The following is a 115343-nucleotide window of genomic DNA, read 5'->3' on the forward strand; positions in this document are numbered from 1 at the left end:
ACATACTCACCTCAGCTGCAAAGGTTTTCGGTAATTTCTACCGTTATTCATGCATCTGAAGTCATTATATTAATGAATAACTCCTTTGTAAATTTAAACTTAGGATTTATTCAGCAGGCCCTAAATAGCAATGACAGGTATTGTTGATATGACGATCCCGGCCATCTGCAGGGGATAGTCTGTTGAATACTCACCCTTGAAACTGACAAGACCCAGAGGAATTGTTTTCAATTTCTGACTGTTGATCAGAATCAGGGCAAATGGATATTCATTCCAGCTCGAAATAAATGCAAGCAGGCCTACTGCAACAATTACAGGCTTGGTAATAGGGAATATTATGGAAAACATAGTTCTAACAGTACCGCAGCCTTCCATAAATGCCGCTTCATCAAGGTCTTTTGGTATTCCCCTGATATAACTTTCTATTAAAAAGAGTGAAAAAGGTAAATTAAATACAACATAGGGCAATATGAGGGTAATTCTTTTATTGAAGAGTCCCATGGCCTTGAATTGTACAAAGATAGGAACAAGCAAAGCATGCATGGGAACAAGCATACCAAAGAGGAATAGAAAATAGATTATTCGATTTCCTTTAAACGGAAATCGAGCTAAAAGATAGGCAATTGTAAATGCAATTAAAACAGCCAGAGACATTGAAATGATTGCATTGAATGCACTATTCATTGACAACCTCCCTAAATCGGCAGACAAAAAGGCTCTGGAATAGTTTGTAAACTGCATCGCTTTCGGAAAACTTATTATGTCACGGTTAAATTCACTGCTTGTTTTCAGGGATGAATACATCAACCAGATCACAGGAAAAATACAGGATAAAGAAAACATCCATATGATTATATTCAGTGAATAAATCTTTATTTTTTTTAATATTGAAAATATCATATCAGAACTGTTCTTCATTTTTACTTCCCATTAAAGATCTTGTAAGGAGAATAATCATCATGCTCACCAATAAAATACCTATGGAAGCAGCGCTGCCATAACCTAGTTTATATTTGATAAAGGAGTTTCTATAGGCATACATGGACATTACCATTGAGCTGTTACCGGGTCCTCCGCCAGTCATGACAAGAATATGTGTAAAGATTTTCATACTTCCTGCAATACACATCATCACACAGACAACAATTGTATTTTTAATCAGTGGATAGATAATATAGAAAAGTTTTCTCCAGCCAACAGCTCCATCAAGTTCTGCCGACTCAAAGATCTCAGAGGGTATGGCAGTAATTCCTGAGGCGATGATGACTGTATAATACCCGATGTACTGCCAGACAATGGGAGCACTCACAGACAAGATGATAATACTCGGATCATCAAGCCAGGCTCTGATAAAGCCTTCAAGCCCCAGCCCTTTGAGGGTGAAATTAAGCAATCCATATTCCCGGCTGTAAACCATAGTCCAGATAAAACCGATAATGATGGCCGCCAGAACTACAGGGAAAAAAATCACAGATCTGTGAAAACTGACAAATTTTATATCCCGGGAAGTGAACAGTGCAGCCAGAATCAGGGCAATACCTACCTGACCGATAATACTTATCACTCCGATAAGAAGATTATTCTTCAGTGAGCCCCAGAACAGGGGGTCTGTTATTAGATATACATAATTCCCAAAGCCTAAAAATGTTTTACTGTCTCCACCGGACCATTTATAAAAGCTCAGGATAATTGCATTGAATATAGGAATAATTGCTATACCCACATACAGTAGAACACCTGGTGCTAATAAGGTCCAAAGGAGCAACTTCCCTGGATATAAAGCGTTCTTGTTATTCATTATTAACTCCAATGTGGAAATTCAGCAGGATTATGAATTATAATCCTGCTGATAAATAAATGTATTTTTGAAATTTTTTGATTGAAAGATTAGCGTGTGTATTCTTTCTGAACACTCTCAGCCAGTTCTTCAGAACTCACCTGACCGATCAGAAGCATCTGGATTCCACTGTTAAGTGTTTCTATCACTGCAGGATCCCAGACCAGGTCATAGGTTGGTGCAGGAACGAATTTGTCCATATAATCGAAGTATTCGATATTCAAGGCATGCAGAGCACTGCTGTCAAAGTCTGTAACTTTCATGGCAGGGGTTCTGCCGGTTTCGGCTAATTTTACAGCATTTTCCATATTGGAGAAACGTTTCATCATTTCAACAACAAGTTCTTTTTTATCAGGATTATCTGCTACAGCAGAATTAGCTCCGATGGCCCAACCGCTTGTTCCACCGGTATTCAGGTTATCAGCTCCCATCTGTCCGGGAACTTCAGGGAAGTCGGCAATACCTGTAGCGGCAAGGATTTCAGGAAGAGCATTTTCAATTACATGATTGATTGCCCATCCACCCTCAACAAACATGGCTGCTTTTCCATTGTAATAGGGAGTTCTCTGCTGAGTGTACTCAAGACTGTTCATATCAGCATTAAATGCACCTATTTCAGCCAGTTCTGCAAGAACATCAAGGGATTTGATAAACTGAGGGTCAGTAAAAGAGGCTCCCTCTCTATTTGTAATGCTGTTTGTCCAGTCAGAACCGGTCATTCTGTTACCGATGGTACTCAAATAACAGCTTTCAGCAACCCAGCTGCTCTTATCACCCAGGGAGATAGGAGTATATCCCTTAGCTGCAATGGCCTGAAGCATATCTTTAAAATCATCATATTCAGTAGGAAATGAGTCATAACCTGCTTCTTTTAAAATTAATTTATTGTAGAAAATGACATGTGTAGTCCCTCCACCCTCGATGGAAACTGCATAAACAGAACCATCAATTGTAAAGTTTTTCAGAACACCCTCTTTATAGTTTCCACTCCATGCTTTATCAGCAGCCATTATCTCATTCAAAGGCATAAGGCGGTTATTGCTTACAAAATTCTTTACCCATGATCCCTTTACTTCAAATACATCGGGCAGCTCATTGGCTGCAGCCAGGATCTGAATTTTATCCTGATAAGCATCATGAGGAACGTATTCAAACTCAAAATTAACTTCAGGATGTGCACTGATCATCTCTTCCTGCATCTTATACCAGGCGTCAACTCTGGCATCCTGGCCAAGGCTGGCTTGATTATATGTGTACATTACAGAGAGAGTTGTCGCCTCTTTTTCGGACTGACCTTCTTCACTCTGCCCACCGGCCATAAGGGTTGATACCCCGAGAACCAGGATCATCAGCATAACTAACAGTTTCTTCATTCTTTTCCTCCTAGAATATGATAAGTACAAAGACTCATCTCTATTTCAGTATGTGGTGAAGGATTCTAATGGCATAGTGAGCAAAATTGATAAAATGTCGTCATTTTTGTGGTGATAAAAGGTTTTTTCTGAATTCTGTAGGGGATATGCCCATAACTCTTTTAAACTGCCTGGTATAATATTTATAATCGCTAAACCCTGAAAGATCAGCAATATCATATAATTTGTATTCTCCAGATGCTAATAAATCCAGAGAATATTCAACCCTGTATTTGTTAACCCAGGGTACAAAATTGATTCCCGTCTCCTTCTTAAATATTCTGGAAATATGACTTTCACTGACAGCGAGTGTATCAGCAATATAACTTAGAGAAATATTTTCTTTAAAATGTTTTTCAATATAGGAAATTGTCTGAGAAGTAATTAATGAAAATTGTTTTTTTGAGGAATTCAGGACATTTTCCTCCAATCCAAAAAATATTTGTTCAGTTTTCTCCTGTATGGTTTTCCATGGGTCATAGATATTAACTTTTTCAAAAGGATCATTTTTATTGAGACTTATTTTGATTCCCTTTCTTTCAACTTCTTTCCGGGCAAGATTATAAAAACGACGGCAATACCGTATAAAATCCTCTTGCCGGTTTCCATCCAGGACACATGAATGCAACAGACTGGAAAGGAGATCTTTTATTTCAGGATGGAGGGAATGAAACATCTCAATAATCCTGATCTCAACATCCTCATAGCTCAAAGGATCCGGCAGCATTCTGAGGAATCTGGTTTTAAAGAATTCCTTATCACTTTGATGAATTAATGCCGGGGAATTCAGAAAACACCGGTATGTGCAGGCAGATTCTGCCTCCTGAAGTGAATCCTGTAAATTACTGATACCGGCAACTTTTGATCCGACAGCGGCAGAGATATTCTTTGATTTAAGATTTTTGAAGAATGTATCTTCAAGGGGATCGATATGATGAAGAACCAGACGCCCTTCCTGTCTGTCAATAAAATAGGGGATTATAAAACTGTTTTCGGGAATAAGAATTTCAGAAAAATCCTGATCAGGAAAAATGATTATCAGCTGATAAATACCATGTTCAAAGATATTGATATGAAGGTCTTCAATCTTCGGCAATATTCTGGAATCCGGAATATTGCCTGTTATTAGATTCTCTATATAGTTTTTGAGAATACTCTCTTTATTCTCAATTATCATATTTTTCAGTTGAATATTTTTTTTCTGCCGATTTATTTCAGCTTCCAGCTTTTTAACAGTTTTTCCAATGACTTTGGTAAGTTCATCATCCCCGACAGGTTTCAGAAGATAATCTTCCACCTGATATTGTAAGGCTTTTCTGGCATAATCAAAGTCTTCATAACCCGTAAGAAGTATGATCCTGCAGTCAGGATACTTTAATCTCAACTCCCGGGAAAGATCCAATCCATCCATCAAGGGCATACGGATATCACTTATAATAATATCTGCATTTACCTTTTCCATAAGAAGGAGCGCCTCTAATCCATTCGCGGCTTCTCCAACCATTGTACATTTAAGTGCTTCCCAGGGTACAAATGTCTTTATTCCCTGTCTGATTATCTGTTCATCATCAACAATTATTACTTTCATTCTGTTTTGTCCTTAAGAGGTTGACGAATGACTATAGTTGTTCCTTCTCCATGCGTACTCTCTACAAGAATCCCATACTCGGGACCATAAGCTAAGCGAAGTCTCTCATCAACATTTCTTAATCCGAAACCGCCTTTTTTATCCCCTGAGTTCTGTTTTAGAGTGTTCGTATTAAAACCGGCACCATCATCACTGACTCTGTATATCAAGAGACCCTCATTATCAGCAGTGATTGAGACATCAATTTTCGATGCTCCCTGTTTTTTTTCAATTCCATGCACAATCGCATTCTCAACCAGAGGCTGCAGTATCAATTTAAGCACAGTTCTTTCTTCAAGTTCCGGGTCTACCTGAAGTGAAAATGTGAACAGATTTCCAAATCTTTTCATCTGAATTTCCATATAGTAATTTAAATGTTCCAATTCCTTTTTTAACGGAATCTTTTCATTCCCACTGCTTAAGGCAATTCGAAATAAGTCTGCAAGTGTTTTAATCATTTGAGCAGATTCAAATGATCCCTCTAATTTGGTCATCCAGTATATGGTATCAAGAGTATTGTATAAGAAATGGGGATTGATCTGAGTTTCCAAAGCAATTAACTCTGCCTCTTTTTCCTTAACATGGGCGACATAAACTTCATTATGTAATTCATCAAGACGTTCTGCCATATTGTTAAAAGATGAAATAAGGGCACCGATCTCGTCATTTCTTCTTTGGGGTATACGAATCTCAAACTGCTCATTTTCTACTTTTTTCATTGAATATCCCAGGATTTTCAAAGGAAGGAAAAAACTTCGCGAAAATAGAAAGGCCATAATGATGCTGACCAATATCATTGTCAGGGTAACAATACTCACCTGGTTAAGTAAAAGATCGTACAAACCAACTTTTTCTAAAGGAATGGTCCAGATTAAAGTGATATCCGAGGAAGGAAGTACAGTGAAAAAAGTCAAATGCTGAGTATCATTCAGTTCATCATAGAAATAACCGGATTTTAATCGCATCAGTGAAATCTTAGGTAATATCTCATTTTGAATGGAGTCCGGAATACTACCAGATGAGATGAGAACCTGATCATCATCTCTGAAAATATAAATTTTCTTAGCTGACTCCCCATTATTTACCGGAAAGTTCTTGAGAATCTCATCAACACTGATTTGTATTGAAACATGTCCCAAATCTCGTTTCAAATCATAATAATCCTTAATCAACCTGGACTGAGCAACCAGATCAGAAGAGATCTGACTCCAGAATGCTTCCCCATCTAAAGAATCAACTTTCTTTAACATATCTTCTGTAAATACATCCTGATTATAATTCATGGGATTAATAGAAAAAGTCAGGCCATTCTCTCCTTCTATCAGTATGGAAGTAATTCCTGTTCCGGTATTCATAAAGAATGTAAGGGTTCTGTAAATGTTTAAAGTCAGTCTATCGGATTCTTCAGTGGAAACATCTGGCGGCAGATGGAGAAAATTATATATGTCCTTGTTTTGAAAGATGAACAATGACAAATCATTGACTCTGGTTACAGTCTGATCAATATTGATTCCTACTTGTTTAATAAAATTGAGATTGGAGTCAATAATATTTTTCTCAAGGGTTTTATTCGATTCTCGGAGTATCAGCATACTCACAATGAACAGAGGCACTGTAGAGATCAAGAGAAATGAGAGAAGCAGTTTGTGCCTGAAGCTTAAAGTACCTTTCATTTTGTAAAAAATAATAGGTCGATATTACAAATACATCAAGTAAATTAAATGTTCTGATATAAATGACAGTGCCCCGCAGCAATTCCAATTACGGGTAAGTTCTGACCTACAACCTTCTTATCTTTGTCCTACAGGAAGTTCAGACATCGCTCTATATTGCACTTTTTCCCTCTTATATATGTTTATAACAATAAATTATTGAGGTGATTATATGAAATTACAGAATAGATTCCTTGTGCCCATAAGTATCCTGATCCTGGCGGGGATGGCAGCACTATCATTCATTTCCTACACCAATTCAAAAAAAGAAATTCAACAGGCAATGGAAGGGTATGTTGAACATGTTGCCGAATTACTTGTACAGGCATTGGATGATTATCTTATCAGCGCTGTTGAGGACATTGAAATATGGAGTGATAGAGATGTTTACAGAGAAGTTTTTTCAGATACAGTAACCAACAGTTCCGAACTTGCCAGTAAAGCATTATTTGATTTACGAAAAAAAGTTCCACAGTTTGAAATAATCGCAGTGGCTGATACTCTGGGTCGGCTGATAAAATTAACAATTGAAAATGATTTGAATGCTGAGAATGCGAACCATCTATCATACAGAAGGATCAAAGAAGCCAAATTCTATTTTTTTGTGCTGTCAAAGCCTCAAAAATAGAGGTGTCCAAGATATTTTCATAACATGTGTCGATGGATTGACAGAATTCCCGGAAGCAATCTACTCTTCAATCACCTTGGATGACGCAGTGCGAGAACTTAATAGTTTTTACTGAAAAATGAGACAGTAAATAGGACTCCATTAGTAAAATATGGACAATTACAGACTCATCCGGGTACATATCTTCAAAACGCTTTTCTATATGATAAACACCCTGCTGCATCAGGATCATCTGATTCTTCGGCGACACTTCAACCCGGATAATCCGAACCCTATGATTCAGTTCATGGTTTCGTTTTGAACGGCTGAATTCGGCATCTCTTTTACAGTTTTGTGACCTATCCGGGAGAGGACTCTCAGTCTTATTACAGGAAATTCATACCACTATCACCAGAAGCAAACCGGAATCGGTCATATTCATATCCAGCATTTTAACAAAATCTGAAGAATGTGCACATTTTTCTGAAAAATGATCAGTATCGATATTAATGACTCAATGATAATCTGAAATTGGTTTAAGAAATAATTTAAAATACGAGGTGATTGAAATTGCTTACAGAAAATGCCATTTCATCCGGAATCCCTGTCAGAAACAGAATGTACAGGCAGGCATTGCGGAGGAAAGAAATTAGAAAACAAAAATACTTTCATCTAATGATTCTTATGGGTATGATTTACCTTTTTATTTTTGTTTATATTCCCCTTTTCGGTATTATTATTGCATTTAAGGATTACAGGATAGTCAGTGGGATCAGTGGCATGTTTACCAGTGACTGGGTAGGATCTAAATATTTTGTTGAGTTTTTTACTGATTACCAGTTCAGCCAGATTATCAGAAATACCCTTGCAATTATATTTCTACAGCTGTTTTTTGTTTTTCCCGTGCCTATTCTATTTGCAATTCTTCTAAATGAGGTTAAGAGTGTACCCTTTAAAAGGGTTGTCCAAACAGTCAGTTATCTTCCTCATTTTATATCCTGGGTTGTCGTATACGGTATCGCTGTAGCACTGTTTGCCGAAAATGGAGGCTTGTTCAATGATTTGTTTGTCCTGCTCGGGTTATTGGAAAAACCAAAAGCAATACTAACTGATCCTGATGCCTTCTGGACTGTTTCTGTGCTTTCTGCAGTATGGAAAGAGATGGGATGGAATGCCATTATCTTTCTTGCTGCAATCGCCGGTATCAATCCGGCTTTATATGAAGCTGCAGATGTAGATGGTGCCAGTAGGATTGCCAAAATAAAGCATATTACCCTTCCTTCTTTGAAAAGTGCCATAGTTATTGTTCTGATTCTCAAAGTTGGATACCTCTTTAAGGGCGGAGCTTTTGAACAGTGTTTTCTCTTCGGAAACCGCATGAATAACGGGGCGTCCGAAATTATTCCCACTTATGCCTTTAGGGTTGGTCTGGTGAACGGTCGATATGCATTTGCTACAGCAGTCGATCTATTACAGTCATCGGTAGCTATTGTTGTCGTATATCTGATTAATTTTATTTCGAAAAAATTAACTGATTCCAGTCTTTTTTAAACGGAGATTCTAAATAGTATGGTATTAAGTAGAAATCATAAAATAATTGACACGGGTTTATACATTTTATTACTGATAATTTCCCTGTTTACCCTATACCCCTTCTGGTATGTACTTATTTGTTCGTTTAATGAAGGGCTCGATCTTTCTATGGGTGGGGTCTATCTATTTCCCCGGAAATTTTCTTTGGAAAACTACAGAGCATTAATTGGTGACAGTCGCTGGGTCGGTGCGTTTTTTGTTTCTGTAGGAAGAACTGTATTGGGCACTATCGGTGGAGTCTCTTTTACCGCCATGGTTGCTTATGGACTTTCTCCCAGGAATCTTGTTTTTAAAAAGTTGTATTTTGGTATTGTTATTTTAGCCATGTATACTGTCAGGTCCATTATCACTTTCTATATTCTTCTCAGAGGACTTGGGCTTTTAAATAGTTTTTTTGTCTATATTGTTCCCAATTTACTGGATATCTTTCTCCTTCTTATAGCCGTTAATTTTTTCAGGGAGATTCCTGATGAATTGAAAGAATCCGCCTATATCGACGGAGCGAATGATCTGCTTATTTTTTTTAAGATTATTGTTCCTGTATCAAAACCATTGATTGCGACAATGGCACTTTTTATCGGAGTTTGGCAGTGGAATTCATGGATTGATTCATCATATTTTGTTCGTTCAGAATCATTGAGAACCATGTCTTATCGGATGATTGAGGTTATAAATTCAAGCAATATGCCTCAGGAAGCTACTGGGAGCTTATATGCCACAAGCGCTCAATTATATACAAGCAAATCACTTCAGATGGCAGCAATCATTATTACAGTGGTTCCCATTGTATTACTATATCCCTTTCTGCAGAAACACTTTGTAAAAGGGATCATGATTGGTTCAGTGAAGGGTTAAAATATTTTAGGAGGCTTTTAATGAAACTTACAGGACATGGAAAAAAATGGCTGTTGGGAATGGTCATTTTTCTGCTGGCGGGATTCCTTTTTGCAAAAGGGGATAAGGAATCTTCAACTGCTTCAAGTGAGAAGGATGAAGGGATTACGGAAATGGAACTGTTTGTCAATCATAGTTGGTGGACACTCAAAAATTGGAACGGAACTATTCCGGAGGAGATAACAAATGAGACAGGTGTCAGGCTTAATATTCATGTAGCTACTGACTCGAATCAGCTTCCCTTGATGATCGCGTCGGATGAGCTGCCTGAATTGATCTATACGAGCAATGAAGGGAGCGGTTTTTACAAGATGCTTTCCAATTCTAATGTCTGTTATCCATGGAATGAACTCATTGAGAAATATGCGGTGGATTTCAAACCGGATCCAATGCTGGCAAAAATCAATACTGTAAAGGACGGAAATTTCTATACAATTCTAAACAATCTCTCTTCTCAGAACGAGTGGAATGCAAAACCGAAGGCAATCCCTGCGGGAATGCCAGGTATAGCGATTCGGACAGATCTTATGGAAGAACTGGGAAATCCTCCTCTTCAAAATCTGGTAGATTTTGAAAACACACTCATGATGGTTAAAAAGAACTATCCTGATATGATTCCACTCATTATGGAGCCAAACTGGCTCGGAGCTTATTTTAGGGCTGCCTTTGGAACTCAGGAGACGGGCTTTGAGATAAAAGATGATAAACTGATACATGTTCTCTATGAACAAGAGCAACTGGATTATTATCTTTTCCTAAATCGCCTATATCGTAACGGACTTATTACGGCGGAAAACTTTGCCATTAAAGGTGGAGATTCAGCCAGGGCAGAGGAATTCGCACTTAACGGAAAGGCTTTTGCTTATCAGCATGAAATAACTATAGCAGACCGGTTGAACACAAAGCTGGAAAGAAGTGATAAGAATTTCAGATTTAATCTAATCTCTAATCTACTAAGTGAAAACTTTGAATTCTACCAGAACGAAATCGGCTGGTCGGGTGTTTTTATTACTAAAGAAAATAAAAATCCTGAAAAAGCGATCAATTTTGTCAAATATATGAGCAGTGACAAAGGTCAGATGACAGGACTCTGGGGAATCGAAGGAAGGGACTGGTCCATGCATGAGGAAGGGTATCCGATATTTAATTATAATTCACAGGATACTGATTTTCTTGATCATGAAGGAATCTTCTGGTGGGGACTTTTATTTTCTACAGCTGCAAATGAGGGACTGGGGAAATTTGTACCTGGCACTGAGATGACAGAGGCTGGTCTGGAAATGAAAAAGGTTGCTGTTTTCCGTCCTGAGTTGGGATTGATAAAACCTGAACCTGAATCAGATATCGATATAATAAGTAAAAAAATAAAAGATATGGTCGAAATTGAAGAGATCAATATATATCTTGCTGAATCTGAGGCTGAAGCCGAAGAAGCTTATTATAGAATGATTGGTCTTGCTGAGCGGATTGGACTGGAAAAGTATTCTGTATGGGCCAATGAACAGTATGGGATGATTAAAGATTCATTCTAAATATACATAATATAAGGCCGGGTGATACCCGGCTTACATTTAATAAATCAATTGTGGTAGATTCGTAAAATGAAATGGAATATTTTTCAACCGGGAATGGTGAGAAAGCTCTTTATCTCTTACATAACAATTATTCTGTTTCCCTTCTGCTTGCTGTTCGGATACTTATATCTGCAAATAGCAGGGGAAGTGTACCGACAGTATTCAGAAACAGAACAGTTACTTCTTGAAAAAAATCTTATAACAATTCAGGAAAAATTGGATCAGTATGAAGCTGTTCACAAGCTTTTTCAGACTAACCGGGTTCTTCTTGAACTCTTATCCGGGGATTATTATACACCGGCAGATAGTATGTATCATTTCCTCAAATACATCCGTCCACTTTTTGAATATGTGGAATTAAATACACCTGACTTAAAGCGCTTATGTCTATATTCAATAAATGAAAATCTTTCAATTTTAAAGCCCGAGATCATTCACCTGTCTGAAGGACCGAATGTAGGATCTTTTTCAGAAGAAATAAAAGGGCAGTGGAATTTTTTCCCGGGTGAAAACAACGAAGAATCGAGCTTTCATTTCTTGAAACCAATTTTTAACAATGAATATACGCGGGAACTGGGATTTTTAGAACTGCAGATTCCTGAAACTGCAATTAGTAATTTGGTGGCAAGAGAGGATTGGGAGTCTGGAAAAGAGGTTCTGTTTTATCTGGACAAAGAGGATAAAATCCTTTTAACAGGTTCCGAGAATACAATGGATTTTCCGCTCTATAAGGATCTGATTCAGAATTTTATAAATGGAAATAAAAGCGACTTCGGAATAATCCGCAGAACTAATAAAAAATATGTAATCAATCGGGTTGAAATTGAGAGTATTGGTCTCGATCTTTTGCTCATTCAAGAGGTTGACGGTAGATTCCCTGGTTTTAAAAAAAAGAGAGACCTGGTTTTTTTGCTGCTACTGGTTTTTCTTCTTCTCCTGACTTTTGTTTATCAGGTCATTATCTATTTCTATGCCCGTAGAATTAATGCTCTGGCTGCTCATATGAAGACTATCGATAAAGGGAACTTCAATCAGATTCCGGTGGATCATAGAAAGGATGAAATTACCTGCCTGGTCGGGGTTTTCAACGATATGATATACCGGATTGATGAACTAGTTAACCGGGTTCATAAAGAGGAGCTGATGCGTAAGGAAATCGCATATTCGGCTCTGCAGGCTCAGGTCAAACCACATTTTATTTACAATACTCTTGAAACCATCAGAATGCTTGCAGAAGCAAATGATGATATCAATGTAGCAGAACTATGTTACCGTTTTGGTCTGTTTATTCGTTATACTCTGGCTTCTCATAAAAAAGAAGTGACTCTCAAAGATGAGTTCGATAATATTAGGAACTTTATTGAAATATATCACTACCGATTCGGAGCTAGGCTTGAGTCAGTCATCGCCCCGGGAACCGAAACATTGAATATTATCTGTCCATGGTTTCTGTTGCAGCCTATCGTTGAGAATTCAGTGATTCATGGTCTTTCTGGCAATGTCAGAAAGGGACAGATTGTTGTCGAATCCGGCTTCAGGGATGGGAAATTGGTGATTTCCATTACTGATAATGGCAGAGGAATATCAGGAATCAAAATTAAGGAACTGCATAATTCACTGTTAAAGAATGAGATTTCTGGAGAAACAGATCATCTAAATGGAAGTTTAGGGGTGACAAATGTGTATGAACGCCTGAAAGTGTTTTATGGTCCTGAAGCTCAATTTATTATTGACAGTGAAGAAGGGAAAGGAACTGTTGTAATGATGATTATTCCTGCGGAGGAATTACAATATGCTGAAAATCCTTCTTGTTGATGATGAACCCCTAATTCTTAAGGGGCTTAGTAGAATAATTGAACGTGAGGATAATTTAAAGGCGAAAGTACTGTGTGCCGAAAGTGCCGCTGAAGCAATGGAGCTTTCGGCAGAATTCCGCCCCAATGTAGTTCTTGTGGATATAAATATGCCAGAGATGAATGGTCTTCAACTGATAGAGAAGCTGAAAAAAAGGAATATAGCCGATAGGTTTATTGTTCTCACCGGATATGATGATTTTGAGTATGTGCGCACTGCTCTACGGCTGAATGTTCAGGATTATTTAATGAAACCGATAAATAAGGAGCTGCTGCTGAAAAATCTCCATTCCTGTGCACTTAAAAAGGAATTTGAGATCCGGGAAATGAGGGAAGCGAGACTTGCTGTTCTAAGAACCCACTTCTTTCAATCACAATTTCCGGACCAGATTTCTCTTTCTAAAAGGGAACTAATGGAACTTTTCCCTGCTGAGTTTATTCTTGTTACTGTGTTCAGGTCTGTATCTCCTTTCCCCCCGGCGATAATTTCAGAAATTGAGGGTCAACTGTTACGATTATTTAAAACCAAATATACCTTTTTTTCCGATAACAGGGAGGAACTCGTTCTCATTGTAAACTGGGACGGGGAGATTTCTGAAGAAATAATTGCAGACACCCTGAATGCGTTAGTACTCAAGCTTTCGGAATCTTCTATTATGAGCATTCAATCAGGAATTAGCTATGCCGGTAGAGATATTAATACAGTAAAAGATTTGTATACAAACGCCGTGAACAGCTGTGATCTCGAATCTTTTTTCAGGGAGTCTTCTGTTGAATCCCCGATAATGTTCGGTATCCCTTTAGAAAAACTTCGAGAATTGATGAAATCAGATGTGAGAAATAGACGAACCCATAGTCAATTAATGGCATATCAAAGAGAATTGCTGGCGAGAAATTCAGGTGAGAAAAAAGGTCTTAGTAGTATATTGAGACAGTTGTCTGGGGATTTAAAAACAGAGCTTGAATCTTGTAGTTGTTCGCCGGAACAACTGTTTTATAAAAAGATATACTATTCAGAATCAGATCACTTTATATTCCTAAACAGAAATATAAGGTTTCTTATTGAATCCCTGAAATCAACCCTCATCTTATATGATGAAATGGTGGAGTATGATATCAAGGGCGTTTCTTCTCATATTCAAAAGATTCTTCTGTTTATTCATGAGAACTATGATAAGGACCTATGTCTTGATTGTCTGGCTTTGGAATTCAATCTTCATCCCAATTATATCAGTGATCTTTTTCGAAAGGAAGCGGGGTCTTCATTTCTTAAATATCTGAATGTGTTCCGTATAGAAAAAGCGAAGGATATTATCAATAAAAATTCGATGTTGTCATTTGAGGAGGTTGCGGAAAAAGCGGGATACTCTAATTCACGGTATTTTTACAGGGTGTTCAAGAAATATTCCGGAATAACACCGGGTCAGTACCGGAGAAAAGTAAAAAATGAAGTATAGGCCTTTCAAATTACTTTGAGTTGAAAAGTAATCTTACTCAGTATCTATCGGAAAGATGTTCATGAAGGGTCCCCCCTCGACTTGCAACATAAAATGCCAGTTTTTAAGAAATTTATTCACTTTTATATTTTCTCCCCTGAGTTATTCGCTTCACGGCATCAATCAGTTCCTTGGGAGCCGCTTCTTTTATCATATAACCGGCGGCACCATCTTCTAACACACGAATGGTAGACTGTTCTTCGGGATAGATACTTAACACTAGAACAGGGAGATCCTGGATCTCCGGTTTAAGCTGCTGGACATATCCATACCAATATTTCCCGGCATGGATATGTCCAGAATCAGGATCTCATATTTATTAGCCCTGGCTTTTTCCAATACTTCAAATCCATTGACAGCTTCATCTATGACCTAAATACTGGGTTCATCAGAAAAGATTTATAACAGCCCTTTTCGAACAACAGTATGGTCATCGGCAATCAGTGCTTTTATCATCCTGATTATCCTTATATTAATAAATAGTTCTAACTCTATAATATATTTTTATACTTAAGATTAGCATAAAATCTTTCTGAAATTATTGTGATTATTTGTCCTACAAGGGAATTGCCACTTTTCAAACAGTTCCTTTCCCCGGGTATCTTGTAATATAAAACTCACCACCATGTGAATTACACCTTTCTTTTATTCCAAGAAGTCCAAATGCATGGGAAGATTTAGTATCATCGGCCTTGATTCCAATGCCATCATTTTCAACATTCAGTATAATCTTTTCCTTATGCAAATTAAGTGAAACATCTACAGTGTCCGCCTTTGAATGACGAATTATGTTCGTAATAGATTATTGGAAAATCCGAAAAAGAGTAATGAAGTCCATATAAGATTGCAGGAAAATAAAATAGGTCATGCTCAGCTCCAACACGAAATAATCTATCATATATTTGGAAGGAAAAAAACATAGGACGTGAACGATACAATGATAGAATTGCTGACACCTTATGCACTGATATGGCCCTACAGGCATTTATGGCAGAGAATGACCGGGGTTTGCATTAATGACTTGAACATAGTCATCTAACATCTATGATAATCCTGCCTGCAGCTCCAGTATTTTTTATTTTTCGCAACTCTTTTTTCCCAAAGACTTGTCAATCAAAAACAAAGATAGTACTAATTAAGTTAGGAGAAACTATCATGCGCCCGTATAATCTTCCCTGTTTTGATGATATTGATATGGACTATCTCTCATTTCTCCAGAAAGAGTTCGGCTGCTGTTGTGACAATGGTTCCTGTTTCAGGAAACTGGAGATCCCTTCCGCGTTGGGAGAGGGTAGTTTTCAGAGGGTACAGGCCCGGAACTCCCTTGAAATCTGGCGAGTGAAAACCCGACTGCATCAACCACTTACATTGCCCTTTCAGATGAGAGTTCCCCGATTCGAGATCTGTTACTGTCGGACCGGTCATGTAGTAATTGACTCCGACATGGATCGTCTCAATTGTTCATTCAGTGATGGAAACTATCAGACGAATCTTATGAATTTTTCCGGCAGTATGACCTATGCTCCCGGCATCCCCCAGGAATTTGTATCGATTCTTTTCTATCAGGAATTTCTGGATTCCCTTCCCATGACCTTTCTGTCTTTTTCGGAACTGAATGAGGAGAAAAAAATTGAAGTGTATCAACCTACCGAAACCCCTTTTGTGTTGAAACAGTCATTTGAAAAGATTCTGGATTGTCCTGCCAGTGATATCACTCTTCTGCTCCAACTGGAAGGAATGGGTATGGAGATCCTTTCCAGGATCATTACCCTTCATTTTCAAAACTCCCGATCCAGTGAGAACCAACCAGTCCTTTCTCTTTCCGACAAAGCCCGGCTCGAACAGGTTCGGACGATAATTGATGATAATCTGCACCGGAATATTACCATCAAAGAGCTGTCTCTTCAGGTCGGACTGAACACTCACAAGTTGACTAGCGGATTCCGGACACTTTATGGAATCAGTTTAAATCAGTATCGTAAAGATGCCCGTATGAAAAAAGCCGAAGAAATACTTCTTTCGGGGCAATGGAATATATCCGAAACAGCCTTCCTTGTCGGTTATCAGAGTGTAGGGCATTTTACAAATGATTTTAGACGTCATTATGGTTTATGTCCCGGTGAATTCCGAAAGGGTTGCATGAAAACCGATACAGCCTGATTTTTTAAATTCCAATTTCGAAAATACAAATTCCAAAATAGTCTGTAATAAAAAGTTAGCACAGGCTAACTATATTAGTATAGTTTTTTTGGAGAAGATGTTAATGAATGATAATCGTGAAGAATTATTACAGGCTCCCATGGGAAAGCTTTTTGTAAAGATGGCGGTTCCCGGAATGATAGGCATGTTGGTTATCGGGCTGTACAACCTTGTGGACAGTATCTTTGTTGGACAGTTTGTGGGACCCGCTGCTGTTTCGGCGGTAGCTATGGGGTATGCTGTCGTTCTTGTCAATCAGGCGATACTGAGTCTGTTCGCTACCGGAGGCATGTCACTTTTTTCAAGAGCCATGGGTGCAAATGATAAGGAAACCATAAACTCAATTTTTGGAAATGTACTCTGGCCGGTAGGGATTCTTTCTGTCCTACTTACCTTGTTTACCTATCATTTTTCCCGGGAAATACTGATTTTTCTGGGAGCAAAAGGGGAAATTCTGGAACTGGGCGTCGTGTATCTGAAGCCCCTCTCTCTTGGATTTGTCTTTGGAGCTCTCGGTCCTGCTCTAAACTTTCTTATCAGAGGCGAAGGGCAGATGAAGAGTGCCATGAGAATCGTGGTGCTGGGGGCAATTCTGAATATCGTTCTGGACCCCATTCTTATCAAGGTTTTAAAAATGGGTATGAGCGGGGCTGCCGTTGCGACCATAATCGGACAGGCTTTTATTGTTGCAGGAGACTTAATTCATTTTATGTCCGGTAAAAGTGTGATTACCCTGAACAGAAGAAGTTTCAGAATATCCTGGAATCTAATGCCTGAAATGATGAAGATTGGATTTTCAGGGATGATTATGTCGATAGCTGTTGCAATACAGCTGTCCATACTCCTCTCATTAAGCTCAAGTTATGGTGCCGCCAGCAATATTGTTATGAGCACAGCCTTCCGGGTTATGTGCTTTTTCTATATCCCTCTGTTTGGTATCTCTTATGGTCTCCAGCCTGTTATCGGAGCTAATTTTGGAGCGGGATTATACCCCAGGGTGAGAGAGGCCTTTTGGTATTTCGGAAAAATCGCATCGGTTATTTCTATCTGTATCTGGTTTTTCTTTCAGATTTTTGCTTCTTCTATTCTTTCCTGGTTTATCACCGATAGTGGAATGGTGGAAATGGGAATCAAATGGTTCCGTCTGTTTCAGGCCAGTTTTCTGCTCTATGGCTTTATCAGTATTTCTATAATGCTTTTCATGGCTACCGGAAAAGCTGCCCAGGGTGCTTTGTTAACTCTGGGCCGGCAGATTCTGTTTTTTATCCCCCTGGCATATATTCTTCCACATTTTCTGGGAGAAAAAGGTTTGTGGCTGTCATACCCTCTCGGAGATCTGCTAATTATGTTGCTGAGTGTTTTTCTTGTCGCCCCGGAGTTAAAAAAATTAAGAGCATCCAAACAAAAATCACACAAAATGGCATTTAACATCAGCTGATGCTGTCTGGAGGAGTAATGGATAAATCGATTCAGCTAAATGATGTCAATCAGAATTTTATGAAGAAAGGAAGAGTAATAATATGCAAAAAAAGAAAAAAGAGTTCGTTCTAAAAAGACTAACACCTTATATGGGCAGTAAGCGAATCCTTCTGCCCCTGTCATTAGTATTGTCAGGGATTTCCGCAGTGCTCAATATTGTACCATTTGTACTTGTATGGTACATAATCCGGGATATATTATCAGAGTCACAGGCGATTAATGTTTCTCATATCAGCTTCTATGCCTGGCTTGCCTTTGCAAGTGCACTGATGGGAATCGTAGTATATTTCTGCGCACTCACCAGTTCTCATCTTGCGGCCTTTCGTGTTGAGGTCGGAATGCAGAAAATTGGCATGAAAAAGATACTGGATATGCCGCTTGGTTTTTTTGATAAGCACTCAAGCGGGAAAATACGAAAGATAGTAAACGATGGTGCCGGTACTACACATTCATTTTTAGCTCACCAGCTTCCTGATATGGCAGGAAGCGTCATTTCTCCTATGACTCTCATTGTACTGATTCTTGTTGTAGACTGGAGAATGGGTCTTGCTTCACTTGTTCCAATTATTTTGGGATTCATAACAATGAAGTTCATGACGAGCTCTAAAGGTAAGAAATTTCAACAAATGTATTATGATTCGCTGGAGGAAATGAGCTCTGAATCCGTGGAATATATTCGTGGAATACCGGTTGTAAAAACATTCGGTCAAAGTATATTTTCTTTCAAAAAATTCTATGACAGTATACTTAGATATAAAGAAATGGTTCTTGCCTATACTTTTCTCTGGCGAAAACCTATGTCATTTTTCACAGTAATTATGCAGTCGGCTGCATTCTTTTTAATCCCGATGGCAATATTATTAATAGGACGGGGAGAGATACTCCCTCTTGTCCTGTCCGATTTTATTTTTTACCTTCTCATATCACCACTTTTTGCAACTCTTTTAATGAAATCGATGTTTTTTCAACAAAATGTTTTAATTGCCGAGCAGGCAATTGATAGGCTGGATAACCTCCTGAATTATCCAGGTATGCATTATATCGAAAATACAAAAAACATTAAAAATCACAGTCTGGAGTTCAGAGATGTCGTTTTCTCATATGAAGGGAGCAACAAACGGGCAATAAATAAAATTAGTTTTAAATTAAACGAAGGTGAAACTGTAGCTCTTGTCGGAGCCTCAGGAGGAGGTAAAACAACGATTGCCCGACTGGCTGCACGCTTTTGGGATATAGATGAAGGTGAAGTTTTGGTTGGAGGAATTAACGTCAGGGATATTTCTAAAAAAGAACTGATGAACAATGTCTCTTTTGTATTTCAAAGTACAAAGCTGTTTAAAGGTTCACTAAGAGAGAATGTCGTCTTTGGAAAGGAAGACATCGGAGAAAAAGAGATAAATCAAGCAATCGATTCTTCCCAGTCAAGAGAAATCATAGAGAACCTGCAGGATGGACTCGATACAGTAATGGGTACGAAGGGAACCTATCTTTCCGGGGGGGAACAGCAGAGAATTGCACTTGCCAGAGCCATGGTCAAGAATGCTCCGATCGTACTTCTAGATGAAGCCACAGCCTTTGCCGACCCGGAAAATGAGCATCTAATTCAAAAAGCCCTTAAAACACTCAGTCATGGTAAAACGACCCTCATGATTGCTCATCGTCTAACGACTGTACAGGACGCTGACAGAATACTTGTTATTGAAAACGGAAAAATTGAAGAAGAAGGCACACACATAGAGCTGATAGAACAAGGCGGCCTATATAAAACAATGTGGGATGAATATCAGAAAACTATCGCATGGAAAATTGCCGCTAGAGAGACGGCATGCATAGGAGTACAAAATGCTTAAATACTTTCAAAAAAAATACGCTATGTCAGAAAAGGGTGCGAAAGACCTTTATGTTTCAATTATCTGGACTGTAGTGATGGATATCAGTTTTATGATTCCGGTGGTCCTCAGTTTTAAATTTTTAAATGAATATATGATTTCCCTGATAAACAAGGCCGAGAACCCCACGAACAGCATCCTCTACTATATTATTATGTCTATAGGGTTTCTCCTACTTATGTTTGTTATCGCGTATTTTCAGTACGACTCGGCCTTTACAAAAATTTACGAAGAAAGCGCACGTCGGCGGATCAGTCTGGCCGAAACACTGAGAAAGCTGCCGCTGGCCTTTTTCGGCAAAAAAGATGTTGCCGATTTAAGCTCTACCATAATGGAAGATGCTACCCAGATAGAGCAACTTTTTTCCCATTCTGTACCTCAAATTTATGCAGCAGTAATGACAACATTGATTATGGGCGTGATGATGTTTTTTTACAATTGGCAGCTGTCTCTTGCCCTTTTCTGGGTTGTCCCAGTTTCTATCTTCGTCTTTTGTCTATCAAGAAAGTTTCAGAACAGGATGCATATAGAGCTTTATCAAGTAAAAAGAGATATCTCGGATGAAATTCAAGAGGGGCTTGATTCAGCCCATGAAATAAAATCCTATAACAGAGAAGATGACTATTCTAACAGCATTAGCTCAAATTTAAATAATTTCGAAAAGTCTTTAATTAAAGGAGAGCTTTTAATTGGGGCGTTTATCAACTTGTCTTATGTATTTTTAAAACTGGGACTCCCCAGTGTTATGCTCTACGGTGCTTATCTTCTGGCAACCGGCTCCATAAATATTTTTACCTACCTTGTTTTTCTTGTTGTTGCGGCACGTATCTATAATCCTATAATGACGGCTCTGGATAACTTTGCGGCGATAATATATCTGAACGTGCGTATAAAGCGAATGGAAGAAATGGAACAAATGCCAAGACAGAATGGAACTCTTGTATTTGATCCTGAAAACTATGATATAGAATTCAATAATGTCGATTTCTCATATCAGGAGGGTGTGCAAACATTAAAAGATGTAAGCTTTACGGCCAAACAGGGCGAAGTAACCGCACTTGTAGGTCCTTCCGGTGGAGGAAAGAGCACAGTAGCAAAGCTGTCTGCACGCTTCTGGGATATTGACAGAGGTGTTATCACTCTGGGAGGAGAAGATATTTCTCTTGTTGATCCTGAAACGCTCCTGAATAATTTTTCAATTGTTTTTCAGGATGTGACCCTGTTTAATTCAAGTGTTATGGACAATATCCGTCTCGGTAAAAAAGATGCGGCGGATCATGAAGTAATGAATGCCGCTAGATTGGCCCAATGCGACGATTTTATTAAAAACCTTCCCCAGGGATACGATACCCTTATTGGAGAAAACGGAGAGAAACTATCGGGAGGCGAGAGGCAGCGTATATCAATAGCCAGGGCAATGCTGAAAGATGCCCCGATTATTCTGCTGGACGAAGCCACCGCATCTCTTGATGCTGAAAATGAGAGCAAAATCCAAGGTGCACTCAGCGAACTAATAAAAAATAGAACTGTTTTAATTATTGCTCATCGTATGAGAACCGTTTCGGGAGCTGATAAAATTGTTGTTATTAAAGACGGCACGATCGCAGAATCAGGTACTCCTCTGGAATTAAATGAAAAACAAGGGATCTTTTCATCGATGTTAAAAACTCAATATGGAGTGAGCCTGCAGTAATCATAGATCATAGTCTGAAAATAATGGTTCTTGGAGAAATAATAAAATGAAGAAAAATAAAGTATTCACAATGCTAATTATAGCATTCTCTTTTGCCCCGCTTTTAGCAGAGGGACAGCTGGAGGATGAATCCATCACACTCACAGAACATGCTATGGAAATAATACCTGATTCAATAACCATAACAGACAGCAAGGGCAGAGAGGTCAAGGTAAACTTGCCTGTAGAGCGAGTAGCCTTCAGTCATTTTGCAACAGGAGAAGCAATAAAAATTGTCGATGCCTGGGACATGGTTGTAGGCAGGGACGCCTTTACTTCGGATCGTATTATCTTTCCCGATCTGGATGAAATACCCCTCATTTCCGGAATGAGCGTATACGAATTAAATTATGAAGAAATATATGAACTGGATATTGACCTATTTATTGCTGTTGATATACCGATGCCAGGTTTTGATGAAATGGTCTTAAAGCTCGAACCGGATATTCCTGTTGTCACCCTGAATTTTCACGAACCTTCAACTATAAAAGAGAATTTGGAAAAACTTGGATTACTGCTTGGTAAGGAAGAGGAGGCTCGAGACTACATCGATTGGTATGACGATCTTGTCGATGGGATGAGCAGTAAAACAGCTGCTCTTGACGAGACTGAGATGCCTGCAATGTTCTATAAAGTCGGCTGGGGTGGCGTTGATGATATTCAGACTTTTACCGATGATTTCACAGCTATGCCGGAACGGAACATGTTAACGGGATGTATTAATACGGCGGCGGAGGTTCCTTCGACAGGAGGCTGGGTTCAGGCGGTAGATCCTGAATGGCTGGTAACTCAGAGTGTTGATGTAATGGTAGTCGGAGATCCAATTCAGAATGGATATGGGGCAGGAGTTGATGACAATAGTCTCATCCGAGACCATCGGGAAAAGATAGTTGAGCATTCCATATATAGCGGATTTGAAGCGGTTAAGAACAAAAGGGTTTATATGATTGCGGGGGAGTTTTTCGGAACGCCGAGATTTATTATCGGATATGCCTATATGGCCAAATGGTTTCATCCCGCACTCTTCTCTGATTTTGATCCTCAGACAATCCATCAGGAGTATCTGACACGCTTTATGCGGATCGACTATGACCTGAATGAACACGGGGTCTTTATTTATCCCGAAGAGTAGATTGAAAAAAATTAAGGAGAGACAAATGGCAGAAGACAGCCGCCCCACGGCGGAAGAATATATTAAAAGTCTGGAAAGAAGTAATAAAGCGTCTGAAAAAGCTATCCGGGCGGCGATTGGGGAACTGGGACTTTTTCCGAACTGCAATGTGCTGGATATTCCCTGCGGGATCGGCAACCCCTCGCAGTGGATGGCGGAGGAACAATCCACTGCCAATATTGTCGGTATTGATATATCTGAAGAACATCTTCTCAAGGCAAGGATGTTAACGGAGAGAAAGAAAACATCCAATTCAGTTGTTTTTTTGAAAGGGAATATAAATAATCTTGAATTTGAGGAAGATACCTTTGATTTTATCTGGTGCTGTGACGGCCTATGGCCGGGGGCTGTTGAAATAGGCTGCCTTGCTGAAGATCCTTATGAGATCCTTTCAGAAATGGTACGGGTCAGCAAAGACGGAGGAACCATTGCCATTGTTTTCTGGTCAAGTCAGAAACTGCTGCCTGGGTATCCACTTCTGGAGGCCAGACTTAATACAACTCTCGCTGCAAATATCCCTGTAACACCACAAACGGATTCGGATCTTCACTTTATGAGAGCCCCCCTATGGCTTGAGAAAACGGGATTAAAAAACATTAAATCCAGAACATTCGCTGCGGATATAAACGGACCTTTTAATAATGAAAGAAAAAAGGCCATGCTGGGATTCCTGCATATGTTCTGGGGTGCTGCTGAGACAGAGCTGTCTCCGGAAATATGGGAACAGTACAAGACAATCACAAATCCGGATTCAGATGAGTTCATTTTCAACAAAGAAGGGTATGCGGGATTTATTACTTATACGATGTTTACGGGCAGCGTAGTTAAATAGAGGAAAAAATGTCAAAAGAATTATTAATAGCAGGTGTATCATTCGGTCTTTTTGTAGTGTGTCCAAGAATGGCCGGAATGATGCATATAATAAATAAACATACAAATGTATCTATGTTAATAACTGTGCTTCTAGGAATAGGTGTTTCAATTCCGATTCTGTTTCTGATGGTTTTTGTGTTTTCAAAGTTTGGAGTCTGGGGTGCCTTGAGTATTTGTGTACTGACAGATTTAGGTGCTGCCCTTTTTATGAAAGAGATTAGTATGAAGGCGGGATTTGAAACATTCATCATTGCTGTCTTTGTCATTATCGGAGTTAAAACTGCTCCACTGTTAAGTAAACTGATAATAAAATAGAAGGAGACATGTCAAATTAATGTCAGATTTTGAAGTTTTATTGAAACAGAGTATGCAATTAAAGGAATCCTATATAAAGCACAAGAGCAGAAAGAATCTGTTTCTTGTTATTCTAATTCCTGTTGTTATTATTTTAATAGGATCTGCTGTTGCCTTTGGTTCTGCAGATATCGAATTTCTTGATGTATACCGCACAATATTGAGTAAATTATTTTCCGGAATTGCCCCCTCCGCCGGACACGCTGATATTATTATATGGAAGCTGCGGCTTCCCCGTATCCTCATGGGCCTTTTAGCCGGGATCGCCCTTGGGTCTTCTGGGGCAGTCATGCAGGTTGTTTTGAGGAATCCTTTGGCCGATCCCTATATGCTTGGAATTGCGTCAGCCGCTGGTTTTGGAGCGTCTTTGGCTATTGTACTCGGGGTGGGAGTAGTTGCAGGTCCTTATCTAATCATAGGGAACGCCTTTCTGTTTTCCCTTCTCTCTTCCACTCTTATCCTCGCTTTATCCGGTAGACGGGGAGCAACTCCCGAATCCATGGTCCTCACAGGTCTTGCCCTTCTTTTCTTTTTCCAGGCGATGACCACAATAATTCAGTATTTTGGAGAATCAGAGGCAGTAAAGGCTGCTGTTTTCTGGACTGTAGGTGATCTTGGGAAAGCCGGATGGGGGAAATTGGCCATTATCGCGCCCCTTGTCCTTGCCGGTACCGGACTCCTAATCTGGAAGTCAGGAGACCTTAACGTTATGAACACCGGAGATGCCAGTGCGAAGAGTCTGGGGATTAATGTCCAGGGGACCAGAATCTTTGCCATGGTGGTTAGTACCCTTATGGTTGCCGGGATTGTCAGTTTTACAGGAACCATAGGTTTTGTCGGATTAGTCGCTCCCCATGTCGTCAGAATGGTTATCGGTACGGATAACCGAATACTGGTTCCGGCTTCAGGTCTTGTAGGTGCTGTTCTTCTGGTCTTATCAGATACAGTGGCAAGAACAATTCTATCACCGGTAATTCTTCCTGTCGGTTCGGTTACGGCATTTCTCGGGGTCCCCTTGTTTCTGTATTTAATTATGAAAAAAAAGGGAAGAATTTTATGAATATAATAGTTGAAGATCTGCATTTTTCATATCCCGGAAAAGATGTATTAAAAGGAATCGATCTCTGTCTTGAAGAGACAGAAATCATGTGTATCATTGGTCCGAATGGAAGCGGGAAAAGTACTCTTGTGAAGTGTATTGAGGATCTGTTAAAACCACAGCAAGGGCGAATCCTTTTAGGAGGGACAGATTCCAGAAAATTGAGCAGCCTGGATATTGCAAGGATCATCGGATATGTTCCACAAATCAGCAAACAGATATTTTCCACTACGGTATTTGATGCGGTTCTTATGGGAAGAAAACCCCATTCCTCATGGAGAAGCAGCAGTGAAGATATTGATGTTGTCATCGAGATTCTTATTACAATGGATCTGGCTGACATTGCCCTTCAGGAATTTAACAATCTTTCAGGAGGCCAGCAGCAACGGGTTCTGATTGCCCGTGCCTTGGCACAAAAACCAAAAGTTCTTCTTCTGGATGAGCCTACTTCCGCCCTCGATATTGCCCATCAGCTTGAGGTGATGGAAATCATTCATAATCTTGTTCACAAGCAGAGAATAGCAGTATTGATGGTTGTTCATGATCTGAATCTCGCCTCCAGGTACGCAGACAAAATTGTCATGCTGGATGACGGGAAAATTCATACTTCGGGTACGGCAGAAAAGACTTTAACCTGCAGGAATATTGAAAAAGTATATGGGGTAGAAGTTGATATAAGCGGACACACCGGAAAGTTGGCCGTTACACCTATCAGAAGAGTTAACCAAAGGGGGCTAGGGATGAAACAGAAGGGATTTTTAAAGGACAGTTCTGTATCATCCAGTTGTTCTGCAGGCTCAAAAGGTTGTTTGTTCAATAGTAACAGAGCTTATGTCAAAAAATATTAAATTGGGGAATTGACCGTTAATGCCCCCCTCCCTGTGGAGGGAGGCATTCCAATGTATCGTTTACTTAAACTCGGGAATATAATCTTTTTGAAGATCAAACATTATGTCTAACAGCTTCTCTGCCTTCTCTGTGGAGTGAACCACAGGATCAAGGAGTAATGCCTGGAGAAGCAGTTTTCTGGATTTTGTCTGCCATCCCTGGAGTATCAGCTTTTGAATACTGTGCTGCAGCCTTATCTGGGCTGCAAAGCCCTCTGCCAGAGGGGGAACTGTTTCAGGAAAAATACCATCCTTGTTAAAACGGGCGGGAACCTCAATACAACCGTCTGTTGCCAGATTGGGGATATACCCTTCACTGTTCAGAACGTTCACAGCAGGCCGCCATTCATTTCTATCCAGCATAATGTCAGCTATGACAGGAATAGCAAGTTCACCTGAAGAGATAATATCCTCACTCTTTATCTCGGTACGACCTTCCACAAGGGAGTCGATATGATGCTGGGGAGAGCCTTTGACATAGTCCCGTACATCCATATGAAAACGCCAGGCCTGAAAGGATAGATAGGAATCAACTTCTCCTCCGGGGAGCACACGGTTTTTATCAAATCCGAATTCCCACAGAGCATCAAATTTATCTTCACCGAATCCGACATACTCACCCATATGATGATCAGAATCGATTCCCAGAGCTCCGAATGTTTCCCAGAAATAACGGGTCAGGGGAGGAAGGATATCTGGATTATCACGGATTTTCTGTTCAAACAGGGGAATAAGGTCTTCTCCGCTGCTCTTATCTTCAATCTTGTAATAACTGAAGAAATGATTCATTCCGGCTGTTCGGATATCGAGGGTGTTGTAATCCCGCTCCAGAACCTTGGCTACGAAATTATAGAAATCGTAGAATCCATGACAGAGACCGATGGCCCTGATTTTAGTTTCTGAGAGTATCGCGGAAAGTATTCTGGCTTCAGGGTTGGTAAAATTTATCATATAAGCCTGAGGACAGAGGGATTCCATATCGTTGAGTATGGGGAAGATATTTTCATAATTACGGAGTGTGTGAAAAAGAGCTCCAGGTCCGCCGTTTTCACCATAAATATGCTTCATTCCCAGTCCTAGAGGAACCCGGAAATCCTGTTCCCAAAGTTCCATCCGTTTGAGTTCAACTGCAAGGAGTACAAAGTCTGCTCCGGGAAGCAGGTCCTCCCTGTTAACAGATTTTGTTATTTTGATTGATGTTTCTGCTGTTTTCAAAGCCCTCAGGGCATAGGATTCCATAATATCAAGTGCTTCACTGTCTATATCACAGAGAGCAAGTTCTACTTCGAATTTATTCCAGAGATCTTTTTCAAGAATCAGATCATTGACTAGACCCCGGCTGAACTCACGGCTCCCCGCCCCTATCAAGACTATTTTTAATGCTTTCATTTACAGAATCTCCTCGCCCTTTTTGCAGATATTCCTCAATTCCTTAATAACTTCAGAGGGGCGTTGGAATTCATTCTCCTGAGAGACTTTCTCAACAATCCGGCTGGCCTGTTCCAGATCACCGGGTTCTCCCTGACTCTTCCACTGCCCCAGGTTTGTTGCGGGAAACACTTCTGTTTCACAGAAAAAGTCTCTGAAATTTTCCATAGTAGTATCGTGGGAAAGGAAATGCCCTTCAGAGATTCCTTCTTTGATTGTCTCCAGTGCTTCATCCACACTCTGTGTTACGGCGCTGCCCTTAAGCATATGTTCAGCACCCTTCACTATAGCCCGGTCAAATACGACCTGTTCGGGACTGTATACTTCATCCGAAGCCATCTGACCGCTTCCTTTGAAATAAGTAGCTCCGTTGAGAGCCTGCAGATAACAGCAGGTACTTCTTTCATACATAGCCTGCTGATCAGGCCATTTACTCATGGTCAGAAGATATCCCCACCAACGATCTTCACCGGCAAAATACTTATAAAGTTTCCTGTTTGCCATATCTGACATGATGTACTCGGGGCCCGCAATGACAAAATTCATATAACGCATATCAAAGGGATCGCCCCTCAGATAAGGTGGTTCGTTATATCCCATACTGGCTTTCATAAACAGACAGGAAGCCAGGTCTTCTGCCAGCCCCTGTATATGAGCAGCCGGATAAACAAGGGGAGACGTGCTGCCCAGAGATGGTAGGCCGCTGACCATCTGGATATCAAATTCGGGTGCGTCCCTGTGTTTTAATACAAATTCCATAACCCTTTCGTCAAAGCGCATGGGATTGAGAAGGAGCATTCCGAGAATCCATATTTTTCGTTCTGCCACCCGGGACATCTCTTTATAGAGTTCAGCTTCCTTCTCTTCAGGAGTATCTGTGGGTGCTCCGTATACAGGAGAATTTTCAAGACAGATCCTGGTTCCGTGAAGATCACGCAGATGGGCATCATATTCAGACGGAGAAACGGGAGGCACAAGACCTTTCACACCATAGGCATCCAGAAATCGGACAATTCGTGCCAGGTCTTTTTCTGTTGCCGGCCTAATTGTACCGCTTTTAGTATCAGCCAGATTCAGACAGTTCCAGGATTCGCCATGAGACAGTACTGTGTCGTGTTCATATTTGGGAATATGAGGCTGAGCTCTCAATTCATCAATAAAATTGTGAACGATGCCGCGGGGAAAACAGATACGGTCTCCCTTGAAACTGACTCCGGGATAATACTCTGAGAAAAAGCTTCTTAAAGCAGGGCTTTTAAGCTCTATACCCAGTTCTTCCAGAAGCCGGGCAGCACCGTCTACAACGGTAGAGATATAATCATCCGGAAATTCAATTCCGGAATAAGGTTTCAATCGATTCATATATTATCCTCCTACCGGGGCTCATTCAGAGCCACGGTTATTCGGCACTGTGCCGATGGGTTTTTATTTTTCTGGAACCCAGCCCACTGAGCTGGCGATATAATATTTCTGCAGGAAAAGAAAAATCAGCAGGGGTACAGCTGTAACCAGTATTGATGCCGCGGATAGGAGTCCCCAGTTTGTAACAAACTGTCCACGCAGCATGGGAATGACCTGTACAGCGGTGTACTTGTCCGGAGAGTAGATAAAAAGCAGGGGTAGAAAGAAGTCCAGCCAGCACCAGACAAACTGAAGTACAAAAACAGAGATAAAAGCCGGTTTCGTCTGCGGCAGAACAATGCGGGTAAAGATGGCAAGACTGCTGCATCCGTCAATCTGTGCAGCTTCTTCCACCTCAAGAGGCTGACCCTTGATAAAATTGGATAGAAAGAAAACAATCCATGGAATTCCCGTGGCTGTGTTCAGGATAGTAAGACTCCAGTATGTGTCCAGAAGATTAAGTTTATTAATTATCTGGAACATCGGAATGGCAACCATCTGAAGAGGGATAGCCATCAGACTCAGAAGGACCATCAATATGATTCTCTTTCCGGGTATATACTTACGGGCAAATGCATAGGCCGCCAGGGACCCTATGACAATGGGTGTTGCCGTACCGAGGAATGAGATGTAGGCAGAGTTCAAAAGTGGTCTTAACATCGGAATAGATGAGGTCACAAGCACTCTGTAATAGTTTTCCATTGTCAGGGAGAAATTCTCCAGATTCCACCAGCCATGATTAAGTTGATCTCCCGGACGAATAGAAGCAACAAATAATCCGACAAAAGGAAGTACCCATATAAGGCCAAGGAACCAGGCAAGTAGATGTCCTAATTTTTTCATGATTTATTACTCCCGATTCCGTCTTTAACTGAATAGTAGATTGGTACAATTGACAGAAAAGTCATAAGGGTTGCAATTGCAGCACCTTTATTCTGATCTCCGAATTTAAAAGCAGTCAGATACATCTCCAGTGCCAGAACATTTGTAGAGTTTCCAGGACCTCCTCCTGTAGAGGAATAAACAATATCAAAAAGCTTGAGTTCCCAGATAACAGTCATAATGATGATGACTCCCGTTGCGGGTTTAAGCAAAGGAAGAGTTATCTTAAAAAATGACTGGATTGGTGAAGCACCATCTATTTGCGCAGCTTCATAATAGGAGATAGGAATTCCTGTAAGTGCTGCACGATACACAACCAGTGTGTAGCCCGTCCATAACCAGATGGACACGAGAATGAGTGCAGGAAGAGCTGTTTCAGGATGGGCAGTCCATGTTCCGCTTAGGGAGTCGATACCAAGAGAACCCATAAAATTACTCACCAGTCCTGCATTCTTAGAAAAAAGGAATCGAACCAGGATTCCGGCAATGACCATAGGAATAACCATTCCAAGAAAAATAATACTCTGAATAACACCGCCTCCCCGCACCTTCTGCAGCAGGATTGCCAGAAGCAGTCCCAGAAAGAGGGTCAGGGGCAGATGAAAGATTATCCATATAATATTATTGATCAGAGCTCCATAGGGCGCCCTTCCAGGAATATTTTTCCAATTTATAACTCGGGGATCTTTCAATACTGAAAGATAATTTGAGAGCCCGATAAAGTCGCCGGATTTATCATATAGGCTTAACAAGATCGATTGCAGCATTGGAAAAACCAAAAAAACAATGACCAACAGCATACTGGGGGCTAAAAAAAGAACTGTATCTTTTTCTATTTTTTTCATACCACAACCTTAATCATAGAGAGATTAAGCCTCCGGGATTAATATCCCGGAGACATTTAATTATTTATAAGAATCTTCTTATTTAGAAAGTGTTTCTTCAGAAGCAGATTGAAGAGTCTCTAATACAGAATCCAGAGTAGCCTCATCGGGTCTTGACCATACGAGTCCCATCTGACCCCAGAATGTAGCCTGAAATTTACCACCGATGGTATCATCCATATCAGGAACAACGGCAACACCTTTGATTACTTCAAAGACTTCACGTTCAGACTGAGGATAGCTTTCCATTGGGATTTTGGTATAGGTTCCCATACGTCCACCATTGGAAATCTGAATTTCCTGTCCACGGGTTGCAAGGAACTTGAGAAGTTTGCGTGTTTCCACTTCATGTTCTGTATATTTGGGAGCAAACCAGAAGTCATTCCAAAGAACAACACCTTTCTGACCGGGATAAAGAAAAACACCACGATCCAGTGCAGGATCAAGCATCATATTGTCAGTACTGTCACCGATATACACACCATGAATTCCATCCCACATTGCCTTGATGACTGCATCAAACTCATCGGGTTCACCATAGTATCCCTCTTGAATAAGAGGCAGAAGATAGTCCATGAAAATCATTTTAACTGAAGGATCTGTCCATGACAGTTCTCCCGCTGTAAGACCGCGATGCATATCTACACCGCCGAATGTTAAGATCAGAGTCTCTGCAACACTTGTAAAAGTCCAGCCTACACCACCACCGGAACCGATGGCTCCCTCAACACCTTCAATTTCCTGAATCTCTTTGATCAGATCCAGAAAATCATCATAGCTTCCAAGAGTTGTAGGATCTTTAAGTCCATTATCTTTAAAGAAGGACTTTCTGTATTCCGCGATGGTTACACCACCCACACTGGGGGCACCATAAGCTCTTCCATCAACAGAAACCATATCCATAGCTCCGGCCATAAAATCATCTGATGCAAAATCATCTGTAAAATCAAGAAGATGACCGGCAGCACCCTGCTCTCTGATATACCATGAGAAAGATGTATCGATAACATCTGCCGGGGTTTTACCTACTGAAAACTGAGATCCGAGAACTGTTGCTGTGTCTTCCGGTTTACCGGATACATATTCAAGCTTGATTCCGGGATTTTCCGCTTCATAGGCTTCCATTACCGGTTTAAAGCCCGCTAACTCTCCATCAGCCCAGGGAGCCATAATTGTGAGGGTGATTACTCCGCTCTCCTCTTCCTGAGCACCTTTTGCGAACAGTCCGCTTGTCAGAACTGCCATCATCAATAAACCCAATAAAACTCGTTTCATAAATCCTCCTATATACTACCAAAGCTGATTTTCAGTTTTGGCGATAACCCTGTTAAGGCCCAAGGGCCAAAAATTATTAAAACTCCAATTTATTTAACCAGGACTCAAAGTACATTGAGGCACCACCCTCCACGATCAGAAGGGTTCCTCCTTCTCTGTACAGAATCTCAATATCCGAAAAACGACTGAGAGTGGAATGTTCTCTTACATGTCTGGATATGCCGGTAAGGAAAAGATCAATAAACCTTTTCTCAGCTCCACCCAGAATGACCTGTTCAGGATTGAAAAGATCGATCAGCAGAGCAAGGAGGTTTCCCAACTGCCTGCATACAACATCAATCATTTCCTGTTCCTTTGAAGATCCTTTTTCCAGGGATTTAATAAAGCAGTCCAGAAGCTGACTGTTATTCAAATCAGATGCCTTCTGGTCATTGCATTTTGTTCTGTAGTAATTTAAAAAGCCCTGTTCTGAGGCATAATCTTCAAGAACATTGAATTCTCCGTCAAAATCGGAAGCCTTAAAAGATGCCAGCTCTCCGGCAAAACCCATGGCTCCCGTATGCAGCCTTCCGTTAACGACCATTCCCAGACCGATACCTTCTGTAAAATGCAGATACATCAGATTTTTTATTCTGCTGATATTGTAAAAACCCATGGCTGCCAGGTCTGCGTCATTCTCCACCATTACAGGAATGTCCAGTATTTTATTCAGACGGCCGGAAAGGGAGACTCTTAGTAGAGATTCAATATTGCAGGTGTCGATTTCACCTGTTCTTTTATTTTCAACACCTGGAATGGAGACAACACAGCCCAGAAGTTCATTCAATTTTAAAGCTGAATCACTACAGAGTTTTGTAAGCTGGATTTCAATTGTATCCAGAATAGATTGAATGTGGTCTTCTTTAATTGATGTTGATATATCAGCCACGACCTTCCAGTCCAGATCGGCCAGTGCTATATAAAGACAGCCCTCATTGCTCATATCTACAACTGCAATATGCCGGGACTCCGGGTTGAACTCTACACCCATGGGACGCCTTCCACCTGTTGAAGACATAAGTGCACTGTAATGACAGAATCCTCTACTGATCAGGTTGTCGCAGACTTTTGTGACGGTAACAATACTCAAATTAAGCTGTTTGGAAATATCAGATTTACTGATAAGCCCTTCTTTCTTTATCAGAGAAAGAACACGGCTGTAATTACTATGTTTCAGGTCAGTCTGTGTACCGATCATTTTTTTCATTTATGGTCTTCCATCCATAGGGCTGCAGCTTCCTGATCACAGATGCAGGTCACATCATGGTGAAGCCAGAGAACTGAAGCCGGAAGATCTGTAGAGATCTGTCTTTTCATAAATGAATTGAATACACCGCTCTTTTTACTGCCGCTCAGCAGGAAAAGAATCCTCTCTGCAGCCATAATTTCACCAATACCCGAGGTCATACCGTGATCTACACTTACATCTGTGGCATCCAGCATTCCATGACCCTTTGATGAAGAGGCCAGTTCGATATAGTGGGTTCCGTAATGTAGTTTATCCGATGATTCATTCAGTCCCAGGTGCCCTTCTACACCGACTCCCAGAATGGAGAGATCCAGAGGATTATTCTCCATAAATGCAGCCATACGGCCGCATTCTGCTTCTGGATCAACAGCATCGCAGGATACGCCGTTGTAGCGGTCTGCAGAAATTTCCAGAGGCCTGATAATCTGATTTTGTAGAAAATACTCACAACTGGCAGGATCATCTCCCGACACAGCGTCCCATTCGTCCAGTTTATGAATTCTGAGGCTGTCTGTAGATATTTTATTTTCCTTTATCATGGAGATCCAGCGGGCATAGGCGCCTTCGGGTGTATTCCCTGTGGCAATGCTGATATGTGAATCAGCTTTCTTTACTGTCTGATCATACAGATACTGAGCTGCATGCATACTCAGACTCTCATAATCCTTTACAACAAGGAGGCGCAGCCCCCCCATCTTTATCTCTTTTATCAGCCCTTCCAATTTGTATCTCCCCTTAATATAAGTCCGGCAGCTCCCATAAGTCCTGCATGGTTGCCGAAGCTGGAATGTATCATCTCAAATTCACCTTCTACAAAGGCATTTTTATAAAAATCATTACTCAGATTTTCAATAAACAACGGATAAAATCCTTCCATCATTCCCCCGCCAAGGATTACAAGCTCCGGCTCAAAGGAACGGATCAGGGAGGTCAATCCACGCTCTATATTATTTACAAAGTGTTTAGTGATTTCGACTGCTTTCGGGTCTCTGTCTTCATAAGCCTGATAAAACTGGCTTATTTTCTTATAATGTTTCAGAGCTTCCTTTGTGAGTGCAGATCCTGAGGCCATGGCTTCAAAACATCCGGACATCCCACAGTAGCAGTCACTATCCTCATCATTGATCAGAATGTGTCCAAGTTCGGGAGCACATCCTCCGGCACCGCGTATAAAGGAGCCCTGTTTGTAAACGGCCCCACCGATTCCTGTTCCGAAAGTAAGCATAAGAGAGTCTTTGCCTTGAAGGTCTGAAAAGCAGTGATGAGCCCATAAGGCTGTATTGACATCGTGATCAAGAAGAACAGGAACTCCATATTTTTCCTGGAAATCATCAACAATATTCATGCCGTACAGTCCCTGATTCAGGGTGTAGTGATTATTTAAAATCCCTTTTTTGACATCAAGAGGACCGGGAGATCCGATTCCAATTCCAGCAATATCTGAAATATTTGTTCCCCCGACCTCAATCAAACGTTTGAGAACAGGATCAAGAACAGTCATTAGTTCGATGGGTGAGTGTATATCCTTTATGTCCAGAACCGTAGAATCAAGAAGCTGCCCCTTGTCTGTGACCAGACCTGCAGCAATTTTGGTTCCTCCGATATCAATTCCGATAGCTTTCAATGGTTTTTCCTTGCTTAATTAAGTAGATATTAAATCTAGTTTAATAAGTTGTCAAGAGAATTTTTAACAAACCTGAGGGATGGTACCCGAACAGATCCGAATCCATCAGGACGGTTTTGATTATGTAATATGGGACACCTACGGGGAAACCATAAGAAAACACTCAGAGCTTCCAGGGCATACTGACTGGCATAGAAATGCCCCCTTCGATGAGGGAGCTCTCTATGAAAACTGGCTTGAGTTCCGTGAAAAGTTTGATGATTTTCTGGCGGGCTACGGTTATCACAGGGAAGGTGGACGCTACAGGGTTGATAAAACCAGTGACGACAGAATAGCAATATTTTGTCACAACGGATCAATCCTTTTTATGATTGCCCACCTCTTGGAGATTCCTCTACCTCTGGTTTTTTCAGGTCTCTACTGCTGGCCCTGTTCTTTAACTGATATCTATTTTGACCAGCGGTCTGAGAAATGGGCAGTTCCAAGAGCTCTGCATATTGCCGATGTTTCTCATATGGCTGTTGCAGGTTTAAAACCCCAGGCCAGAGGCATGGGTGACCGCTGCGATGAGTATTATTGATTTACATTGAAGTCAAATAAGCTGTGGCATTGACGACTCTGCATAAGCAGAGCCGCCAATATCGCAATTGAAGATTAAAGATGCAAACTATTTAAAATACGACCTACACCATCATTATTATGATCAGAAGTGACAATATCTGCTGCTTCCTTTACTAGAGACAGGGCATTTCCCATGGCGATGCCGGTGCCCGCATTCTGCAGCATTTCAATATCATTCATATTGTCTCCGAAGCAGACAATATTTTCTTTTTTAAGACCGAGGATTTCCTGAAGTTTATCCAGAGCCGTCCCCTTATTAACCCCTGCGGGTAGGATTTCCAGATAGTTGGATTCAGACTGAACAAGGGGAGCCGGGTTCTTCCGGGTTCCGTAGAAATCGTCACTGAACCCTGAAAAATACTGGTTATCCCCAATCATCAGGATTTTTGTTACTTCCCTTTCACTGAACATCAGGGGGTCTGTGATAAGAGTGCACTTGTAACCATCTCCCTTCTCAAAAAGTTTGACGGCATCACTCCTTTTAAATACAAAGGCCTCCCCATCTGAATATATGAGATAATCAAAGGAGTATTTACTTCTCAGCTCCAGAGCCCTGTCAAGATCGTCCTTATGCAGGGATTTTTCCCAGAGAACCTCTTCTGTCAGGGGATCAACTATCCGGGCTCCATTATAAAGGATTACAGGAACCCTGATATCGAGATCCCGGCAGAATGGGATGGCTGACCTCTCTATCCGGCCGGTGGCAAGGGTAAAGGAGCCGCCACTCTCCTGAAAGGTTTTAATTGCCTCTCTGGTCAGAGGAGTAACTCTCTTATCCTTATTAACAAGTGTACCGTCTACATCACTGACTGCCAGCTTAATCAGATTTCTCAATCCATATCCTCCGGAAGTTCATGAATAAGACGCACACTGTTCAGATCAAAGGAGATTCCCACCATTTCATCTACCTGAAAGGGTACCTGCTCCTGAGGACGGGGGGCTTCGATTCTGAGTTTCTGTTCCCCTACCATGACTTCATACTCAACATAGTTTCCAAAGAATACTGCCTTGCTGACTTTTGCATCATACAGACCCTTACCAAAAGGACCGACCTTTATGGATTCAGGTCGTACAACAACTGTCATATTACCCTTTTCACCCTTATAGGCATTGCCGGGGACAGGCAGGTAAAGTTTTTTACCAAGAATTTCTACAATAGCCGATCCCTGGGACATCCCCTCTGACTGGCAGTTAAGGAAATTTGATTTACCGATAAAATCTGCAACAAAGAGAGAAGCCGGTTCATTATAAAGCTCTTGAGGTGAACCGATCTGCATTATTTTACCTTTATTCATGAGTACGACTTTATCGGAAATTGCCATGGCCTCAGACTGATCATGGGTTACATACAGACTTGTGATTCCCAGTCTCTTCTGCAGAGAACGAAGCTCATCTCTCATATACTCTCTCAATTTTGCATCAAGATTAGAAAGTGGCTCGTCAAATAGAAGCACCTTGGGTTCGATAACAACGGCTCTGGCCAGGGCCACACGCTGCTGCTGTCCACCGGAAATATTTGAGGGTAAGCGGTGCTCAAGACCTCGTATCTGCATCAGATCAATAATCTGCTCAGTACGGTCTTTAATCTCTTGTGCCGGCAGTTTCTGAATTTTCAGTCCGTAACGGATATTATTATACACAGTCATGTGAGGAAAAAGTGCATAACTCTGAAACATCATGGCCATATCTCTTTTATTGGGAGGTACGTTCTCGATGGAATCCTCACCCAGCAGCAGAGAGCCGGATGTGATGCTTTCAAAACCGGCCACCATCCGCAGTGTTGTAGTCTTACCACAGCCCGATGGGCCTAGAAGTGTAGTCAGTTCACCAGATTTGATATGGAGATCGATAGAATCAACGGCTGTGAATTCTCCTGCACCATCCAGGCTTGGAAATGTCTTTGTTATATTTTTCAGAACAAGACTGCTGCTGTTTGCTTTAATCTGTTCTTCTATACTCATTTTATTACTCATACTGATTACCCTTTAACAGTTTTTTTAGCGGTTTTTTGTGGAGAATTGATCAAGTTAACAAGAAAGTTCAGGACATAAATGGCAGCCATGATAACTAGAATCATAATGACAATATATGCAGCGGCATCACTGTACTGACTTACCTCAAACAAAGAGAATATCCTGGTTGTCACAACATTCCATCTTGCTGATACAATAAAAATTATGGCACTTACAGCTGTCATGGATTTTACAAAGGAATAAACCAGACCGGAGAAAAATGCTCCTTTAATCAGTGGAAGAGTGACATGAAAGAAGGTCTGAAAGCTGTTTGCTCCCATATTGATTGATGCTTCTTCAAGGGATGGATCAATCTGCATCAGAGCCGACTTGGCTCCTTCTATTCCAACCGGCAGATTCCTGAAGACAAATACACAGATCAGAATAAATGCGGTACCTGTCAGAAGAAAGGGTTTGTCATTGAATGCCAGAATATAACTGATACCCACAACACTGCCGGGCAGTGCAAAGGTCAACATAGCGGAAAGACTCATATATCCCTTTCCTATAAACTTCTTACGTACAGTAAGAAAGGCAATTGCCATACCAGTGAGTCCGGCAATGGGTGTAGCTGCCAGAGCAAGAAGAATGGCATTCTTCAGGGGTTTTAATCCGACGGAAAGTACATAGCGGAAATGATCAAAAGTGAAACTGTAATCAATACCCCATACTTTCACAAATGCTCCGACTATTACTGTACCGTAAAATAGAATAATAACGGCACAGAGCATAAGACAGACTGTGAATAGAGGAATAACAATATGTTTCTGATCGATCTTTGTACGATTCTGCGACGGTTTTCCTGTAACCGTTACGAAACCTTTTCCGCTGACCCAGTATTTCTGTAAAAGAAAAGCTGCAAGACTGGGTAGAAGAAGCATTATTGATAATATGGCTCCTGTTCTCAGATCATACATCCCGGTGATAACTCTATAGGCTTCAACTCCCAGGGTTGGATACCCACCCCCGATTACTGCGGGATTACTGAAGTCCTGAAGAGACTGAATAAAAACCAGAAGCAGGGCACTGAATATACCGGGAAGAGAGAGTGGAAACGTGACAGTCCAGAAAATTTTCCACCGTGAAGCTCCCAGGTTAAGGGCCGCATCTTCTACGGATGAATCAATAGCTTCAAGTATTCCAGACAGAGTCAGATAGGCTATTGGGAAAAACGAGAGGGACTGAACCAGAATAAGACTGTGCATTCCGTATACATTAAAATCTGTTATACCCAGAATCCCGTTTGTAATCAGCCCTTTTCTTCCAAAAAGAAAAATAATTGACAGGGACAATACAAAGGGTGGAGAGATTATCGGCAGAGTCGCCATGGTCTTCAAAAACCCCTTACAAGGGACTTCTGTCCGGGTAATTGTAAATGCAAATATATATCCAATAACTGTGGCAATACCAGCAGCTATAACTCCCAGTTTCACACTGTTCATAAAGGTCAGCCTGTATGAAGCGTTCTTAATTACATCAATGATAGTCTGAATGGTGTAAGTACCATCTTCCGTTGTAATGCTGTATCGGATGATCATCACTAGGGGAAAAATAACAAAAATGGATAAAGCTGCAAGTAAAATGAATATCAGCAGGACAAGAACGGGTTCCTGTCTCAGCATCTTCAGCTTCCATAGAAAGTCTTTTGTACGATTGTTCATGATATTTCCTGAAATAAAAATGTGGAGCGACCTGCAAAAGGGATTATCACAAGCCTGGCTGCAGACCGCTCCGGAGGAGAGGTTATTTTAAATTTTCTTTAGCTGCGATAACTTCTGTGAATTTCTCAATAAGACGGGTTCTGTTTTCACCGGCCCAAAGAAAATCGTAGTCGATTACAGGAAGATCGCTGATATTGATAGCACCTTCGGGAACAACTGCATTTGAATTAACAGGTAGACGAAAAGAACTATTGGTGGAATATACATCCTGTCCTTTTTTACTCAATACCCAGTCAATAAACTTCTTTGCACTTTCTACTTCTTCTTCGGGTCCATTCTTGATGAGTGCGATGGCACCGATCTCATATCCTGTACCGTCATCGGCAAAAGATACTTCTACAGGGTATCCCTGTACAGCAGGCTTCAGACAGTCATGAGAGAAAGCAAGACCGATGGCAGCTTCGCCGAGTCCTACATTCTTGGGAGGAGCAGAACCGGATTTGGTATACTGACGGATATTCTTGTTCAACTCACCCATATAGGTCATTGCCTCTTCTTCTCCTAGCATCTGCACCATTGTTGCAAGGATCGTATAGGCTGTACCAGATGAACCGGGATGAGCCATAGAGATCTGACCTTCAAACTCAGGTTTCAGCAGATCTGCCCAGGAATGAGGATATTCCAGTCCTTTTGTAGCAAACCAGTCTTTATCTACAGCAAATGCAAGTGCACCCACATAGACAGGAGACCAGTTCCCTATTGGATCCTGATAGTTTTCAGGAATATTAGCCAGTTCAGGAGAACGGTAGGGTTCCAGAAGATCTTTGTTAGCAGCTGCAATAAATGAGTCACAATTGCCTCCATACCAGATACTGGCCTGGGGATTGTTCTTCTCTACCTGGATCTTTGAGAGAATTTCTCCGGCAGACAGGCGTACAAAATTAACAGTGATGCCTGTATCCTTCTTAAAAGCTTCCAGATAACTGGGAATTTCGGTTTCAGGGAGAGCACAGTACATAGTCAGCTCTTTAGACTGTTCAACAGCGGCACCTTCAGCTGATTGGTCAGCCTTCTTTGTACAGCCTGTCATAAGAAATGCAACGCCCAGTGCGACTGCAACAGTAGTAATAAATTTATTCCTCATTATAACTCCTTTGATATTACGCACACGTGTGAGTAATATCAAAAAGATTTTCTCACACGTGTGCGTAAATAGTAGGACAGGTTTATTCATTTGTAAAGGGAAAGTTTTATTTATTCAGGAGGACTCACGAATGATCAGATTTGGTGTAATTATATTGACTTCAGAACTGAATGATCCAGACAGTTGAGAAATAAGATTTTTGCAGGTATTTTCGGAAATTTTCTCAGAAGGTTGGTTAATGGATGTGAGATTAGGCTCCACATAAGTGCAGAGTTCAATATTGTCATATCCTACCAGAGAAATATCCTCAGGGATACGAATACCTCTTTTTTTGAGTTCTTTCATGACTCCCAGAGCCAGAAGGTCAGTATGAGCAAATATTCCGTCAATTTTACCTAGAAATGGTTCTATCCTCTCCATGGTGCTACGTCCACTATTGAGAGAATAGCCTCCCGGGATAACATAATCAGGATCATTTTCCAGGCCATTTTTGATAAGAGTCTGACAATAACCGTCAGTTCTCATTCGAAATTCTTCTCTGTCATTTTCTCTTTTCACACAAAGAATATTTCTCCTGCCCCTGTCAATCAGATGCTGAGTAGCCAGGACAGCTCCTTTATAATGATCACAGTACACCGCATTAGTTTTGCCGAAGACGGGATCTGGAATCTGATGTGAAAATACAAAAGGGATTTTTGCATCATTCAGAAAGCTTATGGATTCAGGACTGATTGAGGAACTGAGCAGGATAAGACCATCAACTTTTTTACGGTTCACCAGTTTCATAATATTGTTTTTATGAGAAAAACTGTTCTGACTGAATGAAGTCAGAATATCCAGATCTTCCTTTTCAAGAATACTTCGTATCTGGCTGAGAAATGAGTTTGTAAAAAAATGAAGCTTACCGTCTACAGTATCTTCATTAAGAATAATACCGATTGTTCCCGTCCGACTGGTGTTCAGTCCTCGGGCGTTTGCATTAAATTCGAAACCCAGATCATCCGCAATTTTCTTGATCTGCACCCGCATGCTGTCAGAGACACCAGGCTTGTCATTCAGACATCTGGAAACTGTGGAATGAGTAACACCGGCTAGTTTTGCAATATCTTTAATTGTTACAGCCACTGCTGCTGATCACCCCTCGTCAGAACTCAGCCTGTCTCTCATTTAAGAGGTATCCGGCATGTCTTACAGAATATACACACTGATCTCTTTGTCAATGGATTAAACAGGAAAAGCTCAGTCCCCGGCACTGATCCGGTATATTCTATAGTTCCAGTTCAGGATTTCCGGAGTCAGTATATCTTCAAAATCAATGAGCATCTGGTCAAGATTCTTTAAAACCTTATTATTGTTATGAGGAATGATCAGATAGTCGAAATCTGAAAGATGTCCGAATGCTTCCGTATCTACGGTCAATGTGGGGCGAACTTCATGACCTGTCAGAATCAGGATCTTCTCTCCCCTGCACTCCTTCATTATCTTTTTTTTCATTTCACTTTCTGACTGGATTTCAACATAGGCAGATCCATTCACAATATAGGAAGTGCCCTGTACGATATAATCAAAGTTTATTCCAATATAATCAGAAGCTTCGGTGCTGATAATTGAATTTGTAACTGCATTTAAGTCTCCTCCGGGGAGATGTACCTTCAGATGTTTATGGTTGACATGGGCTGCCAGAAAACAATTGATAACACTCATGTTATGTGAGTAGATATCCAGTGGAAAGGAAATTTCAGCCTCTTTTTCCACCAGAACACGGGCAAAATGATAAACAGTACTTCCGGCTCCCAGCAGAATTTTTGCTCTCTGTCCCGGTATACTGCTTCCTGCATTACTCACCATATCAAAGAGTCCGTTACTTACCTTTATTTTCTGAGAAACGTAGAGGTGCCTCTTCTGCTCAAAGGCCTCCATCTTTGAATAGAGCATCAGAGAATAGTTGTTATCCTCATCCTTACATTTTTGAAACAGGCGGTAGCCGATCTCCTCTTCATAATTACGGATCTGAGTAAAAACCCATTGATTTCCGGTATAGGATACAGAGAATCGATCCTGCAGATATTCCAGAACCTGCTCAACTGGTATGCGGATATCCAGAATGGATTCATCACTCCGGGAGTCATACTCCTGAGAAAACAGGAAAAACAAGGTATTAACAAGATCATGCCTCTTTATTCTGTGTTTACCACTCATTATTGCTACCTCGTAACTGTTTTTTGCTTAATAAGCAATTTTTACATATTAAGTCATCCTTGTAAAATAAGTGAAGTAAAAAAAAACATTGTCTGTTTATACCAATTGGATTTACTATTTTTCACAGGAGATACATATGAAGAAAATATTAATTGTTTGTTTAATGACTCTGACAGCTCTCTCAGCATTTGCGGCTGGACAGCAGGAAGACGGAGAAAAGAAAGTAACTTTGACAATCGCTGGTAGAGATGGTTCCTACGGTGATTCCATGCAGTTGGCAGCAGACAGCTACAAAGCAGCAAATCCTAATACAGATTTTGAGATTCTCAAACTGTCCGGAAGCAGCCTTTTTGAAAAATCAGTAATTGATATGAAAAGCGGTATGGGAACCTACGATGTAATTCTGATTGATGATCCCAATATCACTCAGTTTCAGAAAGTCGGCTGGCTCAGTAACTTAAACGATCTTGGTGCAAAAGCTGATTCCGGTTTTATCGGTTCTGCTCTTAAACTGGGAAAGTATCCCTATAATGACAACAGCCCTATGTTTGCTCTTCCTTTTGCAGGAAACGTTGAACTGTTTGCCTACAGAACAGACCTCTATGAAAAATATGGTCAGGGAGAGCCCGAAACCTGGGACGATGTACTCGAAGCCGTTAAGATCATTGATAAGAATGAAGCAGATATAGATGGTGTTGTATTCCGTGGAAGCAAGGGAAATCCCATTGTAACCGGTTTTCTCCCCATCTTCTGGTCCTTCGGGGCTACGATTCTTGATGACAACGGTAATGTAACTGTTAATTCTCCTGCAGCACTGAATGCTCTGGACTTTTTCCTTGAACTGGCCAGCTATGCACCCAAAGGTGTTGCAATGTATCAGTCAGCACAGGTAAAAGACGCCATCTACTCCGGTAAAGCTGCCACTGTAACAGAAGTATGGCCCGGTTGGATCAACAAACTTGAAGATCCTAATGAGTCATCTGTAGTAGGGAAAGTGAAAGTCATCAAGCACCCCGGTCAGGTTGAGAAATCTTCCCCTATGATCGGTGTATGGATGATCGCCATTCCCGAAGCATCTAAAAATAAAGAAGCTGCTCTGGATTTCATCCAGTATGCAACCAGTGAAGAAGTTCAGAATGACATGGCCATGGAATTCGGTAATCCTCCTACCAGAGCCAAGGTTTATGAAAGCTCTGAACTGGCTATCAAATACCCCTGGTATCCTGCACAGCTGGACGCTCTTAATAACGGTGTTGCCCGTACAAGAACAACAAAATGGAAAGAGATTGAAGCCCAGCTGGGAACAGCTCTTCAGTTTGCTCTGATTGGAGAAATGACTGCCGAAGAGGCACTTGCTTCTGCTGAAAAAGGCATAATGGAAGTTCTTAAATAATTGTTTTATACACGGAGGAGTCTATCTCCTCCGTATTTTTTTTCTGGAGTATTCCTTATGACTCAAAATAAATATCAAAAATCCGGGTTTTTCTATTTCATTTTACTGCCGGCTTTTCTCGTCATGCTCTGGCTGACTGTTTACCCGGTAATAAATGTTTTTTCACTCTCATTCTTTAAATACAACTATCTCAGTGATGATAAGGCATTCGTAGGTCTGGGTAATTATATATCCCTCATGCAGGAAAGCCTTTTTCGTGAAGCCTTTAGAAATACTCTTGTATTTTCAGCATTAGCAACAGCTGGTGAAGTAATTCTAGGTATTGCCCTGGCATTACTGTTCTACGGCCATTTCCGTGGAAAGAAAACCTTTATGATCATCACTATTTTCCCTATGATGATTTCATCCATGGTTATCTGTGCGGTATGGAAAACTCTATACCACTATGACATAGGTCTTATCAACTTTCTGATCAGAGAATCCGGTGGCCAGGGTGTCGGCTGGCTTATAGATCAGAGTAAAGCCCTTTTCTCTATTGTTATTGTAGATATCTGGCAGTGGACTCCTTTTGCCTTCATCATGATGCAGGCTGCCATGGGTTCCATTCCCGAAGAAATATTCGAAGCCGCTCAGATAGATGGTGCAAGCTATGCTAAAACTGTTTTTACCATAACTCTTCCTATTTTATCTGATCAGATCATGCTCCTGATTATGCTCAGGACAATTGATACTTTTAAATTGTTCGGCAAAGTATATGCCCTCACCCAGGGTGGACCTGGAAACTCGACTGAAACCCTCTCCTACTATATATACCGGGAAGGCTTCTCATATTTTAACCTGGGCAAAGCCTCAACGGCATCCATATACGTACTTCTCGTCGTAGCGGGTATCTCATTAATTTATATCCGTAAAATACTGAAAAAGGACTGATTCGTATGAGTATTACAAGTACAAAGAGACACCCTCTTTTCTGGGTTCTCCTTATTATAATAACCGTAGTAACTCTGTTTCCTATCTATTGGATTGCAGTTACTTCTTTCAAAAACCCTGTTGAAGTTATATCTGCCAGGCCTACACTCCTGCCCCAGGCACCCACGATTGATAATTATATAAGCATCGTGAAATCTGGATTCTTTAAATATATGTTTAACAGTCTTCTGGTTGCCGTGACGGCTACTCTTCTTTCTCTGACCCTCTCTACACTGGCATCTTATGCTCTGGTAAGACACAATTTCCCCTATAAAGGAAATTCCATATTTCTTGTATGGGTCCTAGTGGTAAAGATACTGCCTCCTGTAGTACTGGCTATTCCCCTCTATTCTGTATTCATAAAGATGGGTCTGCTAAACAGCCGTCTGGGTCTGATTCTGGTGTATCAGGTATATACCCTGCCCTACTGTATCTGGATGATTTTCGGTTTCCTGAAGGCACTGCCAATGACTTTTGAAGAGGCTGCCATGATAGACGGAGCAAGTCGTCTGTATATCCTTGGACAGATTGTACTTCCTCTGGCCAGAACTGGTATTATCGCCACGTCTATTTTCAGTGTTATTGCAGCATGGGACGAGTTTCTCTTTGCTCTGCTTTTTATCCGAACTCCTTCACTGCAGACTCTCCCTCTTGTAATTGTGAATTTCATCGGAGAATACGAAACTCTCTGGGGAGAACTGATGGGAATCGGTCTTCTTACAACACTTCCCGTCCTGTTCTTCTCAAGCTATGTCTATAAGTACTATACACAGGGATTTTCGGTAAGTTTAAAATGATACATACAATAGTGACCCTCCATAGCGGCGCTCTCGATAAAACACCAAACAGCCAGGAATACCTTGATCTTGCAGCAGAAATGAAACCCGACGTGGTTGAAGTAGATGTCCGCTGTACTTCTGACGGCATAGTGGTCCTGCACCATGACCCGGATGTAAAGGATACTGCACAGAGTTTAGTCATTGCTGAAAACAGCCTGAGAGAGCTAAAAGTTCTTTCTCAGGACTTACTGACCCTCTCTGAGGCAATGATATTCTGCAAAAAACATAAACTTTTTATGAATCTCGATTTAAAAGAGAGCAATGCAGCAGACGCAGTGATCAGGGTGATCAAAGAGCAAGATATGGCAAGGGATATACTTTTTTCCGGCTGTGGTAAAAAAGAAATTCTCCATATCAGAAAAAATCTGCCCGAAGCCAGAGTTCTTCTGAATGTGGAGGATGACGAGCTGAACTGTGATGGGAGTCAGTACAGTGATGCCGTGGTTAGAAATGTATATAATGCCTCTGAATGGGGTTGCTGCGGGCTGAATATCAATCATCAATATTGCAAAAATGAGCTTGTAAATTATGCACGAACCCGCAGTCTTCCACTGATGATATGGACTGTGGATGACGAAGAAAAGCTCAGACATTTCATCTCTCTCGGTGTCTATTCAATAACGACAAACCGTATAGATCTTTTTCATATGATCCAGCAGGAGTTTGAGGAAAAAATCAGATAATAAACAGAGTCTGATATTTTTCTTTACAATTCCTCGGAAAGGGTTTATGTTGTTACGCACACGTGTGAGCGATATACTGTATTATATAAAAGTTACAAACAGGGTATGTGACCCTGCTCAGAATAGAATAAGATTTACTGGAGTTTAGAATGAAATATGATATAACAATGGTTGGGCATATATCCAAGGATATAATGATCTATAAAGAAGACGAAAATCGTTTTACAGGGGGACCTGTAATTTATTCTTCAATAGCAGCTGCCCGTACCGGCAAAAAAATCAGAGTAATTACAAAAGCTGCTGCCGAAGATGATCAGGCCCTTAACATCATGCGGGATCAGAAAGTAGATGTCACAAGGATGGATTCAAAGGCCACAACAAGTATAGAAAATATATATTTTACAGCAGACAAAGAACGTCGGCAGGTTACCCTCCTCTCACAGGCCGATTTTTTCGAAGTAAAAGACTTTCCATCAACAGAAAGCCGGATATTCCACCTGGCGGGCCTGTTCAAAAATGAAATACCCGATGACTTCATCCCCTATTTTGCAGAAAAAGGCGATGTTGCTGTGGATGCTCAGGGACTGCTGCGCTGCAATGAAGAGGGAGAACTCAATTTCCGAAACTGGGATCAGGCTGAAAAGCTGATGCCCCTGATAAGCTATATGAAAACAGATGCTGCAGAGGCTGAAATTATGACAGGCCTCAAAGACAGGGAAGAAGCAGCTAAGAAACTGGCCGCTCTGGGAGCCCGTGAGGTGATGGTAACTCATAACAATGAAGTGCTTGTCCTTGTGGACGGTGAATTCTATAGAGCTCCCTACAATCCTGCAAACCTCTCCGGAAGAACAGGACGCGGTGATACAACCTTCGCTGCATACATGGCTAAACGCCTGGATGCTGATCCCCGTGAGGCGGTATATTATGCAGCAGCTCTTTGTTCTATTAAAATGGAATCACCTGGACCTTTCAGTAAAACAGAAAAAGATGTTTACAAACGGATGGAAGAGATAGGATTTAAAAAATAATCCATACAGAACAAAAAAAAATGCCGGTAAAAGCCGGCATTTTTTATATTATTTAATTTTTTTTTTGAGGAGTTGGTGAATGAGTGTTTGGAATTTATTTTCGCTTGTCGGCGGTTTAGCGATCTTTCTGTACGGGATGATGGAGATGAACAAACATCTGACATCCATAGCAGGCAGCAAAATGAAATCCATCATGTTGAGGCTGACAAAGGGACCGGCCCGGGGATATATGACCGGATTGGGTATTACCATTGTGAATCAGTCCTCCTCAGCTACCACAGTCCTGGAAGCCGCCCTTGTGGGTGCCGGGCTGATGACATTTCAGCAGAGTCTGGCTGTAACACTGGGTGCAGAGCTTGGTTCCACCTTTCTGCCTCAGCTGATTGCTTTTCCCTCTATTACTAAATTCTCCACACTGATTGTCTTTGCCGGTTTTATGATGAATATAACGGTAAAAAGTAAAAAAAACCGTCATATTGCAATGACGATTTTTACCTTCGGACTGTTATTTATGGGAATGGATATGATGTCTTCCTCCCTCAAGCCTCTCAGGACATATGAACCTTTTATCAATCTGATGAAAAATATTGAGACTCCCATACTGGGGATTCTCCTGGGAATGGTCTTCACAATGATTATTCAGTCCTCAGGAGCAACAACCAGTATTACAATTGCCATGGCCCTTTCCGGAACAATATCTCTTGAACAGGCTATCCCAATAAACCTGGGAGCGGCTGTAGGTACCTGTATCACCGCAGTACTGGGTAGTATAACCCTCAACTGGGAGGCAAAAAGGTCTGCCTATATACATATTTTGTTTCAGGTGATCGGAGCGCTCTGGGTCTTTATTCTTTTATGTATCCCCTTTCAGGGAGAGCGATTCTATATCTGGTGGGTTAAATGGTTTACATCCAATGTTCTTCATACAGAGAGCCTGGCACGTCAGATTGCCATGGGTTTCACTTTTATGCCTATAATCAATCACCTTATAGTATTCCCCAACCTGAAGCTGATTCTCCGTCTGTTTAATAAGATATTTCCCGAGAGAGAAGCTCCCGAACCCTTTGGAGCCAAATACATCAAGAAAAAACTTATTGAACAGGGTGTTGAAATTTCCCTGATGATGACAAAAAAAGAGATTATCAGAGAGACTGATTATATCCATCGCATGATACTGGAGATGAAAACAGCATTCAGAAGCAAAGACCCCACAGTATTTGAAAGAGTTAACGAACTGGACTGCAAAGTTGATACTCTGCATAAAATTATCATTCCATTTCTGGCAAGAGTGTCCCAGGAAGAGATGAGTGCAGAAGAATCAGAGCGCTGCATGAACTATATGTATATACAGAATGAACTTGAGTCCATCGGAGATGTTATAGATAAAAATATCATGAGCCTGGCCACAAAGAAAATTGATCAGAACCTGATCTTTTCAGAAGAGGGATTTCATGAACTGGAACATTTCATTTTCAAGGTGAATAAAAACTTTGAAAACCTGGTTGATGCCCTTAAGGATGATGATACTGATATTTCAAAGGGTATTCTGAACTCGTATAAGAAGAAGGAAGAGGAAAAGTACAAGCGATATCATATTGAACGTCTCTATAAGGGACAGGTTGAATCCATCGCTACTTCATCAGTACACCTGGATCTGATTTCCTACTTCGCCAGAATCAATAACCATATAGCCTATATTGCAAAAAGAATAAATTAGCAGCGCAAATATCCCCGGCCGTCTCTTGGCCGGGGAAGACCTAAGTGAAAATACATTAGCTCTAAAACGATTTTTTGTAATTTCATCAAATTTATTTACAGGCTCGGCTCTTATAAGTGCCGTTTCTAATTTTGTTATTAAAATCACGACTATCACAGAGCCAGCTAATAACTTCATTAACCTCAGAATAGGGGTTTCCTGGAAATAATTAGAACCATCAAATTCCTGAAGATCTTTACAAAATATATAAAACTTAAATTACTTAATTGCACAATCTACTTTACAGAAGACATCTTGTACTAATCCACCTACAGTAGTGCCCTTTATCCTTCAGATCTTAAGTTTTTTAATGCTGCATTATTGTAATTCTATACCAATCAAAGGAGATGTATTATGAATAAGTACACAAGACAACTTCAGAAAGGGTAATAACATTTACAATAAATACCATTCAATAATTGCAACCCTCACAACATGATTTTCCCCATATGGAAAACCTGTACAGTTTATAGCAAGACAATCTTCCTCATCCTCCCATTTAAGCTTTTCATTATTATCCATCCAATGAAGAGAATGGACAGGTCTATCCCATTTAAAAATTTTGCGTACAGAAATATCTTTCTTATTACGAGTAACATTATCAAGTCCAGCTATTCCTAATTCATGACAAAAGTAATATCCCCGACATGCATTTGCATCCTCTAACAGGAAATCTTTTCCAGAACAAGAATAATTCATAGGGCGTCCTTTTCGAATAGCATCCCCATAAATTTCCATCCATCTACCGATTTTATTTATTAAGGCCAAATCCATCTCTTCCAGGCTACCATCAGCAAGCGGTCCCATATTCAAAGTATAAACAGCTCCAAAACGACGGCTTTGCACCAGACCTTCAATGATTTCCTTACCGCTTTTGAAATTGAAATCTCTACAGCTCCAACTCCAATGATCATTAAATGTTAACCACCGAAGGGCCGCAATATTATCTCCGTACGTAATATTTTCTTCACATATAGCATGTTGTTCAAATGTCACAGCATCAATTTCATGATGATCCCTAACTCCAGGACGTTCCAAACCAGTGTTATCCATGATAATTGCATCTGGTTGATGTTTTCGAATCATTCCATATAAACGATCATACTTACAATCCATATCAGGACGGCTCCAGTTACCATCAAATATAAAGCCTCCAACTTGTCCATAATTAGAACAAAGGATTTCAACTGATTCGTAAAGGTAATCAAGATAGTTATCAAATTCCGTATTATCCAGTTCCATAGTAGTCTTGCCATTCCACTGCCAATCGAGTGTTGTGTGATATAATATTGGAAGGATGCCTTCATCATTGCAAGCTGAAACAAACTCCTTTATCAAGTCTCTATTAGCAGAAGAATGGGGAGCATCAAAATCATTTAATCCATTAGTATCATATAATGAAAAACCATCATGATGTCTTGTTGTCAGTATGATAAATCCAGCTCCGTTTTTGCGAGCCAGAGAAGCAATACTCTGAGGATCAAAACCAGCTGCATTAAAATCGCTTATTCTCTTTTTATAACTTGCTATATCGAGGTTGTGCGCATACTGTACCCACTCTCCTCTCTCGTACAAGGAATATAGCCCCCAGTGTAGAACCAATCCAAATCCAAGATCTGAGAATTTTCTAATTCTTCTTTGTTTATCATTCATAATTGATCATCCTTTCACTGCACCTTGTGTCATTCCTGCGATTATATATTTTTGTACAAATAAGTATAAAATTGAAATTGGCAATGCTGTCAAAATAAGACAGGCAAATACAAGATTCCACTGCCTCATGTATTGTCCGAAGAAATTGAATACCAGCAGAGGCATTGTCCATTTATCAGAAGAGCTGAAAAAGTAAATAGGAATCTGAAAATCATTCCAGACATTCATGGCTATAAAAACAACACTTGTCAGAAGAATGGATCGCAATAAAGGCATGATAATCTGCCAGAACATCCTCAAAGGAGAACAGCCGTCTAGAATGGCTGCTTCATCAAGCTCTCTTGGAATGGTTTTGACAAAACCGGTCACAAGAAATAGACTCCAGGGGATAAAACGAGCTAAATATAAGAAGATTCCGCTCCAGTAACTCCCGTAGAGATTAAAAGTTCTAATCAGAACTACTGTTGGAATAACAGATAGCGGAGCAATGATTCCAAGCATAAATGAAAGAAAAACTATTTTCATTGCTTTAGAATCTCTACGTGCTATTACAAAAGCAGCTGGTGCTGAAAACAGTAAGACAAATATGGTAGAGACTGTTGTTAGAAATACACTATTAAAAAAAGAACGTAAGAATGAACTCTCTGAAATTACATGTATATATGCTTTAAACTGCCAAGGGTCCGGAAAAGAGAGAGCAAAATGAGCAGCATCTCCCTTTGTTTTAAATGACCCCAGAACAACCATCAAAATTGGTGACAAAAGTATTAAGGAGAGAATCCAGAGTAAGATAAACCGGATCATCTTCTTCGAATTATTTAATATCATCAATAGGTCACCTCTCTCTTGCTGAGATATGAATACATTGCTGTCCCCAGAACGAGAGTTATTAGAATTTGAATCATTCCCATAGCTGATGCCCGGCCATAGTAGCCCTGACTATATGACTGATAGACTAATGTCCCAATAACTTGTGAAGAATATCCAGGTCCTCCTCCTGTAAGTCCAAGAACCTGTTCGAATACATTTAAGCCCCCTATGAAGTTAGAGGTCATATTAATACTCATTGCAGGCATTAATAATGGTAAAGTAATATTCACTATTTTTTGAAAATAACTGGCTCCATCCATAGATGCTGCTTCGAAAAATGAAGAGGGAATCGATTGCAGGCCTGCAATGAATATTGCCATGTTAAATCCAGCCCATTTCCAGACATCCATTGTAATGACGGTCCCTAGAACTGTCGATTTCTGTCCCATCCAGTCCTGAACTAGAAAACTCAGTCCAAAGCTATTCAAAAATCCATTGAGTAATCCATCCATTCGAAAAACAGTCTGAAACATTACTGCCACAATAATTGGGCTGAGAATGGCCGGTAGATAGAATAGTGTTTTTAAAATTGAACTGGTTCTAAGCGGTGCGATAAGCAGTAGAGCTAAAATCAATCCACATAAAGTTTTCAACAGAGTACTAAATAGTGCATATTTGATCGTATTCCAAAATGCTGTTTGAAATTGCGGATGTTGAAAAAGAAACAAAAAATTTTTTATTCCAATAAATGAAAGAGTCTGCTGATACGAACTGTATTGGGTAAATGCCAGAAGAAAACCCATCACTGTCGGGAGTATAAAAAAAAAACCGAAAATAACTAATGCCGGAAGCAGAAAACTGATGGGATAGTATCTGTTGTAATTATTCATAAATTTTCCTGTAATACGGAACGGACACCCAAAATGAGTATCCGTTCTCCGAAATATTTTACTTTACCAGCCAGCTTGGCCGGTTGTTTCCATATGATTGCCTGCGACGTCATCCCAATATTTCAGGACTTCATCAACATCCATATTCCCTGCTGCATACTCCACATATGCCCCCCAAAGTTCTCCCCAAAGAGCGCTAAGAGGTGCCATAAAGTCATTCATCTGGTAAACCGTAGCATTATTCTCCATATATTTATTAACCATTGCCATAAGTTCTGGATTTACATCTCCCCCATTCACATTTTTGAAAGCAGGAAATCCTGGATTCTCATCATAATAAATATCCATATATTCAGAAGATGAATAGAGTTCAAGGAATTTCAAAGCTCCTTCAATATTATTGGCTTTATTGGGGATGAAAAATCCCTGAACATACGCTCCTGTACTCATTAGGTCATTATCTGTCCATGGGATAGGAAAGGCGCCAATTCTGGCTCCTTCTGCTTCTAGACCGGAAATGACCCATTCACCATTATAAACCATTGCTGACTTACCAGAAGCAACTGCAGCAAGGCCATCATCATATCCTGCAGAAAGATGATCTTGATTGACTAGTTTTTCATCAATTAAAGTTTTAAACTGTTTGAGGACTGCTTTAAATTCAGGGACATCAGAAAATTTTCTTTTATTTTCCATGATATCACCATATACAGTAGGTCCATCATCTCCCAGTGCTATAGAATAGCCCGCTGTCATGAATATCTGAGTTGTCCAGGAATCTCGATGATTCATGTATAGAGGGACCACATTCGTATCCGCAATTTTGATTTCCTTTAGAAGATCAACAAACTCATTAAAGGTTTTTGGAGCTGGATCTTCTATACCGAGTTCATCTAAAAGATCCATATTGTAATAACATGCCCCGAAAAATGAACCGGATTCCTGAGGCATTGCCCAGACTTTTCCTTCTTTATCGGTAACCATTCCAGGATTTAACATTTTTGAAACCCATGGCTGATCTGAAAGGTCAACCATCGTTTCTTTTGCTTTCATTGCAAAATATTGCTCAGGAGCATTCTGCATTAGAACATCAGGGACTTCATTACTTGTGAGTTTTATTTGGATAAGGTTTTGATATTGGTCATCAGGAATGACCTGTATATCGATTTGAAGTCCTTCTTCTTGTTCCATTTTCAATGCGATAGCCCGATAAGCTTCCTTGAATTTAGCAGAAGAGGTCAATAAACTGACATCCTGAAAATTTTCTTCTTTCTTATCCTGAACTCCATTTGCCCAGATAAGAGATGCGAGACTAAGACAGACCACTAGGAAAAATATTTTTTTCATAAAAACTCCTTTTCTTCTTTACAAAGATATTATTTATTATTTGGTTCAATACCTTCATAAGTACATGTACTTTATTCGACTATTATATGGACATTTTAGTTTCTCTCTTTCTTCTGATCTGATGGTGGTATATATTTTCACTATGCTCATAAAATACTCGCTCCCAAGACGAATTCAGATTTCCTTTTCTCTGATACTTATCATCTTCCTGGCTGCAAACACTTTACTCTCAAATTTATATTTCCAAAGATCAATCAAAGATCTTCTAGTAATCAACCAATCTCATATTCTGGAGCAAACTTTGGAGTCACTGGAAAAAGAATTATGGAGAATGGATAATATTGCCCTGAAGATCCTCTATCAGAGTGAATTGAAAAGTATTATGGAACAGACCGCAGAGCATAAGCAGCAGAATCATTTTATTCAGGATTACAACGATTCCCGTATTGTTCGGTCTGTACTCAGCCAGATGATCGGGCCTGAAGCAATCCCTCTCAGGATCTCACTATTCACTCGTCAGGGAGACTACATCGATTTCGGTTGGCAACCAGTCAGCCGGAATATGGTATTAGAATTTTACAATCAGGGAATCATAGACACAATAGCAGATCGAATTGATGCCCGAGATGGAGGCCGATTGTTTGTGGCTCCCGAAGATGATCTCTGGTATAACCGTGTTTCCGATCCGGTTATTTCAGTATACAGAGAATTCAAAGATCTTTATTTTCACTTTGGCTATATTCAAATTCAGGAGCCATTTTCTTTAATAACAGAATTACTTGAATCAAACCTTCCCGGAGCTGCTTTTGTACTTAAAGATGAAAATGGTGATATCCTATATAATACATTCCCAGAGTCTCATCAGTCTTGGATCAATGATGTTGGATATAATGAAAAAATAATAAAAAACAGATTTAAAATTACACGAGATCCTGAAACAGGATACAAATATTATGTAATGTTCGCATCTTCGGAATACTCAGGTTGGACTTTAAGTCTATACCAGGATGCGGGAATTTTCCTAACACCAGTCAGGGATTTACAACTTATTTATATCCTCCTAGCCATGCTGCTTCTCATTTTCGGATCTATGATCATTAAAATTCTCAGTAGGATTTTAACAAATCCTTTGAAGGAGCTGCATGAATCTATTTACCAGGTCAATCTTCAGAATCTTAAAATTACCCTGGAGGAGAAGGATTCCCATCAAATTGTCAAACAGCTTAATAATGGCTTTCAAACAATGTTTCAACGACTGCAGGATTCGGTGGATGAGCAGTTGCAGAGTAAAGAGAGTGAGGCCAGAGCTCATATGACGGCTCTTCAGAACCAGATGAATCCTCACCTTCTCTATAATATGTTGGCTCATATCAGCAATCTAGCTGTTGAGGAGGATACTGGTAAGATTGAAGAAGTCTGTCAACGGCTTTCCCGTTCACTTCGATACTTAGGAAGACCAGATATGAATCCGGTCCCTTTAAAAGAGGAGATCAGCCATCTTCATGATTATCTTACCCTGATGAAGTCTCATTATGATCCACTTTTTGATTTCTCTATAGTTCTGGATCAGGATAGACTGAATACCTGCCTCGTTCCTAAATTAATCCTCCAACCTATTGCAGAAAATGCCTTCAGTCACGGTTATCAGAATGTTCCTCCTCCTTGGAGTATGAAAATTCGTATAGGAATCAGAAACAATGCTTTTTGGACCATCAGTTTTAAAGATAACGGTAGTGGAATTCCACAGGAAAAAAGAAAAGAACTTCTTTTGTTGAAAACCGAGTCTTTATCAAATATAAAGGAAAGAACGTTAAATCACTCACTCGGCGGTCTGGCTCTTATGAATACAATAACCAGAATGCGCTTGCTCTATGGAGATGATATGATATTCGAACTGGAGAGCCATATGGGAGATAATTTAATAACTTTGGGAGGTCCCTTTGTTCAGGATCTTGCTCGCTGATGATGAGCCGCATCATCTTATACGCCTAACTAAGCTGATAGAGAATCTTGATCTTCCTTTCGAGGTCTGTGGAATTGCGAATAACGGTCGGAAGGCAATGGAGCTTACTAGATCTCTTCATCCGGATATAATCATCAGTGATATACGTATGCCTTTTTGTGATGGTCTGGCAGTCTCAGAAGCTGTAAAAAAAGAAAGGCCGGATATCCCAATTATTCTGATCAGTGCTTATCAGGATTTTGAATATGCCCGAAAAGGACTACAGTTGGGAATTCTGGATTACCTTCTGAAACCGGTAGAGGAATCAAAGGTTATAGAAGTTTTGAAAAAAGCAGAAAACTCTCTGACTGAAACAAAAACCAATCTTCTCCGCAGGATACTATTTAACTCTTCAGGAAAGGACAGGCAGTCCTCAACTAGAATCACTCAAACACTGAACAGCTTAAAACCATATAAGCTGGCTCTTTACCTCAACCAACCATCGAGCACACAATCCCTGATACAACTCTGGCAAAAGACCGGAAAACTAACTCCAGCCTATTGCCTTGAAATTGAAGCCAGGGGAGATGGATGCAGGCTGTTTCTGTTCTCGGGGAGTTCTTCTTATCAACAAAGTCTGGAGGACTCAGGAATCTCAAATGGTTTTCTGATTTTATCACAGGAGAATCCCGTTTATGAAAACTGGGAAAACGACTGCTTACGAATGACTCAGAAAATTTGGGAGAATGGGAAATGGTCTCAAAGTGGACTATTTGATGCGACCATGAAACAGTCACGAAAAGCTTCAAGCCCATTGTTTTCTCAGGATGTAGAATGGGAGCTTCGACTACATTTGAAAACGAATAGAGAAGAAGATTTCTTTCTAATTCTTGAAAAGATTCTTCGAAATGGAATGAATCGACAAATACCGTTGATATCACTTTCTGAAGGTATAAGAGCTTTGGATCGCATTTTAACAGAGCATTATTCTCTACGCTTGAATATCCCTCAATCCATTATCCATCAGATAATTGAAAATCTGATAAGGAAACTCTCCAGTTTTGATTTTCAGCCAGAGCTGATTGTTGAAGAATTAAAAACTCGTATACACTGGGCTCTTCCCGACGAAACATCACCATTCTCCATTGAGAATATCAAGGAATATATACAAAAAAACTTTAAAGATAATATTGATTCATCCAGTCTTGCTGATATGAGTGGAGTTTCTATAGCAATACTGAATACAGCTTTTAAAGTTGAAACGGGACTCTCTCCTACAAAATATCTTCTCTCAGTCCGAATGGAAGCGGCAAAAAGGCTCCTTTCCTATGATCCACCTCAGCAAATAAAGGAAATTTCATGGGAAACCGGATATGAAGATCCTCTCTATTTTAGCCGGATTTTCCATAAGAAGACTGGAATGTATCCTACTGAATACCGGGAGAAGATGATAAGGACTCTTAAGAAGTAACTCGTAATATACATGCAGATAATTTGAAGATCTAAAATCTTGAAAAACCTTATACACCAGAATGATTCAATATTTTAGTCCAGATTTACTTTTTGCATAATTAATTGTCACAACAGGAGCTCTACTTGTGGTCCTATCCTACTGTTTTTTAATGTCAGAAATCAGAAGACTGAATCTGTTCTATTCTCTGAAGTAAATCATTAAAGGGGTAAGTTTCCAGAGCTCCGAATCCCTTCAATTTCCTGGCCTTTACTGCCAACATCAAGAGTGTGCTGATACCGCAGAGAAAACGGGTCAGATTAACAGAGCTGGCCAAGGGGCCCAGGAGGGGCCTGATTTCTGTGAGATAAGTGGAAATATCATTATCAGAGAAGTCTTTGGAGTCCCCCCTCCCCGGCAAAATGACAGGTCCATCCAGGCAGACAGAACAATGCCCGCAGTTTTCAAAAGCCAGTTCCTCCCCAAAATAGGATGCAAGCTCCCGACTAAGACAGTTCTCACTCTCAAAGAATTGTATCATTCTGTGAATTCTCTGAATTTCTGACTTTTCCTTCTCCTGAAACAGCTGGTACAGTTCATCAGCAAGATCATCTGTAAGGAAGGTATGATTCAGAACCCTATAGGCATCCACAGCCTGTTTGGCCTGGAGCTCTATCCATTGCTTCTCTGCAAAATAGTCCAGTGCCGTGAGAACCCTTTTCCGCTGATCCGGGAAACTGCGTTCAATGCTCTCCATATCCACAGAAGTCCAGACTTTTTTAGAGTGGCAGTTCTCCAGTATGCTTTGAACAAAAGACTTCCTCTCATCAATGAACTGGGAGAGTATCTCCTCCGGAGGATTGAGATATTTGAAACTGTACTCCTCAAAGTAGGTATACATAGACTCCAGGATTTTCTTCATGGTGAGATAGACTAATAAAGTCTTCAAAGGGAGTAGACGGATGTTCACATCCCGGCTCAGGGTTGGCAGTTTAGTCTCCCAGACCCCGGGGCTCTCTTTAATCATCTCCAGCACTTGGAAGATTCCCTCCCTGTCCGGGCTGTCTCCATAGATAAAGTTCTCAAGAACCGGGAGCTTGTCAGTATTCCCATAGACCTCACACAATGATTCTTTACCATCCCGGCCGGCCCGGCCGATCTCCTGGCTATAGTTTTCTATTGATTTAGGTAGGTCGTAATGAATAACCCGGCGAATATCACTTTTATCAATGCCCATACCAAAGGCAATGGTAGCGGTCACACAGGAAAGAGATCCCTCCATAAATCTTGCCTGAATGGCCTCCCGTTCCTCATTCTTCATACCCGCATGATAGGGAGCGGCATCGATCCCCTGTGCCAAGAGGAAGGCAGCCGTTTCTTCGGCTGTTTTCTGTAGGGTCACATAAACAATTGTGGGATCATCCGGGGAGGAGCTGATATCTGATAAGAGTTTTTTCTTTTTATCCCGTTCTTCCACCGGACTCAGCTTCAATGTAAGATTTTTCCTGTAAAACCCGGTGTAGATAAGGTTTTCAGGGGCAATCAGAAATTTACGGCACATGTCTGCCCTCACCTTTTCGGTGGCCGTAGCTGTAAGAAGGAGTACTTTCTCAATGGAAAACTCCTGTTGATAATCCGGCAGCCGAAGATATTCAGGGCGGAAATTATGCCCCCACTCTGAGATACAGTGAGCCTCATCGATGACCAATAAGGATATCTTCATCTGTTGAAGCCTGTTTCTAAACCTCTCATTTTTAAAGCGTTCCACAGAAATCATCAGGATTTTAAGATCCCCCTTTACAGCCTGAGTGAGTATGGAATTATACTCTTCTCCCCTTAAAGAGGAGTCCAGACGAGCCGCGGGAATATTGTGAGTGAGGAGAAAATCCAGCTGATCCTGCATGAGGGAAAGCAGAGGAGAGACCACCAAAGTCAGATGAGGAAGCATAAGAGCAGGGAGCTGATAGCAAAGAGATTTCCCGGCTCCCGTGGGAAATATTGCTGCCGTAGAATGACCCTCCACTATCCGGGAGATCACTTCTTCCTGGCCTGTTCTAAAATCATCGAATCCATAGTGCTTTTTGAGAGCAGCCCTAATATCTGAATGGTTCATTAATCTACCCCTCTTAGCAACTATGATAAATGCGTACTGTTTATTGACGTTTGGAAGAGTGGCATGGATGAGGCTGGTCTCTGTGACAGCTATTTTCAAGTCCTATTCCATATTGATGTAATTCAATGCCTATTATAGATGTCCCTGCGGTTTCAAGTAAAGCCGGGAAACTTCAGCCCAGAACTCATTATGGAAGAACAGAAAATCAATATCAGCCCTGAAATGAACAAACTCCAAATCCAGATGAACCATCAAGAAAATCTGGGTTTTATGGACTGGTAGTACTGATTCCTCAGAAGCCTTTTGAAATGGAGACATCCGGAATGATCCTACCACAAGAACTTCGGGTGGGTGCCGGATACGGCAGATTAGAATCCCAGTATTACAGCCCGATAGGACAATGTTATTAAAGTATCAATAATCATACTCTGTTTTGATACTGACTTTGACAATGCTATAGAAACAGTCCAGATGGGTCATGGAGAGCGGCATATGCCCAACTTTGTCCATCATTTCAGGAATCTGGATTCCCATAATAATTAAAAAAATCTCCACCAGAGAATAGAGTCTGAAAATGGTAAGAATAATAAATAGAAAAATCAGCCATCTAAATTTCAGCTTATCCGGAGAAGAAAGTACTTGAGTCAACTTCAATCAGAATTTGTATAGAAGAATAATTGCTCTGACAAGATAAGAAAAAGTCTACAGATCTTCTAGAATCATATACAGATCAGTCGGAATATACTCATAGAGAATCATCGATAATGCTAATCCACTCTTCGAAGCGAATATGGAGAGATGCTGGAAGTACAAAATGATTCATATATTGATCCATTTGAGACTGACTGGTTTAATGAGGTAAAGGAATCATTTTCTTCTGGTGCTTATCTTAAGACAGACCGTGAAAATAAAGGCAGAACCCAGAATGAGCTCGGTTCAGATATTGGAAGCTTTTCCCGGCAATATTTTTCCCGAGATCGACAAGATTGCTTTCCATTGAGAGTCATATTCATTTTCATGCTCAAAAACTAGTTTTACTGTTCTCTCTTGAACTTCTTTTGAATACCTTTTCATCTTTGCCATACCTTAATCTTCTCACAGATTTTAGTTTCCTGCAAATTCAGGGCGATTCAATTTTATCGACAGATAGAATTATATGCTTAAGTTTTTTGCTAGTAAGTGTCTACAGATTTGAGGGAAACCCATACTAATAAAAATATTGAATAAAGTTGAACATACTTTCATTATCGGCGACTTCATTTGTAAATCTCTACAAATGAAGTCGCCGTCTAAAAACTGTAGAGTTTCATCATCATTTCTGAAGCAACACTTAATCCAACTCTCGATAAAATAAAACTACGGTACACCAACCTTTTCCTATATTGATTCTCTCCACAGGATTTCTGCAGGTACAAAAATATTTTGAACAGCTTGTTCTGGATTGCTTATCCTGTCCAGAAGTAGTTCTACAGCAGTCATACCCATTTCCTTGACTGGATAATGAATCGTAGCCAGCGCCGGTTCGACATAAGTCAAGATATCAAGGTTATCAAATCCCATGACTCCCACATCTTCCGGAATATGGATTCCCTTATTTTTCAGATGTTTCAATACTTCCAAAGCGTAAATATCACTGGAACAGACAACGGCTGTCTTTTGATTTCCCTGTATTATTCTCACAATATCCTGTAAATAATTCCAGTTTTTCAAGTATTGCCAGGGAAGGCCTTTTTCTATCAGGGCTTCACTGAAACCTTTGAATCGTTCATCCGTCTCATAATTATTCATGCCCTCGGATTCATCGATGAATGGCGCAACAAAGAGGAAATTATCATAGCCATTTTCTGCCAGAGTAGAAGCCGTACTGAATAGAATATTGCGGTCATCCAAACCAATAAGGCTAGATCTGCAATTCTCTGAGATTTTGTTTCCCATACAAATTACTGGTTGTACAAGAGACTGTAGATAATCATCCAGATCCGAACCTTTCCCTGCGGGAAAAAGAAGTATACCATCCATATTTCGTTCAACCATATGCTCAAGAATTATCCTCTCTCGTTGGGGATCTCTTAAGGTTACGGCTAGTTGTATGTAAAATCCACGCTCCCATGCGGCTTGCTGAATAGAATTAACAAGCTGAGAAAAAAACCGATTGTCCAGATCATGAACTATTACACCAATATCAGATGTTTTCCCCGACTGGAGGCTCCTTCCTATATGATTGGGTGTGTATTCATATTCTTTGGCTTTCTGTAATATTAAATCTCTGGTTTTTGGGCTTATACCATAGCGATTGTTTAAAGCACGATCCACCGTTCCTAAAGAGACGTTACATATTGCAGCCAGTTTTTTTGTTGTTATTCTTTCTTTCATCTTATTTTACTTTAATCCTGATGATATCCCAAAGTGTGATTTTGTCAATGACCATTATATGGAAAGCCCCTTCCTGTTTGAGTTCGATTGTATTATTTTCCACCAGAGATTCAATTTCAAGACGGCCATTCAGGGAACTAAGGTCAATCTGGATATTCAGAACCGGCATGGTTTCTTCCATCAATTCATAGGGTCTCTCGAAATTCCCATCCATCGAATCCATCAACCCACAACAAACCTGAGGATCGCTGCCGGGAACCATTATATGGATATATATATTTTCTCCCTGATCATAAATCACGAAGTCTGGTCTTTTTGAAGCTATAATGCTGATGCGTGGTGTCAGTTCCAATGACTTTAGATGATTCTGTATAAGATCACGGTAAGGACGCAGTGGTTGTTTGGCATAGTGAAAAGCCAGAGCCTGGGGCAGGAAAGTGCATCCACCTTTTCCATAATTTCTGGTGAGGAGTCCCGGCCAACCGCTGTCCTGCCCTGGTGCAGGCAGATTATTATGGAAAAAATCATTGGGCTTTTTACCCCTTATAGGTCTCAGAATAGAACCAGATGTTCGTACATCCTGTGATAAGGCCTCATAGGGTTGAAAGAATCCTCTTACCATGAGGGGGGCGGCCTGAAAGGATGGCATTGAAAAATATGATATTTCATCATCCGTTTTTTTAATCTGCTTTATCTTCATTTCATTCCAGAAGGATTCATCAAAACCGCAGTTGCCGAAGGAGAGGATATGCCCTCCCGAGCGGGTGTAATCTAAGAAGATTTCTTTTTCATTCTCATTAAATAAAAGGACTTCAGGTAGAATGATCAAGGCATATGAAGACAAATCTTCCGCTTTATCAATGAGTTCATCAAAAACGAAATCTACTGGGAAATTCATATCGTACAGTAGTTTAAAACTTCCCGAGATCTTTCTTATAAAGGCATTCTCATCTTTCTCAAGATCTTTACTCTTCTGAGAGTGATATATGGCAGCAAACTTTTCTCTCTCACCTTGAATACAGTGTGCAAATTTATCCATCTGAGAGAAAATCTGTTTCAATTCATTTCGATATAGTTCATTATCGATGGATCCATCAGCATAGGGTTCATCGTCGATGGTAACGGTTCCTCCCTGGGAAAAGACACTGAAACATTCCAATGCCAATTGCAATGCTGGTTTCCTTGTGTAATCCCATGTGTTGTTAAACCGCCCCAAAAGAGCTTCAAAAGGCCTGTCTTTGGCAACTCCCCTTAGAAATCTTGTAAAAATGGCAGGTGCCAAAATACCTGTCCAATCGGTATAAGCTTCTCCTGTAACATAGTCAGCCTCTGTAAGTGCTCCAATGGCACGGCTTCCCATGTTGTATGAAGAATAAGGGTAGCCCCAATAATTATTGGTGATTTTTAATTCCGGATTAACTCTCCGGATAAGAGTGTAAATTTCAGAATAGAATTTTTCGATATAATCATAACGAAATTTCTTAAATGATATTATATCATTTAAGAAATCCCCCTTTAGATCACGTCCTGTTTTTTTCTTGTATTGTTCAAGGCAATGAGGACAGAAACAGCAATCATTTCCAATAATTGTCATATCAATCCAAAGGCCCTTCAGTCCGGGTTGGCCTGCTATTTCAGACAATTGGCGCATTACGACGTCTTTATATGGGGAGTTAATACAAAGAGTTTTCCAACGTGTGAACTCAAGGTTTCCTCGTGTACCATGAAAATTTTCAACTAACCAGTCTGGATGCTTTTCGGCCTCCCTTTCATCCCATGACACTGAGTAATAGGCAATTGTAGCAATATTTCGTTCAGCTAAAGACTCCGTCAATTCAAGCAGTAGATTTTGCGTTTTCAGTCCCTTATGTTTGTGTCCCTCACTAGTATTATAGTAGAAGTTTCCGTACTGACACTTTGCAAAGGCAATCACTGAATCAACTCCCGCATTTGACATCTCAGAAGCTATATGTTCTGGAGAGAAAGCCTCGGCAATTCCCTGCCCCTCCCATTCGGGGAAGTGCATATCAAAAAAGATTCTTTTCTTACTTGTGTTTAGATTCATGTCTTATCCTTTGATTCCTGAGGACGCTATACCCTCCATGTAGTATTTCTGTATAAAAGCAAAAAGGAGAAGAATTGGCACAGAGGCGATAACAATTCCAGCATAAAGGATTCCATAATCATTGAAATAAACTCCTGAATGTAGATCCGTCAAGATAACCTGAAGAACTCTTTTCTCTTTGCTGCTAATAAATGTCACAGGTACAAGAAAACTATCCCATTGCTGAAGAAAAATGATAACACCCAGAGTGACCAGTGCGGTTCTGCAAAGGGGGAGAACAATCCTAAAGAAAATAACGAATCGACTGCATCCGTCCATATAAGCTGCTTCTTCTAGTTCTACCGGTATCCCCTTGATAAACTGCCTCATATAGAAGATTCCGAAGCCACTTGCCACAAAGGGAATGATTAAACTACTCAACTTATTGACCATACCGAATTTTAAGATTTGTCCATACAAGGGTATGATAAGAAGTTCTATGGGCAGTATCAGAGTTGCCAGAATAATTGAGAATATTAAATCTTTACCGGGAAATGACAATTTTGCAAAAGCATACGCAGCCATAGTATTAATAAGAAGACTGATCACTGTTACAGTCGAACAGACATAGAGAGTTATCACCAGAACCCTTGGAAAATTAGTCTGATCAAAAAAGTTGAAATAGTTGATAAAAGTGAAAACTTCCGGAATAATGGAATGAATATCCAGACCGGACATTCCAGCTATCTCTTCATTTGAGCGAAAAGAGAGGAAAAACCCCCATATCATGGGAAGAAGAACGGAGAGCATCAGAAGGGCCAGAATGGCAATGACAACGGGATGTGTTTTCTTATGTTGTTTCATCATTTTCTCCAATTTTCAGCTGTAGCAAATTGATGATCAGGACAAATAGGAACAGAATCACCGACATTGCCGAAGCTTCTCCAAATTTCCCAAGTCTGAAGGCCGTCCTCCAGATATGATGGACCAACATATCTGTCGATCCCATCGGACCTCCGCTGGTCATGACAAAAACAGGAACAAATACTTTGACAACTGAATCCATTGTCGTAATTACAAGAACGAACAGAATAGATCGTTTCATCATGGGAAGTGTCAAAGCAATAAATTGTCTGATTTTTCCAGCACCGTCAATCTCGGCTGATTCATAAAGGCTGGGAGGTATTTCTTTTAATCCTGCTAATAGAATCATCATAAAAAATGGCCATGTTTTCCAGATACATGTAATTATCAAGGACATCAAAGCTTGATCGGGACTGTCCAGGAAACCCTGCTTTTTAAATCCAATTGCAGAGATTATTTCATTTATAAGGCCATAGTCCGAATTATATAGCCCTCGCCAGAGGTAACCTACAACCACGAATGAAAAAACGACGGGTAAAAAGTATAAAACTCTGCACATTTTGATGATCGGTGTTTCATCATTGACAAGTACCGCAGCTAACAAAGATAAGGTCGTTTGAAAAACCACGACAGCAGCCATGAAAATAGCACTGACTGATAAGGACTTCCGAAAGCTGTAGCTGCTTAGAATTTTAATGAAATTTTTAAGGCCAATGAACTCTCCCCGTCCCATAAGTTCAATATCAGTCAAGCTGTACCAGAAAAGTCTAATTCCGGGATATATAATAAAGATGGAAATAATGAGCAATGCAGGAAATATAAAAACAAAGGCATCTATAGTCTCACTACGTCTATTCTTTTCTTTCAGTATTTGGTTACTTCCCACCAAAAACTCCTTGGTTCATCAGAGCCAAATAGAGACAGACTCTATTCGGCTCCCACATTTTATTTTATTTTTTTATTTATCGGCCAAACTATCATTCATGATCTGTACGGCTTCTTTAAAGGCTGAATCAACATCCTGACCATAGGCTACGGCATTGAATGCATTCATATATGCTTCTGAGATGACAGGGTAATTAGGCGTCACCGGTCTGGCTTTTGATGTCATCATAAGCTGCTCCTGAATGACATTGAAGGGTGGAGTGCTCATATCTGTTTTATCCAGTACAGATTTTCTGGCAGGAAGATTACCACTTTCATTACAATAGATGGCGGCGCCTTCTTTACCAGTAATGGCCTGAAGAACAGCAAAAGCAGCCTCTTTGTTCTCAGATTGAGCTGTTACTGCTATATTCCAGCTGCCTGAATTACTTGCGGCAGCCGCACCTCGGGGTAGAGGCATTGCCCCCCATTTATCATTAAACTCGGGATAGTTGTTCTTCCAGACCCCAGTCATCCAGGGACCATTAATATACATAGCAACCTTTTCTCCGGCAAAGAAATTTACCATTGATGTAGAAGGTGCTACCTCATATTTATTGAACAGATCAGCATAAAATTGCAGAGCCGATTTACTTTCGGGACTGTTAAAATAACCATCAACAGTTTTTCCGTTGGGGCTGATTATGTCAGCTCCGAACCACCAGGTCCACAGCATCTGGGTATAAGTCATACCTTCGTTTTTTTGGTCAATACTGAACATCTGTGGCATAATCCCATATACTTCAGTTTCACCTTTTTCATTCTTCACAGTCAACTTCTTTGCCGCGTCTAGAAAATCATCCAGAGTCCATGCGTTTTCGACTCCTTCGACTGCTAAAACTCCAGCTTTTTCAAACATCTCCTTGTTGTAATATAAAACACAGTTAGATTCATTTAGAGGAGCAGCCCAAATATTGCCGTTCCAACTCACAGCTTCTTTAGCAGACCCTACGAGATCATTAAAGTCATCCTTATTCCAATAGGCATCCAACGATTCTAATGCACCCATGTCAGCGTAGTAAGCGATTGTGGGCGCATCCATACAGATAAGGTCTCCCACCTCTCCTGAGGCTATTTGAATCTTAAGGTTTGTTTCATATTGGTTTTGAGGAACAGTGCTAAATTCCACAGTTCCTCCCAATCCGGCAGCTATCAGTGCCTCTTCCATGTATTCGGGCCAAAGATCGTCAAAAGTATTCATAATAATTTTTGGCGATTCAGCTGAAGCTTCCTGATCTCCAGCTGCAAAAGAAAATCCAGCGGTAGTTAATACGATCGTTATGATCCAAAGTAATTTTTTCATATTCCCTCCATGATATTATATTCGGTCCGTGCACGTTACCGAAAAGAATAAAAAGTGTCGTTCACGTTACCGCATTCTTCGGTAACGTGCACGACATATGCTATATCGAAAGAATGACTCTGTCAAGAAGTATTTATCCGGAGTGATAAATTATGAATTACAAGATTCCAGAATGTAATTTTTTCAACTCTTCCGATATCCCGTACTATGGCTTTTTCGACTAAATAGAAATTATTCCATATTTTATACTACCGATACTGAAATATGTTCTAGGTTCTATTAGCTTTCCTGAAAACTTTATCATCATCCTTATGTCGTTCACATATTGCTATATAGAGCCGTATTTCAGCACTTATGTAGTAATTTTTCTATATAAACTACTAAGCTCATATAATAAAGGCATCTATATTAGCGTTAGAATTTACTGATTTTATAAATGGTTTATTACCTGAAATATGAGTTCGGAGGAGTAAATGATCCCAAAAACTTTAGATACCAGTATAAAAATCAATTATATGAGAAGAAAAAACCATAAAACAGCAGTATCAGACGGAAAGCACGGATCATTTTCTTGTAGTCCTATGGCTTTTTCAATTTTCAGGCACTATTCAGAAAGTAATTATGGTGTAGCCCACCTAATATCTGGACCTTTTTGATATTTCCAAAGCCGGGGATCTGTTTTCCACTAGGACTTGCGTTTATTCCCTGTTGTGGCCTCAGATGATTGTAGTAGTCTAGATTTTCCAAATCTGATTCTCTGAGAACAATAGAAAATGATCCATTGCTTCCCATCTGATACTTCCGATAACTCTCTCTGTAAAAGCATTCATATTGGGAGCTGATGAATAATTATTAACCCCTTGATGTCATACATTCATATTCAATAGATGTAAATTGAGAAGAATTATCGTAAATTAGAGTTTTCTTATCTGAAAAGTCCTCTGAAAATAGTTCAATTCTTTGTTTTACAAATTATCTACTTGGCTTTTCAGTCAAATCATAATGGATTAACCTCCGGGTTTTCAGTTCTTGTATAATAAGAAGATAAAATTTTTTACCGAATAGAGTGCCAATTGTCATGAAATCGATTCCAAGTTTCTTTAGCTCATCTGCTATTCTATGACAGCCCCAAAGCTGATTCTCAATATTCATTTCCAGGATTATGTTTTTGATTTTTTTGATACGGGTTTCCAGGTGTTTTATGTTTATATGTCCAAGAATACTTGATGAACAGTCGTTGCCAATCGAGAAGTGTTGAAGGATTAATAATAGTCAGGTAGTTGATTGCTCTTTTGGAGAGTTTAGAAATCAAGGAGAATAAGGGTCTATCTCTGCGTTTCAAAGTTGCTTGTGCATTTTGCAGATTTATCTGACGTTTATATATTTCATTTTCCTTTTTGAGAAACATCAGGGTGAATATTAAATTTTTCCAGTTAGATAATATCGTTTTGATGATAGAACATATTTAAGTATCGGCTGTGTTGAAATGGAATTATTTTTTCATTAGTAGAAAAAGCCTTAGCACTAGGTAAAAATCAGTCCCCTCCATTCCTGAAGGAGACCTTTTTTAATTATTAAAGTTCAACTCCACCTGCATCAACATTATCCGTTGTGAACAATCTTGAACCGAGTGTGATATTTTTTTCTACTGTTTCTCCGGCAAGGATTTTAAGAGCCTGCTGAATAGCCACATTACCACCCGTAGGGTACTGAAATGTTGCATTGAGAATTCCGTCTTTAACATAAGCAACGCCTTCATGGGGAAGAGCATCGATTCCGATAAACTGGATATCCCCTTCTCTTCCTGCTGCTTTTGCTGCAAGGTAGGCACCGTGAGTTGCCGGGTCGTTATGTCCGTAAACAAGATCGATATCATCAAATCTGGAGAGAGCTGACTCCATCTCTTTTCTAGCATTTGGCTCAAGCCATTTAACATCGGCTTCAAAAATTACTTCAACATCAGAACCTTTAAGAGCCTCTCTGAAACCATTGTGTCGATCCTGTCCGGGAGGAGAAGTCTGAAGACCCATAAGTTCTACAACTTTTGCACCTTTTCCACCGAATGTCTCTACAACCCACTCTCCGGCAGCTTTACCGATAATTACGTTGTCGGCACCGATGAACTGTGTATAGTCATCACCGATTACTGCTCTATCGAGAACGATTACAGGAATACCCGCTGCCATAGCAGCTGATACAGGGTCAGTTAAAGGCTGTGCTTCTTTCGGACTGATGATCAGTAGATCAACTTCAGCACTTACAAATTCCTCAACATGAGCTCTCTGTTTGAGAGTGTCATTCTGAGCATCTTTGTAGATCACTTTAATATTATCATACTTGTCTGCTTCTGATTTCACATCGGCATTCATCTGAACACGCCATGGCTCTCCAAGGTTACACTGGCTCATACCGATGGTGAACACCTTATCAGCTGTTGTACTTTCTTCTGCCTGACCATTGGCGAAAAGTACCGAAGAGAACATTATGCTGATTAGCATAAACACGATAACGATTCTTGATTTTCTCATTTCTTACTCCTAGATATTTTTTTTGGGATAAATCCCTTTTGAGAACAAATTATTCTTTAATTCCTGTTTTTCCGCTGTGTTAATACCGCAAGGACAATAATGACTCCGGTAATCAGCAAACGTCCTGATTCGGGAACTGCATTAATACTGAGAATCTTTTCCAGATAACCGATAGTGAGAACCCCGAGAAGTGTTAACCCCATCCCCCCGCGGCCTCCGGCCAGACTTGTTCCCCCGATGACAACCATTGCAATGGCTGTAAGCTCATATCCACCGCCTGCTTCAGGGTCTCCCTGAGTTTCCTGGGCAGCCTGGGCGATTCCGGCTATGGCACACATAATTCCCGATACAGTATAGGCAAGGAATTTGGTCCATTTGACAGGGACACCTGAAAGCCTGGCGGCTTCTTCGTTTCCACCAATGGAAAACAACTCTCTTCCCCATTTATGCCTTGCAAGGAGCAGCCAAGTGACAAGGAGACAAAACAAAAATATGATTGAAACAACGGCAAGATTCCCCCCCATGATTCTCGAATCAATTACCTTAAATATTCCTGGAAGTTTTTTGATGACCACTTCCCCGTCTGAATTGGTCAGATAGGTTGATATTTTTTGCCCTCCGGTAATGTATTTGGCAACACCCCGTCCAAAGGTCATCATGGCAAGTGTCGCAATAAAAGGCTGAAGTTTGGCCACTGCAATAAGAGCCCCCGAGATAGCTCCCAACCCGGCTCCTACGACAATACAGGCCAAAATGGAGATCCAGGAAGGCCAATCAAGATGTATTGTGAGTATGGAAAATAATACGGCCGATACAGCGAGTATACTTCCTACAGAAAGATCGATCCCACCAGTTATAATAACTACAGTCATGCCTACGGCCAGAATACCGAATACCGATGCCTGACGCAGAGCGTCTCTGTGCATCCCCAATTTAAAGAATGCTCCGTCGGCATTAAAAATCAGTCCCAGCAGTATAACCAGTACAAAGGCAATAGTTGCTCTACCTGCGGAGCTGGATAAAAACTGGACAAATCCTCCTTTTTTTATCAGAGGTAATGTCTGTAAACTATCTGTCATATTCTTATTGTCTCCTTTCCCATTGCAGCTGCAAGAATCTTCTCTGCATCGGCTTCCTCTCTTGTAAATTCAGCGGTTATCGAACCTCTGTGCATAACTAGCACACGATCACTCATGGCCAGCAGTTCAGGCATTTCCGAAGTAATCAACACTATTGAGATCCCCTGTTTGGTCCACTCATTCATAAGCTGATAGATTTCGTGTTTTGCTCCGATATCAATCCCTCTGGTCGGCTCATCGAGCAGGAGGACTTCAGGTGAGATCTGCATCCATTTCGCAATAGCCGCTTTTTGCTGATTTCCCCCTGAAAGCATACCGACCTCCATTTCGTAGGACGAAGCATGAATCTGCAGAGCTTCACCCTGTTTCTCAGCGGCAGATATTTCTCCGAAAATATTTCTCCAGCCCCACTTGGATAATTCCACAAGTCCCGACATGCAGATATTGGCGATAATCGACATAGGTAGTACGAGTCCCGTTGCTTTCCGATCATTTGTCAAAAGAGCAATTTTCCTTTTGATGGCGTCAGAAGGTTTGTTAATGCTGATCTCATTACCATTGAGGAAAATGTGATCAGCTGTTTTTTTGTTGTAACCACCAAAGAGTCCCATTAGAAGCTCACTGGCACCGCAACCTTGTAAACCAGCAATACCCAGGATTTCACCCGAATTGACTGTTAGATTTATACCTTTGACAAGTGTTTTCTCATTATCAGAAACCGATAAATTTTCTATACGAAGTTTCTCTTTTCCCCGGTTCATTTCATATCTTGGAAACAAGTTGGTCATTTCACGACCGACCATCCAGTTGATCAATTTAGGAGTAGTGAGTTTTTCCGCCGGAGAAGTACCAACAAATTTACCGTCTCTGAGAACAGTAATCCTGTTGGCCAACCTCTCGATCTCCTCCATCCTGTGGCTGATATAGACAATTCCACAACCCTGCTCTTTTAATTTCTCAATGAGTGAAAAGAGGATTTCCACATCTTTAGAATTGAGAGAACTGCTTGGTTCATCCATAATAATAACTTTTGCATTGATACTGATGGCTTTTGCTATTTCAATCAGCTGCTGCATAGAAATTGAAAGGTCCTCGACAAAGGCATCAGCAGATACATCGAGCCCAACATCATTTAAAACGGACAGTGCTTTTCTATTTTGTTCTCTATCGCGGATAAAACCCAAACTGGTCACAGGCCGTCCTAGAAACAGATTATCTCTGACACTCATAGAGGGGATAAGAGACAGCTCCTGATGAATTACGGAGATCCCCATATGATTGGCTTCAAGGGGCGTTGCCGGAGCAATGACCTTACCATCCATAGAGATGGTCCCTTCATAACTGGTATACACTCCGGACAGAATCTTCATTAACGTACTTTTCCCGGCACCATTTTCACCGGCAAGAATATGTACTTCTCCGGGAAATATCTCAAAATCTATATTTTCTAAAACACGTACTTTTCCAAATTTTTTCCCGATTCCCTTCATAGCAATGACAGGGATGGATAAATCTGAGTTCAAAGAATACCTCCTGAAAAGTTGTATAGTTCTACTAATAGCAATCCCTATGCCAAGTCATAAAACTCAATAGAAATAACTTAGAGATGTTTTTACCCTATTTTTGATGTGAAATTTCGAAAGTATAAGGGAAAGTGGGAAGGCTAATTCCCGACAATGGGAAGCCTGATTCCCATTGTGGTTCCCTCATCACTCTGACAAGTGATTACACCATTATGGGATTCGATAATGTGCTGACAGATTGAGAGACCAAGCCCTGTATTCTTCTTGCCGGCTTTTGTACTGAAAAAAGGATTAAAAATCTTACTCAGAATATGAGGTGGAATTCCAGAACCATCATCTCTGATTGAAATTTCAACCCACTCATTTTCATTCTGCTCAATAAAGATCCCTATATGTCCCCCCTCCAGGACGGCTTCTATCCCATTAATCAGAAGATTTATTAAAACCTGCTTCAGGCGATTTTCATCTCCCGAAACATAGATATTCTGTTCGCCTTTTTCCCATTTAAGATGAATGTTTTTACTGATGATTTTATGCTGAATTAGCAAAACCACATCATCTACAAGTTCAGTTATGTCGAGTTGTTTTGGAGGTAACGATTGTATCTTGGTAAAGGAGAGAAGTCCCCCAATAATGTCGGAGATCATTGAGAGCTGATTTTTAATCCTATCCAGTTTATCGGAAGAATAAGAATCCATATAATTTGGTTTTAGAAGGTCAATATAGTTGTGGATGACACTTAAGGGCGTATTAATCTCATGAGCTACCCCAGCGGCTAATTCTGCGACAGATGCGATTTTTTCAGATCTCAGCAGGTAATCGTTGAAATGACGCTCCTGTGAGACATCTTCCAGAAGCAATATAGATCCGATACAATCCAGGGAATTGTCATGCAGGGGGAAAACTTTGATGGTAACAATTCTGTTTTCACTCCATTGCAGATCCTCCCAGACCCCTTCGGTCATCAGTTCGATTGCTTTCGATATTTCAGCTCCATGATCTTTCAGTATATTGCCCAGCACTGTTCCGAGGATCTTTCCGGTAAGCTCTTCCTCTCCAGGACTGAAAAGTTTCAGAGCGGATAAGTTGACCTGAGTTATCTGTTTATCCTTATCGAGAATCATGACTCCTATAGGAATATTTTTAATTATATTTTCATTGTATTTTTTGAGAAGATACAGTTCCATATTATCTTTTTCCAACTCTTCCCGACTCAGAACAAAGGAGTAGGTGAGTTTCATCAGTTTAATCTTATCGAGATCTTTAACTTCCTCGGTCCCTATTCTACGACCGTCCTGAAGAATGGTAACGCGGTCGGCAAATCGGAAAATTTCATCCATGTTGTGGGAGATATAGATAATGCTTTTTCCTTTATTTTTAAATTCAAATAGGAGTTTGTAGATTTTTTCCATCTCTGTCGGAGTGAGTCGACTTGAAATCTCATCAAAAATCAGGATTTCCGGGTTCAGCGATAGAGCTTTAGCTATTTCAACCATCTGCTGTTCCTGCCTTGTCAAAGAGGAAAGAGGTATTTCCATATTTATTTCCATATTGAGCGATTCAAGGAGAGAAGCAGCTCTTCTTTTCATCTCCTTTGACTTTAAGAAACCGAGAGATGAAACAATTCTCTGCCCTGTGAAGATATTTTCAACGGCATTTATTGAAGGTATGATATTCAAATCCTGATAAATAATCCCTATACCATTCTGCATGGCTGATCTCGGTTAAAAGGATTCAACCTCTTGACCTTTATAGAGAAAGTGACCACTCTCCTTGATTACCGCACCACTGAGAAGCTTTACCAAAGTCGATTTACCGGCCCGATGCTCCCCTACGAGACCGTGTATTTCACCACTGTTGAGATCAAAATCAATTCCATTGAGTGCCTTGAAAGATTCATAAGTCACATGGACATTCTTTAATGAGATCAATGGTTCAAGATGGTTCATTTTAATCCAAGCTTTTTCATTCTGTTGTAGAGAGTTCTTCTATTTATATTGAGGGCATCCGCAGCTTTCTGCTTCACTCCATGACTTTCCTGAAGAGCTTTAAATATAGCTTCCCGATTATGATTGTCCAGGATTGATTCAATATCTTCCTCTATAGCGAAATTAGTGTATTCAAGATACTGAGAAGGAAGTTCTTCTTCACTAATACTTTCTCCATCACAAAAGATAACTGCTCTCTCTACACAGTTTCGCAGTTCTCTGATATTTCCAGGCCAGTTGTGTTTTCCAAGCACATTCTCCGCTTCTCGAGAAAATCCGGATATATTTTTGTTATATAGAGTATTGAAGAGTTCCAGAAAATGATCCAGCAGAATTGGAACATCGCCCTCTCGAGACCTCAGAGGTGGAAGCTCTATTGCAATTACTGACAACCGGTAGTAGAGATCCTCTCTGAAACACCCCTTAGAAATCAATTCTCTCAGGTTTTTATTCGTAGCAGCAATAACACGGATGTCCACATGAATGGTTTCTGTCCCCCCGACCCTTTCAAATTCCTTTTCCTGGAGAACTCTTAATATTTTAGCCTGTGTTTTCAGACTCATATCTCCAATTTCATCGAGAAAAATCGAGCCGCCATCGGAGAGCTCGAACTTACCTTTTTTCCGTTCTATAGCATTGGTAAAAGCCCCTTTCTCATGACCCAGCAATTCACTTTCAAGAAGAGTTTCCGGTATGGCTGCACAATTAATTTTTATCAAAGGCATATTGCTGCGAGCACTCTTCTGATGTATTAAATCTGCAATCATCTCTTTACCCGTTCCACTTTCACCGGTAATCAGGATAGGTGCCAGTGTAGGAGATGCTTTAATGGCAGTATTTAAAGTCTTCTTCATCATCTCATTATGAGTGATGATCTCTTCTCCTGTTTTATTTGCGATACTATTCTTCTTTGACCGAATCTTATAGAGATGACTCACTTCACTCTTTAGTTGAAGAAGGGGAAGAGGTTTTACATAGAAATTTAAAGCTCCATATTTCATTGCCATTATCGCATTTTCTATAGTGGGATATCCCGTAATCATAATGACATCAATAGCTGGATTATTTTTTTTAATACTTTTTAGCAGATCAATCCCACCGATTTCGGGCATTCTGATATCTGAAATAATCAGATCCGGATCAGCTTCTCTTATCAGAATTTCCACTTCCGAGGGGACTATGGTAAATCGGCAACTGTATCCTTCTTTTGATAATATCTCACTGAGGGACAGGCACATTTCTTCATCATCATCAATTATTAGAATTGAATATTTTTTATTTCCCATATTTAATCTCTCTATTTATACTATTTGCGTGTACGTTAACACATATTATATCAAGATTCTTATTCTGCCAAATTTTAATTTCTTTTCTCATTGACATTGCGATTATTTAGCCTCTCATGAAATCACCATTTTCAGGTTATACTAATAATGCTATGTTACAATTTATATTGAGATTGACCTTGAGGAGTAAATTATCCTTGTAAAACACTATTCAAAAATCAAAAACTCCTTTCTTACAAGAATAATACTGAGCCTCTCCTTAATCTCTGTTGTTGGATTAGCGCTGGGAATCAATCTGGCAACAAGGTCTGTATTTAATGAACTGATAACAGTAGAAAAAAAATATGAGTCTTTTATAACAAGGAAATATACGGAAGAAATTAATGAGGTTCTGGTACAGATTAACAAGATCTTTCTAAATATTTATTTAGAAGATTTTATGGGATTTACTCTGGAAAAGCTGAGTAGTGATTACTTCCAATCGATTTCCCAGGAACAACGAGACAGCCTGATTACAGATAAATTATTTCTCATCAATAGAATGTACCCCTATATATCTGAGATAATTATGGTCGATTATTCTCAAACTAAAAGCTATTCCATGACACTTCTAAATGGTAGAGATATAAAGCTGGATTATGATTTTTTCAGCAGCATGCTCCTTAAAGATCTCCAATCAATGGAGAATCGCAAAATTATCCTTCCCCCACACTTCCCTGAATATATTTTCTCTCGAACAGAAAAAGTATCTTATCCTGTGATTACCATTGGTTTGAATATATTTGACAACAGATACTACACCCCAGAGAAACCAACAGGCTCCATGCTGATTAATTTCAACCCGGAAATATTCCTATCAAAAGCGATAGATATTGATCAGGATTTCCCAGGCAGGTTTCTTATCATGGATAAAAAAACAAATGTAATACTCTTTGATACAGAGACCATTTTGCAGGGAGAGACCTTTAATGAGGATTTTTTTACACAGCCATTGTATCAGTTAAGAAAAATCAATCTATCATGGAATGATCTTATTCTAGTTCAAATTTCAGATGATAATAAAATTCAGGATTTATATAAAAAGAATAGGATTCTGATTTTGCTCATAATGACTCTAATAAGTTCAGTACTGCTTCTCACTGTATTTTATCTTTCTCATCTCATGAGAAGACGGCTTAAACCACTGCTTCATTCCATGGAAAATATCAAACATGGAGATTTTAATTCACAGATCAAAATATCCCATATTGATGAGTTTTCGCTTATCGAAGAAGCTTTCAATAAGATGTGTACAACTCTGGATGATTATATAAACAGGGTATATAAGGCAGAATTACTGACTCAGACTTCTCAGCTGAAACTTCTTAAGCAGCAGTTTAATCCCCACTTCATGTACAACACCTTACAATCTATACAGATGAAAGCCCTGATTAATAAGGATCAGGAAACCTCAGAGATGGTACAGATTCTTGGTGATATTTTCCGTTGGTCCTTAAAAGAAAAGGCAGAGGTTAGTCTGGGAGAGGAATTACATTTTCTTTCAAGGTATATAGACCTGCAATCTTTCAGATTTAAATACAAACTATCTCTGGACATAGATATTCCCATACAGCTGCAGTCTACTCCTGTTCTAAAAATGATTTTCCAACCACTTTTGGAAAATGCCATATATCATGGTCTGGGTAATCTGGAAAAAAAAGGAAAATTCAGACTCTCTGTTTCTGATCAGAAGAATATTCTGATGTTCAAAATAGAAGATAATGGAGATGGTATCGACAAGGAGAAATTAGATCTAATTCTTCACTCATTGCAAGAAAAAAAAGAGGCCGATGAAAGTCATATAGGATTGATGAATCTACACAACAGAGTAACCAAATATTATGGAAATTCTGAGATAGGAATCACATCTATTATCAGCTCTCATAAAGGAACCACAATATTTCTAAGCATTCCTAAAAGAGATGCCCGGAAGGATATAAAACAATGAATAGAGTTATAATTGTGGATGATGATCCTCTGGTCTGCCAGGGACTCTCTGTGATAATACCCTGGAAAGAATATGGATTTGAAATCAGCCATACCTTTAAGGATGGCTTTTCGGCGCTTGATTATCTGAAAGAAAATCCGGTTGAACTGGTTATCACTGATATAAAAATGCCGGGAATGAATGGTGTAGAACTGATTGAAAAAATCCGCAGGGAATCAATACCAAGTCAGATTCTGATTTTAAGCGGATATGATGATTACGAATATTTGAAAAAAGCAATAACACTAAACGTTGTCAGCTATCTTATGAAACCTGTCAATGTTCAGGAATTGAAAGCCAATATAGAGACAGTTAATACAAGAATTAAAAATGATATTTCAAATCAGATATTCATTGAAGGTATGGAAGCTCTTAAGAACACCCTGTTTCAAAGGATACTCGGGCATCAGATAACTGAGAATGAATTACGAAACAAATTGGATTTTCTTCAGATACAAAACCTCATGAACTGGGAGTCATATTTTATCGGACTTCTCGCTTCTGACGAAATTATAAAAAACAGAATAGAAAAAATAGAACAGAACCCTCTTCTATATCACTTCTTTGATATAGAGCAAAAACTGGTTCTAGTTGCAGAAACAAAAGAATCATTGGTGAATCTGATTCCAGAAAACAGGGCCAATAATGAATTATTATTTATCGGCGAACCCGTAAAACAGATATTCAGCCTTGTTGAATCTTATCAGAGTGCCTGGGAAGCTCTGATAAAAGAAAAAAAACCAGATATTGATAAAGAAATTGAAGATTACATCATGCAAATGGATATCGCTGGTTTAAGAGAGTATCTATGCGCTCTAATTTCTAAAGAAAAAAACCTTCAGTATTCAAAAGAAAGTATATTTTCTGCCATTCTGATAATTCAGAATGAAATGCATAAAAGCCAGGCCGGGGATCTTTTTTCTTTGGAGGATCTAGGGATTTCCTACCATTTCTTCTCTATAGCGACTTCTCAGACATTGCTGCTGGATAAAGTCAATTCCCTTTGTGATCAGATTGAACTGCTCTGGATCAGCAACAATAAATTGACAGGTAATAACATCATAGATTCTATAATTCGCTATGTCCATTTACATCTTGATGAAGGAATCAGTCTCTCAATAATTTCGGATTCCATGAATATGAATCCCTCCTACCTTGGCACCCTCTTTTTCCAGACAACAGGCAGTAAATTTACCAGCTATGTAAAAGAAATGCGTATAGAAAAGGCTTGTAAACTGCTTACTGACACTACCTATAAAATATCGGAAATTGCTCCTCTTTGCGGTTTCAATGATATCCATTACTTCCTGAAAGTATTCTCATCATTGAAATCATGTTCACCAAAAGAATACCAAAATTTGAATAAAACCTAGAATTTTTCACAACAAAACTTGATTTTATACAAATTGTGGAGTTCAGGAAGCGGGAAGATACTGATATCAACAATTCTAAATAGGAGATCATTGTGAAAAAGAAGATTCTATCATTTCTCTGCTTATTTCTTATCCTTGCTACGGGTGTATTTGCCTCAGGTCAGACTGAGACAGATACAGTTGATGAAAAAGCAAAAATTACTTTCTCAGTAAACCTGACCCCCATACTGCCCATGGAATTCTGGTCCATTGCTGCAGACCGATATATGGCCGAAAACCCTGATGTTGAAATTGAGTTATTGGGACAACCCTCTTCCAATGTTCAGCACAGAGATTTTGTAAAGACATTACTGTCAACGGGCCAATTCCCCGATATTACGGTAATGGCCAGTCCTGGTGATTTTGTCAGTGCCGAAGCATTGTTACCTCTCCCCATATGGGAATTGGACTATCTGGAAAATCCAGGGTCTGGAAAGATTAAAGGTGAGAACTATGTAGCTGTCTATAAGACTCAGGTAGGAGGTATCTGGTACAACAGAACTGTATTTAATGAATTAGGACTATCAGAACCCCAAAGTTATCAGGAACTGATTGATATATGTGAGACTATCAGCAGCACTGAGTATATCCCTATAACCATGGGCCTGAAAGATGGATGGCCTCAATTGGTACTGGCATCCATGATCCTATCAGCTGATGTACTGACAGAAGATTCAGACTGGGGATTGAAGAGAAATAATAATGAAGTTTCTTTCTCAGATGCAAATGTAGTCACTGCGATGGAAAAGTATAAAACACTGACAACTCAATATGCCAATACTGATATGTCCAGTATCTCCTACTCTCAGATGCTCGAGTATTTTTTTACAGGAAAGGCTCTGATGCTCCCAATGGGTTCATGGGTTCAGGGAGAAGAAGCAAAATTAAATCCTGATTTCGAAGTCGGGTTCTTCCCGATTCCTTCTGATAGTAATGCAGATTCTATCTCCGTATGGGCCAATGAAGGCCTATCTATCAGTGCAGAAACTGAACATCCTGAAATATGCCTGGATTTCATAGAGTTTTTCATGACAGATAAGGAATGGTACAGCCAGTTTCTTGAAACTGAAATGCTCTTTCCCACAACCAAAGAGGCTGTTGAATATCCCATGTCTGACCTAAGGCTGGAAGTAGGAGAAAAATATTCGGCTCTTAATAAAGTTGAACACTGGTATGACATGACAGGAGATGCGGCCCTGCTACCCGGACTGCAGTCTTTCTTCAATAAGATGACTTCCCGCATTGCCATGGGTGCCGATGTCAAAGAAGAACTCAAACTATATGACCAGGAATGGGAATTAGCAAACGCTCAAAAATAAAACTTTATCTCCGGCCAGAGGGCCGGAGATTTAATATATATAGGATTATTTCATGAATAAGAAGTCAAACTGGTATGACATTGCATTTGTAACACCGGGATTACTGGTATATATGATATTTCTGGTCATACCTCTTTTACTATCATTTTATTATAGCTTTACAAACTGGAACGGATTATCACCTCATGTAAAAATAACCGGTGTGAAAAACTACATCCTGATTTCGAAGGATCCCATGTTCCTGGATTCTCTTTGGGTAACTTTAAAAATAACAGTCATAACGGCCCTGGGAGTTAACACGGTTGGATTACTGACCGCTGGAGTATTGAATAAACCCGGGGGGGTTCTGAAAATGGGAAGAACCATTGTTTTTATCCCCGCCATACTAAGTGCTGTGGTGGCCTCCTTTATCTGGTCCTACATGACTCAGACAAACGGAGGGATTATCAATATAATTCTGAAAATTATCCACCTCCCCTCTATAGATTTTTATCAATCAAAAGAGAGTATGGTATTTATGGTATCGGGAGTCATTTCATGGGCAGCACTGGGATTTTATACAACAATTTATATTGCCAATATGAAAACCATACCCCTGGATATTTATGAGGCGGCCGAAATTGATGGGGCAAGCCCCTTAAGACAGTTTTTTTCAATGACAATCCCCATGCTGAGACCGGCAATTATTATTAATTCAATAACAGCCATCATCTGGGGACTGAAACAATATGATTTTGTGAAGGTCATGATCCCCGGATATATTCAAACGGTTACAATTTATGCCATTGAAAGAGCCTTTGAATATAATATGTTTGGATATTCATCTGCAGTTATTATTGTTCTCTTAATTTTAACACTCCTTATATCTCTTTTTCAAATGAAAATAATGAACAGAAAGGAGATCAGTTACTAATGAAATTTTCAATAAAAAAGACACTGTTCAAATCGGTTATTGCATTTCTTCTGATCCTCTACATACTCCCTCTATATATCGCTGTATCCAATGCGTTTAAGAATTATGAATCAATCATAAAAAAACCATTATCTCTACCATTTCCGCCAATACTTGATAACTTTCAAAGAGCCTTTAAGGAAGTCGAAATTTTTACTCTTTATGGAAACAGCATCATCATAACCGTATTATCTTTATTTGCCATCATGCTTCTAGCCTCAACGATGTCCTATGTCTTTGCCAGAAGCCCGAAGAAACAGTATAAGATTCTATATATCATTGTATTAACCGGGATGATGATTCCCGTTCAAAATATTCTGATTCCCAGTATCAAGACTTTACAGTTTTTAAAACTTATAGGTACTTTACCAGGGCTAATATTATTCTACTGCGGTACTTATGTTTCAATGGCAGTATTCCTTTATACAGAATTTATGAGGACTATCCCGGTCAGCCTTGAAGAATCTGCTGAAATAGATGGAGCCTCTCCCTTTCGAATCTACTTTCAGATTATTTTTCCATTACTACGAAGCTGTACCGCCTCAGTGGTTATCTTTCTGGGAATGTGGATCTGGAATGATTTCCTACCCCCTATGTATATTTTAGGTGCTGCAAGAGGTAGGACAATCACAACTGGAATTTATGGAGCCATTGGTACCTATACTACAGATTGGAGTCTAGTATTTGCCTGCGTTATTTTAGCCTCCGCTCCCATTGTCATTCTGTACTTACTTTTGCAAAAACAATTTCAATCAGGTATTACAGCAGGTTCTGTAAAACAATAATTAAGGAAATAATATGAATACACTTTATACAAAACCTATTGGGGAGAGCAGATCAATTACCCCGGAAAATTTTACTGGTGCTCCGGGAATGGGAGGAATGGCTGAAGTTGGAACAGGACTAAATCCTGCCGGAAAGCTTGGAAAAGGTTGGAAAATATCCCCCTCCATAGTTATACCTTCAGGGGAGACATTCACATTGGCTGATATTCAAAGCAGTGGTATTATTCGTCATATATGGATTACAACCCTCGAAGAAGAACTAAGATCCTACATTATCCGTTTCTATTGGGATGACAATGAAACACCATCAGTTGAATGTCCTCTGGGTGATTTTTTTGCCTCTGGATTAAGGACAATCGGGCAAATTGATTCTCTACCTGTCTGCGTTAATCCTAAAAGAGCCTTTAACTGCTATTGGTTAATGCCTTTTAAAAAAAGCTGCAGAATTGAGATTGAAAACAGGAGTGATGAAGATCTCATTACCTATTACCAAATAGACTATACAGAAGAGCCGGTTCCTGAAGACTCACTCTACTTTCATGCCAATTTCAACAGGATAAATCCACTCCCATCCAAAGAAGTTTACTGGATAGCGGATAAGATAGAAGGTGTTGGGCGTTATGTCGGAACCTATATGACCTGGGGAGTCAACAACAGTGGTTGGTGGGGAGAAGGAGAGATGAAAGCATATATTGATGATGATAAGGAATACCCTACAATCTGCGGAACCGGAACAGAAGATTATTTCTGTGGTTCCTATAATTTTGAGAAATTTGACCGTCATGAATACCAGGAGTTTTCAACTGCATATAGTGGTATGCCTGTGATTGAATATCCTGATGGAGTCTACTCATCCCAAATGAGATTCAGTATGTATCGCTGGCATATTAGTGATCCAATATTATTCAAATCCTCACTGAAGATATCAATTCAAGCTCTGGGATGGACGAACTGGCATAAAGATCAGTCAAAAAGAGAATATCTACCCCTTCAGGATGACCTATCCTCTGTCGCTTTCTGGTACCAGAATCTTACAGATAAACCTCTACGACCACTGCCGGCAGATGAATTATTACAGATCAATTAAATAATGAGTTTCAGTAAGTTATCAGAAAATTTTTCCGGCTTCCTGCCGGTTAAAACTGTCCATTTATACCGATATCTGGATAATTTCATTTACAGTTGCAGGATGTAATTCAATTTCAGTTTTTTTTCAATTCATCTGAATTACAACTTTGATCCTTGAGATGATTTTCAGTTTTCATCTCAAGGATCAGAATTCACATTTTTCTGGAAACAATTTACTCCCAAAGGGCGTATATTTGTAAGTCCAGTTATTCTTTGTCCTTTGCTTTCTTTACACTCATTGTTTTATCATGAACTTTGGTCTTATTCAATTTTGAAATGGCAAGAAGAGCTTCTTTTTCAATAGGCATCTCTACAAAACCAAAACCCTTTGATTTTCCTGTTATTTTATCCATTACAATCGTTGTGGATGAAACTGTTCCGTAGGGTATAAAAAGTTTGGTGAGCTCATCTTCTTTTGTTATTCTGGAAAGATCTGTTATTAGTATATTCATATAAACCAATGTAACAGATTTTATATAAATAGGATATTGACCTCCCCTTCTCTGTCCGGGAAAAGGGGTATATTCGATCAATATTTTAAGCAATCCTAAGACGAAGTATTATTTTATACTGATTATCATCAAAATATATGCAGATATAAATTTCTTAAAAGATCAATTTAAAGCAAGACAATGAGACAGGAGTACTAAAATTAGTACTTAATATTTTTTAATGAGTATATTCAATAATTTTGATTTCCGAACCAATTTTCTTCACTATACTATCTCTCATTTGAGTGAAGTGAGGACAGGAGAAACCGATTGGATTTCCCTTTGAAATACAGGATGCAAAGGCAATCGCTTCCACTCCTCTATCTACCATTATTTTGGCTCTTTCCACTGCTCTTTTCCCCGGGCAGCCTCCACAGGAAACAAATCCAATGAGCTCAACGGGCCCTGTCTCTGCAAAAGCCTGTTTCCCCTCTGATGCAACCTTAAAATCTGTAGTTCCCGGGCATAAATCTTCTGTTTGCTGACATCTTATGATTCCGACTTTCATGGTGAATTCCTAATAATAATTTTTTATATATTTTTGCGCAATTATCTTGTAGTAAATAGAATTACTACAATAATCTCCATTCTTCTGTAAACATCAATAATAAATTTTCTAGTATCCTTGACCTATTTTCTTCGGATTAGAAAGAACAGACAAGAATCTGAATGTTATTGATCCAGAGCCTTGCGAATTGCATCCGCAATATCCTTAATCAGAATGGGCTTATCCAGATAACTGGAAACAGCTAGATCCTTCATCATAGAGTCCGATATAACCTGATTATTTCCGGAACAAAGAATAACAGGAATTTCAGGACGAATCAGTTTGACTTCGGAAATGAGTTTATCCCCGGAAAGAACAGGCATGGTTTGATCCGTGATGATTATGTCAAAAGAATCGGGGTTGTTCTTGAATATATCTAAAGCCTCCTGACCATTCAAGGATACCGTTATCTTATACCCTAGCCTGGAAAGCATAATTTCTTCCATTTCAAGAATCTCCGGTACATCATCAACAAGCAGGATTGACTCATGTCCTCCCCTGTACTCTTTCTCCTCCGGCAAGTGAGATTTAATTATTGCCAAATCTTCTCTAATTGGAAAATAAATCTTAAATTTGCTACCAGCCCCCAATTCACTTTTGACCTTAACAAAACCATCCATACTATTTATAATTCCGTGCACAACAGATAATCCCATACCCGTTCCTCTTTCTTTGACTTTTGTAGTAAAAAAAGGATCAAATATTTTATCAATTATTTTCTCGTCTATTCCAACGCCATGATCTTCTACGGTGAGAAGGGCATAAGACTCTGCAAGAATATTCTGATGTTCAAAATCTGTCCCCCCGGGGCTCAGTTCATGTAGACTGACCTTTAAAACACCACCTGTTGCTTCCATTGCATGATAGCTATTTGTAGCGAGATTCATCACTATTTGATGGAGCTGAGTGGGATCTCCCTTGATCGTTCTGCAATCGGGATCTAGATTCTGCTGTATCTCTATGGTTGTGGGAATGGTGGCTCTTAACAGCCTCAATGCGTTTTCCACCTCAGGCTGCATTCTGAAAATGTTATCAGTACTTTTTTCCTGTCTTGAAAATGTAAGTATTTGCTGGACAAGATCTTTTGCTCTGGAAGCGCTATTAAATATCACCTCAAGATTATTGTATGTAGAACTGTCTTTCTCAAAGTCGCTCATTAATTGTTCAGTGTACCCCAGAATAGGGAATAGCAGATTATTGAAATCGTGAGCAATTCCACCTGCCAGTGTACCCACCGCTTCCATTTTATAAACCTGCTGTAATTGATCTTCCAGATTATGTTTCTCATCTTCAACTTTTTTATATACGCTTATATCTTCAACGCTTGACCATATATAGGATTGCCCGTCTCTTTCCACAAGGAGGCCATTCAGCCGCACAGGGACAAGGTGCCCGTCTTTATGGATGTATTCTTTTTCAAAAGGTCCATATCTGCCGTTATCCTGCAAATCCTGAACAACCTTTTTTTCCTGATCAAAATACTTATCAGGTGTGATATCCCAATATGAAAGTTTTAAGACTTCATCATTCGAATAACCAAGAATTGATGTATAGGAAGAGTTAACAGAAACAAGTTCTCCATTCATTCTGCACAATGCTAAACCGATTGGAGATTGTTCAAAAAGTTCTCTGTATTTTTTCTCACTGATTCTCAAGGCGCTTTCCATTTTCTTAAGCTCTCTATTTTCTTCCAGAACCATTTCATTTTGTTTATCATAAACACCCAAAATATAATGAATTAAGAAGTACATAAGACTTAAGAGAGTCATGGATAAAAAAAATGTAATTGATATATATAGCCACAGACTTCTACGAATATCAGTCATGTATTGTCCTGTCCCGATATAACAGTCAAGCTCAGAAATACCAATCACATAAGAAATTTTCATTTCCGGGCGGATGCTGTTTGGCCTCATATAATAATATGAGACATAACCACTGCCCTGACTTGATTTTGCAGCATCAACCAATGCCCTGATGATATATTTTCCCCTGGAATCCTGAAGTCCCCACATATCTGACATTTCCATTTCCGGCTGGAAAGGTTGAACTAACATGATACCTTCATAGTTACTCATGAAAATATAATTGTCACCATATGAATCCTGATAAATCATATTTCTGACCATATCACGAATCGCGTTTATGGCATCATTTCTGGAGAGATCTCCTTCCTGATAGCTGACAATAATTGGATTTATAACTTGATCGGCAATCTGGACGGTTTGCTTCAAGTGATCCAGGCGTTGTTCTCTTGTAAGATTTGAATAACTGAGAGTGAGAATAACTGTCAAAAAGATAAAAACGAACGAGATGAGAATACCTTTCCGAGTAATACCTTTTCTTTCATCTTTAATTCTTTTCATATGATCCAACAGCAAATAGAGATCCTGCTTATATCAACTTGATATTATAAATTATAGGTATAAAATACCCATTTGCATATTAAATCACAAGTAATATACTAATAGTCATCTATTATCTACAGAAAAGATAATGACTTCTGGTCATTGCAAAGCAGTGCTGCTTTATTTCTTATCATAATGAGATATGAAATGTCTTGTAAACCTCTATCTTGATACTTCGTTTAACTCATTTTCTGTTATATGGTAAACTTGATTTCTCCATCTGTGCCTGAAAATCACAGCTTTATGATTCGGAGATTGAGAAAAAGAACTAATTGAGATCAAGGGATAAATAAATGATTGAAAACCTGCAATCTATCAAACCAGATAGACCTAAAATAATAACGACAGAGATTGAAGCCATCAGCTTCTACCGAAAAATGGATACTCAGGCAACTGTCGTTGAGATGATTGCGGGTAAGTACGTTCTTGTTGAAGAGTTCTATAGTAATGGTTTACAGGTTCTATCAGAACTGAAACGGATTTTACAAACCAGATATAAGGAAAAGAGTTTTCAGGGACAACGTGATTACCGCTCTGCCTTTCGGGAAGCCTCGCATAGGTTATTACTGAAAGTAAAAGACAATAAACTGGTAGTTAAGAAATGTCCCGAGATTGGCTGGTTACAATTGTTATATCCTGAGACATCAGAATTTTATATATCCTTTCCTGAAGTTCAGGGACTGAACAGCTCATGGCAGTGGTATCAGAAGGGAATTGATATTAATATCTTAAGGCTATCTCTTCACCCCTTTTATGGAACATATTTCCCTACACGATTTGATCATTTAGTTCTTTTTGATAAATGGTTAAAAACATATAAAGGAGCCAGGCAGAAGGCCGTTGATATTGGTGTGGGAAGTGGTGTTTTATCATTTCAATTAATTAAAAACGGATTTCAGAGTGTGTTTGCATCAGACACAAATAAAAATGCAATTATCGGAGTTTCTCAGGAAAGTATCCGGTTGGGATTTGATAATAAAATGATCCTTAGCTTTGGGGATTTGTTTACAGATTGTGACTTCCTGGCAGATATGATTGTCTTTAATCCTCCCTGGCTTATTGCCAAACATAAGTTGGAAGAAGGAATAGACAAAGCCATATATTACGAAAAGGAACTGTTTCCAAGATTTTTTGAACAGGCGAAAAAACACCTTGCACCAGAGGGAAAACTGGTACTGCTGTTTTCCAACTTGGCTCAGGTTGTAGGAGCAGACGATCTGCATCCAATAATTGAAGAACTTGAAAACAATGACCGTTTCTCGAAAGAACTACATCTGCAAAGAAGTGTAAAAGCATCATCAAAAAAGACAAAACGGACAGATTCCAGGAGTAATGAAAAAGTTGAATTATGGGTTTTGACACATAAAGATGAAATACAACAAGGAATTAACAAATGAGTAATGATATAGATGAGATAGTAAATAAAATCGTTGAATTCAGAAATGAGAGAAACTGGGCTCAATTTCACAGTCTGAAAGACCTGCTACTGGGCTTAAATATTGAGGTCGGTGAATTACAAGAACTCTTTTTATGGAAAAGTGACTCCGAAATAGAAAATGTTGATGTTTCAAAGATCGAAAATGAGATCGCGGATATTAGCATTTTCCTGATATATATCTGTAATCACTTCAATATTGATCTTCTCAAAGCCATAACAGAAAAAATTGATATAAACTCTCAAAAATATCCAGTAGAAAAGAGCCGGAACAGCAATAAGAAGTATACTGAGCTTTAACCCTCTTTACGCAGTAATCATCAGGAATAAAGGAAGACATATAATAACCTTAGAGACTTAATTTGAATTACTTAAACAGCTGTTAATTTCTATTGACCTATATACTATACTGACATACCATTAATTAGTTATTTTTATATTAGGGAGAGACAAATGAGAAATAAGATTTCCACATTGTTGATTGTTGCGGTTTTAATCCTGATCGGACTAACAGCTTGCTCACCCCGAACAACAGAGCTTGCAGAAACAAGCACGCCGGCAGCTGCACTGCCATCTGCTCCTGCAGAATCAGATGGCAGTGAAGATTTGACGATAGACCTACAGGTAAACCTTGCCGGATCAGACATTGACAACTTTTTTAACTGGAAGGGAAATGTAAGATATATGGCTGCCGAAGATAAATTCGATGCCATATCCGGAGCCTCAGAAAAGGGATCAACTCATCTATTCATGATGTACCTCTATGACGTAGAAGCTAAAACCACCATGAGTTCCGGACTAAGAGGGCTGTTCCTCTATGGTGTAAACGGAGCTTCCCAGGTGGCTGTCGATAACTTGAATGCTGCAACAAATGCCGACGGCAGTATTACAATTCAATACATTCACCGTGGAACGGCTTTTAGATTCACCACCGATAAGAATGGGATTCTTTCGTTGCCTGACGGTAATATGGAAAACCGTAAAATAGGGACTCCCAAGGAACTTGAAGCGGAATTCACATCTGACGGTACTGCAATGGGTGTAGATTTTGATAAAGTCTGGGCATCTGATGTATCACCTACCGGTGCCAGCCCTGACTCCATGTACTTTTGGGACGGAGATCTTCAGGTGGCTCTTGAAGGCGATATGCTGACAATGAAAGGTGTTTTAACGGCAGTTATTCGCTAATTATTATCAGTTAACAAAAAGCGGTCTCCCTGAGGCCGTGCTTTTTCTGCATCACTCCATCTCTTTCTCATCTGTAATATTTATGCTGTAGTAAACTACATCAGTATTGATTTATGATGTGTACAGAATTTTGGGATCACTATAGATCCCCTCATCCCCATTGCAGTGATAATTTTCTCACAGTGTGGTATTTAACAATATCGCGATAGTATGAGAACCCCATTCATGGATCTATGGTCATTCGAATTTCTTATTTTTTTATCTTCAGTTATATTGACAGACCAGCTCTATATCACTACATTTTTATCGATAACAATTTATCGTTAATCTTTGCTTCTTATATTCGTCAGAGGGATTATGAATGATCAGTACCCTGTCTTTACAATAGAAAATGAATGCCTGGACTGTTATAAATGCGTCAGAGGCTGTCCTGTCAAGGCCATTCGGATATCCAATGGCCATGCATCTGTTATTTCTGAAAAATGCATTGCATGTGGACAGTGTATCTCTCTATGTCCTCAAAAAGCCAAAAGAGTCCGAAACGACATCTCTATTGTTCAGGAGATGCTTGATTCTGATGAAAAGGTATATGCATCCATAGCTCCCAGTTGGATAGGATCTCTGAACTGCAATATGGAACAGCTTGTTAAGGCCCTGAAAATGCTGGGGTTTACAGGGGTATCAGAAACAGCCCTGGGAGCCCAGGAAGTATCCATAAAGACAGCAGAAATCTTGCAGAATAGAGAAAAGAATCTCTGGATATCCAGTGCCTGTCCTGCAATTGTTGATTATATCCGGATGTATCTTCCTCAGTTTTCCGAATATATAATTCCCCTGGCATCTCCCGCCCTGACCCATGGACGTATGCTTAAAGAACATTTCGGAGAGGAAATCCGGATGGTATTTATCGGTCCATGTGCAGCAAAGAAGAATGAAGCAGACCAATTTCCAGATCTCATGGATGCCGCCATCAGTTTTGATGAACTTCTGAAAATGTTGAGAAACAGAGGAATAAATCTGGACTCAGAACCAGAAGATAAATTCACTTTCAGTCCCTGTCAGGCTCATGAAGGAGCTCTCTACCCCATGGAAGGGGGAATGAATGAAACTCTTATCCGCAGCGGAAAAACAAAGGGTGTCAGGCTAATCAATGTAAGTACAATACAGATGATAAATAGTCTACTGGAAGGCCTATCTCCGGATTCGATTACAGAACCTGTTTTTATTGAAGCAATGGCCTGCAAGGGAGGATGTCTGAACGGCCCCCTGCAGACTGGAATAAAACCGGGACTGAATGTTATTTCAGATGCACTTAAGAGTGTTCAATATAGAGATGTGATCCCTGCCATCCCTCAGACAGTAGTTCCATATCGCTTTACACCAGCATCTATAAAGGAATCAGCCCCTACTCCCATTCAGATTCGAAAGGCCATGCAGCGTATAGGAAAGAGCTCGATTGAGGATGAATTAAACTGTGGAGGCTGTGGTTACAATACCTGCAGGGATCTGGCTATTGCCCTGGTCAATAACACTGCGGAACCTCATATGTGCAGTTCCTATATGCGAAAAGTTGCTACCAGAAAAGCTGGTGCTGTCTTTAACTGCATGCCATCGGGAATCCTTATGGTAGATAGACATTTAAAGATATTGGAGACAAATAAATCATTTGTCCAGATGTTTGCGAAAGATCTCTATGAAAGCTTTGACAGTGAACCCGACTGCCTGAAAGAAGCCAGACTCGACCGGGTTATTCCCTGCACGGAACTCTTTGAATCGGTTCTGGAAACCAATAAGGATATCCATAAAGAACACTACCCCATGAACAATGGTCTGTATGAAATAAGTATCTTTACAGTTGAACCCCATCACATCGTAGGGGCCGTTATTGCAGATGTTACAAAGTATGAAATGCGCCGTGATCAGATTGCGAAAAAGGCTCATTCAGTCATAGCCAGAAATATTGCCATTGTACAGGATATTGCCTGCAGTCTGGGAGAGCATATGGTGGAAACAGAAGTGTTGCTGACCTCAATTGCAGAGGGCTATGATCCTGAATCACCTGAGAGCAGGAAACCAGAAAAACAGGATAAAATGGATTTCCTCAATGGTCTTGGCACCAAGTATGAATAAGTCCCTCTTTATAGACATCTCCTGCTCTCAAATTTGGAAAACAAATCAGAATACCTGCGGAGATGTATTTCTCTCAAAACGCTTCCCCAAGGAGCGGCGGGTTATAGCTGTCCTGTCAGATGGGTTGGGAAGCGGTATAAAGGCGAATATTCTCGGTCAGATGACTGCCACCATGCTGCTGAGATATGTTGAGCAGGGTCGGGATATTGAAAAAGCTGCGGAAGTCATAATGGACACCCTGCCAATTTGCCGAGTCAGAAAGATAAGCTACTCGACATTCACGGTGGTAGACTGCCACGAGAACGGTTCTGTTGTTATTGTGGAAGAAGGGAATCCCGGATTTGTCTGGATGAGAAATGGCGTGCATATGGAAGCAGAACCAGAAATCATTGTATCAAAAAAATTCAGTACACGAAAAATGCATCGCTATAAGATTAATATGCTTCCCGATGACCGGCTTATTTTCTGTTCCGATGGTGTTACCCAGGCAGGATTAGGGAGTCCGAGATTGAAAGGCGGCTGGCAGCGCTCGGGATTGATTGAGTATTCCAAGACTCTTCTTTTAGACAATCCGGAACTCACCAGTAAGGAACTGGCCAGACGGATAACTCTGGCAGCCACATATAAGTGTATGGATAATTTTGTTAAGGATGACACCTCCACGGCAGTTCTCCATGTTCGCACTCCCAGATCAGTTCTGGTCTTTACAGGCCCCCCTTTTCATATGGAAAGAGATAATGAACACTCCCAACGTTTTATCCAATTTCCCGGTCAGAAAGTGATCTGTGGTGGAACCACGGCCAATATTGTATCCCGGGAACTGAATAGAAAAAAAGAAACAACAATGGCCTCGGGTGATCTACCGGGAATATCTGTGATGGAAGGTGTGGATCTGGTAAGCGAGGGAATCCTGACACTGACACGGGTTCTGGAGTATCTGGAAAATCCTCCGTCCAAAGAGATCAGGGATGCGGCCGTCAGTCTAGCCTCCATATTTATGGAGAATGACTGCATCAGTTTTATGGTGGGAGCCAAAATGAACCAGGCCTACTATGATCCGGAATGGCCAATTGAACTGGAAATACGAAAGACGGTTGTCAGACGGATAGCCAATATTCTTGAAGAAAAGTATCTAAAAAAAGTTGAAATTGAATTTGTATAAGTGTGGTAAAAAATGAAAAAAATTGATGTAGAGATTTGCTTTGGAACAACATGTTTTGTTTTGGGAGGCTCTCATCTCCAGGAGCTGGAAAATTCTCTTGACAATGACTTGAAAGAGAAGATTAATATCATCCCGCAAAACTGTCTTGGTCTATGTAAAAATGAAAATTACAGCCAGGCACCCTATGTGAAAGTAAACGGGCAGATAATAGACAGAGCAACTATTGAAAAAGTAATCAATAAAATAAAGTGTGAAATAAATGAGTAATATAAAGCTGACAAGCAATCTGAATAAGCAGGTTCTGGTAAAAATAATTCAGGCCTTTGATTCTGATGATTTCCCGAGATCTACCTACCAGATCCCCTTCAAGATGAGACCCAAACACAGCGATCCCCTTTACCGTTGCTGCATACACAAAGAACGGGCAGCAATACGAGAGAGAGTCATTGCGGGTCTCGGATTTTCCGTGGCCGAAGATGATCATGAAAAGCTCCTCTCACAGTATGCCGTTGATGCACTCGAACGCAACGAACTTGCCGGTGAAGTCCTCACCGCCATAGATACAGCCTGTAAAGGCTGTGTACCGGTGCGCATACATGTAACCGATATGTGCCAGGGCTGCGTGGCCCAATCCTGTGTAGCATCCTGTAAATTTAAAGCCATTAAAATAGAAAATTCTAAGGCCGTAATTGATACTGATCTCTGCAAAAACTGCGGAAAATGTATCAGTGCCTGCTCCTACAGCGCCATAGCAAGGCTCCGTGTACCCTGTGAAGAAGTCTGTCCTGTAAAGGCCATCAGCAAGAATGACCTGGGAGTTGTGGAGATTGATTTTGAACGATGTATAAGCTGCGGTTCCTGTGTATCGGGATGCCCCTTCGGGGCCATACATGAGAGAAGTCAGCTCATCGATATACTTCAGGCAATTAAAAGTGATACTCCCGTCGTAGCAATGATAGCTCCGGCGCTGGGAGGACAGTTTCCAGAACCTGTCGGCAAACTCGCAACGGCCCTTACCCGGGCAGGATTCACTCATGTGGTTGAAGCCGCTGAAGGAGCCGATCTGACGATTCTTCATGAAGCCGAAGAGTTTATTGAACGCAGTAAAGAGGGTGAACCTTTTATGACAACCTCCTGCTGTGCCGCCTATAGAGAGTTGATTACCAAACTCGTCCCTGAACTGGAAAAGTATGTTTCAGACACCCCGACACCCATGCATTATACGGCCAGGATTGCTAAAGACCGCTTTCCGGACTGTATTACTGTCTTTGTAGGACCTTGTGTTGCAAAACGGAAGGAAGGTCTCCAAGATCCCTATGTGGACTACGTAATGAGTATCGAAGAGATGGGAGCCCTGTTTGTAGCAAAGCATATTGAACTGAGTGAATGTGAGGACTATGAATTTTCAGTTCCAAGCTCTACGGAAGCCCGGGAGTTTGCCATTACAGGAGGAGTCAGCCATGCTGTTGGTACAGCAGCCCCTGAAAATGCAAATATAACACCCTTTTGTATAGATGGTCTGGATAAAAAGGCAATAGCCCTGCTTAAATCATTTGCCGGGAAAGGAGTGTGCAATCAGGGCAATCTGATTGAAGTTATGGCCTGTCAGGGTGGATGTGTGGGAGGATCTTCAATCCTGAATACTCCGAAATCTGCCGAAGTCAAAATCAAAGCTTATGGAGCAAAAGGCCAATCAATCCGCAGGATTCTGGAAACAGTCTAATACGGAGAATTTTACTGAGAGTACCCTCTGTTTTCTCAATTGCCGTCCTGGATTTAAAAGGGATATAAACGATAAGAAATTAAATAAGCTCAAAGGTCGACCTGCTTCCCCGGGAAAAGACAAAAAAGAACGGGATCATAGTCCTATCGACCGTATAAAAAGATGACTGAAAATTATTTTTTGATCTATAAGAGACAGCTCAAAAAAAGTAAGTTAATAATTCCTTGAAAGAAGGGATCAATTATTCCTGACCATGCGTTGTAAGCTCTCAAATAGATTGAGAAATCATCTGACTATAGTAAAACTTTCTACGCTCCTACACTGACTACATAGGTTGTAACAATTTATGGACATACAGGCATAATACACTGGGTAGAAAGTCAGTATCTAAAGAGATCAAATAACTAATCCTGCAGATGAAACAGGAGAATCATCTGTGGAGCTGTCATTAAATAGCCGATTAGCTTAAAAAGCTTGAAATAGACCTGAATTCAGTAAGTTTGAATCGAATAATCCAGACTGATAGGCAACAAAGAAAGATTCAGCCCTCAGAAGCTGGAAGGAATTATTGAAATCTCATTGGGATTTCCTTTTTGAAATAGATTTTAAGACAATTGATACTCTATTCGGTAAAAGATCTTCTTATAAGAAATCCAACAGCTGAAAACCCAAGGAATTATGCGGACTCATTTTATGGAGAATCCCATTCGAGAATTTATGAAACATAGAATTGAAGTGCTTGCGTTAGATTTTCCGGATGAAAATCCGCCGATTGATGAGAATGCCACAGAACTCACTCCCATTGATTACAGTTGGTCGAATGCAAGCTTTCTACTCAACCATGCATCCTGGGAAATATAATAAAAACAGAGAATGCAGAACTTGGAAAAGCTTTGGACATTTCCAAATATGAGGCTTACAGACTCCAGGCAGATGCTGAGGCACAATTTGCAGCAGGAGATTTTGAAGAGTCTCTAACGGGTCTTTTTACAAATCAACCTGGATTGATGGAAACCACTACAGGACGTCCCCTGTTTACTGAGATTGAACCGATAGATAAGATCAAGTCGGATTGGATAAATCGGAGTTAAATTGCTCATAATATAAAAACAATCCTTTGGATAAACGATGGCTTTTATTGATTCTAAAAAAATTGCCATTCTTAGTAATAATATCTACCATAAGAGAGCTCCGGTGTTCATTAGGATTCATTGAGACTAGCTCAAGAGCATTTGTTCATGACTGCTACAGTACCGAAGATATCATGAGAGATAATCTACATAAATATTATTATGTAATACAAAAAACATACATTATATACTACAGAATTTAGAACAAGCTTCATCAGGATTCCTAGACTATTTGACATCATGCATTCTATGGACAAATACCCCACCCAAAAAGATTACTGTTACCAGACTCTACAAATGGGTGGGATTACAGCTAGGGATCTTCTAAATAGTATCCAATTGATAATGAACTTCCTTTTTACTGATAAAAAGTCTGCAAAACGATAAAAAAATACAAATAATCATAATATTTTCAAGAAATGCTCCAAATAATTCAAGGTTCCAAAGTCAATAGCAGGATTAACATGACGAATTACTAAGATCTTTACCCAGTTATGGGAAAGCAAAAAACGGAGGAATCTATGAAAAAATTATTGATTATCTTACTGAGCCTGCTCGTGCTACCGGCTCTTCTCTTCGCAAATGGTCAGCAGGCATCTGCATCTGCAGAGCCTGAACAAATTGTTCTGAGACTGGGAGAACTCAACCCCGATTCACATCCCTGTGGTATGGCATCTCATGAGTTTGCCAGACTTATCAGTGAAAGAACTGATGGAAGAATAAAAGTGGAAGTCTATACTTCCGGACAACTGGGAGACCAGGAAACACAAATCAATCAGCTTGTTATGGGTGCTCTTGATATGTACAGGACCAATCCCCAGTTTCTAAATGACTTTGGTGTTCCCGTCATGAAAGTTCTTTCTTTGCCGTATATATTCAAGACAGTGGATCACTGCTGGAATGTCCTGGATAGTGAAATAGGAACTGACTTTCTGGCCTCTATTGAAGAAGCCAATGTAGGTTTGGTAGGAGTTGGATGGTACGCTGAGAGTGCCAGAAATTACTTCTTTACTGATAAAAAAGTAACAAAAGTAGCCGATATGAAAGGTCTTAAGCTGAGAGTTCCTCCTTCCAACATGTATATGGAAACAACTCAGGCCTTCGGGGCGAACCCTACTCCCATTGCCTATAGCGAACTGTACAGTGCCCTACAGACAGGAGTTGTAGACGGTGCAGAAAATCCCCTATCAGGTTATTCTGCCAATAAGTTTAATGAAGTAGCCGGTTACTACACTTTTGACGGTCATGAGCTTTCTCCCAGTATCATGCTTTTCAGTCAGGTGAAATGGGAAAAACTCTCTGCCGCAGACCAGCAAATTGTTAATGAAACATGGAATGAAACAGAAGCCTATATAAGAGTTATTACTGAAGAAGTTGATAAAAAAGTAATATCAGACCTGACTGCTCAGGGCATCCAGTTCTACGAAGTAGATGATAAACAGGAATGGATCGACGCTGTTCAGCCCCTGTACAGCAAGTATGGAGAGGGATATGAAGACCTGATTTCTTCAATTCACGCCATAGACTAAGCTAAAAAATCACATAAATGGGACTGTCGATGGATCTCATCGGCAGTCCATCTTTAAAAAATATATTGGAAGAAAAGATGACTGGAAGAGAAAGAATCCTGGCGGTTCTGAATAAGCAAGTCCCGGATCGCATCCCTGTTACCTTCTTCGTTCAGGAAGAATACCTTTCCTGGTTTTATCCTGAACGAAAGAATATAAGTAGGGTTTCAGATGCGGTGGACTGTGCCCGCCATTATGGTTTTGACATAATAACAAGAGACAATAAATACACCAAACCATACTGGCTGAATAAATCTTATCCGAACTGGGAAGTCCAAGAGGAGACTTGGATTGAAAATGACATTTATTACAGAAAAACTGCTATCAAAACACCCGGCGGTACACTGGACCAGATAGAAACAGCCCCGAATGATCCTCGGATTCTGAAGGGCGTACATTTTCATATGCAGGACTATCTACTCAAAAGTGTAGAATCCTTCGAAATCTTTAAAAAGTACTTTCCAGAGATAGATAAGAGAGAACTTGAGGAACGACGGGAAAGAGCCCGCTACAGTAAAAACATAATCGGAGACCTTGGAATTACCTGCCCCTGGGGTATAGGTGGAGTCTATAACTCTGTTTCCAGTTATAGAAATATTCAAGAACTGTTAATGGACCCTTATATTCAGCCTGATTTTTATCATGATCTGATGGATTTTTTTACAAAATGGATTGTGAAGGATTACCAGATTATGACAGAAACAGAATTCGATGCTCTGGGAATTCAGGGTAATATTGCCAATGGGGCCCTGATGGGAGATGACTTTTTTTCCCAATATATTCTCCCCTATGAAAAGAGAATCAGCGACACAATCAGATCTGGAGGAAAATTTTCAATTTACCATAACTGCGGTTATGCCCACAATCTATATAAAAGCTACAGGGAGCTGGGGATCGATGTCTGGGAAACCGTGGCGCCCTCACCCATGGGTGATAATAATCTGCGAGAGGCACGTAATTTTTTCGGAGAGGATCTCATCCTCTCTGGAAATCTGGATCAGGTAAACTTTCTTAAAAGGGCCACTCCTGATGAGATCAGAGAAACTGTAAAAGAGATCATGTGTCAGGGTAAAAAAGGAGGCGCTTTTTTATTCTCTGCATCAGATTATCTGGAACCGGAAACACCCGAAGAAAATATAAAAGCGGCCGTTTCGGCAGCAATTGAGTGGGGAGGACTGAAATGAATATGGAAAATAAGGAATGGGTCAATAAAAGAAGGATACTGCCCGACGAATTAGAAGGGAAATCCTGGGACTATAAAATCATCAATGCAATATGTGTCTTTTTCCTGACAGTTATGGTCCTGGATGTCTCCATCATTGTGGCAGGACGTTTCATCTTTCATAAGACACCCGGATGGGGAGTCCCTGTTGCTCTATTCTGTGTTATCTGGTTTTCCCTCCTCAGTCCGGCTAATGCACTTGCCGATGATCGCCATCTTCGGGTCAGTTACTTTCTTGATCGCTTCTCAGAAGAACTTCGGAGCATAATGAATTTTCTGTTTTATACAATTTTTTTCGGAATTGCTCTTTTTATGATCATTAAGGGTGTAGGACTGACCTTGCAGACCAGAGGAAGTATTATCCCCGGTTTGAATATCTCTCAGTCCTTTCGCTATGCCGCCATCCCGGTCAGCGGGATTGCCCTGTTTTTAGTCACCCTCAGAAAATGTTTAAGAAAGGACAGAATATGACCACGGAAGCCTTAAAGCCATTTATACATATAAAGAAAAGAAGAGCCTACAGAATAGGAACAGTCCTTTTTGCTCTGACTCTGATTGTACTCTATTATTTGGGATGGAAAGAGAATACCGATATGATGTATTCGGACAACCAGAAGATCATTGCGACTCTCATGCTGGTTCTCTCCTTTATGGTACTGACTTTCACCGGTCTACAGATTGCCTACTCCGTTTTGATTGCTGCCATCATCACAACCTTTTATCTGGGACTGCCTCTGAAAATAGTGGCTCAGAATATGCTGAAAGGAATTGACAGTTACGCCCTTCTGGCAGCTCCATTTTTTATGGTAGCCGGAGAAATCATGGGTTCCGGTGGAATTTCTACACGACTGATTCGTCTTTCCCGAAGTCTTGTAGGTTGGATACGGGGAGGTCTGGCTCATGTGAATATTGTATCCAGCATGTTTTTCGGAGGTATCTCCGGTTCTTCTGCAGCCGATACAGCCTCCATCGGGACAATAATGATTCCTATGATGGAAAAAGAGGGGTATGACACAGATTTTGCAACCGCTGTCACCATGGCAAGCTCCGTTCAGGGGATTCTTATACCACCGAGTCACAATATGGTCCTTTATGCATTGGCCGTCGGTTCGGTCTCTATCGGAAAACTTTTTCTGGGAGGTATGATTCCCGGAATCTTTCTTGGTATCGCTCTGATGATTTACTCCTACATTATCTCTGTGAAAAAGAATTACCCTAAGGATCACCGTTTTGATATAAAAGAGATGATATTGGCCGCTAAGGATGCCATCTGGGGCCTGATTACTGTATTAATTGTTGTTGTGGGTGTGATAGGTGGGATTTTTACGGCTACCGAATCTGCAGCCATTGCCGTTGTCTGGGCCTTTATTGTGACTTTTTTTATCTATAGAGAGATATCGTTCAAGTCTTTCTATCAAATCATGACCAGAGCCCTCAAAACCCTTTCTATCGTTATGATCCTGGTAGCCTGTGCCAAAGCATTCGGCTATGTCGTAGCCTATCTTCAGATTCCCACCATGGTTGCCAACGGACTTTTGTCCTTATCTGATAACAAATATATCATTCTCCTGCTGATAAACCTGCTTATGCTTGTACTGGGAATGATTATGGATATGGCTTCGTTAATCCTGATTCTGGCACCGATTCTGGCTCCTGTGGCGGTCCAATTAGGGATAGATCCCGTGCATTTCGGTGTCATAATGATTCTAAATCTGGGAATCGGTTTGATTACTCCCCCTGTTGGAAGCACACTCTTCATTGGAAGCGCCATAGCGGGGATACCCATAGAAAAAGTTGCGAAATCGATGCTGCCCTTTTTCATCGTTATGCTTCTCACACTGATGGTTGTGACCTATGTACCCATCGTTGTCATGGGTCTGCCAAATCTGCTGATGCCCTGAGGAGAGAGAATAATGAAGGAGAATAAAATGAAATTTGATGTGACTTTTCACCCATCCTGGTGGAATGAAAAACTGGGAATCAGTTTTTCAGAAGAGTTTTTCGATAATCCCCGATACCGGATTGAATCGGATCTGAGGATGAGGAAATTTTTCTTTGAGAAATTCGGAAAATGGGGCATCGGGGAAGAAACACCATCACCAAGACCCCTGCTGGGAAGTGATCTGATAGCCAGCGGTTACCTCTTTTCCCAACTCCTGGGATGTGAGGTACGCTTTGGGGAAAACATACCGCCTGAAGTTCTTAGTGCCGGACTGACTGACGATGAGGCCGCCGGCTTCATAGCGCCGAACATCAAGGAGTCTCCTCTATGGCAAAAAGTGGAGGAGCAGATAAGCTGGCTTCTGAAGGAGTATGGACAGGTCCATTCGGCCCTGAATCTGCAGGGAGTATTAAATCTGGCTCTTGATCTGAGGGGAGAATCAATTTTTATTGATATGTACCAGGATAAGAATCTTGCAGAAAGACTTCTGAATCAATGTTTTGAACTCTTAGCCTCCAGCGGTAAGAGACTGAGCGATGTTTCCTATTCTTTATCCGGAGGTGTTACAGCCATAACCAACTCTCTGGATATGACTGGACTCTATGTTCATTCCAACTGTTCAGTGGAAATGGTTTCTTTAGAAAACTATAGAGACTTCCTTCAGGAATATGATATAAGACTGTCCGGGATGTTCCAACCATATGGAATACATCACTGTGGACAGTCTATGGAACATGTTGTAGGGGGCTATGCCGCTGTACCTGAACTGAGCTTTGCCGAAGTCGGGGCAGGATCTGATATAGAGACTGTCAGGAAATTTCTTCCTGATTGCTGGCTGAATCTCCGCTATTCACCTGTTCGTCTGGCTAAAGTGGAGGCAAAAGAATTAAAGGAGGAGCTGCGGGATATGTACCGGCAGGCTGGTGGAAAGGGATCTGAGACATCCATCTCCTGTGTGGGAATTGATTCTTCTGTTCCCGACAGACAGGTGGATCTCTTTCTTGAAATTGCGAAGGAGCTGGGAGACTCATGAAAGACAGCTTTGATACATCTAAGGCCGATTCACAGGGAACAAAAATCAAACGACTCTCTGTAAGGGATTTTGATATACAAAAATACCAGGACTATGAATCTATGCTGCTTGAAAAGTGCCGGGAATTCACTTTGAAGGAAGAAGGAGTCGCCGTATACAGAAGATTCAGGGTCCCTGAAGTCTATTCCTGGGCTTGCTCAGATAAAAAACGATCCCTGGAACTGCAATTATCAGCACTGCAGACGAGTATGTCCTTTAAAACAGATATTCCGAATTTTCTGGAACCCTGGTATGGAATTGGTGTCATTTCCAGTGCTTTCGGAGTTCCCTATATATGGAAAGATGATCAGGCACCTGCTGTGGATGGTCAGTTTAAAACAGCAAAAGAAGCATTGAGTCACAGGCTCTGTTCTGTGGCAGAAAGCCGGGAAGGGAAACATGTACTGGAAATGATTGAGTATTTTCTGGATCAGACAAAAGGGAAAATCCCTATGAGTCTGACAGATACACAATCTCCTCTGAATATTGCCTCTTCCTACCTGATGGATTCGACAGCCTTTATGTATGAAATTTATGATAATCCTGATGACTTGAAAGAACTTATGATTGTCATCGCGGAGATGGAAAAGGACTTTATTCAAAAACAATTAGACCTCATCGGAGATGCCCTGGTAAAACCAGGACATGGTTTTGCATCAGCACGGAATTTTTCCGGATTGGGATTCAGTGATGATAATTTCCTGATGTTCAGTGATGAGGATTATAAATCATTTGCCATAGACTCAATGGTAAAGGTATCAGAACAATTTGCAGGTCCCGTATTCCATTCCTGTGGAAACTGGACAGAAAGGTCTTCGCTGATACAGTCTATTCCCTCTCTGCTCATGGCTGATGGGGCCGTGGGAAATCAGACAGATCCATCCCCGAATGATCCGACACAATTGGGAAGGGATTTCGCAGATACAGGGATCATCCTTCATACAAGGATAGTTGGCAATTCTGAAATTGTTTCCCATAACTTTAACAAGCTATGGAGAACCGGGCTCAAGTGCATTGTGGCAACTTACTGCGAAACTCCCGAGGATCAATTTGAGGCATATGCCAGTATCATGAGCATCAGTCAGAAATAATATAAGCTCCGTTATTATTTGCATGTTAACATAGAGTCAGGGTTGTTTCAGCAGCCCTGATTATAGAATGAGGTGACAATGATCCTGATTTATATCCTGGGAAATGTTGTAGCTCCGGCATTTTCCGGCCTGACTCTTTCCATTTTTGCAGCATACTTTATTTTTACACACTCATTAACAACGACAGCCAGTCGTTATTTTGTTGTATACCTGCTCTCATTTGGATTATTCGTGATGCTGCGGCCTGTTCAGCTTTATATGGGGCCTCATCCCATTCCTGTTATCATCAATAGTTTTCGTTCACTTCTGTTTCTTGGTCTGGCTACTCCTGCACTGACAATTGCAAACCTGAATTTCAAATTCCCCATTAAAAAAAAGGTACTCTACAGTATCTGGATTTTCTCTCTTACTCTCGGTTTGATTTATATTTTATTTAATTTTCTTGGTGTTAAGGGATCCAGAATTGCCTATTTTTCAATAGGGCTCCCGGCCTATGAACCATATCTTCCAGAACGTTTCCCTCCCTTTTACAGTAGGGAGGTGACAATCATGACATATATTGTCAGTGGACTTATGATAAGTGCAAGCAGTTTCAACCTTTTCAATTTGCATATTTTTAAAAAAAGAAAAGAGACGAAAACAGAGAGGAAATTCGTTTTCTTTGGTCTGGGAAGCTGTATTCTGGGGGGGAGTATTATCCTGGGAGTCTTGCTGAAGTCTTGGTGGATCTATTATATGGCCTCTCTTTTCAGTACCTTGATTGCCGGCTACGGTATTATAATAGACATTAGAGAAATACAGCTGAAAGTGAACCGAACCCTTCCCTATGTGAAAGAGGAGTTAACCAATCTGATCCGATTTCAACCAGGAAGACAGGAAGAACTTGTTGAGCTCTTTCATATATTGGAGCTCAATACCCGTATCAATACTTTTATTGTTATGGAGTATAAGGGACATATTAACGGGCTGGATCAATTAGATATAATTGACAGGATTATCAGAGATATTGAACCTCTTCTGGCCGAAACTTCGGGGGAAGGTTGTTCTTTCCTGATTCCTATAGGCCGATACAAACTGGGAATCTGTCTTTACCTGAGCCAGAAGAATGAAGCATCTCTGGAATTCTGTGAGAAAATTTTAAACAAATTCAGTACTGAAAAAAATTTAACCACCAGTTTTGGTATTGGAAGGACGGGTCTGGATATGAATGATCTTAGTGATTCATATCATGATGCTATAACCGCCCAGGCTTATTCATCCTTTTACAATAAATCCCAAATTATCCATATCAATGATGTTGAAGATATCAGTAATGGTGAAAAGCGGGTAGTTTATGATCTGAGCGATCTCTCGATCGCGGTTAAAACAGGGAATATTAAAATCAGCTTCAATCAATTCCATTTATACTATGCTTGGATAGTAAAAGCAGCTCGTGGGGATCTGGACAATTTAAAAATGAGAGCTATGCATCTTGTCAGTGCGATCTCTCAGGATGTGATGACCTTAGGAATCCCCGGATATAATATGGCAGAAAAAAGTAATGATTTTTTCAGAGAACTTCTTCAAATTGAGGAACAGGATTCCCTCAGAATTGCCCTGATCAGGATTATGGAAGAAACTGTCAATGCCGTGGCCAAGGTCCAAAAGAACAAACTGAGCGCGACTCTTATCAATACAAAGAAGTATATTGAAGATCATCTGAATGAAAATCTATCAGGCAAAGAAATTGCTATGGCTGTAAATATGAGCCAGAGTTATCTTATCAATGTTTTTAAAAAAGAAACTGGTCTCTCTCTGAATGATTATATCTGTAAGATGAGGATGACCAGAGCGAAGGTGCTTTTATCCACAACAGATGATCCAATTACTGATATAGCTTATGATGTAGGATTTAATGATTCCAATTATTTTTCAACAGTGTTCAGAAAAGCAGTAGGTCACACTCCTTCTACGTATAGAAAATTACAAAGGAATTAGAGTGAATGTATCAGAAATATTTTTACTCGAGGGAACATAATTCAACTGGTGTTTCTCATAATATTTAACTGTATAACATCTCATTATTAATTTCAAAAAATATTGATACCTAATCATAGATAGTTCTGACTTGAAAATGGATGTGACAGCCTTTAATTTATAGCTTGCCTTGGCACTCCAGATGCCTATCCTGTTAATTCATAATATTTGAATGAAAAAAGCCCGGAACACAGGTACCGGGCTTTATTTTTAATTGATACAATTTACTGCTTAAGAAACCCTACGGCCTTAACCCTTATCCTGGTTGCATTCCCGGGGAGATAGGCAAGAGGGACATCATCCACCTCTACAATAGAAATAGTAGATTCATCAGCACCGGCTTTAACAGCTTCTTCGGTTGCGATTTTTTTGGCATCCTCCATGGCTTCATCCCGTGGAATCTGATCAAGAGAATAAACCCGTTCAATCTGACCGCTCACCTGAGAAATAGCAGCACCCAGAGCATTGGCAACACCGAAGCTTTCAGGCCGGATCAACTCTGTGACTCCATCAATCTTATCACCGATCAGAACACTGCCTCCTCCGACTAGTACGACAGGGACAGGATCTTTCGATAGTTTCATCCGATCAATTCCGTTACTGACGGTCTCCATCATTCTATCAAAAACAGCCTGAGCAAACTCCTTATCAATGGATGCCACAAGAGAGGAATCTCCAATCTCCGCCATGCCTAAACGAACGATAATATCCGTTGCGGTTAAGATCTTGCCGCCAAAAACCAATGATTTATCAGTAATTTGGTACCCCACGCTTTCAGGGCCGATGGTAAAATCATTTTCTGTCTGATGGATTATAGTACCACCACCCAGACCGATTGAATTCAGGTCGGGCATCCGGAAGTTTGTTCTGGCACCGCCTATTTCGACAGCCAGAGAGGACTCCCTGGGAAATCCGCCCTTAATCACACCGATATCGCTTGTCGTCCCGCCGACATCCAGAACGATAGCATCCTCTTTCCCACTGAGGAATGAAGCACCACGGATACTGTTTGTAGGTCCGCAGGCTATGGTCAGGATTGGATACTCCACTGCATAATCAATATTCATCAGGGTTCCGTCATTCTGACAGATATAAACAGCAGCATCCGTAACAGCTGCTTCTTTCAAAGCTTTTTGAAAACCTTCTGCCATGACCCTGGCCACTTTATTAAGAGATGCATTCAGGATTGTGGCATTTTCTCTTTCCAGAATACCGATTGAGGCAATCTCGTTTGAAACAGTCACAGGAATATCACCCAGAGTCTCTTTCACAATTGCAAGCGCCCTATCTTCATGTGCTGAAGACACAGGAGAGAATACACTTGTGATGGCCACAGCCTCCGCCTTACCCTTCATGTCGGCACAGGCCTGACGGATCTCTTCTTCATCCAGGGGAAAAATCTCTCTTCCGTCGAATTCATGACCTCCTGTGATCATGTAAGTACCGCAGCTGGCAGCCTCAAGGAGTTCTACGGGCCAGTCAATCATAGGCTCAATACACATTGTGGCAGGCTTTCCGATCCTGATAACGCCGGTTTTAAGCAAGTTTTTTCTGGTAACGATTGCATTGGTCGAATGAGTTGTTCCGAGCATGGCATGTCCGATCTCATCTCTCCGGATATCGACCTGATCCAGTACGGAAACCACTGCCTTGTTTATCCCTGTCATCACATCTTCGCTTGTAGGAGTTTTTATCTGAGAGAGGATGCGGTTCTGATCATCGATCAATACGGCATCCGTGTTGGTACCGCCAACATCAATTCCAAGTTTATAGCTCATGGGAGAGGCTCCTTCGTTTCGGCTAATTTCTCAATCTCCACATAGTCAAGATCGTATCCGAAGTATCGTGGTCCAACCGTTTCCAGCCCTTTGGGACTACGCCATTTAGAATCACAGGGGATTCCGAGAACAAGAACTCTCTGACCATATTTCAGAGATTCCGTTGTGATGGGAACCATGGTATCAAGATCCACAATGCAGATAAGATCGGGAACTGTAGCAACGATATGACCGTCTCTGGCGGCAACCAGATTTTCATTCTGGAAATCAATATCCATGGACATGTCTTTGTAATCATCTACTCCGCTGAGTTTACAAAGCCCACGGTTAAATCCGCCTTCCAGCTTTCGTTCTACATCAGTGATCTTTCCCTTAAATAAAGCATGACCCTTAGTTGTTTCAAGGATTTCCTCTAAAGGCAGGACATTTTTTTCACGTCCTTCCATAATAATGCGGCCGATATCCTCAGAGAAACTCATGATGTTCAAAATGGCTGATTCTTTTACCTGACGTCCGGTCATGGGATAAATGCTGATCATAACAGATGCCCCCATGGACACGGTTAAAACTCGAGCCAAATCTTCGGCCCATTTATTTGTAATGGTATTGAGAATAACCGTATTACCCTTCTCATCGGCTATGACCATGGGACTGGCAGGAATATCATCCAGATGATAAGTAACCATCTGCAGCTCAGGAAAAGCTCTTCCCATACCATCAGCATCTACCAGGGGGATTCCCAACTGGGCTGCAACAGCAATGGGAATCATGGAGTTCACGCCTCCCGCTTCAATGGGGATGGTGGCATAGACCTTTTTCCCAAGCACTCCTTCCAGCCCCTTGAATGCATGAATAAATTCCTGTCCATTAGGGAGCTTTTCAATAATTACAACGGGAGCACCCATCATGGCAGAGGGTACGATCAAAGCATCATCAGGCAGCTCGTCTGCTGATAAAAGGGTAACCGGTCCGTACTTACGCACCGCATCTAATGCCATCAATTTCCCTATATGGGGATCTCCTCCCCCTCCGGTACCTAGAAGAGAAGCCCCGAGGGCCATATGTTCAATCGCTTTTTCATTAAGAATTCGCATCAGCCAGTTTTCCTTTTTTATCAGTTACAAGAGAGAGAACGAGAAAACAAACAGCAGAGACTACAATTGCATTGATCGCACTGCTGCCCCATTTCAGGAAGAGACCTGTAAAGGTTCCCAACAGCCAGGCAATAATACCAACCCAGTTAATGCCTTCTGTGGGAGCCCAGTTCTCTGCTTTTCCCTTATTTCTTATCCAGTAATCTGCAATCATTACACCCGCAATAGGAGTGATACCTGCAGTAAGAACTGTCAGAAAGGAGATAAAATGAGTGATAAACCCGAGGACCGCAAGGATAGTTCCGATACCGCCGGCAACGGCTGTAGCAATGGCACGCTTACTACTGTCCAGTTTGAACATACTGGTAATAGCCAGACCGCCGGAATAAGCATTGACTGCATTTGTTGTCCAGGTTGCAAGAATCAGGATAATAAAACCCAATACAGGAAATCCCAGGGAGGAGATAACCTCAGTAATATCATAGGTGCCGGCTACAACGGCCATAACTGCTCCTGAAGCGATAAGGATTATCCCGAGAGGCAGTACACCAACCATGGAAGATAGCATTGAGCCTTTTCGGTCTTTAGCATAACGTGAGTAGTCGGCAGCGATGACTCCACCTACAGCAAAACCGCCGACTGCAATGGCTACCCCATTAAAAAATGGAAAGGGATTTGCAGGCTGCACAACAGACAAACCTTCAACACCAAACTGTTTAAAAGCCACACTGGTTCCAACAACAGCCAGTATAATAAGTGCAGGAACAGCAATATAATTCAGGTAGGCCAGAGCCTTTATTCCCACAATCGCTGTAACCAGCATTACGGTTCCCCAGATTAGAGAGGAGAGCCATAGAGGAAAGGACCCGCCCATCTCTGCAATAAAACCGGAAAAAGCGGCTCCCGCTACAGAAGTCTGTACAGCAAACCAACCCATAACTGAGACACCAAGAACAAATGAAATGACTAAACCAGCTCCCTGTTTACCAAAAGAGGATTCAGCATTGACAACTGTTGGCCGCCCCAGATCCGCTCCCTGCATTCCCTGAAAAACCATAAAGGCCATGATGATAAGATAACCGACAACACCGGCTCCTATGGCCTTACCCAGAGTCAACCCGGAAACAAGAGCTCCTCCAACCATCAATGATGTAACGCTGATCATGGCTCCTGCCCAGATAAGAGCAATACTCAACCAGTTTTTTCTCTGGTTCATTGGAATCTGATCAAGAGCGTGCTGCTCAACAAATCCTTCTTTTTCCTGTTTAGACATATATACCTCACAAAGTTTCTTATACAGAGCCCTAGTACAAATAGCATGCCAATCTTTTTAATCCCCAAAAACAGGGTTTTACACATATTTTTCTCATATTTCTCATTTTTCTCATTCTTACGAATCAATCTAATTGAGAATTTCGAACTATTGATATACGATGATTTCATGGATCAGGACGCACAATTCTCTCTGGAACGATTTTTTAGAAGCAGTATTAACATTCAAAAGGCTTCTCCTGAAGAGAGAGCCTGTACATCGATTCAAAGGTACTATGATTCAGGAGTTATGACGATTCCTCCCGTTTTGACTGGATCCGATTACACAGTATCCTGGGATTTTTCTGATCCAGAAGTTGTCTCTGAAATGACAGCCGGAAAGATGGCTCATCTGGTTTTCTGCAGCCGTATAATCACAGATCAGGAAGAGATCAGAACTGACAATGAAAGAAACCATTACTTGAGACAGGTCCTTGAAGTAATTGCAGATGAAAGCGAGAAAGGGATTGTACTTCTCCGGAAAGAGGACTCCCTTTTATATGAGAATCCTATGGCCCGAAAATGGCGTTTATCCGAAAGATTTTTTAATTACTGCGCCGAATCAGGTGATAACAATATTGAAACATCCGAAAGTTACACAATACTCCTGGGCGGTACATCACCTCTAAAAATCCGCCTATATAACTACTACAGCGGAAAAACCTTTATTGGTCGTCTAATATTGGCCAACCCTTTCTCAGGAGAAACCACGGTTGGTATTGATACCACCATAAGAAAAACATCTGGATTTCAAAAAATCATCGGGGACAGCCCTCAGCTGAAACACTGTATCAACATTGCCAGAAGAGCCGCGGTTACTGATTCATCCATATTGATTAGAGGTGAAAGCGGAACGGGAAAGGAGCAATTTGCCAAAGCAATCCATAATGTTTCACTCCGAAAAGAATATCCATTCATTGCTATCAATTGTGCTGCAATCCCTGAGCCACTTCTGGAAAGTGAACTTTTCGGATATGAAAAAGGAGCATTCACCGGAGCAGATTCAGGAGGAAGGAAAGGAAAACTGGAAATGGCCCATGGTGGGACTGTTTTTCTGGATGAAATAGGTGATATGACTCCTGCACTTCAGGCAAAACTGCTTAGAGTAATCCAAACCAGGGAGTTTGAACCTCTGGGAGGTCACCGGACCATCAGGGCCGATGTCCGCTTTATCAGTGCTACTCATAAGAACCTGGAGCAGTATATCGAAAACAGCCTTTTCAGAAGCGATCTCTATTACAGACTTAATGTTATTCCCCTAGTCCTTCCGGCCTTGAAAGACCATAAGGAAGAAGTAGAAAAGCTGGCCCACTACTTCATCCGCAAATATGCTATTTCAACAGGTTCGTTTAAATACCTCTCCCATCAGGCGATGGAATCACTTAAAAACTATAATTGGCCGGGTAATATCAGAGAACTGGAAAATGCCATTCAATACTGCATGACCATAACTCCGGGTGAGCTGATTGATAACGAGGATCTGCCCCCCACAATTCTGTTTCATCCTCAAATTAAAATGCCTCATGAACATAGTAAGCGGAAACGAAGGAAGAACCGCATCTCCTATGAAGAGCTTGTCACTCTTCTTCAAAAATACGGAAATACAACTAAAGGGAAAAAAGCTATGGCGGAGTACTTAGGCATAAGCCTGGCTACACTTTACCGAAAACTGGCAGAGGAGGATCTGTAATGCAGATAATCGATGAAACCTGGGTTAGACCTCTCTATTACGGCTCTCTTCTTACCAGCTGCGGTGGAGGTGAACAATTGGAAATTCTGATTCAACTCCTTACAGACAGACTGAGAGAATCCAAGGTACCACTTCTGGATATCAATGAACTTGAAAAGGGGCATGAATATGCAACAGTCGGAATTATGGGCAGTATGATGGAAGCCCATAATTCCACTGGAAACGAAGGGATTCGGGTTCTTGAAAGATTTGCCGACGAAAACCAGTGCAGGATTGATGGCCTATTTACGATAGAAGCAGCCAGTATTAATGTCCTCTACCCACTCCTGCTGGCATCCATCAGGAAAACTCCTCTTATTGACGGAGATTGTATGGCCAGAGCATTCCCCGAATTTCAAATGACAACAGCCCAGTCAGCAGGTATTCAAATGACCCCCCTCTCCTTAATGACGCCCAAGGGTGATTATTTTACTTTCGATGACCTGGATAACCTCCTGTTTGAAGTAAAGTCCCGGGAAATTGTCAGTGAAGAAGCTGGGGTTGCCTATTTTGCCGGGTTCAAGGCAATTGAAGAGACCCTCAAAAAATGTCTGATCCCCGGGACAATCACCTTCCTGTACCGGATCGGGTGCTGCTTCCTTAATACAAAATCCTATGGCGAACTGCTGGAGAAAATGATGGATGTATCCAAAAACTCCCAATATGGAAGCATTGTCGAACTATTTATCGGCACAGTTAAAGACAGACCGGTCAGAACAGAAAACCACTGGCAGGAAATGAGCATTGAAGGAGTGGGAAACTATAAAAACTCCCGATTTTCTATCTTAGTTCAAAACGAATACCTTATCGGATTAAGAGATAAGAATGTTGCCGCAATGGTTCCAGACCTTATATGTCTTATAGATATTAATACACTCCGGATCATATCCCAACATGAAATTAACAGAGGAATGAAAGTCGCCGTACTCAGTATCCCTGCTCCGGTACGTTTAAAGAGCCAGTCAATGCTTGATCTGATCGGGCCAAAATGCTTCGGCTATAACAATGAATACATCCCTCTGGAGCGCCTATATGAGTCATATTACTTCTAGGGGATACTTGTATCTGATTCTTAAGGATGAGAACATCCAGATTGGTTTCGGGGCTGAAGGGTTTCTGTTCTTCTCTGGTGATTATGGGATAGATGATCAGCAGCAATCCATCCCTGATTCAATAAAACAGTTTCTTCAGGAATATGAACTGGATGAAATTAATATTGAAGCTCTTATCATTTTAAAAGAAATTCAGGGATTATTCTCCCATCTTATAACTGATACCAATAGAGAAATTGCCTATCTGCAGATCAGTGATGATCCATCAGTTCCAATGCAGTTTATGAATAGAGTCGGTTCTTCCGGATGTCATTTGACATTAGCGTATTTAAAGGAAAACAAATACGGAGAAACTGAGAAGATACTGGACAGCTTTTTGAAAAAAGGGATCAGGGAAGTAGCCATAAATGCCTGCTACTCCCCTTTGAAACCACGATTAGAAGAAGAGTTAGCCCTATACCTCGAACAGAAAAGACCTTCAGTCTTTCAATACAACACACCTGAAATTGAAGATTACCAACCTTATCTGACCAAAGAAAACAAACTGCTGATCAATACAATTCTCAAACGCCCTCTTTCACAGATATGGGATCAGATTGCCTCAGTCCTTCCCCAAAAAACTCAATTATTCTGCTGTGGCGATGGATTTATTCGGGATAGAAAAACGATAGCAGAAAACCCTTTGCTATTATGGCAATCAGAAAAAGCTCAGCTCTTGAGGGGTACCGCCCGTACACATAATCTGAACACTTTCATTTCAATGCTGCCCTGGGGAGATAAAGGAATGTGCCTGAATATGGTACAAGAAGGAACACCTCAAATTTCTACGGGATCTAAATTGTTTTCAGGACTTCCAATCGCATTGGACACATTACAGAATACTACATCCCAAAAGTGGCCGACTCCCTATAAACTGAGAGAGCTGTTCTCAAGAATCAACCCGACCCTCGGACCGGTAGATATACTCAACGGAACTGATAAACCTTTTCCTTCTGAATTCCTTTCCTACCGGGAAAAGCCTTTGATTCTCTCAAAAAGGGTTCATATGCTGGGAATGACCAGAACCCCTTACCATAACCGGCTCTTCAGGTTAATTAAAAGCCGGAATCCCGAAGACATAAAGGACATAGAAAAAGAGATGATTCATGAGAGTATCAGTGAGGAAATAAGGTTGGGACTAAAAATATACAGCAAGAAGAATGAATTTAAATTAACCACTCTAAAGTACATTAAAAAGGGATGGGGCATGCTCTATTTAGACACAACGGGCATTCTGATTTAAAGTTTTTCACTACAAAACAGTATAATACTTTCAGGGAATCATTCAAATCAGAATAGATCAGGATTCTGTATAGTCATGAGGAAATCTTATAATAAAATGACATCCCTCATTACAATCCCAACTATAATGACTATCAAGGCTTAAAGAAAGAGATTCAATTAAACGAGAACCTAAACCATGAACAACTTTATCGGGATCAAAACCTTTTCCATTGTCATGGATTGCAACTGAAAAATATTCATCTTCTTCTTTTAAGTTCAGACTCAGGATGCCTTTACCTGAAATAGAAAAGGCGTGTTTTATACTGTTCATCACAATTTCCTGTACAAGCAGTCCCAAATGCAATACTTTATCACAACTTAAAATCATCTTAGATGAAGGTTTATTGAAAACAAGCTCAATATCGTACTCATCAGTGGTGTTCAGTATATTAGAAACTAGAGATTCCAGATAGTTTCTGATATCCAGAACAAGAGGTTGATTTTCCATAAACAGCTGCTCATGGACAAGTGATATGGATAAAACTCTCTGCCTGAGTTTCTCAAACTCATCTGAAAATAACGAATTATCTACTCTATTTGCCTGCAGTTGAATAAGACTGCTGATAATTCCAAGATTATTCCTGACTCTATGATTGATCTCACTCAGTAAAAGGTCTTTTTCAGAAAGACTTTCCCTCAAACGAGTTTCTGTTTCGACCCTCCTGTCTACTTCATCGTTCAATATACGGAAGTAGTCGCTTAAATACCCCATAACGAAACCCACAGAAGTACCGGAGAAAAAGGAAATGAATATACTATCAGGGGCATATTCATTATGACCTATCAAAAAGAATAGAAGCAGATTGAATGGTAAAGACAGAATTCCAGCTGTTAAACCTCCTGGCAAACCATAAGCAAAAGCCGATGCCATAAGAGGTAATAAAACAAAATAATTGCAGGAAATTTTAAGATAATCTGAAAACAGTAAGACAATAAAGATAAATATACCCAGGCTTGCTAAAATAGCTTTCCATCTGTGATGATGATAGATCTTCTTATGAATTCGAGTAATATAAAAATCATCAGGATTAAAGTATCTCTTAAATAGTGGTTTGTAGTTCATAGATTATATTATTTATATGGTTTAAGTAATAATAAGGTCAACAGATATTTTATGATTTTGTTGCCGATTCCACCGGCTTCACCTTGAAGTCCATCAACATCTCAGATATTTAATACTCTCTGAATAAGACCCAGAAGTATTCTCCGTTCCCCGATCATCCAATATTCATAAGAATTAACATAAGAAATCAATTCTGGAAAGATCACTTTTCTGTAGTAATCAGGAAAGGCAACAGCTGAATGTGTATAATTATTACCGACGGAAAGATCTGAAACAGAACTGGAGAATCATGAAATGCGGATACAGGACCTTAAGATTAGAAATAGACTTGTTGCCGGTTTTTTAATAGTAGGACTTCTGGTTATAATGCTTGGAGGAATATCACTTGGCAATGCTGTTCGCCTTGGGACAAATGTTGAGGATATATACAATCACCCGTTCACAGTAAGTAATGCAGTGTTGAGAATTAAAGTTAATATCTATGATATTCACCGCAAGATGAAAGATATAGCGAATGCAGAAACTGTTGAAGATCTGGAAGCACTCCGCATATATGTAGAAAGGATAGAAAACCAAACCCTCAAAGAATTCGATGTTGTAGAACAAAGATTCCTTGGAGAGAAAGACAAGGTATATGCCGCCCGAACAAGCTTTGAGGACTGGGCTGTTATACGGGCAAAGGTCATTGACTACAGTCGCAGCGGCAAACACAAAGAATCCGCAGAAATAACAAAAAATGAAGGGGCTTCTCATATAGAGCTTCTGGAAACTGATATTCAGGGTCTTATAGATTTTGCATCAAATAAAGCTGAAAGTTTTCACTCAGATTCCTTACTCCGGGTAAGACAGGCCATGATTTATCAGATTATTCTACTGCTGACTGTTATCATCGTCAGTATTCTGGCTGGAATGATCCTGACAAACAGTATAACCCTACCGCTGCAGGAAGTAATTTCAGGCATTGAAAAGATAGCTATGGGTGATCTTGTAAGTGAAATATCATTGAATCAGAAAGATGAAATCGGTAACCTGGCGTCTTCTTTTAGAAAAATGCAGCAGAATTTAAAAGAAATTGTAGAGGTCTCTAAAAAAGTTGCAGATAGTGATTTCTCCATGACCCTGACCCCAAAATCAGAAAAAGATGAACTCTCCACCAGCCTGAATGAAATGACGGCAAAACTGAAAAAGCTGAGCCGGGAACAGATAGATCAGAACTGGCTCAAGAGTGGTCAGGCAAAGCTGATAGAAACTCTGCAGGGTAGGAAATCCATAGAAAAGATGACTGCCGATATGATTCATTTCATGACGAATTACCTGGAGAGTGAAGTTGGGTGTATCTACGTACTGGAAGAAGGAGAGTACCATCTGACCGGAACCCATGCTCTGACTGTCCGGAAGGATTCAAAGACATCATGGAAGCCGGGTGAGGGTCTTGTAGGGCAGGCTGCTCTTGAAAACAACCTGATAATTATTGAGGAGATACCAGAAAATTACATGGTCATTGCCTCCGGCTCCGGTCAGGCAGCACCGCGTCAGCTGGCCCTTCTGCCCTGTGCACTGGATACAAAGGTTATTACAGTACTGGAAATCGGATCATTCAAAGCGTTCAATGAAATACAGACCGCATTTCTCCGTTCGGTAGCCGACAATATTGCCATTGCCCTGTCTTCAGCTCAAGCCAGAGTGCAGACCGAAAAACTCCTCACCCAAACACAGGAACAGTCGCTGATTCTGAACCAACAACAGGAGGAACT

The 115343-nt window shown here is 40.4% G+C and carries 96 protein-coding genes and 1 pseudogene (1 of these 97 running past the window's edge); 51 read left to right on the forward strand and 46 right to left on the reverse strand.

The window, feature by feature from the left end:
- Positions 1-120: 120 nt before the first annotated feature.
- The 5 genes from DV872_RS12700 to DV872_RS12720 form a co-directional block, all read right to left on the reverse strand.
- Entirely contained in the window at positions 121-684 is a 564-nt protein-coding gene (locus tag DV872_RS12700) for a carbohydrate ABC transporter permease (RefSeq protein ID WP_158546955.1), read from the reverse strand.
- A 217-nt stretch (positions 685-901) separates the two neighbouring features.
- Entirely contained in the window at positions 902-1798 is an 897-nt protein-coding gene (locus tag DV872_RS12705) for a carbohydrate ABC transporter permease (RefSeq protein WP_114630319.1), read from the reverse strand.
- Positions 1799-1887: 89 nt separating this feature from the next.
- Entirely contained in the window at positions 1888-3210 is a 1323-nt protein-coding gene (locus tag DV872_RS12710) for an ABC transporter substrate-binding protein (RefSeq protein WP_114630320.1), read from the reverse strand.
- Positions 3211-3310: 100 nt separating this feature from the next.
- Entirely contained in the window at positions 3311-4837 is a 1527-nt protein-coding gene (locus DV872_RS12715) for a response regulator (RefSeq protein WP_114630321.1), read from the reverse strand.
- On the reverse strand, positions 4834-6549 hold the full coding sequence (locus DV872_RS12720) for a sensor histidine kinase (protein WP_114630322.1): 1716 nt from the start codon (positions 6547-6549) through the stop codon (positions 4834-4836). The genes DV872_RS12715 and DV872_RS12720 overlap by 4 nt, the downstream gene beginning before the upstream one ends.
- A 211-nt stretch (positions 6550-6760) precedes the next feature.
- Here DV872_RS12720 and DV872_RS12725 point away from each other — a divergent pair, with 211 nt between their 5' ends.
- The 6 genes from DV872_RS12725 (at position 6761) to DV872_RS12750 (ending at position 14566) form a co-directional block, all read left to right on the forward strand.
- The gene (locus DV872_RS12725) at positions 6761-7216 is read left to right on the forward strand and encodes a hypothetical protein (protein ID WP_114630323.1); all 456 of its coding nucleotides are present in this window, start codon (positions 6761-6763) and stop codon (positions 7214-7216) included.
- 549 nt (positions 7217-7765) lie between these two features.
- A complete protein-coding gene (locus DV872_RS12730) occupies positions 7766-8746 on the forward strand; it encodes a sugar ABC transporter permease (RefSeq protein ID WP_199563470.1) in 981 nt (326 codons plus the stop codon).
- 186 nt (positions 8747-8932) lie between these two features.
- Entirely contained in the window at positions 8933-9643 is a 711-nt protein-coding gene (locus DV872_RS12735; protein WP_199563471.1) for a carbohydrate ABC transporter permease, read from the forward strand.
- A gap of 20 nt (positions 9644-9663) precedes the next feature.
- Positions 9664-11214, forward strand: a complete 1551-nt coding sequence (locus DV872_RS12740; protein WP_114630325.1) for an extracellular solute-binding protein — start codon at positions 9664-9666, stop codon at positions 11212-11214.
- Between the two features lie 69 nt (positions 11215-11283).
- Complete coding sequence (locus DV872_RS12745; RefSeq protein WP_114630326.1) at positions 11284-13071, forward strand: sensor histidine kinase; 1788 nt, start codon at positions 11284-11286, stop codon at positions 13069-13071.
- Positions 13049-14566 (forward strand): response regulator, encoded by a 1518-nt coding sequence (locus DV872_RS12750; protein ID WP_114630327.1) that lies wholly within the window; start codon positions 13049-13051, stop codon positions 14564-14566. Before DV872_RS12745 ends, DV872_RS12750 begins: the two co-directional genes overlap by 23 nt.
- Before the next feature lie 112 nt (positions 14567-14678).
- Here the strand turns inward: DV872_RS12750 and DV872_RS12755 are convergent, their stop codons facing one another.
- Both DV872_RS12755 and DV872_RS27275 read right to left on the reverse strand, forming a co-directional pair.
- Positions 14679-14825, reverse strand: a complete 147-nt coding sequence (locus tag DV872_RS12755) for a hypothetical protein (protein WP_158546957.1) — start codon at positions 14823-14825, stop codon at positions 14679-14681.
- 357 nt (positions 14826-15182) lie between these two features.
- Positions 15183-15404 carry a sensor histidine kinase gene (locus tag DV872_RS27275; protein WP_114630330.1) on the reverse strand — a complete coding sequence of 74 codons (222 nt, stop codon included), beginning with the start codon at positions 15402-15404 and terminating at the stop codon, positions 15183-15185.
- Positions 15405-15760: 356 nt separating this feature from the next.
- Here DV872_RS27275 and DV872_RS12770 point away from each other — a divergent pair, with 356 nt between their 5' ends.
- The 9 genes from DV872_RS12770 (at position 15761) to DV872_RS12810 (ending at position 26249) form a co-directional block, all read left to right on the forward strand.
- Positions 15761-16765 (forward strand): AraC family transcriptional regulator, encoded by a 1005-nt coding sequence (locus DV872_RS12770; RefSeq protein ID WP_158546958.1) that lies wholly within the window; start codon positions 15761-15763, stop codon positions 16763-16765.
- 103 nt (positions 16766-16868) lie between these two features.
- Positions 16869-18242 (forward strand): MATE family efflux transporter, encoded by a 1374-nt coding sequence (locus tag DV872_RS12775; protein WP_114630332.1) that lies wholly within the window; start codon positions 16869-16871, stop codon positions 18240-18242.
- An 82-nt stretch (positions 18243-18324) separates the two neighbouring features.
- Positions 18325-20133, forward strand: a complete 1809-nt coding sequence (locus DV872_RS12780) for an ABC transporter ATP-binding protein (RefSeq protein WP_114630333.1) — start codon at positions 18325-18327, stop codon at positions 20131-20133.
- On the forward strand, positions 20126-21865 hold the full coding sequence (locus tag DV872_RS12785) for an ABC transporter ATP-binding protein (RefSeq protein ID WP_114630334.1): 1740 nt from the start codon (positions 20126-20128) through the stop codon (positions 21863-21865). The genes DV872_RS12780 and DV872_RS12785 overlap by 8 nt, the downstream gene beginning before the upstream one ends.
- A gap of 46 nt (positions 21866-21911) precedes the next feature.
- Positions 21912-23036, forward strand: a complete 1125-nt coding sequence (locus tag DV872_RS12790) for an ABC transporter substrate-binding protein (protein ID WP_114630335.1) — start codon at positions 21912-21914, stop codon at positions 23034-23036.
- Between the two features lie 25 nt (positions 23037-23061).
- The gene (locus tag DV872_RS12795) at positions 23062-23907 is read left to right on the forward strand and encodes a class I SAM-dependent methyltransferase (protein WP_158546959.1); all 846 of its coding nucleotides are present in this window, start codon (positions 23062-23064) and stop codon (positions 23905-23907) included.
- An 8-nt stretch (positions 23908-23915) separates the two neighbouring features.
- Positions 23916-24263 carry a hypothetical protein gene (locus tag DV872_RS12800; RefSeq protein ID WP_114630337.1) on the forward strand — a complete coding sequence of 116 codons (348 nt, stop codon included), beginning with the start codon at positions 23916-23918 and terminating at the stop codon, positions 24261-24263.
- A gap of 19 nt (positions 24264-24282) precedes the next feature.
- Positions 24283-25362: an iron ABC transporter permease gene (locus tag DV872_RS12805; RefSeq protein ID WP_114630338.1), complete on the forward strand. Its 1080-nt coding sequence runs from the start codon at positions 24283-24285 to the stop codon at positions 25360-25362.
- Positions 25359-26249 (forward strand): ABC transporter ATP-binding protein, encoded by an 891-nt coding sequence (locus DV872_RS12810; protein ID WP_114630339.1) that lies wholly within the window; start codon positions 25359-25361, stop codon positions 26247-26249. The genes DV872_RS12805 and DV872_RS12810 overlap by 4 nt, the downstream gene beginning before the upstream one ends.
- A 60-nt stretch (positions 26250-26309) precedes the next feature.
- On the opposite strand, the gene DV872_RS12815 is transcribed toward DV872_RS12810, so the two are convergent.
- The 8 genes from DV872_RS12815 to DV872_RS12850 form a co-directional block, all read right to left on the reverse strand.
- Positions 26310-27677 carry a hypothetical protein gene (locus tag DV872_RS12815; protein ID WP_114630340.1) on the reverse strand — a complete coding sequence of 456 codons (1368 nt, stop codon included), beginning with the start codon at positions 27675-27677 and terminating at the stop codon, positions 26310-26312.
- Positions 27678-29078: a trimethylamine methyltransferase family protein gene (locus DV872_RS12820; RefSeq protein WP_114630341.1), complete on the reverse strand. Its 1401-nt coding sequence runs from the start codon at positions 29076-29078 to the stop codon at positions 27678-27680.
- Between the two features lie 63 nt (positions 29079-29141).
- Positions 29142-29960, reverse strand: a complete 819-nt coding sequence (locus DV872_RS12825) for a carbohydrate ABC transporter permease (RefSeq protein ID WP_114630342.1) — start codon at positions 29958-29960, stop codon at positions 29142-29144.
- Positions 29957-30844 (reverse strand): carbohydrate ABC transporter permease, encoded by an 888-nt coding sequence (locus tag DV872_RS12830; protein ID WP_114630343.1) that lies wholly within the window; start codon positions 30842-30844, stop codon positions 29957-29959. Before DV872_RS12830 ends, DV872_RS12825 begins: the two co-directional genes overlap by 4 nt.
- A 78-nt stretch (positions 30845-30922) precedes the next feature.
- Positions 30923-32158: an ABC transporter substrate-binding protein gene (locus tag DV872_RS12835; RefSeq protein WP_114630344.1), complete on the reverse strand. Its 1236-nt coding sequence runs from the start codon at positions 32156-32158 to the stop codon at positions 30923-30925.
- 76 nt (positions 32159-32234) lie between these two features.
- Positions 32235-33404 carry an ROK family protein gene (locus tag DV872_RS12840; protein WP_114630345.1) on the reverse strand — a complete coding sequence of 390 codons (1170 nt, stop codon included), beginning with the start codon at positions 33402-33404 and terminating at the stop codon, positions 32235-32237.
- On the reverse strand, positions 33401-34168 hold the full coding sequence (locus DV872_RS12845) for a 6-phosphogluconolactonase (protein WP_114630346.1): 768 nt from the start codon (positions 34166-34168) through the stop codon (positions 33401-33403). Before DV872_RS12845 ends, DV872_RS12840 begins: the two co-directional genes overlap by 4 nt.
- The gene (locus DV872_RS12850; RefSeq protein ID WP_114630347.1) at positions 34156-35070 is read right to left on the reverse strand and encodes an ROK family protein; all 915 of its coding nucleotides are present in this window, start codon (positions 35068-35070) and stop codon (positions 34156-34158) included. Before DV872_RS12850 ends, DV872_RS12845 begins: the two co-directional genes overlap by 13 nt.
- Before the next feature lie 79 nt (positions 35071-35149).
- Here DV872_RS12850 and DV872_RS12855 point away from each other — a divergent pair, with 79 nt between their 5' ends.
- Positions 35150-35650 (forward strand): hypothetical protein, encoded by a 501-nt coding sequence (locus DV872_RS12855; RefSeq protein ID WP_114630348.1) that lies wholly within the window; start codon positions 35150-35152, stop codon positions 35648-35650.
- 74 nt (positions 35651-35724) lie between these two features.
- Here the strand turns inward: DV872_RS12855 and DV872_RS12860 are convergent, their stop codons facing one another.
- From DV872_RS12860 to DV872_RS12885, 6 genes are all read right to left on the reverse strand, one after another.
- Positions 35725-36525: a Cof-type HAD-IIB family hydrolase gene (locus DV872_RS12860; RefSeq protein ID WP_114630349.1), complete on the reverse strand. Its 801-nt coding sequence runs from the start codon at positions 36523-36525 to the stop codon at positions 35725-35727.
- Positions 36522-37664: an ABC transporter ATP-binding protein gene (locus DV872_RS12865; RefSeq protein ID WP_114630350.1), complete on the reverse strand. Its 1143-nt coding sequence runs from the start codon at positions 37662-37664 to the stop codon at positions 36522-36524. Before DV872_RS12865 ends, DV872_RS12860 begins: the two co-directional genes overlap by 4 nt.
- Positions 37665-37669: 5 nt before the next feature.
- On the reverse strand, positions 37670-39364 hold the full coding sequence (locus DV872_RS12870) for an iron ABC transporter permease (RefSeq protein ID WP_114630351.1): 1695 nt from the start codon (positions 39362-39364) through the stop codon (positions 37670-37672).
- An 82-nt stretch (positions 39365-39446) separates the two neighbouring features.
- Complete coding sequence (locus tag DV872_RS12875) at positions 39447-40508, reverse strand: ABC transporter substrate-binding protein (protein WP_114630352.1); 1062 nt, start codon at positions 40506-40508, stop codon at positions 39447-39449.
- A 114-nt stretch (positions 40509-40622) separates the two neighbouring features.
- A complete protein-coding gene (locus tag DV872_RS12880; RefSeq protein WP_114630353.1) occupies positions 40623-41633 on the reverse strand; it encodes a LacI family DNA-binding transcriptional regulator in 1011 nt (336 codons plus the stop codon).
- A 114-nt stretch (positions 41634-41747) separates the two neighbouring features.
- Entirely contained in the window at positions 41748-42707 is a 960-nt protein-coding gene (locus DV872_RS12885) for a DeoR family transcriptional regulator (protein ID WP_114630354.1), read from the reverse strand.
- A 136-nt stretch (positions 42708-42843) separates the two neighbouring features.
- On the opposite strand from DV872_RS12885, the gene DV872_RS12890 reads away from it, so the two are divergent.
- The 6 genes from DV872_RS12890 (at position 42844) to DV872_RS12915 (ending at position 49336) form a co-directional block, all read left to right on the forward strand.
- A complete protein-coding gene (locus DV872_RS12890) occupies positions 42844-44100 on the forward strand; it encodes an extracellular solute-binding protein (protein WP_114630355.1) in 1257 nt (418 codons plus the stop codon).
- 57 nt (positions 44101-44157) lie between these two features.
- The gene (locus tag DV872_RS12895) at positions 44158-45030 is read left to right on the forward strand and encodes a carbohydrate ABC transporter permease (protein ID WP_114630356.1); all 873 of its coding nucleotides are present in this window, start codon (positions 44158-44160) and stop codon (positions 45028-45030) included.
- A 5-nt stretch (positions 45031-45035) separates the two neighbouring features.
- Complete coding sequence (locus tag DV872_RS12900; protein ID WP_114630357.1) at positions 45036-45866, forward strand: carbohydrate ABC transporter permease; 831 nt, start codon at positions 45036-45038, stop codon at positions 45864-45866.
- Positions 45863-46591, forward strand: coding sequence for a glycerophosphodiester phosphodiesterase (locus DV872_RS12905; protein ID WP_114630358.1), 729 nt, complete (start codon positions 45863-45865; stop codon positions 46589-46591). The genes DV872_RS12900 and DV872_RS12905 overlap by 4 nt, the downstream gene beginning before the upstream one ends.
- A 149-nt stretch (positions 46592-46740) precedes the next feature.
- Complete coding sequence (locus DV872_RS12910; RefSeq protein ID WP_114630359.1) at positions 46741-47619, forward strand: PfkB family carbohydrate kinase; 879 nt, start codon at positions 46741-46743, stop codon at positions 47617-47619.
- A gap of 79 nt (positions 47620-47698) precedes the next feature.
- Positions 47699-49336 (forward strand): Na/Pi cotransporter family protein, encoded by a 1638-nt coding sequence (locus DV872_RS12915; protein ID WP_114630360.1) that lies wholly within the window; start codon positions 47699-47701, stop codon positions 49334-49336.
- Positions 49337-49771: 435 nt separating this feature from the next.
- Here the strand turns inward: DV872_RS12915 and DV872_RS12920 are convergent, their stop codons facing one another.
- The 4 genes from DV872_RS12920 to DV872_RS12935 form a co-directional block, all read right to left on the reverse strand.
- On the reverse strand, positions 49772-51028 hold the full coding sequence (locus tag DV872_RS12920; RefSeq protein WP_114630361.1) for an alpha-L-fucosidase: 1257 nt from the start codon (positions 51026-51028) through the stop codon (positions 49772-49774).
- Between the two features lie 6 nt (positions 51029-51034).
- A complete protein-coding gene (locus DV872_RS26570) occupies positions 51035-51856 on the reverse strand; it encodes a carbohydrate ABC transporter permease (protein ID WP_114630362.1) in 822 nt (273 codons plus the stop codon).
- On the reverse strand, positions 51856-52728 hold the full coding sequence (locus DV872_RS12930) for a carbohydrate ABC transporter permease (RefSeq protein WP_114630363.1): 873 nt from the start codon (positions 52726-52728) through the stop codon (positions 51856-51858). The genes DV872_RS26570 and DV872_RS12930 overlap by 1 nt, the downstream gene beginning before the upstream one ends.
- A 63-nt stretch (positions 52729-52791) precedes the next feature.
- Positions 52792-54075, reverse strand: a complete 1284-nt coding sequence (locus DV872_RS12935; RefSeq protein ID WP_114630364.1) for an ABC transporter substrate-binding protein — start codon at positions 54073-54075, stop codon at positions 52792-52794.
- 301 nt (positions 54076-54376) lie between these two features.
- Here DV872_RS12935 and DV872_RS12940 point away from each other — a divergent pair, with 301 nt between their 5' ends.
- Together DV872_RS12940 and DV872_RS12945 are read left to right on the forward strand one after the other, a co-directional pair.
- Positions 54377-56038 carry a sensor histidine kinase gene (locus tag DV872_RS12940; RefSeq protein WP_158546961.1) on the forward strand — a complete coding sequence of 554 codons (1662 nt, stop codon included), beginning with the start codon at positions 54377-54379 and terminating at the stop codon, positions 56036-56038.
- Entirely contained in the window at positions 56016-57488 is a 1473-nt protein-coding gene (locus DV872_RS12945; RefSeq protein WP_114630366.1) for a response regulator, read from the forward strand. The genes DV872_RS12940 and DV872_RS12945 overlap by 23 nt, the downstream gene beginning before the upstream one ends.
- A 154-nt stretch (positions 57489-57642) precedes the next feature.
- Here the strand turns inward: DV872_RS12945 and DV872_RS12950 are convergent, their stop codons facing one another.
- The 8 genes from DV872_RS12950 to DV872_RS12990 all read right to left on the reverse strand — a co-directional run bounded on the left by DV872_RS12950 (position 57643) and on the right by DV872_RS12990 (position 67088).
- A complete protein-coding gene (locus tag DV872_RS12950; RefSeq protein ID WP_114630367.1) occupies positions 57643-59580 on the reverse strand; it encodes an ATP-dependent DNA helicase RecQ in 1938 nt (645 codons plus the stop codon).
- Positions 59581-59994: 414 nt separating this feature from the next.
- Positions 59995-60234: a hypothetical protein gene (locus DV872_RS12960; protein ID WP_147283166.1), complete on the reverse strand. Its 240-nt coding sequence runs from the start codon at positions 60232-60234 to the stop codon at positions 59995-59997.
- 282 nt (positions 60235-60516) lie between these two features.
- Complete coding sequence (locus DV872_RS26575; RefSeq protein ID WP_158546962.1) at positions 60517-60663, reverse strand: hypothetical protein; 147 nt, start codon at positions 60661-60663, stop codon at positions 60517-60519.
- A gap of 294 nt (positions 60664-60957) precedes the next feature.
- Positions 60958-61953 (reverse strand): LacI family DNA-binding transcriptional regulator, encoded by a 996-nt coding sequence (locus DV872_RS12970; RefSeq protein WP_114630371.1) that lies wholly within the window; start codon positions 61951-61953, stop codon positions 60958-60960.
- Between the two features lies 1 nt (position 61954).
- On the reverse strand, positions 61955-64018 hold the full coding sequence (locus tag DV872_RS12975) for an alpha-amylase family protein (RefSeq protein ID WP_114630372.1): 2064 nt from the start codon (positions 64016-64018) through the stop codon (positions 61955-61957).
- 3 nt (positions 64019-64021) lie between these two features.
- A complete protein-coding gene (locus DV872_RS12980; RefSeq protein ID WP_158546963.1) occupies positions 64022-64861 on the reverse strand; it encodes a carbohydrate ABC transporter permease in 840 nt (279 codons plus the stop codon).
- The gene (locus DV872_RS12985) at positions 64848-65594 is read right to left on the reverse strand and encodes a carbohydrate ABC transporter permease (protein WP_147283167.1); all 747 of its coding nucleotides are present in this window, start codon (positions 65592-65594) and stop codon (positions 64848-64850) included. The genes DV872_RS12980 and DV872_RS12985 overlap by 14 nt, the downstream gene beginning before the upstream one ends.
- 225 nt (positions 65595-65819) lie before the next feature.
- Positions 65820-67088: an extracellular solute-binding protein gene (locus DV872_RS12990; protein ID WP_114630375.1), complete on the reverse strand. Its 1269-nt coding sequence runs from the start codon at positions 67086-67088 to the stop codon at positions 65820-65822.
- A 473-nt stretch (positions 67089-67561) separates the two neighbouring features.
- Here DV872_RS12990 and DV872_RS12995 point away from each other — a divergent pair, with 473 nt between their 5' ends.
- A complete protein-coding gene (locus tag DV872_RS12995) occupies positions 67562-67744 on the forward strand; it encodes a hypothetical protein (protein ID WP_114630376.1) in 183 nt (60 codons plus the stop codon).
- Positions 67745-68662: 918 nt separating this feature from the next.
- On the opposite strand, the gene DV872_RS13010 is transcribed toward DV872_RS12995, so the two are convergent.
- From DV872_RS13010 to DV872_RS13035, 6 genes and pseudogenes are all read right to left on the reverse strand, one after another.
- The gene (locus DV872_RS13010) at positions 68663-69616 is read right to left on the reverse strand and encodes a substrate-binding domain-containing protein (RefSeq protein WP_114630379.1); all 954 of its coding nucleotides are present in this window, start codon (positions 69614-69616) and stop codon (positions 68663-68665) included.
- 56 nt (positions 69617-69672) lie between these two features.
- Positions 69673-70695 carry an ABC transporter permease gene (locus DV872_RS13015; protein WP_114630380.1) on the reverse strand — a complete coding sequence of 341 codons (1023 nt, stop codon included), beginning with the start codon at positions 70693-70695 and terminating at the stop codon, positions 69673-69675.
- Positions 70692-72218, reverse strand: a complete 1527-nt coding sequence (locus DV872_RS13020; RefSeq protein ID WP_114630381.1) for a sugar ABC transporter ATP-binding protein — start codon at positions 72216-72218, stop codon at positions 70692-70694. The genes DV872_RS13015 and DV872_RS13020 overlap by 4 nt, the downstream gene beginning before the upstream one ends.
- 140 nt (positions 72219-72358) lie before the next feature.
- Positions 72359-73630 (reverse strand): ATP-binding protein, encoded by a 1272-nt coding sequence (locus tag DV872_RS26965; RefSeq protein ID WP_370446657.1) that lies wholly within the window; start codon positions 73628-73630, stop codon positions 72359-72361.
- 39 nt (positions 73631-73669) lie between these two features.
- A pseudogene (locus DV872_RS26970) lies at positions 73670-74167 on the reverse strand (ATP-binding cassette domain-containing protein); the annotation flags it as partial.
- Positions 74164-75492, reverse strand: a complete 1329-nt coding sequence (locus DV872_RS13035) for a sigma-54 dependent transcriptional regulator (RefSeq protein WP_114630384.1) — start codon at positions 75490-75492, stop codon at positions 74164-74166. The pseudogene DV872_RS26970 and the gene DV872_RS13035, both read right to left, overlap by 4 nt.
- A gap of 439 nt (positions 75493-75931) precedes the next feature.
- Between DV872_RS13035 and DV872_RS13045 the strand changes: the two genes are divergently transcribed.
- From DV872_RS13045 to DV872_RS13070, 6 genes are all read left to right on the forward strand, one after another.
- Positions 75932-77479, forward strand: coding sequence for a sensor histidine kinase (locus tag DV872_RS13045; protein ID WP_114630386.1), 1548 nt, complete (start codon positions 75932-75934; stop codon positions 77477-77479).
- Complete coding sequence (locus DV872_RS13050; RefSeq protein ID WP_114630387.1) at positions 77476-78891, forward strand: response regulator; 1416 nt, start codon at positions 77476-77478, stop codon at positions 78889-78891. The genes DV872_RS13045 and DV872_RS13050 overlap by 4 nt, the downstream gene beginning before the upstream one ends.
- Before the next feature lie 92 nt (positions 78892-78983).
- Entirely contained in the window at positions 78984-80249 is a 1266-nt protein-coding gene (locus DV872_RS13055; RefSeq protein ID WP_114630388.1) for an ABC transporter substrate-binding protein, read from the forward strand.
- Positions 80250-80301: 52 nt separating this feature from the next.
- Positions 80302-81162 (forward strand): carbohydrate ABC transporter permease, encoded by an 861-nt coding sequence (locus DV872_RS13060; protein ID WP_114630389.1) that lies wholly within the window; start codon positions 80302-80304, stop codon positions 81160-81162.
- The gene (locus DV872_RS13065; RefSeq protein WP_114630390.1) at positions 81162-81986 is read left to right on the forward strand and encodes a carbohydrate ABC transporter permease; all 825 of its coding nucleotides are present in this window, start codon (positions 81162-81164) and stop codon (positions 81984-81986) included. Before DV872_RS13060 ends, DV872_RS13065 begins: the two co-directional genes overlap by 1 nt.
- 13 nt (positions 81987-81999) lie before the next feature.
- Positions 82000-83073 (forward strand): glycoside hydrolase family 172 protein, encoded by a 1074-nt coding sequence (locus tag DV872_RS13070; RefSeq protein ID WP_199563472.1) that lies wholly within the window; start codon positions 82000-82002, stop codon positions 83071-83073.
- 247 nt (positions 83074-83320) lie between these two features.
- On the opposite strand, the gene DV872_RS13075 is transcribed toward DV872_RS13070, so the two are convergent.
- The 3 genes from DV872_RS13075 to DV872_RS13085 all read right to left on the reverse strand — a co-directional run bounded on the left by DV872_RS13075 (position 83321) and on the right by DV872_RS13085 (position 86518).
- Positions 83321-83566 (reverse strand): RNA-binding protein, encoded by a 246-nt coding sequence (locus tag DV872_RS13075; protein ID WP_114630433.1) that lies wholly within the window; start codon positions 83564-83566, stop codon positions 83321-83323.
- A 217-nt stretch (positions 83567-83783) separates the two neighbouring features.
- On the reverse strand, positions 83784-84113 hold the full coding sequence (locus tag DV872_RS13080; protein WP_114630391.1) for a CGGC domain-containing protein: 330 nt from the start codon (positions 84111-84113) through the stop codon (positions 83784-83786).
- A 164-nt stretch (positions 84114-84277) separates the two neighbouring features.
- On the reverse strand, positions 84278-86518 hold the full coding sequence (locus DV872_RS13085) for a cache domain-containing protein (protein WP_147283168.1): 2241 nt from the start codon (positions 86516-86518) through the stop codon (positions 84278-84280).
- 335 nt (positions 86519-86853) lie between these two features.
- Between DV872_RS13085 and DV872_RS13090 the strand changes: the two genes are divergently transcribed.
- From DV872_RS13090 to DV872_RS13165, 16 genes are all read left to right on the forward strand, one after another.
- Complete coding sequence (locus DV872_RS13090) at positions 86854-87957, forward strand: methyltransferase (RefSeq protein WP_114630393.1); 1104 nt, start codon at positions 86854-86856, stop codon at positions 87955-87957.
- Positions 87954-88295, forward strand: coding sequence for a nucleotide pyrophosphohydrolase (locus tag DV872_RS13095; RefSeq protein ID WP_114630394.1), 342 nt, complete (start codon positions 87954-87956; stop codon positions 88293-88295). Before DV872_RS13090 ends, DV872_RS13095 begins: the two co-directional genes overlap by 4 nt.
- A gap of 153 nt (positions 88296-88448) precedes the next feature.
- Positions 88449-89183, forward strand: a complete 735-nt coding sequence (locus tag DV872_RS13100; RefSeq protein ID WP_114630395.1) for a hypothetical protein — start codon at positions 88449-88451, stop codon at positions 89181-89183.
- Positions 89184-89540: 357 nt separating this feature from the next.
- Positions 89541-91313 (forward strand): [Fe-Fe] hydrogenase large subunit C-terminal domain-containing protein, encoded by a 1773-nt coding sequence (locus tag DV872_RS13105; RefSeq protein WP_114630396.1) that lies wholly within the window; start codon positions 89541-89543, stop codon positions 91311-91313.
- Positions 91288-92475 (forward strand): SpoIIE family protein phosphatase, encoded by a 1188-nt coding sequence (locus tag DV872_RS13110; protein ID WP_158546964.1) that lies wholly within the window; start codon positions 91288-91290, stop codon positions 92473-92475. The genes DV872_RS13105 and DV872_RS13110 overlap by 26 nt, the downstream gene beginning before the upstream one ends.
- A 12-nt stretch (positions 92476-92487) precedes the next feature.
- Positions 92488-92742: an NAD(P)H-dependent oxidoreductase subunit E gene (locus DV872_RS13115; RefSeq protein ID WP_114630398.1), complete on the forward strand. Its 255-nt coding sequence runs from the start codon at positions 92488-92490 to the stop codon at positions 92740-92742.
- A complete protein-coding gene (locus DV872_RS13120) occupies positions 92735-94198 on the forward strand; it encodes a monomeric [FeFe] hydrogenase (protein ID WP_114630399.1) in 1464 nt (487 codons plus the stop codon). Before DV872_RS13115 ends, DV872_RS13120 begins: the two co-directional genes overlap by 8 nt.
- A 717-nt stretch (positions 94199-94915) precedes the next feature.
- On the forward strand, positions 94916-95059 hold the full coding sequence (locus DV872_RS26580; RefSeq protein ID WP_158546965.1) for a hypothetical protein: 144 nt from the start codon (positions 94916-94918) through the stop codon (positions 95057-95059).
- Between the two features lie 32 nt (positions 95060-95091).
- Complete coding sequence (locus DV872_RS13130; RefSeq protein ID WP_114630401.1) at positions 95092-95289, forward strand: hypothetical protein; 198 nt, start codon at positions 95092-95094, stop codon at positions 95287-95289.
- Between the two features lie 560 nt (positions 95290-95849).
- Complete coding sequence (locus DV872_RS13135) at positions 95850-96857, forward strand: TRAP transporter substrate-binding protein (RefSeq protein ID WP_158546966.1); 1008 nt, start codon at positions 95850-95852, stop codon at positions 96855-96857.
- A gap of 77 nt (positions 96858-96934) precedes the next feature.
- Entirely contained in the window at positions 96935-98080 is a 1146-nt protein-coding gene (locus tag DV872_RS13140) for a uroporphyrinogen decarboxylase family protein (RefSeq protein WP_158546967.1), read from the forward strand.
- Positions 98077-98589 (forward strand): TRAP transporter small permease, encoded by a 513-nt coding sequence (locus DV872_RS13145; RefSeq protein ID WP_114630404.1) that lies wholly within the window; start codon positions 98077-98079, stop codon positions 98587-98589. The genes DV872_RS13140 and DV872_RS13145 overlap by 4 nt, the downstream gene beginning before the upstream one ends.
- A complete protein-coding gene (locus DV872_RS13150; RefSeq protein ID WP_230391551.1) occupies positions 98565-100019 on the forward strand; it encodes a TRAP transporter large permease in 1455 nt (484 codons plus the stop codon). Before DV872_RS13145 ends, DV872_RS13150 begins: the two co-directional genes overlap by 25 nt.
- Positions 100020-100046: 27 nt before the next feature.
- On the forward strand, positions 100047-101093 hold the full coding sequence (locus tag DV872_RS13155) for a hypothetical protein (RefSeq protein WP_147283169.1): 1047 nt from the start codon (positions 100047-100049) through the stop codon (positions 101091-101093).
- Positions 101090-102223, forward strand: a complete 1134-nt coding sequence (locus DV872_RS13160) for a uroporphyrinogen decarboxylase family protein (RefSeq protein WP_114630406.1) — start codon at positions 101090-101092, stop codon at positions 102221-102223. Before DV872_RS13155 ends, DV872_RS13160 begins: the two co-directional genes overlap by 4 nt.
- 78 nt (positions 102224-102301) lie before the next feature.
- Positions 102302-104200 (forward strand): AraC family transcriptional regulator, encoded by a 1899-nt coding sequence (locus DV872_RS13165; RefSeq protein ID WP_114630407.1) that lies wholly within the window; start codon positions 102302-102304, stop codon positions 104198-104200.
- 263 nt (positions 104201-104463) lie between these two features.
- Here the strand turns inward: DV872_RS13165 and DV872_RS13170 are convergent, their stop codons facing one another.
- The 3 genes from DV872_RS13170 to DV872_RS13180 are packed head-to-tail and all read right to left on the reverse strand — an operon-like array spanning position 104464 to position 108384.
- The gene (locus DV872_RS13170; RefSeq protein ID WP_114630408.1) at positions 104464-106017 is read right to left on the reverse strand and encodes a hydantoinase/oxoprolinase N-terminal domain-containing protein; all 1554 of its coding nucleotides are present in this window, start codon (positions 106015-106017) and stop codon (positions 104464-104466) included.
- Positions 106014-107111: a DUF917 domain-containing protein gene (locus tag DV872_RS13175; RefSeq protein WP_114630409.1), complete on the reverse strand. Its 1098-nt coding sequence runs from the start codon at positions 107109-107111 to the stop codon at positions 106014-106016. The genes DV872_RS13170 and DV872_RS13175 overlap by 4 nt, the downstream gene beginning before the upstream one ends.
- On the reverse strand, positions 107098-108384 hold the full coding sequence (locus DV872_RS13180) for a cytosine permease (protein ID WP_114630410.1): 1287 nt from the start codon (positions 108382-108384) through the stop codon (positions 107098-107100). The genes DV872_RS13175 and DV872_RS13180 overlap by 14 nt, the downstream gene beginning before the upstream one ends.
- A gap of 168 nt (positions 108385-108552) precedes the next feature.
- Between DV872_RS13180 and DV872_RS13185 the strand changes: the two genes are divergently transcribed.
- From DV872_RS13185 to DV872_RS13195, 3 genes are read left to right on the forward strand one after another with little or no spacing between them, the layout of a single operon-like run.
- On the forward strand, positions 108553-110112 hold the full coding sequence (locus DV872_RS13185) for a sigma-54-dependent Fis family transcriptional regulator (protein WP_172359180.1): 1560 nt from the start codon (positions 108553-108555) through the stop codon (positions 110110-110112).
- Positions 110112-111203 (forward strand): DUF917 domain-containing protein, encoded by a 1092-nt coding sequence (locus DV872_RS13190; protein ID WP_114630412.1) that lies wholly within the window; start codon positions 110112-110114, stop codon positions 111201-111203. Before DV872_RS13185 ends, DV872_RS13190 begins: the two co-directional genes overlap by 1 nt.
- On the forward strand, positions 111184-112485 hold the full coding sequence (locus DV872_RS13195; protein WP_114630413.1) for a hypothetical protein: 1302 nt from the start codon (positions 111184-111186) through the stop codon (positions 112483-112485). Before DV872_RS13190 ends, DV872_RS13195 begins: the two co-directional genes overlap by 20 nt.
- Positions 112486-112542: 57 nt before the next feature.
- Here DV872_RS13195 and DV872_RS13200 read toward each other — a convergent pair whose 3' ends face one another.
- Positions 112543-113238 carry a sensor histidine kinase gene (locus DV872_RS13200; RefSeq protein WP_171832101.1) on the reverse strand — a complete coding sequence of 232 codons (696 nt, stop codon included), beginning with the start codon at positions 113236-113238 and terminating at the stop codon, positions 112543-112545.
- A gap of 645 nt (positions 113239-113883) precedes the next feature.
- On the opposite strand from DV872_RS13200, the gene DV872_RS13205 reads away from it, so the two are divergent.
- Positions 113884-115343, forward strand: partial view of a response regulator gene (locus tag DV872_RS13205; RefSeq protein WP_114630415.1) — the start only. The gene runs 2209 nt beyond the window's last position; the window shows 1460 of its 3669 coding nt (coding positions 1-1460); it begins with the start codon at positions 113884-113886; the stop codon falls past the right edge of the window.

The organism is Oceanispirochaeta sp. M1 (assembly GCF_003346715.1).
Taxonomy (GTDB): Bacteria; Spirochaetota; Spirochaetia; order DSM-2461; family DSM-2461; genus Oceanispirochaeta.

Bases quoted from the DNA above. Each gene is read 5' to 3' on its own strand.
- DV872_RS12970 (WP_114630371.1), bottom strand. From the start codon at position 61,953: ATGAAAGAAAGAATAACAACAAAAAAACTGGCTGCAATATGTAACGTC.
- DV872_RS13015 (WP_114630380.1), bottom strand. From the start codon at position 70,695: ATGACAGATAGTTTACAGACATTACCTCTGATAAAAAAAGGAGGATTT.
- DV872_RS12800 (WP_114630337.1), top strand. From the start codon at position 23,916: ATGTCAAAAGAATTATTAATAGCAGGTGTATCATTCGGTCTTTTTGTA.
- DV872_RS12790 (WP_114630335.1), top strand. From the start codon at position 21,912: ATGAAGAAAAATAAAGTATTCACAATGCTAATTATAGCATTCTCTTTT.
- DV872_RS13070 (WP_199563472.1), top strand. From the start codon at position 82,000: ATGAATACACTTTATACAAAACCTATTGGGGAGAGCAGATCAATTACC.
- DV872_RS13010 (WP_114630379.1), bottom strand. From the start codon at position 69,616: ATGAGAAAATCAAGAATCGTTATCGTGTTTATGCTAATCAGCATAATG.
- DV872_RS13175 (WP_114630409.1), bottom strand. From the start codon at position 107,111: ATGCGAATTCTTAATGAAAAAGCGATTGAACATATGGCCCTCGGGGCT.
- DV872_RS13060 (WP_114630389.1), top strand. From the start codon at position 80,302: ATGAATAAGAAGTCAAACTGGTATGACATTGCATTTGTAACACCGGGA.
- DV872_RS13045 (WP_114630386.1), top strand. From the start codon at position 75,932: ATGGGATTTACTCTGGAAAAGCTGAGTAGTGATTACTTCCAATCGATT.
- DV872_RS13190 (WP_114630412.1), top strand. From the start codon at position 110,112: ATGCAGATAATCGATGAAACCTGGGTTAGACCTCTCTATTACGGCTCT.
- DV872_RS13200 (WP_171832101.1), bottom strand. From the start codon at position 113,238: ATGGGGTATTTAAGCGACTACTTCCGTATATTGAACGATGAAGTAGAC.
- DV872_RS12920 (WP_114630361.1), bottom strand. From the start codon at position 51,028: ATGAATGATAAACAAAGAAGAATTAGAAAATTCTCAGATCTTGGATTT.
- DV872_RS12900 (WP_114630357.1), top strand. From the start codon at position 45,036: ATGAGTATTACAAGTACAAAGAGACACCCTCTTTTCTGGGTTCTCCTT.
- DV872_RS12975 (WP_114630372.1), bottom strand. From the start codon at position 64,018: ATGAATCTAAACACAAGTAAGAAAAGAATCTTTTTTGATATGCACTTC.
- DV872_RS13075 (WP_114630433.1), bottom strand. From the start codon at position 83,566: ATGAATATACTAATAACAGATCTTTCCAGAATAACAAAAGAAGATGAG.
- DV872_RS13195 (WP_114630413.1), top strand. From the start codon at position 111,184: ATGAGTCATATTACTTCTAGGGGATACTTGTATCTGATTCTTAAGGAT.
- DV872_RS12805 (WP_114630338.1), top strand. From the start codon at position 24,283: ATGTCAGATTTTGAAGTTTTATTGAAACAGAGTATGCAATTAAAGGAA.
- DV872_RS12745 (WP_114630326.1), top strand. From the start codon at position 11,284: ATGAAATGGAATATTTTTCAACCGGGAATGGTGAGAAAGCTCTTTATC.
- DV872_RS12775 (WP_114630332.1), top strand. From the start codon at position 16,869: ATGAATGATAATCGTGAAGAATTATTACAGGCTCCCATGGGAAAGCTT.
- DV872_RS12980 (WP_158546963.1), bottom strand. From the start codon at position 64,861: ATGAAACAACATAAGAAAACACATCCCGTTGTCATTGCCATTCTGGCC.
- DV872_RS13050 (WP_114630387.1), top strand. From the start codon at position 77,476: ATGAATAGAGTTATAATTGTGGATGATGATCCTCTGGTCTGCCAGGGA.
- DV872_RS12990 (WP_114630375.1), bottom strand. From the start codon at position 67,088: ATGAAAAAATTACTTTGGATCATAACGATCGTATTAACTACCGCTGGA.
- DV872_RS12995 (WP_114630376.1), top strand. From the start codon at position 67,562: ATGATCCCAAAAACTTTAGATACCAGTATAAAAATCAATTATATGAGA.
- DV872_RS12930 (WP_114630363.1), bottom strand. From the start codon at position 52,728: ATGAATAATTACAACAGATACTATCCCATCAGTTTTCTGCTTCCGGCA.
- DV872_RS12855 (WP_114630348.1), top strand. From the start codon at position 35,150: ATGGTACCCGAACAGATCCGAATCCATCAGGACGGTTTTGATTATGTA.
- DV872_RS12725 (WP_114630323.1), top strand. From the start codon at position 6,761: ATGAAATTACAGAATAGATTCCTTGTGCCCATAAGTATCCTGATCCTG.
- DV872_RS13110 (WP_158546964.1), top strand. From the start codon at position 91,288: ATGGTCTTGGCACCAAGTATGAATAAGTCCCTCTTTATAGACATCTCC.
- DV872_RS12895 (WP_114630356.1), top strand. From the start codon at position 44,158: ATGACTCAAAATAAATATCAAAAATCCGGGTTTTTCTATTTCATTTTA.
- DV872_RS13105 (WP_114630396.1), top strand. From the start codon at position 89,541: ATGAATGATCAGTACCCTGTCTTTACAATAGAAAATGAATGCCTGGAC.
- DV872_RS12840 (WP_114630345.1), bottom strand. From the start codon at position 33,404: ATGAAAAAAATGATCGGTACACAGACTGACCTGAAACATAGTAATTAC.
- DV872_RS12890 (WP_114630355.1), top strand. From the start codon at position 42,844: ATGAAGAAAATATTAATTGTTTGTTTAATGACTCTGACAGCTCTCTCA.
- DV872_RS13170 (WP_114630408.1), bottom strand. From the start codon at position 106,017: ATGAGCTATAAACTTGGAATTGATGTTGGCGGTACCAACACGGATGCC.
- DV872_RS13115 (WP_114630398.1), top strand. From the start codon at position 92,488: ATGAAAAAAATTGATGTAGAGATTTGCTTTGGAACAACATGTTTTGTT.
- DV872_RS12950 (WP_114630367.1), bottom strand. From the start codon at position 59,580: ATGAACCATTCAGATATTAGGGCTGCTCTCAAAAAGCACTATGGATTC.
- DV872_RS13085 (WP_147283168.1), bottom strand. From the start codon at position 86,518: ATGAAAAGAATTAAAGATGAAAGAAAAGGTATTACTCGGAAAGGTATT.
- DV872_RS12865 (WP_114630350.1), bottom strand. From the start codon at position 37,664: ATGAGTAATAAAATGAGTATAGAAGAACAGATTAAAGCAAACAGCAGC.
- DV872_RS13090 (WP_114630393.1), top strand. From the start codon at position 86,854: ATGATTGAAAACCTGCAATCTATCAAACCAGATAGACCTAAAATAATA.
- DV872_RS13185 (WP_172359180.1), top strand. From the start codon at position 108,553: ATGGATCAGGACGCACAATTCTCTCTGGAACGATTTTTTAGAAGCAGT.
- DV872_RS12705 (WP_114630319.1), bottom strand. From the start codon at position 1,798: ATGAATAACAAGAACGCTTTATATCCAGGGAAGTTGCTCCTTTGGACC.
- DV872_RS13145 (WP_114630404.1), top strand. From the start codon at position 98,077: ATGAATATGGAAAATAAGGAATGGGTCAATAAAAGAAGGATACTGCCC.
- DV872_RS13165 (WP_114630407.1), top strand. From the start codon at position 102,302: ATGATCCTGATTTATATCCTGGGAAATGTTGTAGCTCCGGCATTTTCC.
- DV872_RS12715 (WP_114630321.1), bottom strand. From the start codon at position 4,837: ATGAAAGTAATAATTGTTGATGATGAACAGATAATCAGACAGGGAATA.
- DV872_RS12700 (WP_158546955.1), bottom strand. From the start codon at position 684: ATGAATAGTGCATTCAATGCAATCATTTCAATGTCTCTGGCTGTTTTA.
- DV872_RS12770 (WP_158546958.1), top strand. From the start codon at position 15,761: ATGCGCCCGTATAATCTTCCCTGTTTTGATGATATTGATATGGACTAT.
- DV872_RS12780 (WP_114630333.1), top strand. From the start codon at position 18,325: ATGCAAAAAAAGAAAAAAGAGTTCGTTCTAAAAAGACTAACACCTTAT.
- DV872_RS12795 (WP_158546959.1), top strand. From the start codon at position 23,062: ATGGCAGAAGACAGCCGCCCCACGGCGGAAGAATATATTAAAAGTCTG.
- DV872_RS12815 (WP_114630340.1), bottom strand. From the start codon at position 27,677: ATGAAAGCATTAAAAATAGTCTTGATAGGGGCGGGGAGCCGTGAGTTC.
- DV872_RS13120 (WP_114630399.1), top strand. From the start codon at position 92,735: ATGAGTAATATAAAGCTGACAAGCAATCTGAATAAGCAGGTTCTGGTA.
- DV872_RS13160 (WP_114630406.1), top strand. From the start codon at position 101,090: ATGAAAGACAGCTTTGATACATCTAAGGCCGATTCACAGGGAACAAAA.
- DV872_RS13035 (WP_114630384.1), bottom strand. From the start codon at position 75,492: ATGGGAAATAAAAAATATTCAATTCTAATAATTGATGATGATGAAGAA.
- DV872_RS26570 (WP_114630362.1), bottom strand. From the start codon at position 51,856: ATGATATTAAATAATTCGAAGAAGATGATCCGGTTTATCTTACTCTGG.
- DV872_RS13135 (WP_158546966.1), top strand. From the start codon at position 95,850: ATGAAAAAATTATTGATTATCTTACTGAGCCTGCTCGTGCTACCGGCT.
- DV872_RS12710 (WP_114630320.1), bottom strand. From the start codon at position 3,210: ATGAAGAAACTGTTAGTTATGCTGATGATCCTGGTTCTCGGGGTATCA.
- DV872_RS13080 (WP_114630391.1), bottom strand. From the start codon at position 84,113: ATGAAAGTCGGAATCATAAGATGTCAGCAAACAGAAGATTTATGCCCG.
- DV872_RS26575 (WP_158546962.1), bottom strand. From the start codon at position 60,663: ATGGCAAAGATGAAAAGGTATTCAAAAGAAGTTCAAGAGAGAACAGTA.
- DV872_RS26580 (WP_158546965.1), top strand. From the start codon at position 94,916: ATGAAACATAGAATTGAAGTGCTTGCGTTAGATTTTCCGGATGAAAAT.
- DV872_RS12910 (WP_114630359.1), top strand. From the start codon at position 46,741: ATGAAATATGATATAACAATGGTTGGGCATATATCCAAGGATATAATG.
- DV872_RS12905 (WP_114630358.1), top strand. From the start codon at position 45,863: ATGATACATACAATAGTGACCCTCCATAGCGGCGCTCTCGATAAAACA.
- DV872_RS12785 (WP_114630334.1), top strand. From the start codon at position 20,126: ATGCTTAAATACTTTCAAAAAAAATACGCTATGTCAGAAAAGGGTGCG.
- DV872_RS13140 (WP_158546967.1), top strand. From the start codon at position 96,935: ATGACTGGAAGAGAAAGAATCCTGGCGGTTCTGAATAAGCAAGTCCCG.
- DV872_RS12835 (WP_114630344.1), bottom strand. From the start codon at position 32,158: ATGAAACGAGTTTTATTGGGTTTATTGATGATGGCAGTTCTGACAAGC.
- DV872_RS12915 (WP_114630360.1), top strand. From the start codon at position 47,699: ATGAGTGTTTGGAATTTATTTTCGCTTGTCGGCGGTTTAGCGATCTTT.
- DV872_RS12750 (WP_114630327.1), top strand. From the start codon at position 13,049: ATGCTGAAAATCCTTCTTGTTGATGATGAACCCCTAATTCTTAAGGGG.
- DV872_RS12870 (WP_114630351.1), bottom strand. From the start codon at position 39,364: ATGAACAATCGTACAAAAGACTTTCTATGGAAGCTGAAGATGCTGAGA.
- DV872_RS12720 (WP_114630322.1), bottom strand. From the start codon at position 6,549: ATGAAAGGTACTTTAAGCTTCAGGCACAAACTGCTTCTCTCATTTCTC.
- DV872_RS12810 (WP_114630339.1), top strand. From the start codon at position 25,359: ATGAATATAATAGTTGAAGATCTGCATTTTTCATATCCCGGAAAAGAT.
- DV872_RS12830 (WP_114630343.1), bottom strand. From the start codon at position 30,844: ATGAAAAAAATAGAAAAAGATACAGTTCTTTTTTTAGCCCCCAGTATG.
- DV872_RS26965 (WP_370446657.1), bottom strand. From the start codon at position 73,630: ATGGAAAAAATCTACAAACTCCTATTTGAATTTAAAAATAAAGGAAAA.
- DV872_RS13100 (WP_114630395.1), top strand. From the start codon at position 88,449: ATGAGAAATAAGATTTCCACATTGTTGATTGTTGCGGTTTTAATCCTG.
- DV872_RS12825 (WP_114630342.1), bottom strand. From the start codon at position 29,960: ATGAAAAAATTAGGACATCTACTTGCCTGGTTCCTTGGCCTTATATGG.
- DV872_RS12820 (WP_114630341.1), bottom strand. From the start codon at position 29,078: ATGAATCGATTGAAACCTTATTCCGGAATTGAATTTCCGGATGATTAT.
- DV872_RS12935 (WP_114630364.1), bottom strand. From the start codon at position 54,075: ATGAAAAAAATATTTTTCCTAGTGGTCTGTCTTAGTCTCGCATCTCTT.
- DV872_RS13180 (WP_114630410.1), bottom strand. From the start codon at position 108,384: ATGTCTAAACAGGAAAAAGAAGGATTTGTTGAGCAGCACGCTCTTGAT.
- DV872_RS13095 (WP_114630394.1), top strand. From the start codon at position 87,954: ATGAGTAATGATATAGATGAGATAGTAAATAAAATCGTTGAATTCAGA.
- DV872_RS12885 (WP_114630354.1), bottom strand. From the start codon at position 42,707: ATGAGTGGTAAACACAGAATAAAGAGGCATGATCTTGTTAATACCTTG.
- DV872_RS12740 (WP_114630325.1), top strand. From the start codon at position 9,664: ATGAAACTTACAGGACATGGAAAAAAATGGCTGTTGGGAATGGTCATT.
- DV872_RS13155 (WP_147283169.1), top strand. From the start codon at position 100,047: ATGAAATTTGATGTGACTTTTCACCCATCCTGGTGGAATGAAAAACTG.
- DV872_RS13065 (WP_114630390.1), top strand. From the start codon at position 81,162: ATGAAATTTTCAATAAAAAAGACACTGTTCAAATCGGTTATTGCATTT.
- DV872_RS12875 (WP_114630352.1), bottom strand. From the start codon at position 40,508: ATGAGGAATAAATTTATTACTACTGTTGCAGTCGCACTGGGCGTTGCA.
- DV872_RS12985 (WP_147283167.1), bottom strand. From the start codon at position 65,594: ATGGGACGGGGAGAGTTCATTGGCCTTAAAAATTTCATTAAAATTCTA.
- DV872_RS13150 (WP_230391551.1), top strand. From the start codon at position 98,565: ATGTTTAAGAAAGGACAGAATATGACCACGGAAGCCTTAAAGCCATTT.